Genomic DNA, 100726 nt, shown 5'->3' with positions numbered 1-100726 from the left:
ACTCGCCCTGTCGGCCGGCCTGCTCGCGGGCAGCCAGCCCGCCCTGGCCGCGGGCACCGAGAAGGTGTCGGTCGCCGCCGACACCTACACCTGGAAGAACGCCCGCATCGACGGCGGCGGCTTCGTCCCCGGCATCGTCTTCAACCGCAAGGAGAAGAACCTCGCGTACGCCCGCACGGACATCGGCGGCGCCTACCGCTGGGCGGAGTCCTCGAAGACGTGGACCCCGCTGCTCGACTCGATCGGCTGGGACAACTGGGGCCACACGGGTGTCGTCAGCCTCGCCTCCGACACGGTCGACCCGAGCAAGGTGTACGCGGCCGTCGGCACGTACACCAACAGCTGGGACCCGAAGAACGGTGCCGTGCTCAGGTCCGCCGACCGGGGCGCGACCTGGCAGAAGGCCGACCTGCCGTTCAAGCTGGGCGGCAACATGCCCGGCCGCGGCATGGGCGAGCGTCTCGCGGTCGACCCGAACAGGAACAGCGTGCTGTACCTGGGCGCGCCCAGCGGCAAGGGCCTGTGGCGGTCGACGGACTCGGGGGCGACCTGGTCCCAGGTGACGAACTTCCCGAACGCCGGCAACTACGTGCAGGACCCGTCCGACACGAGCGGCTACGCGTCCGACAACCAGGGCATCGTCTGGGTCACCTTCGACGAGTCGACGGGCTCGTCCGGCAACGCCACGAAGACGGTCTACGTCGGGGTCGCCGACAAGGACAACGCGGTGTACCGCTCGACGGACGCGGGCGCCACCTGGTCCCGCCTGCCCGGCCAGCCGACCGGCTATCTGGCCCACAAGGGCGTCCTCGACGCGACGAACGGCTACCTGTACCTGGCCTACAGCGACAAGGGCGGCCCGTACGACGGAGGCAAGGGCCAGCTGTGGCGGTACGCGACGGCGACCGGCACCTGGACGAACATCAGCCCGGTCGCGGAGGCCGACACGTACTACGGCTTCGCCGGCCTGACCGTCGACCGCCAGAAGCCGGGCACCGTGATGGCCACGGCCTACAGCTCCTGGTGGCCGGACACGCAGATCTTCCGCTCCACGGACAGCGGCGGCACCTGGACGAAGGCGTGGGACTACACGTCGTACCCCAACCGGTCGAACCGCTTCACGATGGACGTCTCGTCCTCGCCCTGGCTGACCTGGGGCGCGAACCCGTCACCGCCCGAGCAGACCCCGAAGCTGGGCTGGATGACGGAGGCGCTGGAGATCGACCCGTTCAACTCCGACCGGATGATGTACGGGACGGGCGCGACGATCTACGGCACCGAGAACCTGACGCGGTGGGACGGCGGCACCCAGTTCACCATCAAGCCGATGGTGCAGGGCCTGGAGGAGACGGCGGTCAACGACCTGGCCTCTCCCCCGTCGGGCGCCCCGCTGCTCAGCGCGCTCGGCGACATCGGCGGCTTCCGCCACACGGACCTGACGAAGGTCCCCTCGCTGATGTACACGTCCCCGAACTTCACGACCACGACCAGCCTGGACTACGCCGAGTCGAACCCGGGCACGGTCGTCCGGGTGGGCAACCTCGACTCGGGTCCGCACATCGCGTTCTCGACGGACAACGGCGCCAACTGGTTCGCGGGCACGGACCCGTCGGGCGTGAGCGAGGGCGGTACGGTCGCCGCTGCCGCGGACGGCAGCCGCTTCGTGTGGAGCCCGACGGGGACGGGCGTGCAGTACACGACGGGGTTCGGGAACTCGTGGTCGGCGTCGAGCGGGATTCCCGCGGGCGCGATCGTCGAGTCCGACCGGGTCGACCCGAAGACCTTCTACGGCTTCAAGTCGGGCAAGTTCTACGTCAGCACCGACGGCGGCGCGACGTTCGCCGCATCGAACGCCACGGGCCTGCCGAGCGGCGACAGCGTCCGCTTCAAGGCGCTGCCCGGTACGAAGGGCGACATCTGGCTGGCAGGCGGTGCGGCAGACGGGGCGTACGGGCTGTGGCACTCGACGGACGGCGGCGCCACCTTCGCCAAGCTCTCGGGCGTCGAGCAGGCCGACACCATCGGCTTCGGCAAGGCGGCACCCGGTGCCTCCTACCAGACGCTCTACACCAGCGCGAAGATCGGCGGCGTCCGCGGCATCTTCCGCTCCACCGACAAGGGCGCGACCTGGACACGCATCAACGACGACGCCCACCAGTGGGGCTGGACGGGTGCCGCGATCACGGGTGACCCGCGGATCTACGGGCGGGTGTACGTGTCGACGAACGGGCGTGGGGTCGTCTACGGCGACACGTCCGGCGCGGGCGGAGGCGAAACGGACCCCGGGCCGGACCCGGAGCCGGGACCGGAACCGACAGGCGCCTGCGCGGTGACCTACAAGATCACCAACGAGTGGTCGGGCGGTTTCCAGGCGGACGTCCAGCTCACCAACACGGGCACGAGCGCATGGTCCGGATGGTCGCTGAACTGGTCCTTCCCGGGCGGCCAGACCATCTCACAGCTGTGGAACGCCGACCACACGCAGTCGGGCGCGTCGGTCACGGTGAAGAACGTGAACTGGAACGCGGCCGTGGCCGCGGGCTCGTCCGTCGGCTTCGGCTTCACCGGCAGCTGGTCGGGCTCGAACACGAAACCGACCGCCTTCAGGCTCGGTGATCAGACCTGCACGGTGAACTGAGCACGGTGGACTAAGCACGGTGGACTGAGCACGGTGGACTGAGCACGGTGGGCGCGTGCCGGATCGCGGCACGCGCCCTCGGCTCCTACTTCACCGACCACTGCCCCGTCTGGTCCGAGAACCCGGAGTTCATCGCGAACTGCAGGCTCACGATCTTCGAGTCCTTCGGCACCTGGAACACGATCCAGCCCAGGGCCTTCTCGCCCTTCGGCAAGCTCAGGTCGGACGCCATCGCCGGGCCCGCGGCGATCTCCCCGAACCACGCGTCGAACCGCTGCCCGTCGCTGTCGGCGGCCTTCGCCCCGTTGCCGGGGCTGTCCGCGTAGACCTTGCTGCCCGTGTTCACCAGCTCGAACTGAGCGGCGGCCCAGCGTTTGCCGTCCGGGGGGACGTTGATCTCGTCCGCGCCCTTCGCGGTGGGCAGCCACTTCTTCAGCGTGACGTCGAGTTGCTGGCCGTCGGTCCCCTTCAGGGCGAGGGTGTCGCCGACCCCGGCCGTCCTGTCCGCCGTGCGCGTGGCTCCGGCCTTCTCGTCGGCGGCCGTCCGGGTGTCGGCCTTCGGCTTGGTGGTGACGGTGTCCTCGCCGGTACCGCAAGCGGTGAGGGCGAGCAGGCCGGCGGCGGTGAGCCCGACGACGGTGGTGTGGATGCGGGTGTGCATGGTCCCCTCAGAGGTCGATGAGGCAGGGGACGTTATCACCGAACTGTCGGATTTGCCGGAACAAGAGGCGCGACAGCAACACGATCACGAAGGTCGCGGCTGCGTGCACGCCGCACGCAGCCGCTTCAGGTGTTTCAGCAGGTCACGGTGTGTAGACCGTCGGGCGGGGTGCCGTCGGCATCTTGTTGCCGATGAAGAAGCTCATGTGCGGCGGCTGGTTATAAGCCGTGTTCTGCCAGGCCAGGCCCGTGCGGTCTGCGGCGATGAAGTGCGGTTGACTCTCGAAGGTCCTGACCTGCTGGTATCTAGTGTCCTTGAGTGGTGCCGAGTGGTGACGGGTGGCATTTCTCCACGCCCCCAAACGCTCCCCGGAAGGCCCTGCTCCCCAGATCCTCCCCGGAATCCATCGCCGTAGATGCCCTATGAACTGCCGGGACACCTCGCCACGACCGCTTCCCCGACGTGCCCCGGCTCGTACTCGACGCCAGCCTGTTCGGCAGTGTTGCGGCGACAGCCCTCCATGACGAGGACGCAATCGCGACAGGCGCGCACTTCTTCCGGCTGGCCGGCTCGGGGCTTGATCATCTTGACGAGGGCAGTGTCGACGGTTCCGCCACCTGGGTGGCGAAAGCAGGTCCCCGGCTGCCAGGTATAGAGGTCGAGGATCTGCTGGCGGTCCATCTCTTCTCCCGTCGGTTGGCCGTCTGCGTCATACGGCGTGAACATTCGTTCGAATCTGGACGTTACCTGTCACCCTGTAGCGCACGCCAGCACGCGACAGGGCTGCGAGCGAGGGGGGTGGGTCATGCGGAACAAGCAATGAAGCGGCTCGACTAACTTCAAGATCAAATAATGCCTCGTTTACGAGGCTGACTTATGATCATGCAGGCCAGAGCGTTTGTCGAGTGCCACACCTGCCCGATGATGACGCCTGGCTCCTCGAACGCCGCCGCGCCATCGGCGACCGTATCCGCGTTACCCGGCTTCGCCAGAACATGACCCAGGAAGCCCTACACCTCTCGGCCGGCCTCTCCCGCGCCACCCTGCAGGGCATTGAGGCTGGCACGCGCGACGCCCGGATCTCGTCGCTCATAAAGATCGCGCGCGTCTTGGGTGTGCACGTCACCGACCTCCTCCGCGGTTACTGAATCATCGTCAATACGCGGGCACCCCTGAGGCAAGTACGCAGTCTGCATAGATCCGCGTGAACCGAAAGCGCTCCGTGTGAATTCCTCACCCGCAGGTCAGGCCATGGCCAAACGTTCCCTCGGGTAACTCAACTACCCGCCCGCTGCAAGGCTTTGGCGGCGGGTGGCGCTCACTGGGTGTGGTCGGAGAGCTGGCGGTAGGCGTCGTCGCAGACATCGATCCAGGCCCGGTACAGCCGTTCACCTTCGTCGCAGCGGTCGCGGTCGACGTCCCTGCACCTGGCGCACTCGTCGGTGACGTGTTGGACGTAGCGGCGCCGGGCCTGCTGGACGGGGCTGAGCTCGCCGCTGGGGGCGTTCATTTGGCGCGGCACGCCGGGTTCTGGTGTGGGCGGCGGGTCTCTACGCTCGTCCATGGTCGACGCTCCGATCGTCGGCTGCCTCCCGGATGCTGGCCCGCGTCCGGGGGGCGTTTTGTGCTGTGGGTCACCATACTCTCGCGGAATAGGCGGTATAGGTCGTATAGGCGGTCTCATCTCGCCTGTTCGGCTAAGCCCACCTAGCGTCTTGGATCATGAGGTGGGAGCCGGAAGTACCCAGGTGGCGGCAGGTGTGTGACGTAATGCGGGAGCGGATCGTCGACGGCACCTACACGCCCGGAGGCAGGCTTCCGTCCGCGATGGCAATCTGCGACGAGTTCGGGATTAGCCAGGTGACCGCGAAGCGCGTGTTGACAGAGCTGCGGAAGGCGGGGCTGGCCGTCATGTATCCCGGCGTGGGGACGTTCGTCACCGAGCTGCCGCGGCCGTCGGAGTCCTGACCACTGTCAGACCCGGCTCCTAGACTTGCCCGCATGCCGTCTAATCCCCTGTCGCCGGGTTCCGTGCGGCCTGCCGAGCAGGTCAACGCGGAGATCCGTGCGTTGTGGCCGCATCCGGCGGTGCGGCTGACGGCTGAGCAGCGGGCCCGGTACGCGCTGCTCGTCGAGGAGTGGACGCTGGCCGTCGCGGCGGAGCGGGCGTGCGGGGAGATCGTGAAGGCGGCGTAACCTTACCGCGTGGCAATCGAACTACCTGACGACCTGATCGAGCACGAACGTGCGGCGTGGGGCGAGATTCAGCGCGGCCAGCTCACCGTCGACACCGCCCTCGCCGTCCATGCTGGGGTCGGCGCATTCATCGCCCGCGACGAAGTCGACGCCTCCCGGTACGAGGTCGAGATGGAGCTCAAGCGGATCGTGCGGCACTCGGAGATGGCGGGCTAGCAGTCCCCGTCCCAGCGGAATCGCCACGCTCCGTCATCAGCCCGGCTGCAGCGCCCGCCTTCGACGATCGGCACGTACAGGGCCCGTCGGATCGGGGCCACCTTCCCGGCAGCCGCCTCGAACAGGGCCGACAACGGCTCCTCAAGAGGCAGCTGAACGGCGAGGCCCGGGTGTGCGCGGTCCAGCTTCAGGCGGGTGCCGTCGCGAGGGCCGCCCACGCAGACGACCGCGCACTCCGCAGCTCGGCTTGGGGCTCCAGCGGGCCCGACGTCTGGGTCTTGAACGGTCACCGGCAGTGTGGCCAGGAAGGCGTCGTCGAGTTGGAGGCCTGTCTCTTTGAGGACGACTGCCGCCAGCTCGGACCTCACCTTGTCGGTGAGCATGTCGCGGACTGGGCCGTCTTCCTCCCAGATCTCGCGGGCTACCGGGAGCTCCACCCATGCCTCGCCCATGGTGAGCAGCACCGAACAGACGAGGTTGATCGTCGGCGAGAACGGAGCCACAGGCCCTCCTAAGTCGAGCGCCCCGCACCGGGCATCACTCCGGGCGGGGCGAGCGCGTGCAGCCATGCAGCGCGGATACGTGGCTCCAACTGTACGAGCCGCCACCGACAACGAGGGTTGGTCAGGCGCGAGCGGCGATCATTCGTCGTCGTATTCGAGCACCTCGCGGTGGTGTGGCGCTGCAGGGGCAGGCGGCAGGCGGCAGGCGGCAGGCGGCAGGCGGCAGGCGGGAAACGTTCACGGCGTGCATGGCCAGCAGCTCGTCGACGTCCAGGCTTGCTCCTCTCCGATGCGACGCGGGGGATCCTACGCCATAGAATCGAACGCGTGAACGATAGCCCGCCGTCCCGTCTCGACATGCTGCGCTTCCTTGAGCGCATCCAGCTCGCCGACCTCCAACGCACCCGGCAATGGATCGCCCGAGAAGAGCAGCGGGAAGCCGAGCGGCGCCGCGGCGAAGAGCGTCGGCCACCCGCCCCGGACTGGCTGTTGCAGCAGTCCCTGGGTGGACGACATCCCGTCGCAGTGCACGTCGGCGGCTGCCACATGGCGGGGAAGAACGTGCGCGGAATCGGGCGGGACCAGGCCGTCCGGGCGCTCACGGAAGGCGTGGCGGCGTGCACGCACTGCAGGCCGGACACGGAGCTCGGCGTGCTCGACTAGGCGCTGCGCTTCGCCCGGCCCGCGGTCTTCTTCACCGTCTTCCTGGCGGCCTAGCGGACGCGGCCCATGTCCTCCCGGTGGTACTGGTGGAACGAGATCGAATGCGTCTCGGTGGCGCTCACCACACGAAGCCAGATGGCAGGTATGGCTGACCTCCGCAGGCTGCCCCGAGCAGCACCAGCCTATGAGCCGCCCCACCAGCCCGCGAGCCAGGCGCTGTCAGTGCCGCCAGCGATGATGAGCGCATGACGACCACCATGCAGAACTACGCGCTCACCTGGACCGACACCGACGGCACACCGCGGGCATCCGCTGTCGCCTACGACGAGACCAGCGCCGGACGGCAGAAGTCCGTACTCGAAGCGGCAGGCAGCACCAACGTGGAGATCGTGCCGGTCAAGCCCGGCCAACTCCCCCAGGTGTAGGACCGTGCGCGGGCGCCCGCCCTGACGGCGGGGCGCGCACCACCATCTGTCACGAAAAGGTGACTACTCCCCCATACACCCACCAGCGCCCCACCAGATGACTACCGTCGTCGCTCCACCACAAGCAGGGGGGACGATGACCAACCCGTACACGCCCATGCCGCCAGCGCCACGCCCGGCCGACACCCGCCCGCTCTACAGGCGCCCCCGCGTATGGGCTGGCGGCTCGGGCCTGTTCATCGCCGGCGCGCTGATCGCCGCCACCGGGAACGGCGGGCAGCAACCCGCCGCCGAGATCAAATCCGCGCCAGCCGCGACCATCACCGTGACGGCCACACCCGAGCCAGGCCCAACCGTCACCGAGACCATCAAAGCCAAGGCCAAGCCACAGCCCACGGTCACCGTCACCAAAACCGCCCGTGCCCAGGTCGCCGACACCAACAGCAGTAGCGGAAGCGACAGCGGCAGCGACACCACGGGCACGTGCTCGATCGTCTCCAGCTCGGGCAACTGCTACTCGGCAGGACAGTTCTGCCGGAACAGTGACCACGGGGCCAGCACGACCACCGCCAGCGGCGCGAGGATCAAGTGCGTGTACAGCTCCAACGCATGGCGGTGGACCTACTCCTAACAAGACAGCGGCGCCCGACTCGACGGGGGACGAGACGGGCGCCACAGCCAGTGTGGCACGGGGCTGTCGAGGGCCGGGGGAACACTCCGCCGAAATGGCCTTACCGTCCCAGCATGAGCACTCCGAAGACCATCTACAGCCAGTCCGAAGCCCGCGGGCTTCGCGACCATCCCTGTATCCACTGCGGCCGGCTGAGCCGTGTCGACAAGCGCGTCCAGGCCGACATGGGCGGCGGCGTCAACCCGGACGTGTCCGTCCTCTGGTACTGCCCCGACCTCATCTGCGAGGGGCACGACGGGTTCTCGATCGAGAGCCAGTAGGCTGACGCGACGACGCCCCGCCCACTTACCCTGGGCGGGGCGCCGTTGCTGCTGTCAGTCAGGCGGCGGGCTTGATGACGGCGAGCAGGGCACGGAGCTGGTCCGTGGTCACCTCGGAGCGCACCTCGTGCTTGACGTCGATCCCGGCGGCCAGCAACTCCATGAACAGCGACCTGCGCTGGTTCATCTCCTCGTACTGCTTTTGTGTCATCAGTCGGGCACGGACTCCGACGTTGCCCTCCTCGGCTCCCGTCTTCCGGTCGAACCGCTCCCGGCGCTCGTACCCGTGGAGGGACACGTACAGGTACTTACGGCCGACTCGCGAAACGGTGACGGGCTCGTCACCTCGGAAGCGGTTGCCCGTGACGAGGACGAGGTTGTCACCGATCTTGACGTTGCCTAGTCCGTTCATGCTCATGAGTTCTTCCTCTCCAGGTACCGGTAGATGGTGGTGCGGGCGACGCCGAGTTCGTCGGCGATGGCCTGCACGGTGTGCTTGCGTTTCCCGTCCTCGCCCAGCTCGTCGTACATCTCCTGGGCGAGCTTGACCTGGCGCGGCTTAAGGGCCTGCTTCCTGCCGCCGACCCGGCCTCGGGCGCGGGCGGCTTCGAGGCCGTCGCGAGTGCGCTCGACGATAAGGGACCGCTCGAACTCCGCGATGGCGCCGAGGATGTGGAAGAACATCCGCCCGGCCGGGGTGCTGGTGTCGATGCCCTGGCTCAGGACGACGAGGTTGACGCCCTTCTTCTCCAGCTGCTCGGAGAGCTCGATGAGGTTCTTCAGGGAGCGTCCGAGCCGGTCGAGCTTGGTGATGACGAACTCGTCTCCTTCGCGGGCGGCGATCAGCGCCTTGTCGAGCTCGGGCCGGGAAGCTAGCTTGCCGGAGGCCTTGTCGACGAAGACGGGATCGCATCCTGCTTCTTTGAGGGCGTCCTCCTGTGCGTCTGGGTTCTGGTCGCGTGTGGAGACGCGGCCGTATCCGATTCTCATGAACCGAGCGTAGCGATTCTGAGCCCTTTACGCGACATAGTTGAGGACACGAGTTTGCGTCACTCTCGAACTGCAGGAACGCAGTTGGGGGTAGGGGTGTCGATAGACGGTCGTTTCTCGACGTGCCGCCTAGGCTCCCCGCTGTGACACACTCCGCGCCATGAAGACGTGCACCACCTGCCGCCAGGAGTACGACGAGACGGACGACGAGGCGGTCAAGCACCACACCGAGGACGCCCGCGCTGCTACATGTGTCACGGCTCGTTCTGCTTCTGCCCCGCGCACTGACTCCGGGCATGACGAAGGGCCCCGCGCCGAGGAGGAGCGGGGCCCGCGATATGGCATGTTATCGAGAGTGCTCGACCACAATGGGGGATTGTTTCAGGGAACGTGACGACTCGCACCTGGAGGCATCGGTGCCCTCCTCGTACCGTGTCCCTGCATGTGGTTATCACTGGTAAGCGCCATCACCGGCGCAGTCATCGCCACGGCCTCCAGCGCCTTCCTCGACCATCACCGTTGGCGCCGGGACCAGGCGCAGCAGCTCACTGACACCCGTCGCGTCCTGTACGGCGAATACCTTGCCGCTCTCTCGAAGGCCCGGAACCACTTCCGCAGCCTCGCCCGAGACCTTGACATCGATCCGAAGGAACGAGGAGCCTCCGCCCGCACTAGCTTTGTGCCCTGCTACGACGGCCGGTATCAGATCGCAATCACCGCCTCTGCCAAGGTAGTTGCTGCTTCCGAGGAGACGTTCCGAAAGCTTCGCAACATACGCGACGTAGCGGGCTCTGGTGCTCTCGCCGGAGACGAGAGGTACGCGGAGGGGCGTAGTGAGTACGAAGTCGCCCTTGCGAAACTGCGTAAGGCGATGCGCGAGGAACTTGGAGCGGACCGCGTCTAAGCATCTCTATAACAGATGCGAGCTCACAGAACCAGGTTGGCGATGTCCCCTACCGTGACATCCGGTCCCTCACGTCGCGCACAGCTAACCGCCCCCGCTCCCCCTGCGCGTGTGAGGCAGGGAGGCGGGGGCGCTGTCGCGTCCAACGTCGAGGATCGGCGCCAGGGCTACCTCCTCACGCCGGCGAAAGGCTAGCCTCCCTTGATCGCGGTCATGCACAGGGCGGCTATGTACGTGCCCTTGAAATGGACCCACCTGTTGGAGGTTCCCCCGCAGGCCGTGTAGTTGCCGCCCTTCAGTTCGCTGGTCACGATGTTCCCGCAGACCGTCTGCCCCTTGGACAGGGAGCCGACAACACTGCCGAAGGTCGAAGGCTGGCTGCGCACGGTGACGCCAGTCTTCGCGGCGTAAGTCGTACAGCCCGCGGCGACCGCCTGCTGTGCCGTGGCTGCTTGCGCCGGGCCAGCGGCGACGAGACCGCTGGCGCCGATGAGTACTGCCGATGCGAGAGCGGTCACCACTCGCAGATTCTTCACTTGTCCCCCTACAGACCTGGTGACGGTTGATCGACTGCTCGTGCGGCTCCACGGTCTCACTGCTGGCATCAGATCGTCTTTGATCGGGAGTCCACAGATCCTTGATGCTCAGTCCCCGCACGCCCGCAGCGGCTCCGAGCCGCGATCCAACTCAGTTGCGCGCTACCTGGCATCGGTTAGGCGCCCCTGACTTGACGCCGTGGCTAGCCTCCGACCATGACCACGTACAAGGGCGATGCCATCCTCCTTGCCGAGGACGGCCGCGAGTTCGAAACCGAAGCAGAGCTCACCAAGGACTCGTCCGGGAGTTGGCGCGGAACCCTCACCTTCCGCGACGTGACGCTGTTCCGAGCTCTGCTGAACATCAGCGACGGCCACCTCCTCATCGACCGGAAGACGGGAGAGTTCGTCCGGCCGGATACCTCCGATTGGACTGCCAGCCCCGCCGGCCCGCAGGTGATGCGCATCCTGGGTAGCGGCGAGGCTCCGTTCTGACGACAGCTCAGTGCCCCGCTCCCTCGCCACACGGCAGGGAGGCGGGGCTCGGTCGTTCCTGCGACGAGCACGTAAGGGAACGTTATGCGCTACCTCTTGCATCCATCCTTGGCATTCACTCTTGACTGCATATCTTGAGTTGCTACCTTGAGTTCATGACGACAGCTACCGAACAGGGCACGCACTGCTGGCACATGTCGTTCCTCGCACGCAACGAGATCGGTCTGACCGCGCAGGATCGCAGCGGGCACTGGACGCCGACGCAAGGCATGACCCGCTTCGACGCCATGAACGAGATCCGCCGCCAGGTCGTCGGGGCCAGCCCGTACCTCGCGGACGCCGCGATGCTCAGCTTCGACATCCAGCCCAACACCCTCTGAGGCAACCAGACATGACGAGCAACCACCGCCTGATCCCGAATGGCTTCTGCTGGTGCGGCTGCGGCCGTGAGATCACCCTCGGGAAGTTCTTCGCCCAGGGCCACGACAAGGTCGCCGAAGCCGCCCTGATGGCGGTCCGGTACGAGGCGTCGGTCCCTCGCCTGCTGGCAGAGCACGGGTTCGGCCCCGACAAGTCGGTGACCGACGCGGCCGTCAACGAGGGAGGCTGGGAGAAGTGCCCGCGCGGCTGCGGCTACGTCGGCGCCCCTGCATCCGTCACCAACCACATCCGCAAGCACCACACGAACAAGGAGAGTTAAGCATGGGATTCCCGAAGATCGTGCGTCAGACGCCGGTCAAGCACGGCACCGAAGTGACGCTGACGGTGTCCACCGTGCAGATCGCTCGCAACTACTACGACACCGTCATCTTCGACGACAGTGCCGACAAGCGTCACAACGGCATGGTCCTGAACGGGCACGAGTACGAGGGCCGCACGTTTGGGCCCTACGTCATCGACAAGTCGAGCACCCGAGTCGGCACTCGCGCCGAGGCCATGGAGCACCATCGCGAAGCCCTGTACGCGGCGCGCACCGAAACGCCCCGCGCCTCACGCGCATTCGTCGAGCAGTGAGCGGTCCCCGCCTGCCGTTAACAGGCGGGGACCTCCCCGAACTCTAGCCGTACCAGCGAGGCGCCCCCGCTCCCCCCGCCGCATCAGCGGCGAGGAGGCGGGGGCGCCTGTGTGTCAGCTCGCATCTGTCGCCATCTTCTTGAGCGTGTCGATGACGGCCCGGCAGTCGTCAGCTGCGCGATGCCCGGCGCCGGGCAGGGGCTGCCACCGGTAGTCGCCCTGCGTGTACAGCGGCTGGTTGTCGCGGAAGTCGTAGTCCCACGTCCAGTCGCCGCACCATTCGGCGTAGGCCCCCATGGCACAGTCTTCCCACGTTTGTGCGGCCAGCCAGGCGCGCGCGGCTGGGTGGATGCGTCGCCGGCCGTTGCGGGGCTTCTCCAGGTTGACCCAGCGGGTGCGGTAGTGGTGGTGGAGTTCGACGGCCAGGCGACGCTTGTCGAAGTCCCGGTTGTAGATGACGACCTTGCGGTTGATGAGCGCGCCAGTGAGCTGTACCAGCAGGTCGCTGAAGCCGGGGGCAGTCTTGACCATGTCGTCGGTGATTCCGTGGATGCGAGTGGCCTCGGCCGGGATGGGCACGCCCGGGTTGATGAGGCTGTCGAGCAGGACGCTGCCGTCGACGCTGAGAACGGCGATCTCGACGATGCGGGCGCCGTCGTGGAGGCCGGTGGTCTCCGTGTCCAGGACGACGCAGGTCGGGTCATCGAGAACTTGGCGCGCCCACCCTGCGGCGGCGTCGTGGTCCTGGCGCAGCATCGTCATGAACTCCTGCTCGCACCACCCCTTGTGGATCTCGTCGCAGAGTGGGCACGCGCGCTGCTTCCACCAGAGTGCGCGCCCTGCGGAGAGTGCGGCGAGCTGAGCAGGAGTCGACTTCGGCTGGGCGGCGGTCTGGTCGAGCGCGTACAGCGGTGCGTGATGGTGGCGGGGCATGCAGTACAGCCACGCCTGTGGACGGTCCTTCTGCCCTGGGCGCAGTCGACGCCCTGCGCCACGGAGTTGGGCGCGGGTCATGAGGCCGATAGGTGCGCTGCCAGTGCTGTAGACGGGCAGGTCTTGGTAGGTGGCGGTCACGGCTGCTCCTCGGCGGGCGGGATGACGATGGCGAGGTAGGCGCGAAGGGCGCCCTCGGTGTAATGGCTCGGCCGGTACGACACTGGGCCGGCGGATCCGCCTGCGGCTTCCTGCATGGCTGCGACCAGACGGCGCACGTCCGTCTCGTGGCCGACGAGTCGGATCTCGACCGGTGAGCCAGGGCCCGTCGGCGACTCTTCGGTTCGGGGGCGTGGGGAGCGGCGGGCTGGTGTGCGAGCCAAGACTGAACTCCTCGGCGTGAGGGGCGGGTTGGGGCTGGCTTGATGCTGCCCGGCCCCCCCGCATCACTCGCAATACCCCACAAATGGCGGAAGTGCCCCCTATAGGGACGCGTGCGCGTGCAGGGGTCTAGAGGTCCTCCCGAGCCTTGGTAACGACTTAGCAAAGAGTGGCGGGCGCCCCTGCGGCAGGGCACACCGAAGCGCCCCCGCCCCCTGCCGCTGACGCGACAGGAAGGCGGGGGCGGTGTCGTTCGGTCAGACCGTCTCGTCCGGTGGAGGCCAGTCGGGTTCGAGGAACGGCTGGGTGGCCGGGGCGGGTACAGGCTGGGGTTCGGCTTCGCCGAGTTGGACGAGGCTGCCCACGTCGGCGGCATTGTCGTCGCGGCGCGGCGGGCGCTCGATGGCGTCGGGCATGCGGGCTCCTAGGGGTACTGGCGGCGTTGCGGATCGAGGCCCAGCGCCTGCGGGTTGTTCCCGTTGCCGTTCCCAGGGTCGGGTGGCGGCGCGTTGTCCTTGCGACAGACCAACGCATCCGCATCCCAGGTTGGGGCTTGGAGGCTGTAACCGTCGGGGCAGGTCTGCCCGTCCCGGCCGTCCTTCCCATCCTTGCCCGCGGCCCCCTGCGGGCCGGTCGCCCCGGTCTCACCTTGGACGCCCTGCGGGCCTGAAGGTCCGGTGGCGCCAACTATGCCGGGCTGCCCCGCCGTCCCGACTCCGTCCGTTCCGTCCGTCCCGTTCTTGCCCGGAGGGCCGGTTGGCCCAGGTGAGCCCGATGGTCCTGGTTCGCCCTTGGGTCCTTGCGGTCCTGTCACACTCCTGCCGGGTTCTCCCCGGCTTCCTGGTGGCCCAGCAACGGGGGTTGCGCCAAGTCGTTGTACCTGGCTGGCCAGCAGGTCGCGAGCCTGGTTGGCGTGCCTCAGGTCCGCAGCCAGGGTCATCACTTGGATGGCCAGCCAGCACAGGAAGAGGGCGACGAGGAGTCCTGTGGCGGCGACGAGCCACTCGGCGCGCGGCTTGCAGAACGGGATCCGCCTGCGCCTCTTCCGAGCCCTCATGTTGCCACCGCCGCCCAGACTGAGATCACTGCTGCGAGCAGGGCGATCAGGATGGGGATGACGGCTTGGTAGAGGCGGCGCTGCCGTTCGGCTTCGCGTCGGTCTCGCTCGGAGAGCTGGTACTGCTCTAGGTCATCCTCCAGTTTCCCGGTGGCCTCCCGGCACGACTGGAGGTCGGCTTGGAGTTGAGCGAGCCGCTGGTCGACATGGGTCGATTGGATCGTGTAGACGTCCAGGGAGACGACCTTGTCGAGGCGGCTGTTCAGCTCCGCGAAGCGTGTGGAGATCAGTTGCTGTAGTGCTCCGATCTGCCGGCCGAGTTCGCCGTTGGACAGCTGCTCGTCGGCCATCGGTTGCTCCGCTCAGGCGCCCTGCGAGGGTTCGGCGGTGGCGGGTGTCGTCGGGACAGTTGGGGAGACCTGGCCGCGGGTGAGCAGTCCGAGTACGGCGAGGACGACGGCATTGAGGGCGCCGACGGTCTCGGGGGTGACGTTGAATCCGTAGGCGGCGAGCAGTGCGACGACCGCGGCGACGAGACCCGTGAACGCGCTGGGCGCGATCGGGCGCGTGATGGTTGCGGTGGCTGCGGCGAACACGGCAGAGGTGACGGCGACGATCGCGCCTGCCTGCTCCGCGGACAGGCCGAACTGGAACGTCACCAGCAGGCTGAGGCTGGCGCTGATGACGGAGATGATGAGAGCCGGTTCACGGCCGAAGATCTTCATGGTGCAGTCTCGTTTCTGCTGGATGAGTCAGGCGACGACGTTGAAGCCGTGCTTCGCGCCGAGCTTGGTGAGGCTGGTCTTGCCGGGGATGCCGTCGGCGTCCCGGCCGGTGTAGCCGAGGCGGCGCTGCCACTTGGCGTAGGCGTCGACCGTGGCGGTGCCGTAGTGGCCGTCGCTGTACTTCTTGGCGAGCAGCCCGGCGTCCACCAGTGCGGCCTCGACGGTGCGCACGCCGGAGTAGGTGACCGGGGTGCCGGACGCAGCCGGGTTGGACCGGGCGGCGGTCACAAGCTTGGACAGATCCACGGTCGGCTTAGCCGGTTTCGGAGCGGGCGCGGGGGTCGGTATGGTCGTGGGCTTGCCCAGGCGTGCGTCGATACGGTCCCGCATGGACGCCATCGTGAAGCCGCGCGGGTCGACCTTGCCTGGCTGCCATTCCAGGTGACCGATGACGGAGCGGGCAGTCCACCCGTGGTGGCGACAGATCGCGGCGGAAACGCGCTCGATCGACTCCAACTGGGCCTCGGGCCAGGGGTCCTTGCCGTCGCCGAGGTTGATGCACTCGAAGCCGTAGAAGTGACGGTTGCCGTCGACGCTGGCCTCGTTGTCGGCGGGCAGCACCTTCTCCTCGATGACGGCCTGCAGGACGTCGGGGTCGCCCAGTCCGGCGTGGTTGGCGCGGCCGTAGCCGACGAGGTGGACAACGCCCTGCTTGTCGATGACGCCGTGGCAGAGCGGGCCGGGGAGTCCGGAGTAGCCGTCGTGGCAGATCTGCACCGAACGGTCGGTGCCGGAGGTGACGGTGTGGTGGATCATCACCCCGTTGACGGGCCCCCACGGGCCCTTGCTGTTGCGGTTGTGAGCCTCCCACTTCCCCACCTCCACAACGGTGAGGCCCTCGTCTCTGAGGATCTGAGCGAACTTGGACGCGGATGCTGGTGTGGCCATGGCGCGGGCCCTTTCTAGTAGTCGCTGGTCGTGCCGACGAACTGGGCGTGCTCAAGCGGCCAGCCCTCGTGGTGGTCGTGCCACACCTCAACCCCGACGGGCTGCCCGGCCTGGCCCGCGAAGGGCCACATGACGGTTTGCCACGACCGGCCGGGGGTGGCGAGACGGTCATCGGCGCCTGTGTAGTCGCGGATGCCGTGCGGGTCGCGGATGAAGCGGGACATGATCTGCCGCGGCCGGGTGTCGCCGTCGGGGAGGCTGATGGAGGCCCAGCGGAGGTTGCGGGCCCAGAGGAAGTCGCCGTCGAACGGGGGCATGATCAGCGCTAGACCGCGCATCATCTTGCGGTCGTTGCTGATGGTCTTCTCGTAGGTGACGAGCGTCCACGTGTTCGGCGGGATGATCTGCGGCTTCTCACCGCGGTACAGCTTGCACACGGTGGCCACGAGCGCCTCCTACAGGCTGACGGTCACGCCGTTGAAGCCGATCCACGGCGGCTTCACGGTGGATCCGGTGCCGAAGACCTGCAGGTAGCCGTCGGTCTGCACGTCGAGCTTCAGTGCGATGCGGTCGCTGCTGACGTCCGAGCACGGTATGAGGACGGTGCGCAGGGTCTGCGGGCGGACCCCGGACGGCAGGGCCGTGTTGTTGATGACGTAGGAGCCGGCCGGTGTCGTCGGCCACGAGGATCGGCCGATCGCCCCACGGAACTGCAGGGACTCCTCGCCTGCGATGTTCAATAGCCGGTACTGCAGCGTGCCGTTGCTGTTGCCGTTCTGCGTGAACGGTGAGCTGAGGCCGATCGTCGTCCACGACGATGTGCCGACGGACAAGGCGACCCAGGCGCCGTTGATACGGGCGTCGAGACGTTGCACGTCCTGCAGGTAGGTGAGCATGCCGTCGACGGGCGACGTAAGCGTCGCGCCACGCGCCGAGGCGGACGCGTACCGCAAGGTGCCGCGCGGAATCACGCCGGCGGCCAAGTCGGCAATGGCTCTCGGTACGTCGGGGGCGTCAGTGAGGGCGGCGAGGCTGATGTTCTGCCCGTAGGTGTCGGTCGTGGGCATCAGTCCTCCGGAAGCTTCGTGGTGGTGATCTCGATCCGCCTCGCCTCAATGCCCGTGACGCTCGGCTGCGCGGCCAGGGACTCACGCACGGCGCGGAGAATGGCCTGCTCGTCGGCAAGGTGGTACTCGTCGAGGACAGCGATCTGCACCTCCACCTGCCCTTCCTCCGAGTCGCCGGTGATGGATGTGTAGGGGTAGCCGAGCGCCATTCACTCCACCCTTTCGAGTCGGATCCAGGAGTCGGTATAGACGGTCACGCCGGAGCCGCCTGCGGTCTGGGAGGACCAGTTCGCGGAGAAGACGCCGCCCGTGGTGGTGCGGATGATGCCGCGCATGGCGTGCCCTGTGACGGGCGCGATAGCGCCATAGGAGCGGGGCGAGCCGATCGCGGTGTCGATGTTGCGGACCGTCGAAGGGACGGCGGTCATGGAGGTGGCGTCGGCGTAGCAGACCCACGATCCGGCAGCGTCGGTGGGGACGTTCCAGCCCCAGTTCATGTCGGACGTGTTGGTGTCCGAGCTCCACTTCGCGAACGCTTCGAGCGTGTATGTAGCGTTCGCGGCGAGAGTGACAGCGAGGTGCGGGTCAACGGACGGTGTCGCGCTGGTCCGCGGCCCGGTGTCGGCGGCCTTCCGCCTGTACAGGACGGTGCCGAGCCCGTCGGAGTCGACGGCAGTGCGGCCAGCGGCGAGCCAGTTGCCGCTGCTGGACTGGGTGATGACGATGACGTCGCCTACGACTGGGTTGCGGTAGGTCTCCAGGCGGCGGCAGACGATGCTGTCCGCGGTGACGGTGCCTGCCCCGATGGCGGTGACGGTGGCGAGCCTCCAGTCCGCGCCCCGCACGGACGGCGACTGCTCGCCCGTCTTCTGCGCCGACTGCTTGAGCGCTGCGGCGAGGTCGCGGGTGCTGGCGTGGCTCGTCTTCACGCGTCCTCCTTCGCGGAGATCGTCGTGATGGGGAACTCGCCTCCCTCGTCCAACGGGACGCTGAACGAGGCGACCTGGTGAAGTTCGCGGGTGCCGTCCGGGTGCGTGACCCGGATGACGTCGCCGGGCTCCAGCGCCGGGTTGGGCATGCTGCTGAAGTCCCCGGATGAGTTGGGAGCTTTCGCCTGGGCGAGTTCCAGTGATGCGGCCTGCGCGCAGGCGTTGACCGTGGTCAGTGTCGACGACGAGATGAACTTCGGGCGCCTGCCGAACGGTCCGCCCCAGTAGGTCGGGGAGCCGGTGTCGCTGTCGACGATGAGCGCAGAGACGGGCGGTGCGTTGTCTGCCGTGTTCTCTCCGCGGGCGAGGACGCCGTTGTAGACGCCGTCGCTTTTCATGGCCCGGTTGCCGCTGATGTAGACGCCGCCCTCGGTGGCTTCGACAGCCCACACGGGCGTTGCGGACAGCAGGTCAGGCAGGGTGGCGATGACGAACACGCCGTCCGCGTTCGCGTACACCTCGGCGCCTGCCGCGGCGGCGATCTCCTGCGCGCCGGCCCACGGATCCGCCTCGATGTCGAACGTGCGGGAACCGATAGGGGCGTCGGTGATCGTGGACACCACATCGGCGTCCGGGAGGGTGCGCTGGATGAGGGCCGCGACAGCGCCGACCACGGTGCCGGTTGCCGTGTACGCTTCGGTGAATTTGTCGTCAGCGACGCATGCTTCCAGGCCCTTGCCCTGCAGGTTCACGGGTCCTTCGCTGATGCTTCCGTCAACGGAGTCGAGCCGGAACACGCCCAGCGGCACCAGCTCTGAGGCACCGTCGCCATACTGGACTCCGCGGCTGATGCGCAGCCGGGCGCCGTAGGTGGCGAGCTGGTCGGTGGGCGTGCGTGGGATGAGTGCCGGGTCGGGGCAGGTGACCGTGCAGGAGCGGCGGATCGCGTTGCTGCGGTCCACCGACACTGACCCGCCCGTGTGGTCGACATCCAGCACCCGGCCATCGGTGAGGAACAGCTGCACCCTGGTGGCGACCTGATGTGATTCGGCTAGCCGGGCCAAGAACCGGTCGGAGACGGGATACACCGATCACCCCCGCCGGTCGAGCAGCAGATCCTCACACGTCGCGTAGGTGGCCAGCACGTCGGCGCAGGTGTCGAACTCGGTGAGGACGTCCTGCCAGGTGCGGCCCGCAGCCCCATTGACGCCGGTCGTCACAGGCATGTCTGCTTCGATGAGTGGCAGCGTCCACGCCCGCCACACGTCCTGCGCGAGCGTTCCGATCCGCGCCTCAGAGACGGCAGCGACGTTGACATACATGTCGTCGACACCCATGCCCGGCGCGGCCTGCCACAGCAACACGTTGCCGGAGTCAAGTAGAAGGTGCAGGGCCCGCCGTTCCTCGTCCGTGCGGGTCCAGATCGCCAGATCGCCCTCTAGGCCTCCACGCACCCCGGACAGAACCACGGCATTGCGGCGTCCGCGCACCCGGTGGACGGCCTGCTCGATCGGCCGTGACCACTCCGGAGCCGTCTGTACCAGCACCTTCAGATTCCGTTGCGGGTTGCCAGGGTCCTTCAGCCACGCCTCGTTGATGTCGGCGAGACTGAGGGTGACGTAGTCGCTGGTGCGGGTCGCCGACGACAGCGAGCCCGGCGGCCACTGCTCGATCACGTAGCGGATCGACGTGTTCAGTGGCGCCTCATGGTCCTCGATGAGCATCAGGTCGGATGCGATGGCCTGGTGGCCTATGAGCCCCGACGGGCCGCGCACCAGCTGCCGGGATCCGTCAGGCAGCTCCCTGTACACGGACAGCTCGTAGCCGACGGTCAACTCCCGCAGGGTCACCTCGACGTAGCCGCCTGCGTCGACCGCCTCAACCGCTGTCAACGGCAGCACCTGCCACAACGCGACCGCATCCACGTGCAGGACGCTGCTCGTCGACGACACCGTGGCAACGAACTCGACGGCGGCCTGCGTGGCGGTCGTCGGCGCGACCGCGTCCGACGTCATCAACAGCCAGCTGCCCGCCGGCACTGGGTACGACGTGCCCACCGAGGCTCCGAGATCCGTGTTGGCGGCGTCGTACCAGCGCACTCTCAGCAACAGGCTAGACCAGGAGCCCGCGCCGACGTGGGCGTAGAGCGCGGCCCGATGGTTCAGGCCTGCGCCGTCCCCAAGGGGAAACCGGGCGGATCTGATGGTGCTAGCCGTCGCCGTCGCGGAGGCGATGGTGAGGGCGTAGGCGCCGTAGTAGGCAACTGCACCCCACGGTGTGGTGCGGGACAGCACGGCCGCCCCGGAAGCGGTCGTCCATCCGGCGATGCCCTGCTCGAAGCTGCCGTCTGCATACGGCACCAGCGTGCCGGCCTGCAGCTCGGGCGCCACGGTGATGACGACGGTCTCCAGGCGCAGGATCTGTCCCGCGCTCGCCCCGTCCAGACCTGCGGCGACCGAGCAGGTGGCCGCATTGGATGGTGCGACGGCAGAAGCCCGCTGCCGGTACATGCCGGTGCCCGGCGCCGCCAGAGTGGACCGGGCGGCTCCGACCTGGTTGTCAGCCGCATCGTAGAACCGGAGCTCAATCCATGCGGCCGAGGCGATCACGGGCGGCTGCAGGTAGGCCAATGCCAGATACTCGACCCCTGGTGTGACTGCGGGGCGGTCGACGGCCAGGACGCTCGCGTTGCCTGCGGCGACCGCTGTCATCGCCAGGGTGTGCCCGCCTGCCGTGTAGTTGTCGACGGCCCAGCCCACCACCGGCACCTGTCGAGTCACGGTGGCGTTGACGACGGCCGTCCACCCGGAGGCGTCCACCTCGCTGCTTTCGGTGCCGAACGGCAACAGGTTGCCAAGCACCCTGATCGGCAGCCCAAGGTAGACGTTCTCCCAGAAGTGGTAGACGGCCACGGCGGTTTCCGTCGACGACAACAGCACTTGCGCATTCGCCGCCCCTGCTGGCGCGGCGCCGGCTACCCCGACTCGATGCCATGCCGATGATGATCCGAGCGTGGTCAGCGACCACGTGATGCTGATCTCCGTACCGCTGGCGTTGAGCCACCGGATTCCGATCCGCTCGGGCACGACGCCCGCCGAGTCGGCGAACACCTGGTAGGTGGTGCCCGCCGACACGACATACGAGGAGACAGTGCGGACCTGCATCTCGCCCGCCGCCGAGGATCGAACGGCCAAGCATCCGTCGCCGTTTCGGCCGCCGATTCCCTTGCTGATAGTGCAGTTCAGCTTGGGCGTCCACCCTGAGGTGTTCGGGTCGATGGACTCCGTCGTCGGGCTGAGAAAGTTCCCGGGAATCGCCACTGGGGCACCTCCTCAGCTCGCGTTGAGTACTCCGATGAGCTGCTGCTGGCCCTCTTGCATCACCGCTGTCGCCTCACCGCGAACCCTGCCCAGGAACTCCCCGGAGTCGAGGAACAGGTCGCCCTCGAACCGAGCGGGTCCGGCGCCGCGGCTCGCCATCGTGGTGAGCGCGTTGGCCTGCGACGTGGTGAACACCGGCTCGGGCCGGCCCGTCCCGTTGTAGGCGAGATTCAAGCCCGGCTGGAGGTAGCCACCGCTGTCGTACTTGCCGGGCATGAACCCGTACCACGACGTGAACAGGCGGTCGTTGTAGCCGCGGGCGCGCTTGCCCACGACGACACCGTCACCGCCGCGGCTCTCGACGTTGGTCTTGCCGAGAGTTCCGGCGGTGTGACCGACACCAGCGTTCGTGATCCCGACACGGAAGGCACTGTTGCCGTTCTTCACCCACCCTGGAGGCGCGGTCTGCCCATGGAAGGCCATCGTCGCCCAGCGGCGGTGCGGCTTCTGGCCTCGGATGACGGACTCGATCGCCGACATGAACCCGGAACAGTCCCAGCTCGGGTTGCCATTGCCCGCCCATTGGTAGGGCTTGCCGTTCTGGGACTTCGCCCACTTCAGCGCTGCCTGGATCCGCGGCCCGCCGATTCCTGCCGCCCCGCGCTTGTCGGCTTCCTTGCCGTACCCGAACAGGGTGTCCAGGATCTTCGTCGGGATGCGGCGCAGCATCTGCCCGAGCGCGGTGTCCATCCCGGGGAAGTTCTTCAGAAGCGGGTCGACGACGCTCTTCACGCCCGCTCTGAGCGATCCCTCAACGGTGTCGGACAGCCATTTCGCGCCCTCCTTGATGCCGTTCCACACAGCCGAGCCCGCACCGCCGGCGGCCGACTTAACCCAGCCCCAGATCCCGCCGTCGGCGAACTGCTGGTGCACACCACCGGACGCGTACTTCAGCGACCGGTCGGTCGACGTGACGGGGTTGCCGCCGAACACCGGCGCCAACGCAGCCTTCACGCCCTGCGCGCCGCGCGACTTGGCGATGGCGTTCATGCTGCCGACGAACCCGGCGCCCACGGCGCGCGTGAACTCGGGCCGCATGATGGCCTCGCCGCCAGACAGGTCGAGCCTGCCGCCTGTTGGCGAGACGAACCGGTGCACGTCGCGACCCGGCGTGTAGCCAGGCATGATGCCACCGGACGCGAACTTGAACGCAGGCAACGTGGGCGCGCCGAATGCCTTCGCGACCTTGTTCCACACGCCGCGGATACCGCCGTTGTAGACGGTGTCGACGATGAACTGGACCGGTTCGCGGGCGATCTTCTTCAGCTTGTCCCACGCGATCTTGATGGCCTTGCGGGCGAACTCGAAGGAGTCCGCCACCCGGGCAACGGCCGACTTCAACGCGCCGAAGATGGGCTGGATACCCCTATCCCACACGAAGGCAATCGCGCTCTTGATGCCCTCCCAGGCAGGCTTAACAGCCTTCTGGTACAGCCAGCCCATGATGGCACCGACCGCAGACACGCCACCGCGAATGTACTGGAAGTACGGCTTGATCCCGTTGTTCCACAGCCACACAGCCAGAACTGCGATGGCATTGAAGGCGGGCTTGATCGCGTTGCTGTACAACCAGGACGCGACAGCGCCGATCCCCCGGAACGCCGGTCCCAGCACCGTGTTCCACAGCCACTCGCCAGTAGCTGCGAGGATCTTGAACGTGGCGATGATCGGCACGAGCGCGATGGTCACCACGGCCGTCATCAGAATCTTCGCCGCTGTCGCGATGAACCCGAACACCGGCGAGAGCACATTGGTCCACAGCCACGAAGCCCACCGGCCGATCGTCTGCAAGCCCGTCCAGATCGCGGTGAACACCGGCTTGAGCACGGAGTTCCAGACGAACAAGGCCGCAATCTTGATGGCGTTCCACACCGCGAGGACCACATTGCGGAAGCCGTCCCAGTGCTGCCACGCGTAGATGATGGCCACCACCAGCGCGGCGATGGCGGTGATGATGATGCCGATCAAGTTGGCCCTCATCGCCGCGTTCAACGCCAGCGTCTGCCCCGTCAGGAGCGCTGTTGCGACCGTCGCCACTGTCTGCGCCGCCCGCCAAATCCCCATGGCGACGGCCGCCAACTTGGCTCCGATCGCGATCGACGCGAACGCCACACCTACCGTCGTCAACAGGTCTGTCGGAATCGCGCTGATGCCCGTCGCCAGGGCGTTAATGAACGAAGTCGCCGTGCCACCCAGCGGTGCCAGAGCCACACCCAGATCGAAGAACGCCCTGAACAGGTTGCCGAGCATCTCGCTGAGGATCGGGGCCTGCTCAGCCGAGTAGGCCAGGAACCGCTCAAACTGCGGAGACCCCTTCAGGCCGGCGCCCCACGTCGCAAACCGGGCTGTGATCGTCTGCATGCGGGAAGAGATCGAGTCCATGTGCGGCAGGAATGCCTGGATGACTCCGCCCATGCCCTTGAAGACGTTGCCGAACGCCACACCGAGACCGACGAGCGCAGGGCCTACCGAGCCCGACAGGTCGGCCTTGAAGGTCTGCCACCAGGGTGACTTGAAGCCACGGCTCGCACGGTCCTGCAGGTCGCCGATCGCGGCAGCCGCTTCCTTCACGAACGGCGTCAACCCAGGCAGGGCACGCCGCATCCCGTCCAGCGCACGGGTGAAGATCGGCATCACCTGCGGCTGCAACGACTTCGACCACTCGGAGAACGCCGACCGCAGATTCAGGAACGCGTTAAACGTCTCCCGCGCCGACGGCGTCAACTTCGCCAGCTCCGCCTGGTACTTGGCCTGGGCGACCGCAGCCTGATCCACGCCGCCAGCTGCCGACATCGACGCCGACTGGATCTGCCGCTGAGCCGACGCCACCGCGTCCGCCGCGCTCTGCTGGGCCACCGCGACGTTCGCCGTCGCCTCGCCGACACGGGCCTGCGCGTCGGCAACCTGCCGGGCGGTCTCCACCTGCGTGCGTGAGGCCTCAGCCTGCGCATCCTTGAGCGCGCGTGCCTGGTCGGCTACCGCGCGCTGCGACTGAGCCACCCGGTCCTGCGCGTTTCGAACAGTGTCGGAGCCCTCGACGCCCTTCCTGTTCGCCTTAGCGGTCTCCGTCGTGAGCTGCTTCGTTTCCTCGCGCTGCTCCTTGAGCCGCTGCACCGCCTGGTCGTACTGCAGCAGCGCCTTCTGCTTGTCGAGCTCGGTCGCGTTCGCGTTCTTCAGGACGGCATCCCGCTGAAGCATCGCCTCCTTCAGCGCGATCTCCGCGTCCCTCTGTGACAGACGGGCGTTCGTCAGCTGGTTGTTCAGGTCCAGCAGCTCCTGCTCAGCCTGCTTCCGCGCGGCAGTCAGGTCTTCCTGGGCGCGCTTCGCGTCCCGCTGGGCGTCCGCGAGGGACCGCTCAGCGTCCTGCACCTGCCTAGCCGCCTGCTGATTCCGCACCGCAGCCTGCGCCACCGCATCCGCCGCGGCCCTTTTCGCCTGACCGACCGCGGCCTGAGCCTGGGCGATCTGCCGGGCACCATTGCGTTCCGCCGTCGCCAGCGCCTGCTGCGCCGACGCCATCTGCAGCGCCTTCGACGCGCCCTGCGACGACGCCTGCCCGCCCTGGTAGGTCGCGTTCGTAGCCGCGTCTTGGGCGGCCTTCTGCGCCTGCAGAGCAGAGGCGATCCCCTTGAACGCGGGGGCTGCCACCAGGGCGATCGAGCCAATGCCCGCGCCCGCCGCGGTAGCCGCCGCCGCGATCGCCCCCAGGCCGGCAGCCACCACCGGCAGCGCCGGGATGATCGCCGGGCCGAACGCGATAGCCGCCGTCGCCAGGGCTCCGAAACTGGAGACGGCCGAGCTCGTGTCGACGTCCACGCGGGCGGTCTGCCCGTCCAACCGGTTCACCTGTGCCTGGAACGCGGCCAGTTGCGCCGACGCCGCGCCGGCGTCCACGCGCACGGCGACATCCGCATCCTGCGTGGACAGGCGGGCAAGCCGAGCCTGCACGTCCTGGATACGGGATAGCGCGGTTGCTGCGTCAACGTCGATGCCGATCCGGGCATCCCGCAGCGCAGTCAACTGGGCGCGCAGGCTCGCGATCTCCGCTTGGGCAGGCGTCGTGTCCGCGCCAATGTTCACGTTCGGCAGGGATGCCTCAGCCTGCTGCACCGCCGCCCGAAGTCGAGCACCCAAGCCGCCATCGGTCTCCACCCGAATCCGCGCCGGGTCGCCGGACACCTCGTCGATCTGCTGCTGCAGCAGGCGCAGTTGAGTGATCGCCGCCGCCGTGTCCGCGCGCACCGCGACGTTCGGGTGGGCGGCGCCGATACGGCGCAGCCGCTCCTCAATGTCCGCGGCCTCCGCCCGTGCGGTAGCCGCATCGACGTCGATGCCGATCGTCTTCCCGGCCAGCGTCTCCAGACGGGCACGCAGCCGTGCCAGATCAGCATCGACGCCCGTGTCCGACAGGCGCACATCCAGGCGCGGCATGCTGCGGAACGCGGCCTCCAGGCGGGCACGCAGCGACCGGGCGAACGCTCCACCCGTCTGCTCACCCTGCCTCGTCGCCGCCGGACGGGCCGCACGTGCACCGTCCTGAATGCCGTCCCGGATCGCTGGCGTCATGTGCGCGGCGATCTGCCGGCCGATGATGCGGCCGACCTCGTCGCCGATCTGCGACGCAGGCGGGACCAGCGCTGCACGGAGCCGTCCCTGAATCCCCTGGGCGTTGGGGAGGACATCAACCTCGACGGATCCGACAGAGATCGCGGGCACTGGGAGCCTCCTCCCAGCGCCCTACGCGGCGCCCCCGTTCAGCAGCTGGAAGAGAGTCTCGGCACTGTTCTCTGTCAGCTCGGCACGCTTCCTCTTCGGCCCCGCACCCGGTCGGCGCAGCGGCTCCGGAGGATCCGGCCGCTGGCTCTTCTTCTCGATGTTGACCGCCCACAGAGCCCACTCGACGCGGGCCACCCGATCGGCAACGACCGCCATCAACTGCTCCAGTTGCGACCAGCGGGACCTCTCCGGCTCACCCGTCTCCGCCTGCCTGGCCAGCTCCTCCGCGGACATGCCGTTTCGCAGGGCGGTCATCGTGTGCGACTCCGGCGGCAGATGCTCGATGAACACCCGCAGCCACCGCCACGATCGCCCGCCCGAGAGGACGTCGGCGATGTCGTAGTGCCGGTCGATCAGATCAGCCTCTACCGCCTCCGCGTGGGCCTGCCAGAGCGCGACGGTGCCCCGGACTTTCCCAGGGACTCCCCCGCGCGCTCGCCCGCCTCCTGCACGAAGTCCTGGAACTCCTGCGCGGTCGGGTCGATCTCGATGAAGAAGTCGAAGTCGTCCGGGTGCAGCACCTTCTCGGCGAACGCGTCGAGGAGGCCCTGCGTGAGCATTCGCTGCCACGACAGGCGCCACCCTGACGGCGGAACGATCCGTACTTCCTCGCCACACAGTTCCGCCGTGACGTAGTGCCCCTCGGCCTCGATCTCCTGCGCCTCCGCCTCCGTGACGTCCTCCCGCTCCTCCGGTTCGGGTTCCGGAGCGCGGCGGGCCGCGGCTGGGCGGGTTGCTGCCGCGGTGCGCGGCTTCCTGCTGCTGTTCGTGGTACTGCGTGTGCTGGCCACGGCGCGGGCCTCCTTCAATCAACGGCGCGGGACAGGGAGTAGAGGTGGGCGGGCCGGGCCCGCGCCGACGGTTGGCGGCCCACCCACCCGTCTCAGGACCCGGTGTACGCGGCGGTCGCCGGCACCCGGTCGAAGTGGTAGACCGTGTTCCCGGCCTCGTCCGGGTAGGCGGTGACCGTCCACTCGAAGCCCGCCACCTCGTCTTGCTTGTGAGTGACGTCCGAGCGCTCGGTGATCTCGCCCTCGGGCACGTAGAAGCCGCGTTGGAACGAATCGCCATCGAGGACGACGAACCAGAACGCGCGCCGGTCCGGCTGCGGGCTCGCGGTCTCAGCGAACGTCGTCAGACCGCTCGACGGGGTCAGATCGGCGACATCGAGACGGTACTGCAGCGCCTGCACCGTCGTGCGGCCCGTCTCCCACACCGTCAGCCCGAACGTGCGCAGCGACGACGTGATCGTGGTACGGATCGGCGCCGTGAAACCCCACGGTGTGAAGCTCTGGGAGTCCTCCTCGAACCCCTGGACAAGACCGTCGTCGCTGATGGCGCCGAGCGGCGCCCACGGCCCCAGCGGCTGCACCGCCGGGTCACCCGGCGACGTCGTACCAAGCGGCGCCACCCAGCCGGCCCCGTTCGCTCCGACCTCCAGAAGATCCGCGGCGCGGGTGATGTTGACCATCGTTGTCTCCAGACATGCGTGAAGCCCGCGCACGGGCGGGGATCTGTGGGTCCGGCGCGGGCCCTCGGCCGGTCAGGAGACCGGGTGACAGAAGATCTCGTAGGTTGCCCCGACGCGACGGAGCGCTGTGTTCTCGTAGGGCCTCACCGCGGGGAGCGTGATGGCGGCCGTCCGTCCTATGACCAGACCGGGCGTTGAGGATCCGCGGAGCTCGCGGGTCACCCAGTCATGCACCTCGCGGGCCAGCGTGATCGCGTCCGCGCGGGTGGCCGCATAGATGTCGACGTCGACGAGCATGCGGGCCAGGCGGACCCCATCGTCGCCGCCGCCGGGGATCTGGCTGATCTGGATCGTCGGCAGCTCGTTGAGCAGGTTGTTGTCGAGCTCGTCCCGCACCACCGCGTCAGGGAAACGCGTCTGGCCGCGAGTGATGAGCTCCAGCTCGATGTCGACGATCGCGGTCACTGGTTCCGCCCACCCAACTGGGCGGCCCGCAGCAGCACATGGTGCGCGGGAACCCGCTCCGTGCCGTACTCCACCCAGCGGGCGTAGAAGGCGGTGTTGCGGACGTAGGCAACCGCCCGGTCTCTGCGGCGCCCACCGCGGGAGGTGCTGTCGGTCTCCCAGGACCCCTTGTAGTGGCCGGGGTGCGGGCTGTTGGAGTCGACCGGTGAGATCGCCACGGCTACGCCCTTGATGACCTCGGCGCGACGCAGCATCTCCGCCTGCATGCCCGGCATCCGCAGCATCTGGCCAACACCCTTGCGCTTGATCTTGACGCGTGCAGGCACAGCCCCTCCCCTTAATCAGCCAGTAACACGGTCGGCAGCGAACTGAATCGGCCCGCGGGTGCCAGTGAACGGGGAGCGACCCCAGTCGCCGGGTTCGCCAGTGATCTCGCATGTGACGCCACGGACCACAGCCTTGTCGGTGGTTCGCAGCGGAGTGCCCGCTGGTGCGTACACGGTCCATCCGACAATGACCGTGTCGCGGTCCTGCTGCTGCGAGCCGCCCACCTGGGGCGACTCGGATCGCGGCGTGACCACGCAGCCGGTCAAGTCGAACGACTCGTCCGGGCCCGGCAGCGGGTGGCCGCGCGGATCCCGACCCGGCGACGCCCCGGTGCGCACGATCCGCACCGTCTCACCGAACGGGTACGGGGCAGGCATCAGGGATACCCCCAACCCGCCTCGTAGTCCTCCGCCCACCCCGTCAGATCATCGATCGGCCACGTCGGCGACGGATCCGCAGTCGCCGGCGTCGGATCCACCGTGAACGCCCCGCCCCGGCCAGCCAGCGACTTCAGCGCTGATTTATCGGACTTCGTCAGGTACAGGCCGCCCGAACCCTGCGGGCGCTGCACCGACATCGGGCCGATCGTCTCGTAGGACACCTGCTGCGGATTCACGTAGGCGCGGCCCGCCACCGACAGCACCACCGCCTCCGCCCCCTCGGGGAGCGGCTTCACGATGGTCTGGCACAGCGAGACCGCCGTCGAGATCAGCAGTTCCGCGCGGTCGCCGTCGATCTCCTCCAGCCCCAGGTAGAGGCCGAGCTGTTCGACGGTCGGAGGGGTGAAAGCCACAACGCCTCCTAACGGGCCAGGCCCTCCACGACATCGCACCAGGCAGCAAGGTCGGCGGCCGGATCCAGCTCGGCGGACCGGGCCTTCGCCCGCTTGGACGCCAGCCGGTACTCGGCGGCCGTCAACAGCTTCCGCAGCACCGCCTCATAGCCCGCCACGTCATTGCGGTCGACGAAGATGCCCGCCTCACCCAGCGACTCGCACAGACCGGGCGTGGGGTGAGCAACTACGGGAATGCCGCTGGCGAGCGCCTCACAACCGGCACGCCCCCACGACTCATACGAGGACGGCATCAGCAGCACACGCGTGCGGGCATACACCCTCTCCCGCATGTCCTCGCCCTGGACGTGGTCGACGACTTCGAGGTTGGGTAGGTCGGGGAGGATCTGCTCGCCGTAGGCGCCCTTCACGGCCAGGAATTGCTGATCCGGCATGCGGCGGGCCAGAGCGGCGAGGACCTTGCCGCCCTTCGCCTCATTGCAGTTGATCAGTGTGATCGCCTTGCCGGGCTTCGTCCGGTACTCCTCCGCGAACACCGGAGGCCGCACGATCAACGACGACTCCGGCTGGGTGCTCTTCGGGTACTCGGCGAAGAACAGCTCCGCCTCCCGCTCCATCCACTGCGAGTTGTACACCGCCAGCGACGTGCCGCCCGCCGCCACATCCCGGAACGTCGGCCTGTGCGTGTTGTGGCACACCACCACCAGCCGCTTCCCGTAGCCGCGGGCCAGCGACGCCGTCGACGGCACCGTCTCCAGATGCGCGAGCAGCACATCCGCCCGCCGGACCGCGGTGGTGAAGTCGAGGCGCGACTCCAGCGGCACCACACGAATTCCCCGGTACTCGTACTCTTCGTGGGCCTTGCCGTAGCGGGACAGCCACACCTGCACGTCGTGCCCGCGGTCCACCAGCGGCCGAACCATCGACACGAGCATGTGCTCGGCGCCCGCGTTGTGCTCGGGCGGCATCGCGTGCACGCGGGCGACGATCTGTAGGGGCTTGGCTGCCCCGCCCGGCGCGGAAGCCGGGACAGCCGTCGCCATCAGGACCCCGACGGAGTGCCGGTGAACTTCACGAACGCCTCGGCGTCGCCCATCACGAAGCCGTAGTAGGCCTCGGCGAGGATCAGGATCAAGTTCTCCTGGAACGCCGAGTGGACGCCACCCTCCTCGTCCACGTAGGTGGCCTGGTCGGACACCCTCACGGTGATATCCAAACCCACGCCGTATGCCGCCTGGCTCCAGTCACCGCCGATCGCACGCAGGCCGGTGTCCGTCGACGCGGACTGCCGGCGCTGCTTGCCCGACACGCTGCGCGAGTAGGCGAGCGGCTCGCCGATCAGCGTGCCCGCGGCGGCCATGTCGGTGCCCGGGGTCTGCGTGTCGACGAGGATCGGCCGGCCGGTCGTGTCCGTCGCGAGCAGCAGCTTCGGCTTCAGGCGGTGGTCGGCGACGGTGCCGGTGTAATCCCAGTCACCGTCGATGACCTCCTCCATGCCCGTCACCAGGTCGGCCCAGATGCCGCCCTGCGCCTGAGTCTTCGTGCCCAGCGCAACCGAGTTGCTGGTGGCTGCCAGGTACTCGGTGAACGGGCCGGTGGCGCCCTTCATCGTCTTGCCGTGGATCGTCGCGTGGTCGTAGGCGCGGGCGAACGCGGTCGGCAGGTCCTTCTGCAGCTGGTCGTACAGGCCGCCCGCGTTGGTCTTCGCGACCTCCATGGCGACCGGGATGAGGACGGCCAGCTTCTTGGCCTGCATCTGCTTCACGTCGACGCCGCCAGTGGACAGGGGCTTCTTCGCCGCCTGCCCGACCCAGTCCGCGGTCGGCACGTCCATCGGGATCGGCACCGACGTGGTGGCGTCCAGAGCCAGCGGCGCCCGGCGCGCCAGCGCCATGACTGCCGACTGTTCCGTGGACTTCTCGAAGATCGGGGCTGTGATCGTGCGCGGCAGAAGCGACGCATCGACGTTGGACAGAGTCAGGGGGGCGGTAACCGCCATGGTGTTCTCTTCTCCCGAAGCTACGTGAGCTTCGAACTCAGCCACCCGGCGAACTCATCGCGCGGGCTGGGGGCCTGCTTCTTGTTGGCGCCGGACGCCTGAGTGCGATCCGGCGCGGGTCGCCGCGGGCCCTCCGGGGGCTGGGTCTTCGCCCAGTGCGGCTTGCGCTCCAACAGCGCCTGGAGATCCGCCTCAATGGCAGTCTCGTCGATGGCACCCGAGTCGTCGTCGATGTACGAGCCGAGATCCAGGGACGTCACTGCGTCCTCGGGATCCGTGAACGCCGCTCGCTCCCCGACCGTCGAGCCGGCCAGGGCCTGGACGCGAGCCTCGACAAGGCGCTTCCGGGTCGCTGAGATCCGCTCGTTCGCGGCCTGCAACTGCTCGGTCAGGCGCTCGGTCTCCGACTTCTGCGCGTCCTCGAACTCCTTGGCCTTCTTCGCCAGCGGTTCGAGCTCCTTCAGGCGCTTGCGGAGGTTCGCGGCCTCGCTGTTTTTCTTGCGAAGTTCGGCCTCGAACTTCTTCCGATCGAACGGCTTCTCCTCGCCGCCGGTCTCCGCCTCCTGGGCGTCCTCCGTGACTTCGGTGCTGCCGTTCTCCTCGGTCGCCGTCTCATCGACGGTCTCCTCGGGGCCGGTGTTCTGCTGCTCGACGGTCTCGGTCTCTTCGGGCATGACGAATCGGCCCTCCAGGGGCTGTGGAAATGAGAAAGGCCACCACCAGGGCGACCTCGTTGATCAGAAAGAGCCAGGGAGCGGGTACTGGTCGTGCTCCGCCAACGCCCGCCGGAAGCGGGCCAGCTGGCTCCCGGAGTGGCCAGCGGCGTACTCCTGGTACAAGCGCGCCCACTCGCGGGCGTGCGGCGACAACTCAAAGCGCTGCCCCGCAAAGACCGGAGTCGCCGCGCAATGGCAGCCGTCGTGGGCTCGAAAGCCCACGGTGTCCTGAGCAAACACAGCCCCGCGGCTGGACAGCATCTTGCAGAAGGCGCACGCGCCGAGGGCCGCCGATCGGGCCCACGCGGTCGCCTGCCGGTCCTGGCGTACCGCCTCCAGGACTGTGTCGCGGCCGGTGTCGGCGACGAGCTTCTGCACGACCAGCTCGGCCTTCCTCTCTGCCTGCTCCAAGCGGACATCGAGGGGCTCAAGCTGCGCAGCCGTCGCGACGTCCGGGTCTCGCTCCCACACGTCCTTCGTCGCCCATCGCAGGCTCGCCTCCGTGCGGCCCTCGGGCGGCGGGTCGGCGACCGGCACCGTGAACGTGCCGGGCACTCCGGCCGCGTCCCGCTGGGCGTCGTAGAACTCGGCGCTCAAAGCGGCCGACGTCTGCGCGTACTGCTCGACCACCGCGTGCACCGCGGCGATCCAGTCCGGAACCGACGTCCGCAACCTCGACGGAATGATCAACCGCCGCAGTCCGCGCACATCCCGCACCAGCAGCCGAGACAGGCCGAACTGCGCGGACCGGTACCGGTCGGCGTCACGGCCACCCTCAGAGACCGTCGTCGCCACCGTCGACCTCCACCACATCCGGCAGCGCCGCAGACGGCGAGCGGTTCAGCGCGTCCAGACGCTCCAAGAGTCGGCCACCAGTCGACGCCGCACCGGCGAGCCGTCGGTCCGCCCGGACCCGCTGCCGTTGCCCCTCCGTCAGCCCAGCCATCTCCAGCGTGACGTCGGAATCGGCGGGCAGGATGCCGGCCTGGACCAGCTTCACCGTGGCGTCCGCCTGCGCCGCCACCGTCGGGGTCGCCGGGTTCCGCCATACCGTCTCGATACGGCGCGTCTTCTCCGGCGGCACGCCATCCCGCACCCACAAGGCCAGCCGCATCGCCTGCTGCCAAGCCGCCCCATACCGGCGGATGCGGCGCTCCGACCGCTTCACCAGCTTCGCCTCGGTCGACCGGATCGCGTCCGCTGAGGCCGGGTTGTCGGTGGTGTAGCCGAGCATGTGCGGCGGCAGACCAAACTGGCTGGACATGATCCGCGCATACAGGTCGATGATCCGCGTCATCGCCGTCGGATCGTGCGCGGCGAACTGGCCGACCGTCGGCACCTGCCCGTCCTCGTCCCGCTCCAACGCGAGAACCCGGCCGATGTACGTCTCCCACGCGCTCTTGGCGTTACCCTCCGCGTCCTGGAACGCCGACTCCGACGCACCCAGGATGTAGCGCTGCGGAGCGCCGAAGAACTCGGCCGCCACTTCCATGCCCATCAGGCGCCGGCACGCCGCGTCCGTGATCGACATGACCTCCGGGGTGATCTCCGACTTCCCCACCCGGTCCGCGGTCCGCTGCCGGTTCGCCATCCGCACCACCGGCACGGCACCCAGGTTGTGGATGTCCCGGTCGATGACCTCCCAGCCGCCAGACTCCGACGGCAACGCAGTCACCGTCTGATCCGGCAGATACAGGACGATCATCCGCTCCTCGGGGCCCGACTCCACGAACGTGTCAGCCGCGCACTCCCGCAGAGCCGCCGTCCCCATGCGCAGCCGGGCATCCCACATCAGGGTCATGTCCAGCGGCGACTCAGCCGAGATCAGGGGCGGGCAGTCATCCGTACCGCAGTCGCCCGAGCCGACCGCCAGATACTCGCGGCCGTACACCAGCGAGTCCAGGTGCGCCAGCGACGATTCGTCGAACAGATCGTTGGCGTCGGCGATCTCCGCCAGGTCCGACGAGTCCGAGCCGTCCGCCCAGCGGAACGCCTCCAGATCGAGACGCTCTTCCAGGCTTTCGACACCGACCCGCGGCCAGCCGATCACCGTATGCAGGCCCTTCAACTGCGGCGGGATGCTGATGCCGAGATCCCGGATCAACTGCTCGCCGTTGAAGTACGCGTCCCGAAGAAGCAGCGCCCAACGGTCACGCTGCATATCCGCGCGCAGCATGTTGATCAGGGCGAGCTCGTCGTCCGACAGGTACACCAGCGGGAGTTCAGGGATGGACAGAGTCACCGCAGCACCACCACCCTGCCTTTGCCGCGCGACTTCGGCCGCTTCCCGTACTGCTTGCTGTTGAGGAGCTTCCTGCGCAGCATCCGGGCGCCGATCATGCACACCGCGAGGTCGATCTTCCGGGCGCTCTCGCGGTGCTCCTTGCCGATCGTGATCCCCCACGCATTCGTGCGGCGGCGGGAGTTCGCGACGTGCGTCCGCATCACCTTGTGGCCGTCATGCGTCAGGCGCCGCTCCAGGATGTCCTCGCCCGTCCGCTTCACGGCATCCGTGAACTCCTCCTGATGGCGCGGGGCGCCCATGTCCCAGCGGACGGCATGCTGCTTCGGCCCCGCCGTCACCGCATGCAGGATCAGCTTCGAACCGTGCTCCTGGCCCCACTTGTCGAGGTAGGCGTACCAGTACCGTTCGCCATCGTCGTCCTTGCCGGAGCCCGGGTCACAGAAGAACGCCAGCACCTTGTACGTGTTGAAGGCACGCTCGACGACACCATCCGCCTCGTCCCGCGGGACCGACCACGGAAGGTCGGGATCCCAGTTCGCCGGCCGCTGCCACACGCCGAGCGTGAAGACGTGGCCGTCCGACATACGACAGCCAGCCAGAGCGGTCGCATCATCGGACTTCGAGCCGTCGAAGAACATGACGACCTCTTCGCCGTCCCTGACTTCGAGGCCGACGGCCTTGCAGGCGTCCCATTCGTAGGGCGCCATCCAGGCGTCCTCGGCTGCGACGATCATGTTGTACCAGAAGCGCCTCGACCGGCTGGGAGGGTTCCTGACGTCGGCGATCGACTTCACGATCCGGTCCACGTTCAGCCACGCCGCATCCCCGCGGATCGACCGGATCACGGCCGGGGCATCCTCGACCGTCAGCGGCGCCTTCGGTGGAGCTTCGATCGAGTCGTACAGCAGGCCCGAGTCCATCACCCGGCCGGCGTCCACAGCCTCCCAGGCGTCCCGGTCCCGCTCAGCAACGGAGTCTTGTCCGGGCTCGTAGGCGTTCGTGATGCGGAGCGTCCGCGCCGCGCCGTCCGCGGACTTGGTGGCGTTGCGCTCGATCACGTCGGCCATGTCGTGGCCCGAGTTCGACGAATCCCAGTGGTGCGTCTCGTTCAGCAGCACAAAGGTCGCCCGCGCGCCCTCCAGTGTCGACGGCGACGACGTCACCGCCTGGATCAGGCGCGAGTCGCCCAGAGCGTTGACCGTCTCCTTGCCGACCTGGATGCGGTAGTGCTCCTTCGCCTCCGCTGTGAACAGCGATGGGAAGAGCCGCATCGTGTTCTTCGTCTGCTCAAGACTGACGGCCGCGGTCTGAACCCACGCCTCGGGGCTGTCCGTTGCGATCGGTGTTCCGTCGGCAGCCCAGTCGACGAAACGGGAAGGCCCCAGGGCTTCGACGGCGCACAAGCATGCGCCCAATGGATCTTTGCCCCAGCCCTTCAATCTTTGGAGGACTCCATCGCGGTATGCGAACGTGCCAGCCTCGTCGAGGGCGAACCACCAGAGAAGGAAACGTGCCTGCTCGTCGGTGAAGCGCCACGGGACACCGCGGGAGTGCTGAAGCCAGACACCACACCAGCCGAGGACTTCCCAGCCCAGCGTGGCCTCCGGAAGCCGCCACGAGCCGCCTGAGTCCCGCTGCCACGTCGGGCCGATCAGCTTCGGCTCCCACTCCAACTCCGGACGCGGAGCAACCCCAGACAGACGCTCCCGGTACCAGGCAATGACCTCGCCGTGCCCGTCGTCCCGGCGCTCGACCGACCGCCTACGCGCCACGGCCCCAACGCGCCATAGCCGCCTGCCGCGCCGACGCCGACGCAGTCCCCTTGGCCGGCTCCTCCTCATCCGGCAGCTTCAACCAGCCCAGCAGCCGAGCCAGGACACCGCGGTGCTGCCGCAGCTCCTGCACGAGCGGCGAGGCAACGGGCTGCCCCATGCTGCCAGTGACCATCAGATCGGCGTCCACCAGCGCAGCCTCAAGCCGCTCGATCAGATCGATCTCCCGGCAGGCATCCTCAAGGACGCGCAGCTCGTCGATACGCAGCTCATAGTTCCCCGAGATCTCCGACCAGACCACCAGGGCCTTAGCTCCGAGACCCTCAGGGGGTTCGATCTTGTATGACATGACGACCCTCCTGGGGCCTCGGACAGAGCCCACCAGGGGCCGAAAAAACACAGCTCAGGCGCACGCAGATTCTGGGGAGCTAGACGGCCCCGATCCGGAAAGATCAGCCACCGGGGATCACTCCCCGGGTGGATCATGGTCGAGTCGGCTGAACCGGAGTCCGGTTTGGATCATGCAGATTTCAAGCCGCCGCGATCTTGATCGGGACTTGATCTGCAACGTTCTCGATCCTCTCGAATCACTCTTCGAATCCTGATCGCTTGATCGCTCATCAGTGATCACGTCGACGAGCTGCGATACGCGATGACCATGACCATCGACCTGCCTCACTCGTGCCTGCCCTGCCCCGCTGCCCGCCCGTGGGTAGGGGCGCTGGCGAGACGGGTGCCAGCGATGGGGGCCTGCCGTCAGCCGGCCTGACCGATGCGCGCGACGGCGTCGACCATCTCCCTGTCGCACTTGCTGCTGTTGCATCCGAGGTGTGCGCTCTGAGCGTTGCTCAGTGCGTGCGCTCCCCCTTTGGATAGAGGGATGATGTGGTCGACGCTTGGGCTCTTGGGATGCGGCCAAGCGATGCTCTGGTCGATGGGCTCATGGCAGAGCTGACAGGTCCAGCCGTCCCGAGTGTGGATGTCGATCGGTGCGAACGTCTCGTCGGTTCGGGCTTGCGTCACTAGGGCACGCCTACGGGCGTCGTAGGCTGCGGCCCGTTCTGGGTACTGCTTTCGCCAGTGGCCGTGCTTGTGTCGACGTCGGAGGCTGGCGGCCCGCTGAGATTCCGGATAGCGGTGGTGCGGCCAAACGCCGTGCTCCGCCTTGTAGTCGCGCTGCAGTTGACGCATACGGTCTGCGGCCGCGCGCAACCTACACGCTTCAAGACCGCATTGGACACGCCGGGGATTCGTCATTGGCGCCCCGCAGTATGGGCAGGGGCGCGCGTTCTCTTGCTGCCGCTGGGCGGTGCGCCTCCGAGCTCTCGCCAACTCCGCTTCGTACCGTCCATCCACGAGGGTGCGTTCGTACTTGACCGCTGCCCGGCATGCACCTGAGCAATAGGTCGGTATCGGCCCACTCCGCCCGACCTTCTTCTCGACTCCGCAGCGGGCGCAGTTGATGAGGGCGGGGCGTATAGCCTTGGTCATGTCGGTCCTGTCGCATCAGGTCGGCCACGCCCCGGGAGTGTTAGCGCACTCGCCGGGGTCCTTTGATCCATTATCGCAGTCCAACTGCCGCTCTGCGGGGGTTTGTTGGCCTACCGCCTGCGGCCTTTTCCGCCCCTGTTGGCCTTCGAACCAGGCCATGCGCCAGTCGCTTCCCGGAACCGAAGGGCGCAGTACCCCTTCGCCCTCGGGCCCATGAAGCGCTGCACGCGGGACACGCATCGGGTGAACGATCCGGAGCGAAGCGCGTAGCCGATGCCGGCTGCTTTGCCGCCGTTGGTGGGGCGGTCGCTCCAGTACCTGCGTCCTTCGCGGACGATGCGCCGGTTGCTCTTGGCTCGGTTGGCCATCACTTGCCGCCCTTCTTGCCGCGCCGGCTCTTGCCGATACTGGGGAACTTGCGGGCGACGGCCTTCTTCACGGCCGCTTTCTCCCCGCTCGTTCCGTGCTGCTGCACCCTGGCGAGCGCGTTGCGGGCGTGGGCGGCGTCGTCGACCCTGTACTTCTTCTGCCGCGGCAGGGCGAAGCTGGAGGGGCTCATAGCTTTGCGGCCGGCTTTGGTGTTACGGCGGGCGTTGGTCTTCTTGCTGAGGCTGGAGGCGCGTTTCCCTGCCACGTCAGGTCACTCCTTGCGCGGCGCGGGCTCCTGGTTGGTGGTGTCCTGCTGTTCGTCTACCCGCTGGATGTGGGCTCCTTGCCCGCTGGGTATGGCGAGGCAGTCGCCGCGCGCGTCGGCGAGGATGGCCCAGCCGGCTTCGAAGCGGAGAGTGAGGGCGGGGTCTTCGATGAGGACGTCGTCGCGGCGTTGGTCGCGAGGGTGGACGATCAGGTAGGCGGGCATGGTCACCTCCTCAGAGGATTCCGGGATGCTGCTCCGGGGGGCGCGTCCGTCCGGGCCGCGGGTTTGCGCGCTGGGCGTCGTTGCCTTCACGGCTGCTTTTTTGATCATGGCATGGGCCGCACACGCCCTGAAGATCCGCATCCCCGTTGAGGTCGGCCTTGGCCACAATGTGATCGCAGAAGCGGCTCGGCCGTACCGAGCAGATTTTGCAGATCGGATCACGCGCGAGAATGCGGGCCCGGATCTTCGGCCAGCCGGACGGCAGCCGGCGCTTGCGGTCCGAGCCTTCCCACCCTCCTGCCATGTCTACTCCTCGGGGCTGTGTTCGGTGTCGCCGTTGAGCGCGCGGAGGGTCGGGCAGTGCTCGTAGCCGCAGGGCGAGTTGTCGGTGGTGTGGCCGTCCCAGGCTGAGCATTCGGCGCAGATGGTGATGCCTTGGTGTTCGACGGGCCGGTGCAGGTTGCGGACGCGTTCGATGGCTTCGGCCTGCGCGTCGCGTTCCTTGCGGAGTCCGCGTGCGGCGTTGCGGATGTCGTCCCAGTCGCGGGTGCGGTCCATACCGAGGGCATCGGTGAGTTCGCGCTTCCGCTTGGCGAGCCGGTCCATGTCGCTTGCGATGTCGGTCCGCTCGGCGGCGAGGCGCGGTCCGTCGAGTGCCCGCACGTCCTGCATGAACAGCGGGTTGCCGTTGGTGTCGAGCGGTACGTCGTTGGCGGGGATGTCGATGGTCTCGGGGCTGACGATGACGCCACACGCGCCGATCTTGTCGGCGATGTCCTGCCAGTAGTCGCGGACCGGGTTGCCGCCGCCGAGCACGACGCGCTGCGGGACGGACTCGTCTACGACGAGGATGAAGGGCGGCCGGTCGTCGTTCGCGCCTTCGGGGAGTTCGAGGATCTGCAGGCGGGCCATGGCGCGGGCTCCTGTGGATAAGGTGGAGGCATGGACTTCAGGCCGGGTGGGTTCGTTGGGGACTGTGGACCGGTCAACATGCGAGACCTGGGCAAGCCGCATCCGTGGAAGACGGAGTTCATCGTGCCGCTCCAGCCGACGCCGGAGCAGGTCGCCTACGTGGTCACGATCAAGGCGTTCCAGGACCAGATCGAACTGCTCGACACGTCCTGGCTGGACGAGATCTAGCAGGCTCCGCTCACGTCCGTGTCCACCACCAGCAGCCGAGCGTGCCGCCGCGGAACGTATCAACGCACCCGCTAAGCCCGCCAACGACGGCGTCCATGTCGTTGGCATCCCACTGGTGGAGGTGGGCTTCGTGCGGGTTGCCGTCGATCTCGCCCTGCACTGAATCGACGATCGGCACGGACACGAGGATGTTCCAGGCTCCGGCGGCCACGATGCGTTCCAGCAGTTGCGCGGCGTCCTCGCGCGGCATGTGCTCCAGTACGTCGCCGGCGATGACGAGGTCGCGGTGGAAGAGATGGTCCTCGCTCTCACGGGCGTCCTCGACGTGGATCTCGTCGTACATACGCCGTGTCTTCGTGGACTTGAGCTTGTACTTGGTGATGTACGGCTTGTGGATCTCGACGGCCGTCCACCACACGCCTTCATGTACGGGCCGGAACAGCTTGGCGTAGGTGCCTTCGCCGGGCCCGATGTCGGTCACGGTGTTGGGCAGGTGGTAGCGGAACCGTTCGAGGGACCAATCCTTGCCCTCGGCGTCGCTGGTGGGCATGGCGCTCTCCTTCGTCAGAACCGTCTGATGAGGCGGAGGCTGGTGGCGTAGGTGCCGCCGCCGGTGAGCGTGGATGCCCCGCCGAGGTCGCCGAGCGTGGGGCCGTTCGGCGTTTTGCGCGAGTTGATGAACCGTGGGACGCCGAGACTGTCCGTGCCGAGGTAGATGCCGTTGTGGTCGAGTTGCCCGGCGACGGCGTCGCTGGTGTCGGCGTCGAAGTGCGGCACGTCCCCGATCTGAATACTGTCGAGCGGCGGGGCGGTGCCGGTGGCCTGGGCGATGATCACACCGGGTCCATACGGCCCGATGTCTTTGGTCATGCGCGGCAGGTTGGTGCCGTTGATGTTCGCGAGCCGGACCATGGGGATGCCCATGTGGAAGCCGTAGATCATGCGGACGAATCCGGAGCAGTCGAGGCATCCGGCTTCTCCGGCGCCTGCGGTCTGTGTTTCGCCGTTGGGGAAGGTCCAGTTGCGGTTCATGTAGTCGTGGAAGTCGGCGCCTTCGACCAGTGAGCCGTCGGCGGCGAGGGGCCCATAGTTGGCTTGGCCTGCGATCTGGGCGCCGGAGAGGGCGGGGCTGGTGACGGTGGGCGCCCCGGTGACGTACATCATCGCGTAGGCGAGCACGTCGGGCGTGGTGTCGACGGCCCAGGCGCGGATCTGGTTGGCGAGCGCCGGCGTCCAGGTGCCGTTGAACGGCGAGCCGAGGACACGCACCCACGTGTTGTGGGTGACGGTGGGGATGGTCGGCCAGCTGCCGGAGATGACCTGAAGGTCGTCGACTTGGACGAGCCGCGGGAGACCGGTCGAGCCGGTGGAGGCGAGCGCCCGGAATCCGACGCGGCCCGAAGGGTTCGCTGGTTCGGTGACGGAGTGCAGCCAGGTTCCGGGTTCGCTGGTGCCGTCGAGCCAGGCGCGGCAGCGGATGGTGCTGCCGGTGCGCTGGGCGCGGATCCTCCACCACTGGCCGGCCGTGAACCCGGTACCGACTTGGGTGGCCGCGCCCAACGTTGTGACGGTACTGGCGACTTCCTTCTCCAAAGCGAGTTGGACTACGCCGGTAGTGAGGACCAGGAGCCTCGCCCGGTTGCTGTTGCTGGTGTCGGTGTACCCGAACGACAGGGCGATGGATGCGGTGGCGCCAGCGGGGACCGTCGTGATCGTGACTTTGGCGGTGACGTCGACGTCGGTGAGGTTGTCGACGATGGTGGTGTGCCGGGATGTGTTGGCGACGTCGCAGCTGATCTGACCGACGCTGCCGTTCACCGTGTACAGGCTGTCGCTGCCGCTGTTGGACCACGTGCCGCCGCCGGGGCTGGTGCCGAAGGTGCTCGTGACGGTTCGCGTGAAGGTGTCGGTGAACGGCCGCTTGTTCTCGGTGAACGTGCGGGTCGGCCCGCGCACGGTCACGGTCTTCGCGCCGACGGTGAGCGTGGCGAGAACGCCGGAGGCGTCGGAGACCTGCAGGCGGTCCGGACTGGTCAGGGTCTGCGTGGTGAGCGCGGCGGGGACAGGCTGGTAGGGCATCAACCCTTCGTCGACCGTGAGGACAGCCATCACGCCCCCTGCAGATCCACCTGGATCGTGACGGCCGTCGGGGACCCGGCGACGGAGCGGATGGCGACGGCGAGACTGTCGCCAGCGGCGAACGATGCATTCTGCACGCCGGGCCCGGACATCCACGTGGCGGCTGTGGACAGTGACAGGTCGGTGGCGAGGAGGTCGGCGGCGTTCTTGACGGCGTTGATGGTGGTGCCGGTGCCGCCGACCCGGTATCCGCGGACGGCGACGATCGTGCAGGCTTTGGGGGCGCGCCACACGGTGTAGGAGACGGCGCCGGTCGGCGCGGTGATGACGAGGCTCTTGCTGACCGTGGTTGCCGCGGCGGGGAGGGTGAGGCTCGGCGCGGTGACGCCTCCGTCGGCGGCCACCGCGAATGTGCCCGGCCCGGATACGGGTCCGGTGAGGGTGCCGCCGCCGAGGGGCAGGAAGGTGCCGTCGGCGTAGGCGCGGTCGCCGTGGGGGTCGGTGGCCGCCGAATGCTCGGCGATCTCTGTGTCCGTGTAGGCGGCTGCCGCGCTCGTGGCTGCGGCTTGGGCCGCTTCGGCGGAGCCGGCGGGGTCGGCGTTGATGTCGGCTGCGTCGATGGTGACGTCGCCGGTGCGCCCGTTGACGGAGGAGACGGGGCCGACCGCTGCGTCGATGACGAGGGTCTCGGACGGTCCGCCGTCGATCTGGACTCTCACCTCGTCACCTCCGGGCTGACGATGGCCGCGCCGTTGAGGAGTCGGACGACCCAGGCGCCTTTGACCATCTCCAGGTCCCACCGCCCGTTGCGGGTGAGGTTCTCGGTGACGGACGCCGGAACCTGGAGGGTGATCTTGTTGCCTGCGATGGTCAGGTACGGCGTGAGGTCGAGCAGCAGATCGGCGCTCTCTGCGGCCTGCGAGCGGATCTGAGCTCGGGCCGACCAGCCATCCCACAGCATGGGGCTGTCGCCGACACCGCACGTGTACGTCTGGTAGAACGTGGCGCCCTGCTCCAGGTGCAGGTCGTGCTCGCCGGCCGCCAACCCGACCACCCCCTCGGGGAATTCGCCAGAGCCGGAAGCGTCGGCGACGAGCTCGCTCTGCCCGGTGAGGGCGGCGGAGGCTTCCGCGACGAGCGTGGGGGCGGCGGTGAGGCTGCCGTCAGCGGTGAGTTCGGCGGCGGCGACGGCGGTGTAGGAGACAGCTGCGGTGAGTACGGATTCGCCGGTGAGTGTCGCGGACGCGTTGTAGACGGCGCCGTCCGACAAGGTGTTGAAGAAGTCGTACTCGGCGTTGTCGACGGTGCCGGCGTCTCGGTGGGCGGACATGTCGAGGGCGCACGCGTCGATGGTGGTGGCGATCCAGGCGGGGCTTGCCAGGGTGCGGCGGTTGGTCCACGTCGATCCGTCGGGGCTGGTGTCCCAGTAGACGTTCGTGCCGTCTTCGCGGAGGCGGAGGAAGGCGTGCGCGACCGGGTCGTAGGGGATCTCAACAACGTCGGGATCGAAGTAGCCCGTGTCGTTTTTGCAGCGCAACAGGTTGGCGACGGCGTTGATAGTGAACCCGATCCTTGTTCCGTCGATACCGGAGTTGACGAGGACGCCGCAGTAGCACTCGGTCGCTGCCCCGGCGGTGGGCACAGTGACGACCTTCACGAAGAACGAGGCCCCGGCCAGGGTCCACGAGTACGCGGTCTGGTAGCCGGCGAACCCAGTGCCGCAGGGGACGCGGGCCTTGCCACCAGTCTCGGTGACGCCGCCGTAGCTGTTGCCCCAGTTGGGGCCGATCACTCCGTCGTTGAAGTTGTCCGCGAGGGACGAGAGGGACGGCACCGACGCCTCCCCTACGAGAGCGAGATTGCGAGTTGCCCCGCACTGATCCTCAGCTCGTCCCCGGCGGCGACGGTGCGGTTGGCGGTGAGTGCTCCGTACCAGAGCCGTACAGGCGCGCCGGCCGAGTCCCAGATCTCCACCCCGACGACCGTTGCGGCAGGCATGTTCGTGAAGACCAGGTCTGCGCTGTTGCTGGTGGCGCCGTTCACCGCGGCGGCCACTGTGAGGTTCTGCCGGGCGTAGGAGCCGCCAGCGACCTCCGTGCCCGCGGCGGTGTCGCTTCCGGCCGCGGTCACCAGTGCCACCTTGAGCGGGGTTGTGGGGGCTGTGGACGACAGCCCCAGGATCCAGTCGAGGGCGCGGTTCTCCGCCGTGTTCGTCATGTTGTCGGCGATGATTACTGCCCTCCTGGATTCACATGGTTGGCTGTCCCGCCGCCCGCAACGGGGGGTGTGCAGGCGGCGGGACTTCGGGGCTGCCGCCGTGGTGGCCCCGGGTTTTGTGTCCGCCCGGTCTCCTCCAAGACCGGGCGGACGGTGGGCCGAGCGCGTGGCGCTTCAAGGCCCGGCCTGCGCACCACCCAGAGCGCAGGAGATCAGGCAGCCTTGGGGGCTCGTTGGGGAAGTGGCGGCGTGTCGCCGAGGTGCGCTTCGCCGGATTCATCGACTGTCTTGGGCGGCAGTTCGTGCAGGTCGTAGCGGACGCCTTTGCCGTGCCCATAGCGGCTGATACGGCCTTCGGATGCCCACCGCCAGATAGTGCCGACGGGGCGGCCCGTGTAATAGGCGGCATCAGCCGCGCTGATGAGCGTTGGAGGCATTGGGCACCTCCTAGTGAACGACGAAGGGCCACCCAGGTTCAGGGTGGCCCTTGCGACAGAAGTTCCATGTGAGCACAGGATGGCTTCGGTCCAGGCCAGATGTCAACTACATCCGTAGTTCAAGCTGCGGCCCGTTGCGCGAGCGGGAGGTCGAGGACTTCACTTCGGTCGTACTGGGTGGCACAGCCACGGCATCGCGCGCCGGGGGTGGACACGGTGACGCGGAGGACGGTTCCGCAGGGGCAGGCTACGGCTATCGGCCGCTCGGGGCGTTCGCCGGTTATCTGCCGTTCGCACTGCCGGACCAAGCTGGTGACTTCCTGAACGAAATCGCCGAACGCAGGGTGTTCGGTGGCGGCCCACTCGAGGTTGACCCGCAACGCATGGACGACCTGGTCGAGCTGCTGTTGGAGGCCGCCTTCCCAGCGGGGGTGGCGCCAGCCGAGGTGTTCGTGCCAGTCGATCAGCCAAGTTTGGAGGATGGTCACCACGCCGCCGCGGGCGATGAGGCTGAGGGGTTCGAGGCGGAGCGGCAGGGGCGCTGTGCGGGAGACTGCGACGATCGGCCCGTCGCCTCCACGGCCGGGAACGAGCCGGGTAGCGAGTTGGGCGTACAGACCATCAGGGCCGGGGAGTTGACGCAGCGCCTGGTCGACGCGTTCCTGGCAGAGTCGGCAGGCGACCCGCCCGAGTTCCTCGTTCCGGAGTTGCCGGCCGCAAGGGCAGGTTGGCCACTCGTAGTCGTCCAGGGCGGGGTGGTCGTGCACGGCGGCTCCTCGGGTGGTACGGAACGCAGGTGACGCTTGAGCCAATTGTGCACGCGAGGGTTGACAACCCGGGCCAGTGACGCAGTCACCCCGCCAGACACGGCAAGGCCCGGCCGCCCACGGGAGCGGCCGGGCCAACCTCGCGGGCTAGGACAGCTTCCACTCCCCGGTCTGATCCGAGAACCCGGAGTCCATCCCGAACTGCACCGTGGCCGCCTTCGACTTCTTCGGCAGCTCGAACGTGATCCACCCGAGCGCCTTGGAGCCCGGCTTCAGGTTCACGTCGGCCTGCATCGAGGGTCCGGCGGAGATGTCGCCGAGGACGACCTGGAACTGCTGGCCCTGGTCGTCGACCAGCTTCGCCCCGTTCATCGGCGCGTCCGAGTAGGCCTTGCTGCCGGTGTTGACCAACTGGAACTGCACGCCCAGCCACCGGTTGCCGTCCTCCGGTGCGAAGAACTCGTCAGCGGGCTTGGCGTTGTCGACGACCTTGACGACAGTCACGTCGAGCTCGTGGCCGGCCTCCAGACCCTTGAGGGCTATGGTGTCGCCGACCTTCGCATCCTGCTGCTTCTTCGCAGCTTCGGCTTTCGCCCCGTCGTCCTTCTTCTCCGCGCCCGTGTCGGCCGCAGCCGGGGCCTTCGGCTTGGTGGTGACTTCCTCGTCGGTGCCGGCGCATGCGGTGGCGGTGCAGGCCAGTAGAGCCGCGACGATAGCGGCGTGAATGCGGAAACGCATTGTCCCCCCTGTGATGATTGAAGCCAGGATGCTACCCGTGAACCAACCGTCAGGAATGACCAAGTGATGCAACTCCCGCACACCGTAGACACTTAGAAGCCACACTGTGGCCATGGCGTTACGTTTCGCGGTACAGGCGGACAGCGAGCAGGAGTGCGCCCGCGGCTTGGCCGCATTGTGCGAGCGCCTCGGTCTGGTGCCTGCGATGACGCCTCGGCTCCTCACCGACGACAGGTGGATGGCGCGGGCGGTCCCGGACACGACGAAGGCCCCGACCGAGGGCCGGGGCCAGGACGTGCAGGGCTGATCAGGTGAACGTGACGGTCATGGCACAGCTGCTGATCGTCTTCCCGGCTTCTTCATGGACGGTCCTGTGAGCTTCGTCGTCTTCGGTGTCGCAGACGAGCCTCCCGTCCGGGGTGTGAGTCCAGCCGCATGATGGGTCGCCCCACTTCTCGGTGACGATGTCGATGACGGCCTGCTCGGTCGACCCGTGCGGTGTGTAGCCCGCGCTGGTCTCGCTGGTTCCGCACAGGTCGCAGACGGCGACGAAGCAGACCTCCTGTCCTATGGCCATCAGGCAGCACCCTCGTAGATGTCGAAGACCAGGCCGTTCGGGCTGACGATGAGTTCGGTGCCGCAGTCGCCGCACGTGTACTCGCGTCCGCCGTCCTCCCTGTCCTTGCCCTCCATCTCGTCGCTACAGCAGCTGGGGGTGGCGTCGAGGCCGAGGTCGTGGCCGTCCTCCAGTTCCATCCCGTAGATCCTGGGCATGCGGATTCTCCTAGTCGAGGTCGCGGGTGTCGTTGAAGATGTCGAGGTATGAGGTGCCGTCGGCGGCGGTCATGGCGGCGAGCACGTCAAGGGCCCTGATGGCGCCCTCGGTGAGGGGAAGGCTTACGACTTTCTTGCCGTCGGCGGAGCTGCCGTCGGGGTTCTCGTTGTCGTGGATGGTCTCGTCGGTCATTGGCGGGTTCTCCTTCACAGGTGGTTGCGGGCGTCGGATGCCCACGGGTCGGTGATGTCGGTGAGGGGCCCGAAGTCGGCGGCGCTCATCGTGGGAACGTCGTCTTCTTCGGGGTTGTCGGCTTCGCGGCAATCGTCGTTGCAGTACGGGTAGCCGCCGGGGGCGCCGCACAGGATGCACTCGTTGCCGGGCACGGTCAGGTCCACTCCCAGTTCTGGCCGGCGCGGGCGGCGCGGTTGGCGGAGTCGCCAATATGGGTGGCGAGGTCGCCCCAGTTGGTGGGCATGAGGCGATGGCCGGCGGCCTTGTGGAGGAGCTCGCCGATACGGTCGGCTTCGTGCGGCGGAATGCTGGCGACGTCGGCGAAGGTGCCGTCGAACAGGTCGGAGATCTCCCGCCATTCGGAGGCGGTGAGCGTGTGGGCAAGATGCTGGCCGAGGTTGCTGATGGTGAGCCCGGACCGGCTACCACCGGCGCCATGGCTGATGCTGATACCCAAGGTGGGGTCCTTTCGGCTACCGGGTGGGGACATGCTTCTGGTTGGGGTCGTGTTCGGCGTGGTAGGAGGCGGCGAGGATCGCTCCAGTGCCGCTGTTGTAGGGCGTGGTCTGTAGGTCGGGGCAGCCGGAGCAGACGACGCGGAACTGGTTGGCGGCGTGGTCGGCTTGCGCGTAGATGAAGGACCCGTCCGGCGCTTCGAGGATCTTGCTGATGCGTTCGAAAGCCATGCCGATCAACCGGTTCCGATGGCGTTGCCGGGCGGCATGTGGACGTGGCCGTCTTCTTCCAGCACCTCACGGTCGTGCTGCTCACAGAAGTACTTGCCGCGGGCCTTGCGTTCTGCGCAGTACTCGGACCACGGCATGCCGTATGCGATCTGGTAGCCGCAGATCTGCCCGGCGGGGTCAGGGTCTGCCCTCAGCGTCTTGGACACAATCACCGTCCGATGGCGTTGCCGGGGGCCATGCGGATCTCGCCGCACTCGTCGAGGACCCAGTCGTGGTGTTTCTGGCAGAAGTAGAGGCCCTTGACCTTGCGCTCGGTGCAGAACCGGTTGCCGTCGTTGTGCCAGCTGCCGATCTGCATCTGGTAGCCGCAGATCTGACTGCCTCGATCGGGTTCCTTGCGGGTGAAGTCCACGTTGATCAGTCCTTTCCGGCGGGCTAGAGCGTTCGGGCGTGGGCGAGGGTCGCGGCCCGGTCGAGGTAGAGCAGCGGCAGGCGCGGGTCCCGACGTGCGTCATTCCATGACGGGATGGATTCGACGTCGCGGAAGTCGCGGCGGATGGCTTCGAGGAGCAGCACGCACGCGTCGTCGGCCTGGCCGCGGCTGGCCGCTTCGGCTCGGATGGCGCCGACCAAACAGGCCGCGCCTTGCTCGTCGCGGAGGGCTCCGGTGCACCAGCCTCCCTGTTCGAGCCGCTGCCGGGCCCGGTACAGCAGGCCCGCGATGGGGGTGTTGTAGGGGCAGGGCGCCGAGGTGGGGGTGAGCGACCGGGGTGCCCGCTCGGGAATCCGGATCACGTCGGCCAGGTCGAGCGGCGTGGTGTCGGTACGGGCGTCGACGGCGAGGGCAGCGAGGGTCAGGCGTTCGTCGAAGTCGAGCGGCTTCGCGGCGGTGGCCGAGGCGGATGGCGTGAGCGTCTTGGCGGTCATGACCGGGCCTTGCCGTCGCCGCTGCATTCACGGCAGCTAACCTTGATTTGGTTGCCACCGAAGGCGCTGTAGAGGACGCCGTTTCCGGTGCAGCACCAGCACAGGCCCTGCGCCTGTGCTTCCGAGGGCTGGAGGGTGCCGTTCTGCGCCTCCCATTCCTGGTCTGTCATTCCGCTGATCTGTACGGGCATGATGAAGGTCTCCTCGTTCGGTCTGGTTCGGGCGGGGGTGGAAGGGGCGCCCCTGGTTGCTGGCAGGCGGGTGGGGGCGCCCCGGCTCAGCTACTGCGGGGCAGTGGCTGCTGCGTAGATCTCGGCGTCCGTGAACCCGGCGGCGATCGCCGCATGCAGGGTGGGCATGACGTTCGCGTAGTCGGGGTGCGACTCATCGGCGCCTTGAGCGTTGAGCTGGTGCCCGCGCCTCATGGCGGCTACGGCAGCGTTGAAGATCTCCTCGCGACTGGGCACTGGCGTTCACTCCCCTTCGCCGAGGCTGACGCGCTCCATGGCGCGCCCGAGCTCGACGATTTCGCTGCCGTCGGTGGTGCGGGCGTCGAAGCGGGCCGTGACTTCGGCGACGATGCGGTCGGTGGTGGCGCGGTCGCCGCGCTTCTTCGCCTCCACGTAGTCCTTCACGGACTGGTGGGTGTACTCCATGGGGTACTCCTTGATCGGTGTCAGACGCGCCAGCCGCCGAGGGGGCGGCGCTTGCGCGGGTCGCTGGTCTGGGCGGCCTGCTTCTCCAGGCCACGGAGCTCGGGCTCGTCCAGCACGCCCTCGTAGTCGGCGCCGAGCGGCCCGGCGACCTGGGGGGCGGGGCCGGCGAGCTTGCGGAGCCCGGCGGGCCGCTCCTCGTACACGGGCCCGTACACCTGGCACATGCGGATGGCGGACGTACCGCCGTCCGTGGCGATGTTCCCGGTGAGCGGGAGGCGGCGGGTGAACTTGACCTCGCTGTACAGGTACGGGTCCTCGTAGGGGGCGAGGTTCGTCGCCATGGTGTGGACGATGTAGTAGCTCTTGCCGAGCTGGACCTGCCGGGCGAACTTCTTCGCCTCGTTCGGCTGCCAGATCTTGGGCATGACGGGGACTCCTTCGAGATGGGCGCGTTGGGTCAGTTGGTGCGGGTGGCAGAGAAGCTGATGACTCGGAAGCCACCATCACGGCCCCAGAACTGGCGGGGCACGTCCTTGAGGATCGGGGGCAGGATCGTGTCCGCAGTCGCGTTGGCGGCGGCGATCGTCTCGCCGGGCAGCGTGTACTGCCTGCCGTCACTGCTGATCACGAGGGTCCAGGCCCATCGGCTTGTTGCACTCACGGCGGTATCTCCTTCGGCTTGCGTGGTTGTTTGCGGTGCTTTGTCCTCACTGCTCAGGCCTGCTCAACAGGCAAACGTGCAGGTCAGGGCCGCTCAGGACCCTGCTCACCCGCCGCTCAGAGCAGACGGTGAGCAGGCCCTGATCAGCAGCCTGAGCAGCTGCGACCTGCGGGTTTGCGGCCTGAGCAGGGCTGAGCAGGCCCTGATCAGGGACACATACTTCGCGTAACGGTCACAGCAGGTGGCGGAGCCGATCACGCTTGAACCCGCGCGGGTTCTTCTCTCCGTCCATCTCGCCGAGCGTGACGGGTGCCCCGGCGCCGGCCTGCTTCATGAGCGCCTTGAACTCATCGACCGTCATCTCGCCGTAGGCGTCGGGGTCGTAGTCCCGGACGGCGGCAAGGAGCGGCTCGGTCTTCATCCGGTCGACGCCCGCCTTCTCCATCACGGTCACCGAGTCCTCGACCGCGGCCCGTGCGGGCCCGTCCGTCAGATCGGCACCGGCAGCCGGCTCCGCGCCGCACAGCTTCAGCAGCTGCTCCCAGGTGAGGAGCTCGACCGGGGCAGGCTTCTTGAGGTTGCCGTCGTTGTCGTAGACGGCCTCGACGTATTCGGGCAGGTCCACGGTCCGCATGGCGTCGAGGCTGTCCTGGTCGGGGTCGAGCAGTCCGGCTTCGAGCCGCTCCTGTCCGAGCTGGCGGAGAACGGCGGACGGTACCTCGTGGATGGCGTACTCGATCGGCTCATCGGCCTTCCCAGGCACGCCCTGGATGAAGATGTGGCCAGCATCCTTGGGATCGGTCTGGGTGGCCGGGGACAGCTTGTGCGGCAGGTAGCCCTCCTTGACAGAGCCGTCGCCGAAAACGGACCGGGTGTCTTCGACCTTGCAGGGGCCGACGGCCTTCAGGGCGACCATCTGGGCGATGTTCGCCCCGAGGTAGGTACTCTGGCCGCCCTGCGACGCGGCCTCGACGACAATCAGTTCCTTGCGGCCGACGAGCAGCAGGTCGTTGTACAGGCGCTTGGCCAGGGCGCTGGCCTTCGGCAGCTCGTCGAAGAAGATCGTGACGGCCGGACGTTCGGGACTGGGCTGCCACTTCTTGCCCATGCCGAGTTTGGCCCGCAGCCGAGCCCGGCCCTTGGCCATGACCAGGAAGAACAGCAGGACCGCTTCGATCTGCTCGTTGGACCGGCCGGTGATCCGCACCGCGTCGCCGAGGTCTTCGAGGCCGTCGCCGAACGGGTCGAGGTCGATGGTGATGTTGTCCCGGCAAGCGGTGACGCCCTCGGCGAGGGCCTGGAGGATGCCGGTCTTGCCGCCACCGGATGCCGCGACCCACAGACCCATGACGCCAGCCAGGGACAGTTCGAGCGGGTCGCCGCCGACCGAGGTTCCGATACGGAACGCGTCGGTGATCGACAGGGACTTGGGAGCGCGGCGGGGCAGGCCGGGGGCGGAAGCGAACGGATCCCCGTCGACGAGGCGCAGCACGGCGCAGGCCCTCCGGACCTTGAGCGGCTGCGGCCGGACACCGTTGGTGGGCAGGTCGAAGCGGGTTTCCAGGTCGCCGCTCTTATCAATGATCGCCTCGGGGGTGCCTTCACCGACGCGGACGGTGCACTGCCAGCCCCACGGCTGCCGCGTCACGTCGGACACTTCGACGATCGGCACGTTCTCGGCTCGCGCCGCCAGCAACACGCACTGGGCTAGCTGCTCGGCGGTACGCGCATCACGGATGGGGAACGGCTTGCCCTCGTCGGGCAGTTGCTCGACGGACATGACGACGTTCCCGCCGACGATCGGCGTCGCTCCCCCGGCCGACTCCGCCTGGAACGTGGCGGGCAGGCTGGGGGCCGGGACGAAAGGGGCCACCCCCTCCTTCCCGCGGGCAACGAAGGGCCGGGAGAGCAGGTACCAGCCGTAGCCGGCCGCGGTGGTCACGACTCCGAGGAGGAGCGGCTGCCCGGTGGCGGCCTGCTCGATCGCGGCACCGAGCACGGACAGCGATCCGAACCCGCCCGCCGCGACGATCGCGGCACGTCCGGCCTTCTTGCTGGTGCGGGCCGCTGCGATCTCCCGGTCAGTGGGAGGCAGCACGGGCGTGGCCTGCAACGCGGCCAGCTTGGACTCCTCGGCGGCGACACGCCCTCCGAGGCTCGCGAGCATCCCCCTGCCTGCGGATTCGCCTTCCTCGGCCTGCATCTTGGCGTGGGCGAAACGGCCGTGGGCTTCGGCGACGGTCCGCTGCTGGCGGGCGAGCTTCTCATCGCGCTTGCCCTGCTTCCGCTGGGTGGCGTACTGGATGACATCGACCTGGTCGAGGTCCCCGCCGGCCAGCCAGTCCTTGCCACGGGCGGAGGCATGGCCGTACTGCTCCTTGAACGCGGTCTTGATGCGGTCGGTGCGGGTGGGCTCGGCGGCATCTTCGACGGGCTGCTGCTCGATGTGGTCGGGCTGCACTTCGGTGGCCACTGGCCGTGTCCTTCCTGGGGTGGGTGCGGGGCCCGGATCTGCGGGCCCCGCGAGGTGGGCTAGAGGCCGCCGAGCATGCTGCCGATGGACCCGATGGCGGAGTCGGTGAGCTGGTCACCCAGGGCGCCGATGACAGTGCCGGACACGGCGATCCCGAACAGGGTGAGGACGACGGCGTCGCCGACCTTGACGTCCCGGCCCTTGATGCGGACGACCACGATGATCCCGAGCACGAGGATCGCGACGACACCGGCGCCGATGACGCCACCGGATGCCTGGGTCTGGATCTGCTGGTTGTAGCCGGCCGGGACCTGTCCGTTGGCGGGGTTCTGCAGCGGCGCGCCGACGCCGCCGTTGGGGGTGAGGTCGCCCGTGATGCCGTCAGCGCTGCCCGGTCCGGTGTCGGTACGGGCGATTGCGATGACGGTCGCCTCGTGCTCCGGGCTAGCCGCCACGGCGGTGGCGGTGGCGCCTCCGAGGAGGGCTACGGCCGCGCCGCCCGAGACGGCAATCTTGCGAAGGGTCGCGTTCATTTCTGATCTCTCCAATGGGGTGGGTTAGTTGGCGTTCGGGCGGGAGTTCTTGGCGGGCTCGGGGGTCCGCTCGGCGCGGGCCTGGGTGCGGGCAAGGGGGCTGTTCGGCTGGCTGTCGCCGGGACGACGCACGGGCGGAGTACCACCGTTGTTGCGGCGCCCGTCGGGTGCGTTCGGGTCCTTCTTGGGGCGCGAGGGTCGTTGGGAATTGACCAGCGACAACTCACCGAAGATGGGGGCCTCGGTGACGGTCCGCATGTGCGCCTGCGCGGCCCGCGACTGAGCCTCGATTTCGGCGCGGATACCGACGGTCTTGCAGCCGGTGACGAGGAGCCAGGACTCGGCCCAGATCTGCTCGGTGACGAACGCGGAACCTCGCGCGGCACGGAGGGCGTCGGCGACCTCCCACACGTCGGGGTGGCTGGCCTTGCGGTCGACGTCCTTGCGTGCCTGCTCCTCCTCCGCGCGCTTCTGCGCGGCAGCCTTGTCAGCGGCAGCCTTCGCCTCGGCCGCCTGCTTCTCGCTGCGCGTCTTCTCGCGGGCTGCATCCGCTTCGGCCTTGGCTCGGGCAGCGGCTCGACGCTCCCGCAGCGACGGGATGCCATCGACCTTCTGCGCGATGCCGTGCTCGTAGGCCATGAGCACGATCGGCCCGCCCAGCGAGGCGATGGTTCCAATCAGGCCGGCGTTCAACCCGATCGCCGGGTCAGTGATGCCGTGCCACAGGTTGATGCCTGCGGCAATCAGCGCGCCAGCCATGATGCCGATGCGGTACGGGAGGACGTCCCGACGGTGGGCGACGGCCCATGCGGCACCGCAGGCGAGAACGAGCGCCAGGCCCTCCAGCAGCGCGGGGGCGGCGACGAGGAACGGGCGCTCCCTGTCCCAGAAGGCGAGGAACTGCACGGGCGCGGCGATGACCAACCCGACGAGATAGATACCGCGGGCCCCCCACTTCCACAGGTTCTCGCTGCGTTCCTGCTCCTTGGCGCGCTGCTCCTCGCTGGCGGCCTGGTCGACATCGGCCTGCTCGGCCTTCTCCTTCTCGGCGCGCGACTTGGCGGCCTCGGCCTCCTTCTTGGCGACGTAGGCGTCGTGGTCGACCTGGTCCTTCTCCAGGCGCAGCCGCTGCTTCTCGTTGGCGAGCCGCAGCTTCTCAGCTTCCTCGACGGCCCTGACCTTCTCGGCCTCGGCCTTGCCGGCCGCTTCGGTGCGGAGGGCAGCGGCTTCGGCTTCCGCGCGTGTCCGGATCGCCTCCGCCTCGGCCAGGGCGACGGCGTCAAAGCCGCGCTCGGGCTGGGCCAGCGATGCGCCGTTGACCTTCTCGACGGATGTGGCGGTCACGGTGCTTCGTTCCCTTCCGTGTTACGGGCCCGGTGCGGGCCGTTGGGGATGCGGATCAGGCCGGCGATGTCGTCGCCGTCCAGGCGGATCTGCTGTACGAGGGCGTCAGCGACGACGTTGATCTCTCGCCAGTGGCGGTCGATGACCTGGTCGGCAAGGTCGTGAACGACGCGGTAGTCGACCTCTCGGTCACCGAAGCCCACGTGCGGGTTGACCTCCAGGAAACTGGCGCGATCGCTGCGGGCTCCGGACTCGACAGCGACGGCCAGCCGCGGCGTCCACAGGCCGGCTTCGCGCAGCCAGCGGTCGTTGGCCCGTTCCCCGGCCCCGCTGAAGACGGCGTAGAGGTTGCCGTCGTCCAGGCCGCAGGCCTCGGTGACGCCTCCGTTGTCGGTGGCACTGTCGAGGGTCTCGATTTGGGCGTGGTGGAGGTGCGCGCCTCCGGCGATCGCGGTGACGGCGTGGGCGGCCTCGTGGATGGCGCGGATGTAGTGCAGTTCGTCGGGCTTCAAGCCGAGGACGGTTTCGGTGCCGTCGTCGTCCTCGTCGAGGAGGGCGTAGTGGCGGGTGGGGTACGCGACGCCGTCCACGTACACGTTGGTGTGCCAGGGGGCGATGTTGGCCGGGGCGGCGGTCACGGTGGATCAGTCCTTTCAGGTGATGTTCTGGGCGAGCAGGGGGTGGTGGCGTTCCATGTGGGCGGCTTCGCGCTCGTCGGCGTCGACACGCTTGTTCGCGGCCTTGGCCTCGGCGCGGGTCATGGGCTGGATGCCGTAGTTGTTGGCGAGACTCCGCATGATCAGATCGCGTGCGCCCGACCGGTTGAACTGCACGGCGTGCGTGAACTCGTGCAGCAGCGTCTTGTCGACCTCGGCATCCCGCCCGCGGCAGGCCTGCGCATTGATGACGACCAACACCCCGGACCGGGTGATCGTGGTGGTGCCAAAGGCATTGCGCTCGTACCGCCACACCTTCGGGTCCTGCCGCCCGAACATCGGCCGGTGGGCGTCGGCGACGAGCTCCCACATGCCGGACTCACTCGACACCGCGAGCTCGACCGAGCCCACGCAGCCACGCAGCTGCGCCTCGACGAGATCCACAGCAGCGCCAGCGGCGGCGTTGATGCGGTCGATGGTGGCCGCATACTGGCGGCCGACCCGGTGCAGGCTGCTGCGCATGACGGACTCCTCTCAGGTCAGTGGGTGATCAGGTTGGATGCCGCTGACTGCGGTTCCCCTCGGCCTCGTCCGTGCGAGACGGGCGAGGCGGGCAGCCGCTCAGGCGGCCGGCTTGTGGTTGTTGGTGTGGTGGGCGGCGAGCACGATCTCGGCGGCCATCACGGCGTCCCGCCACGTGCCCTCCTGGGCCACCGCGGTCAGCAGCTGGGCGGCATCGCCGGTACGGCCATCACCCAGCGCAGCCAGCGCAGCGTCAGCTGCAGCTCGCACCGGCGGGGAGAACGGCGAGTCCATGGCGGCCATCAGACGGTCCTCTCGGGTCGGGTAGGCGGACAGCCGGTCAACGGCCGTTGATCGGATGGTTGGGCTTCCAGGTGCCGTTGTTGACCTGGTTCAGCTCGTCGAGCAGGCTGTCGACGGAATCGCCGTGCCCGGCACCGTGAAAGTCGGCGATGTCCTCGCCGATCTGCTGCCTCAGCTGGTCGGTGCTGTAGTAGCCGGCCGGGCGGAAGTGGCGCTCGGAAGCCATGCAGTACTCCTCAGTTCGAAGGTTGAGTTGGTGGTGCAGCGCCCCGGTCTGCTGGTGAGGCGTGGCCCGTGTTCGGCCTGGCCGGGGCTGGGTGCCGCTCCCTCGCGGCCGTGGGGGAGACGGATGCGCGAGGGAGCGGCGGCTCGGTGGCTACCGGTCGATGACCGGCAGGCGGATGTCGCGATGCTCGACGGTCACCTCGTGGCCGCGGCGGCGGAGCCGGCGGGCCAGCTGCTCGGCCACCACAACCGACCTGTGCCTGCCGCCCGCACAACCCGGGGCGACCACGATCCGCCCGCCCGACGGGCCCGCCACGAACGCCTGCACCTGCCGGGTCGACGCCCGCAGGAGCCGCCGCACACCGCTGGTGTGGAGAACCGTGCGCCGCACCAGCCGGTCGAACCCGGTCAGCTCGCGCATCCGCGGGTCCACGTGCGGGTCCCGGAAGTGCTCGCGCAGATCCAGCACCAGATGCGCGGCCGGGGCGCCCGCATGGCCGAAGCCGAAGCTGACGATCTCCACCGTGGCCATCAGGCAGCGGCCTCGTAGTCGAAGCCGTCCAGCTCGGCCGCCAGAGCGGGGTCGAGCGCGGCGGCGGCGCGGATCGCATCCATGCGGGCCTGGTCGCCCGCCGCGCGGGCCTCGGCGAACGCGGCGAACAGATCGGTGATGCTGAGGACGGTGGCCTCGGCGACCGTCGTGGTGGCGCGGGCTCGCTGGCCCAGCTCGGTAACACCCAGATCGGCAGACAACAGGTACGGAGACATGGCTCATGAGCCCTTTCAGGAAGTACGGGATAGGGATGGGGTGCCGCGGCTGACAGGACGGGGGGGAAAGGAGGTCCGCCAGCCGCGGCGGCTTGAGGGGTTACTTCTGCTGCTGGGCAGCGGCCAGACGCGCGGCCTCGGCAGCGGCACGCTCAGCAGCCTCCGCGGCGGCCAGAGCCTCCGCGATCCGCTGGGCGGCCAAGGCGTCCGCGGCTTCCTGCTCCGTCACGACTGCTCACCGCCCTCGGACTTCGAGACGACCAGGAAGCGGTCGGTTCGCAGATCCATGCGGACCTCGGCCGGGGTACCGGACTGGCGGAGGCGCTGCGCCTCCTCCTCCGCCGGCCACGAACCACGGGGGTGAGACGCCGGGAACTCGGCGTGCACAATGCGGGCGGCCATCATGCCTCCCCGTCTTCGAAGCCGACCAGACCGGTCGTGTCGACAGCCATCGGCGACGTCGCCGAGTGCATACGGTCGAGGGCAGCAGCAAGGTCGGTGGCGTGCGTGCTAGCGGCGGCGAGCGCATTCCGCATACGCCGCACCTGCTCGTCAGCGTCCAACCCGCCGTCGATGATGAGCCGGCCAGCCCGATGAGTGCGCTCCGCTGGGAACGTGGCCTGCTCGATCGCCTGACCCAGCATCCGCACCAAGTGGGCGAGGTTGCCGAGCGCATCGTAGGAGTGCGACGGGAAACGCCACTCGTCGCCCGTGTCCCGCGACACGTGATTGAAGGCGCGGACCTGCTCGGCGGCCGAGTCAAGCAGACGGGACGGCACAGTCATCACGCACCGCCAATCAGGTCCAGGCGGCCGGCCTCGACCAGCGTCGCCTTCGCGGCGGCCATCAGATCCTCGGCGAACTCCCACGACCGCACATCCAGCGCAGGCAGACCCTTGCCGGTCGCAGCCTTCGCAGCCAAATCAGCGGCACGCAGAGCCGCGGTCTCGTACACGACGACCGCATCGACGACAGACTTCGGGAAGCGGAGCCGCAGCTCCAAGTGGTCCATCGCATCCAGCGCAGCCGGCGGCAGCGGAGCGGTGGGGGTGGGGGCGGTCATGCCGTCACCGCCCCGGAGCGCGCGACGCGGAAGCCGAGCTGGATGCGGTCACGGCGCTGCATCGACTCACCGTTCTCGACGGCCGCAGCCTCGACCGCGTCGGCAATCTCCCGGCAAGAGACGCAGCGTGCGAGATGGTCGGCGCGGGCAGCAGCCACATAGATGTCGCCCGGGGTGAGGGCGGGGGTTGCGGTGGTGCTCATCAGGCCACCTCCGTGGCGGACGAAAGGGTGTCCGTCGAGTTCAGGACGGACTCGGGGATTCGTAGAGCGCCGGTCGCACCGTCCCCCGGCTTGAACGGCTGGGAGCTGCGCAGGTACTCGACGACGGCGGACTGCGGCACCTTGAGACCGGTGCGGCGCTTCCGGCCGCTCCCGATCCGAATGGTGCGCAACTGCCCGCTAGCGATCAGGCGGTAGACGGTCGCGGGGTGGACTTCCAGGTACTCGGCGACCTCTGCCGGCTTGAGCGCGCCCTGCAACTGGGCGAGCTCTTCGGCGAGTTCGTCGTTGGGCGTGGGCACAGAGGCCTCCGGTCATTTGGGCAGGTCAGGACTGGGTTGCCGCATCTTGGATATCCATGTTGCGACTAGTGAGACCGTAGCCGCTACAGCTTGGGTATGCAAGTGCTGCGACAAGTACAAGGGCAGCAAAAAGCCCCCAGCTGCTAGGCAGTTGGGGGCTCAGCTGGAGTAACGCCGCTTACACATCGATCACGTATCGGAAGACGTGTCGATCACACGGAACGATGGAGTCGAGGACTTCGAGTACGTCCCCGGCGGAGTCGTAGGCGGTGCGGATCACGCGGGCGACGGGCACACCCACGGGGATGTTGAGCTGCTCGATCTCGTGCGGGTAGGGCATGCGGATGTCGAGGTCTTCGATGAATTGCGTGATGCGACGCCCTATGGGGCCGTCAGGGTCCTCAATGAGGGCGTTGGCACCCCCCTTAATCAGGCGCGCCTCCGCCAGCCGCGTCTCCCTCGCAACGGCCGCATCGTAGTAGCCGTCACACAACTGCAAGGGCGTGTCAGCCCCCCCGTCCTTGCTCTCTGCGACGAAGAGTAGCCGTCGAACGACGACGGGTGCCCCTGGCGCTAGCCGAAAGCGTTCGGCGATCACCTCCGGGGCGGGCGCTTCGACCACCTCGCGAATCTCTTGATGGACGCGCTGCCCCTGAGCTCGGGCCTCAGCGTTGAAGTTCGCTTCCCCGGTCGCACGGCGTGCCCGATAGATACTGCCCGTCTGCCGCAGACTCACGCTGGGGCGCTCCCGGACGATGGATGCCTTTCCCTGGCTGGTCGTAACGAGCCCTTCCGTCGCCAGCACAGCCACTCCCTTACGCACGGTGGCGCGGCTGGCCCCGAAGCGCTGCTCAAGCTGCTCCTGTGACGGAATCTTGTCCCCGGGCGACAGGTCCCCCCGGAGGATCTCGGCTCTGAGCTCATTGGCGATCCGCCTGAAGGGCGGAACTTTGGACGGGTTGGTTGACATCGCGCTCCTGACTGCTTGGATACCCAAAGTCAGCGTAGCGGGATATCCAAGTTGCGCGTCTACTCCGCGTGCGCCACCCACCCTGACCAGCGGTTCACATGAATCTCGATCACCGGGCCGCTCGGGCGCCGGTCGCGGTATTGGTCGTACTTGGATAGGAGCGCCTGTACAAGTTCGTCGGCGTCAACGTTCTCAAGCACTCGCGCCAGGCCGTCCGCGCGAACCCACCACAACCGCTCCCAGTCCTCATCGAAGTGATCGACGAGCAGGGAGACTGCGGGATTCTCCTGGATGTTCCGAAGTCGCTTCAGATTGGTGTGGCGCTTTGGCTTGTGGTCCACCGCTATCACCACGCGGTCGCCCACGACGGCGAAAGTCGCCGGCACCAGGTGCGGCTTACCCTCGGCGTCCGCCGTCGACAGGCGCAACACCCTGGCGTCCGCGAAACGCTGGCGCCGCTCCACCTCTGGCATCTCCATGGCTCGACGCTACCTACATCGCGATTCGTCGCACCACTTGCACGCTCCGCGGCAGTGGCGCTACTTTCGGTGGGTCATCTTGGATACCCAAGTGAAGATGACCATGAAGGAGCGGCATGCCCGAATCCACCGAGCGCACCGCGCTCTACCGCTACTACGATGCCGACGACGTCCTGCCCTACGTCGGCATCTCGACCAGACGAGTGGCACGACTCACGCCCTCTTACCGAGCCCGGGGTACTGGTGACGGGTGACTTCCCGCCAAAGGAGCGCGGACGCAGACGCCTGTGGTTCGGGCCTCTTGGCCCGGTTTGCGGTTTCGTAGGCGACTTGCGCATAGGAAAGTCCACAGTTGGGAGGTCCGGGTGACACATTCTCATTTTGAGGATTCGCAAGAATCGGCTGGTTAGAGACCTGCCGAATCTATGTGATCACTTCGGGCCTGGGTCGCACGCCAGCCCCGCCACGAGCTAAGTTCTGGCCCGCCCCACGACGAACGCGAACGCCCGGTCGCCGGAGGCCGCCGCCTATGAAGATCGACGATTTTCAGCCGTCCAATGGAGCTGTCAGATGCTGTCGCCTCCGGGACTCATCCAAGTCCCCGGTTTCCCGCCTCGCAAGAAATGCAAGGTGGAAAGTACCCCGTGTGACATTGGGTTTGCACGCGGTGGTGCGCCGTTGATCGGGTTGTGCCACCTGCTCGGGGGCGGCGGGGGCATCCGATTTTCGTACCCGCTCCCGGTGGCGTGATCTAGCGTCTCACTTGTCGCCGTTCCGCCAAGACGACGAACGGCCGGGCGTCGCCACGCCCGGCCGCTGTTCGACAGCGAGTCGCCACTCGCTGACCAGTGATCCATCTCGCGAAAGAAGGAATCTCGATGAGCGTACTGCACAGCGAGTCTGCCGTCTCTGCGGCGCCCGCCGCTCCCTCCGTCTCTCCCGATTTCCGGCTGGTGCCGGCGCTGATCGGGCGCGAGGGTAGCGCCCGGCACGTGTGGATCGAAGACCCCGCGTGGTGCACGCAGGACCACGCCAACGACCGCCAGGTGGCCGTCGAGGACATCTGGCATTCGGGCCCGGACGTCGACATCGAGCTCCCGCACCGGGACGGTACGGAGCTGCTCGCCTACTTCCGCATGGGCCTGGACCCGTACAGCAGCGAAGAGGACAAGCGGCGCCCGTTCATCTTCGCCGAGGACGGCACGACCGCCAACGGCTACTACATGGACCCGCAGCATGTGGCGGAGTTCTGCGACAAGACCATCGCCAACCTGGAGAAGCTCCGGGACATGGCCCGCGCCATCGCCTCCTAAAACACCAGAAAGGCGCTCCCGGTTATATGCCGAGAGCGCCTTTCTGATGTTCTACGCGGCAACATCGAGGGCGAGCTGCTCCGGCTCCTCGACTGGCGCTGGCGACCTGGTCCACCCGTCGACCACGTCGAGGACCAGGCCCAGAACGCGCGCGGGAAAGTACTCGCGGCCACGCACCGGCGCCTCGCGAGCATCTCGTAGCGCGGCGAGGACGGCTCGTTCCAGCCGCGGCGCCAGGTCACCGGGCAGTCCCTCGATGAGGCGTATGACGCAGTCGAAGCCGTCACGGGCATGGTCACTAAGCCGAGGACGCGGATCTCCCGATGTGATACCGAACTTCACGGTGTCATTGATCTCGTCAACAACGACGTAGAACACATCCCATGACCTACCTGCGCACACCCGGCAGATACCGCACCCTTGCTGCACAGCGCCCGGCGTGGGTGAGCACTCATGGCCCTTCGCGCATCGCACGCGGTGAGGCTGCTTATTGCCAAGCCATTTGAGCTCAAGGACAACGCCACCGAGCTCCGCGACGCGTGCCCGGAATTGGCTCTCGGCCACCTTTGAATCATTTCCCGCACACGCCCCGCAGATTCCCTGTCCCTGCAGGACATTGCTGGGGGTTGGCGTGCATTCATGGCCGACCGTGCAACGCACCCTATGCGGGGCCCTGCCCAACCATTCCGTCTCCAGGACGGTTCCGCCCAGTTCCGCCACGCGGGTCCGGAAGGCGGCCCACGCGACTTTCGGGTCCCGGCCCGCACACGCCCCGCAGATTCCCTGTCCCTGCAGGACGCTGCTCGGGCGCGGTGTGCAGGCGTGGCCGGCTGCGCAGCGGACCCGGTGCGGTGTGGCCCTGCCAAGCCATTCCGTCTCCAGGACTTCACCGCCAAGTTCTGTGACGCGTGCCCTGAATGCAGCCTCGGAGGAGCCGGGTTCCTTGCCTGCGCACGCCCTACAGAGGCCGCGACCCTGCTGCACATCTGCCGGACGGGGGCTGCACTCGTGACCTCCGACACAGATCACTCGGTGTGGCTTTCTGCTACCAAGCCAGACGGGCTCAAGCAGCACGGCGCCCAATGCCTTGAGACGCGCCCGGAAAGCGACTTCAGCGGCCTTCGGGTCGCGTCCTGCGCATGCGCGGCAGATGCCGCTGCCTTGCTGCACGGAGCTCGGCGCAGGTGTGCACTCGTGCCCTTCCGGACAGCGCACCCGGTGCTGCGTGTTCTTTCCTAGCCATTCTGTCTCCAAAACCACACCGCCAAGCTGGGCGACCCGCTCTTGGAACGCGTCCCACGCTGCCTGCGAGCGCGGTGAGAGCTTCTGTACAGTTGTCACACGGGGACTCCTTCGCAGTCTCCGAAGCGGCCCCGGATGGTGCACCACCACCGCCTGGGCCGCGCGGTATTTAGGCTTCCAATTCTCCTACTTTCGCTGCCAGTTATGGCGATATTCGTGCAACTACTCGCCGCACTGACGCAATTCCCCCGCCACATGGCGTGGGCGTTGGTCGTTACCGTGTCCGCTCGTCGCCGAAGGGAGCCTCGTGGCATCCAACCCGCCGATCGCCGCCGCGGTGGTCGTCCACGCGAACCGTCTGCTCTTGATCCGCCGCCGCGTCCCGGAGGGCGCCCTGTTGTGGACGCTCCCGTCGGGCAAGGTAGAGCCCGACGAGACACCTGCCGCGGCTGCCGCGCGGGAGGCCTTGGAGGAGGCGGGCGTGACGGTCGAGCCGGTGCAGCTCCTCGGTGAGCGGCTGCATCCGGGTTCGGGCCGCCGGATGGTGTACGTGGCCTGCCGTCGGCTGGCCGGGGATGCGCGGGTGGCGAGTCCGCGGGAGGTCGCGGAGGTCGCCTGGGTGCGCCTCGGCGAGATTCCCGAGCGGATCCCTGGCGGGCTGTTCGGGCCGGTTCAGGCTTTTCTGGATGACGCCTTGGGTGCGTGAGCCGTCGCTCTGTCTGCGTCAGTGGCTGTCGGGCTCGTTGCTGGAAGTTCCGGCATGCCGTGCAAGGGCTTCGAAAAGTTTGGACCTTTGCTCGCGTGTCGGGGGGGTGTAGCTGTTCAGCGCCCTCTTCATGTTCCTCAGGGCCTCAGCCACGACTCGGACCATGCCTTCGATAACGAGTACTGCTACGGCGCCAGCAGTCACGTAGAAGGATGCTTTGGCCAGTTGGGGGTCTGTCTGCGGTTCGTGTGTTGCAGACCAGAACAGGACTTTGATGAGTATCCATACGAGGGGGCCGCAAATGCCCAGCCAGATGATCGCAGCGGCCAGTGCAGGTATCGCCTTGCGCAGCACGCGACCAGGCCGGACTGCGACGGTTATCGCCTCCAGGTCGTCTGGTTCGGGGTCTTCTTCGCGTTGAATGGCGTCGATGGCGCTGTTCTGTGCGTTCACGCCTCGCTGAGCCGATTCAACGAACGCCCCGACGAACCGGCGCAGCAGGCTTGCGAGCTGTACTGAGCCGATCAGTAGTGCCGCCAGGATGATTGTGGTGATGAGTGCGGCGTAGTCGTCGCTCATGGCCCACTTCATGCGCCCCCTATCGATCATGTGGTGGGACGAACTTACTACCAGCCGGTCGGGCCTGGCTGAGCTCGTAGCTTTACACACAAAGGCGCCCTCTCCCTGACCTCGGGAGAGGGCGCTGCCGCGTCTACACCGCCTACCTGGCGCCGCTTCCGGCAGTGGCGGTGCTTCCTGGCAAGCAAACCGACATGGCATTGTTCGGATTCGGCCATCCTGCCACCGGCACTATGTCCGGTTTGCCGGGCTGCACGTTGCCTAATTGGATTTATGGCGAGAGCCAGGGGGCTATGTCGTCAGTGGTAATGATGCAGGTCATCGGCGCGCAACTTTATGTAAAAGTCCAGCTCAGCCGAACTTTCCGTGTCAGCCCGGGTTGGGTTGTGACTCATCTTCATACGCGAGAAGGCCGTGCCGGATCTAGCTGTCTCATACGAGCCCGTCAGTTAGGTTCCAGGAATGCGTCAGGCCGGGCGGTCTTCACCCGCCCGGCCTGGTCGACCAGCGAGTCATCACCTCGCTGATCAGTGAGAACCCCTACTCGCCAGAATGGAGGCTCCGTGGGGAGCGTAGCAAAGATGGTGGTAAAGAATTTCTTGTCGGATCGGGATGCCTTAACCACCGAGCACCTGTTGGACGCCCCGCTCGATTCTCTGCTCGCCGAGTTCGGCGTGGAGGTGGCGGTGCTGGATACGGACCCGGGCTTCACCGGGGGTGCGGCGGTCCATCCTGACGGCCGGCTGCTCTTCGTGCGCCCCGCGTCCCGGCCGGCGGCGGAGTGGGAGTTGATGGCGCGGGCGATGCTCGGGCGGGCGCTGCGGGTGCCGATGCCACCGCTGCCGGAGCCATACGAACTCACCGAGCTGTAGCCGAACCCTCAGACCGCCCCCGCCCAACAGGGCGGGGGCGGTCTGCATTTGCGCCTGGTCTGCGCCCTTGTCGCACCGCCGTGTACCGCTGACCGTTGTGTAGGTCGGATGACGGTGCACTGACTGGGGGGTCTGCATGCAGCGCAGGTTGAACGACGTGACGGGTTGGGTGCTGCTGGCGGTGGCGGTGGTGTTGCACCGGACGGTGGCGAGTAAGGCGGCGACGGAGCGGCTGCAGCGGCAGCGGAATGCGGCGCTGCGTGGGGCATTCGGGCGCGGGGTGCAGGTGCCGGAGCTGGCGGCCCGGCTGGGCCTGTCGGAGGGGTGGGTGCGTCAGGTGCTGAACGGGAAGAGGCCGCCGGAGGTGGAGGAAGCCGCCTGACTAGGCGGCGAAGGCCCCGCCCGGTTTCCCGGTGCGGGGCCTGATGTCGCGCTGGCTGTTCACCCCTACGTGGCACCGCGCGTGATTCGCGAGGAGCACTGCACGAGGTGGCGTGCTTCGTAGGCTGCGCGGATCACCTGGCGGTAGGTGTCTTTCCCGAGCAGGGTCTCGATGCCGTTGAGCGTCGTGTATGCGATGTCGAGCCGAGGGTCTGGTCCGGTTCCGAAGCGCCGTTCGAAGGCTTGCTGTCGGCGGACGTTGAGGAAGTCGTGGCGGGTGGGTTCCTCGATCTCGGTGTAGATCGCTTCGATGGCGCGCTGAAGGACTGGGGCGTATAGGTCGCCGATCAGGTCTTCGAGGACGGTGAGGTGTGCTGTGGCGGCCTGGATGGGCATCGGCCAGCAGTCGGCGTTGCCGTAGCGGTGCTCGATGGCTTGGCGGAGGCTGGGCACTGGGGCGTGGAGGAGCGGCATGCGGCTTTGCCTATAGGGCATGGCGGTGCTGTCTGTGTAGGCGCGCTCGGGACCGGGTGGTGATCGGCGGGGCGTCATGTGGACGCCAGTCTGACGAACGACCTGCTCTGTCTAGGCCGCCCGCCCGGCCGCGCCCACCGTGGCTGCTGTGCCGGGCGGATACGCCTGCCGCCTCGCCTGCCGCCGTGCACCTGTCACGCCGCAGTGTTCCCGTCCGAATGCTGCCGTGTGCCGTAGCTGCCCTGCGCGCACGCTCACGATATGGGGGCGGATGGGGTGCCGCGGTTGGGCGGCGAGCAGATACACACGTGCCCGAAGTGCGGGCTACCGCAGGAGCGGGTGCCGACGCTAGAGCACGATTGGGTGATGTTGGAGCCGGGCGTGGATGTGCTGGCGCATCTGGTGCCGGCCGAGCATCGGTGGATCACGGTGTCGGATGGCCGCGTGACCGTGTACGGGGTGTGTCCGCCGGATGCGGCGCAGCGTTGCCGGATCGAGCACCGGCTCGCCTGTTCGGGCCAGCAGCTGCCCGATCTGTGGCCGTGGCTGACCACGTTGCGGGAGGAGAACGGGCGGGCGGCTGAGCGGCTGGCGAATGCGGATCCGGCGGTGATGGCGGAGGTCGAGTTGCCGGACGCGGGGTAGATGGTGCGGGCTGGCGCTGCGCCCCGGTCCCGGAGGCGGATCGGGGCGCAGGCGCGTCAGGTGAGGTCTACGAGGGTGGGGGTGGGTTCGTTCTCCAGGTCGTATGGATAGAACTCCCACATCGTGATCTTCGCGTCTTTCGGTACGCGGTAGACGAATTGCATGTCGTCCTTGAAGCCCGGCTGGAGTTGTGCGTTGCATTCCGGGTTGTCTGCGACCTCGTAGAGGTTTTCGATCGTGTCGTAGCGGCGGTCTTGGTCGTCGATGAGGGCGCTGACGATGGGCAGCGAGCAGGTGAGGTCCATGCTGGCCTTCGTCTCGTTGGTGACGACGGTCTTCAGGGTGACGTATTTGGCGCCGTCGCCTGCGTTCTTTTGCGCCCCGGCCAGGGTGATGGTGTTGCTCTCCACGACCTTGGTGATCTTGACGACTGCTCCCCCGTTGTCGGCCTTTTCGCCGACCTTGAAGTCAGTCTCGACGGTCGTTGTTGCCGCGTCCTCCGCCTCTGCGGTGTCGGCTTCGGGTGCTGCCGTCTCGGTGACTGTGACGGTGGGTGCGGGGCTGGCTTCGCTGTTGCCGGTGACGCCTGCGGTGATGGTTGCCGCGATGGCCGCGGCTGCTACTGCTGCTGCGGTGGCGATGAGGACCGTGCGGTTCTTGTTCGGCGCCGGCGGCGCGGTGGGTGGCTCATATCCGGGCATTGGCGGCGTGACGTTCTGGCTCATGATCCCCCCCGAGGGTGGTGCTGCTGAAGAGCGGATCATCCCGCATGTGGCGCACGTTACGGAGGCGTTGTGCGCGAACCGTGACCACGTGAGGGTGCACAAAGGAGCGCGCCTCGTCCGCCCGTCCGGGCGAGGGGCACTGTCACGTCCTGCGACTCAGGATGGCTTCTCCGAGTGCGGGTGTGACGGACGGGAACTCGTGCCCGCAGTGGATCCCTGGATGAGTGCTTGCATGAGGGTGAGGCCGGTGTGCTGGTCGGTGGCGTCTTCGGTCCATTCCTGGCCGTCGTCGGGGCATTTCATGCGGGCCGGGTCGGTCCATCGTCCGGTGGCGATCAGGTTGCGCTGCCTGCCGCATTGGGGGCAGGCGACGGTGCGGGCCTCGGGCATGGGGGGCTCTGGTGCGCCGTAGGTGCTGTCGTCGTATAGCCCGTCGTAGAGGTGTTCAAGCCGGTCTGTATCCGCCGGGCCGACGATGATCGGGCCGTCTACGTCGATCTGCCATGTCTGGGACTCATCCACCCTCGAACCCTACGGTCACGGCGGCCGGCCTCGGAATGGGGCCACGGCACGATGTATCCGGTCCGCCGGCCGGACGAAGGCTTGTTCGTGTTCAGCCGAGGTAGTCGATGTTGCGGAGGTAGACGCGCCGGACGGGTGGTGCGGCGATGACGAGGAGGGCGATTGCGGTGTGCTGGAGGGCGCATGTCCGCTCCACGTCGCGTAGGTCGTCGCTGCGGGGCTCCGTGTGGGCCCAGGGGTCTTGGCAGATCCCGATGAGGGCGCGGTCGAGTTCGGCTCTGGCGTCGTCGGGGAGGGCGTCCCAGACGGCTTCGACGGCCTTCGAGTAGCGGAGCTTGTACACCCGGTTAAGGGTGGCAGGTCAGGCGGCGCCTTGTGACCCGATTCGCTCAGCTGCCTGCAGGAGACGTTCTGTGCCGTCGATCCAGTCACCTGGGGGTTCCTCGCCGCGCTGTACAGCGGCCACGATTTCGCTGCTGCCTTCGAAGGCGTTCAGGGTGTTTTGGGCGATCCGCTGCCATTTGGCGAACACCTGGAGTAGCTCATGCGCCGGGGCCCGGTTGATCTCGCCGAGGAAGCGCTGGGCGAGGGCAGGGTTGCCGAGCGCTTCGGTGATGCGCTCGATCGTCCACGACTGCTCGCTCATCGCTGCCTCCGGCCGAAAGTGCTGGTTGATTCGAGACTAGCGTGAGTAAGTGAACCCTGAGGAGCCGATGGCCGGGTTGCCCCGGCCGGACGGGTTGCGTCGCCCGCCGGGCGCGCGCCCGGTGGCGCTCGACCGCTGGGGTGAACCTGCAGGCCAAACCGTCTTCCTGGCCGCCGGTACCCCGTATGTCTGGTGTCGTGATGAATCAAGTGATGCGTGCCGCGGCCGTTGCCGCCTTGGCTCTGGCGCCGCTGGCTTTTCCCGTTTCTGCTTCCGGCAGCACCACGGCTGGGCGGGCTGGTATCGACTGCCCGGACGGCTATGTCTGCATCTACCCGGAGATCAACTTTGGTGGGCAGCCGTGGGTGCGGCGGGCCGTGGATGGTGGTGTGAAGGATCTGCCGTCCTCGATCCGTGACCGGGGCAGTTCGATCCGTAACAACTCCGGCCGTACTGCCCGTGTCTATGAGAAGCGGAACTACAGCGGTCGCTGGGCGTGTGTGACCCGCAGCGGTGGTTCCATTCATGATCTGCGCGGCTACAACCTCAACGACCAGACTCGCTCTCTGAAGATCAACCGCAACGGCTGCGGTTGAACACCCCCAAGGCTGAAGCCCCTGCCGCTCAACACGCGGCAGGGGCTTCAGCCTTCCGAGCGACGGCTGGGCTACCGGGCCAGCGTCACCGTGATCGTCTGGTCGGGGCAGAAGGAGAGTTCGCGGTTGAGCGCGGCCTGTTCCGCAGGGTCGATGTTCAGCGCATACCGGGTCTTGATCGTGATCCAGTCGGTGACGTACTCACACCGGTCGGGCGTGTAGGGCGGCAGCCAGTCGGCGGGGTCCTTGTCGGCCTTGGACCTGTTGGAGGCGGCGGAGACCGCGATGAGTGCGCGGGGGTCGTCGAGGTCGTTGGCGAAGGCCTGGCGCTCGGCGGGACCCCAGGCGGAGGCGCCGCTATCCCAGGCTTCGGCGAGGGGTACGCGGTGGTCGACGTCGAGTTTCCTGGCCGTGTCGAGGTACAGGTTGTCGTAAGCCGAGTACCACTCGCCGCCGGTCAGGGCGCAGTTCGACCCTTGCGTCGGTGCGACGACCGCCTCGGCTTTCAGTACCTCCGCTCGCGTGTTGCAGCCGTCTTTGTCGGCGTCGATCCAGTGCTTGAACTTGTCGCGGGTGTAGCCAGTGCGGTCCTCGTCGCGGACCGGGAGCTGGTTGAGGGCGTCACTGACGGGCAGGGTGATGGTTTCGCCGGCCGCGGCCCGGGGCGGGATGTCGGCGGGCGCGGCGTGGGCGGTTGCGGGGAAGAGCAGGGCCGCAATGGCGGCAGCCATTGCAGCGGCGCGTGCGAGTCGCACGGTGGAGTCCTCTCGATCACGGACAGCTTTCGTGATCTTCGTAGCGACACCAGCGGGGCGCTCACCTGGAGAACGACGGCAGGTCTACCCGATCGGGCGGTAAGTGTGATGGTCAGCTCGCTGGATCGGGATGCTCAGGACGCACGTGCGTGGCAGGCATCCCCGATCGAATAACGTCAGCTTGCCTCAATCGGACGGGGCCCCGGGGTCTGCTATGAGGGGTTGACGGTCCACCCGGTCCCATGCCTGCGTTTCTGGGTTCCAACGCAGATGAGTCCGGACGATCTCTTCCGCTCTTAGACGGATCAACGCTTCTGCTGCTGCAGGGGGTAGCTCCCTCGGATACTCGATTACGCAGTTGTGTTCGGGATCGTGAACCACCACCCACGGGTTGACACTACTGCCTTCGATGCGCCTGAAGGCGGTTGAACGGCTGGATAAAGATTTTATTTTGGCGTATACGTCTTTCCCGCCCTCAGCGAGGATGCCTCCGACGAACAAGGCCGTCAGCGCGAAAATTGATACGGCCGCGGGGTCGCCCAATATGAAGCCCGCGCCAGACGTGCGCTGGTTGCGGCCATAGAAAGCATTGTCAAGATAGGGCAGGGCGGTTTCATCCGTGCCTAGATAGTGCCTGGCGAACCAACCCTCCGGCACTTCCTCTCGCCCCTGGAGTTGCCAGTGGATGTCGCCCAAGGCCGGCGCAATCACGCCGAGCAGCAGGAACCGTTCTCCCTGCAGCGACACGTCAATCTCCGTCATGGGGGCTGGGTCGCCGAAAACTAAGAAGCTCGGGTTGGCTGCCATCCACCCGAATCTCACGTCCGCCACCAGCCATCCACGGTCCCTCAAGCCCTGCTGCAGCGCATCGCCACTGACCGCCAATCGCGCGAAGTCTGCCGGAGCTTCATGGAACCGCAGATCGGTCATGCGGCGATGCTAGTGGCTTTGGCCTGGTCGCGGAGCCGCTGGAACGCGGCCTGTTCGCCGTCGGTGAGTGCCAAGCTGTCGCATGGCGCGCCGCTGGGCTCACCTGCCATGACAGCGGCTGTCATACGCGGCGTTGGTCGTTCCACGTTCGGCTACCGATGACGAGGATCCGGTACGGGGCGGTCATTCGCCGTTCCTCTCCAGTGGCCAACGCCGGTCTGCGTCGCGGCATTCGGCGACGCTGGGCCCTTCGTCGTGTGCCGCTGCCTGGCCACCTCCCGCTGCGAGGTAGCGGGTTCGCGCGTCGTGGCCTTCGAAGAGGGTGATGGCCCATGCTGCGGCGATGTGGAGTCCGCTGGCGATGCCTTCGTTGACCCATCGGGCTTCGTCGAGGGTGCAGCGGGGTGCGTTGTCGAGGGCTTTGGCGCGTTCCTGCGCTAGGCGGGCGAGGAGTTGACGGTACGCGTCGAGGCTCTCAGCGCCGCCCTGCGGCCCGTTGGGTGCCTCGGGTGCCGAATTCCCCGTCGCGGCGCCTGCCGGGACGCTGTGGGGCATGTTGGGAGGCTTCTGGCCCGCCTCCGGGTCGGCGGCGAGCTGCGCCGCGCGGTCGACTTGGACGAGCGGCACGGTCTGGTCGGTCATACGGCTGTCCTTTGCTGGTCGGGGGGTTCGAGTTCATCGAAGCGGATGATGCGGCGACGCAGGGCGATCACCACGGCGTGGGTGCGGGAGCGGGCGCCGAGCTTGTTCGCTGCCGCGGTGAGCCGCAGGTGGATGCCCTGCTCGGTGGTGTCGAGGCGGTGGGCTATCTGCTTGCTGGTGTAGCCGGAGGCGGCGAGCCGGAGCGCGGCCAACTCGCCAACGCTGAGGGGCAAGTTCGGGTTGCGGGGCATCAGCGTCTCCCTCTGGCCCTGGTCTGCCAGGTGACGCCCGGGGAGTGCGTGTGCTCGCCCCGGGACGCGGCCGACGGGCCTGTCATGAGCAGGCGCCGATCCGGCGGCAGGGCAGGCACTCGTAGCCGATGAGGTAGCCGGCGGATGTACCGAGGATGAGGGTGAGGAGGGCGATCACGGTCTGCTCCCGGTGGAGTTCACGAGGCCTGGTTGATTGCGCGGGCGACGGCAAGGGCGTGGCGGGCGTCTTCGGGCAGGGCCGCGTCCTCGCGGAGTTCGATGCCGGTCCAGCTGTCCAGCCAGTCGGCGAGCGCTTTGCCGACGCCGGGGTGCACCGCGCAGATATAGAGGGCCATGTACGGGGGCACGTGCGGGTCGGTGGTCGTGGTGGCGACGACGTAGGGCACGCCCTTGTTGCTGATCGTCTGTGGGTAGGGGCGTTTCTCGCGGTTGTCGATGTACCACGGGCCTCGGCAGTCGCCGAGTTCGCCGGTGAGGACGCGGAGTCTGGCGGTTGCGGTGGTGATTTCTTCGGTGGGTGTCATTGAGGCTCCTGGGTCGTGCGGGTCCAGCGGGGCGCTGTACGCCCGTTTGAGGCTCGTTCTGGGGTTCCGGCGTCGCGAGAGTCGCGGGAGGGGCTGCGAGGCGCTCTAGCGGGCACTGAGCGCCTCCTGAGGTCTATTCGTGTCCATACGCCGAGTGGTAGTCCGGCCCACACGACGGCGACGACCACGAGTGCGAGCGCGGCGCCGAGCGTTCCGGCCCACAGGATCGCGGCGAGGATGACGAGGTGGGCGGTGTGCACCGCCTCGGCAATCACTGCGGGTCCCTGCGGCTGATGGGCCGGAACTCAAGCGGCGGCCCGAGCTTCGGCTCCTCGCGCCACGAGCGGACGTTCGCGAGGGTGCGGCGCGGGTGCACGGTCCACATCCAGGCCAGGGCGGCCAGGACGATGGGGGCGGCGGGCCAGAACTTCCAGGTGCGCCAGCCGGGTGTGGTGGCGTCCTCGGCCCAGTTGAGGAGGCGGGGGCCGAGCCGAGCCCGGCCGAGGGCGTAACCCACGGCCAGGACGGCGTCGTGTCCGTCGGCGGGGTGGGTGTCGTGGGCCCACCAGCCGCCGGTGGGGCAATCGACGTAGGCGATCGGGGTGACGCAGGTCCGGCAGGTGGTCTGCGGGTTGTTGGTCATTCGGGTCTCCAGATGCTGTGATCGAGGGTGGGCGCCCGCCGGTAGGTCGAATACCGGCGGGCGTTCCTTGCGAGCGGGGGTCAGGCTTCGTCGGCCTCCCACGCCGCGATCGCCGCCTCCAACGGACGCGAGTCCCACACCCACGACCCGTCGTTACGGATCGGCCCCGACACCAGCCGGCCGTTCAGAGCGCGCCCCGCGGACCATGCGACCTGCTGCGGGCTGGAGAAGACGTTCACGCCCTCCGGGTCCAGCTCGGTGACGTTGCGGCCCCCGCCGGCCTCGATGAGGTGCCAGCCCCGCCGCTGATCCCAGCCGAGGTAGACGCCGTCCTGCCAGGTGTCGGTGTTGATGTCGGTCTGGTCGAACTCGATGAAGGCTTCGAGGAGTTCGCCGTCCTGGGTGGTGGTATCGGCTTTGGTGACGGTGATGCCGTAGGTGGCGAGTTCGGTGGTGACGGCTTCGATGTACGAGTCGTGCGGCAGGCTGGTCATGATTCCTCCTGGTTTAGCGGGTGTTGGGACGGTAGGGGGTGGGTCTGACAGCGGGTTGTGGTTCAGGCGGGCGCAGGCTCGTTGGCGAGCTCCAGCAGCACCGCGGCGTGGCAGTGATCCGGCTCGCCGGGCTCGGGGAGCGGGCACCAGCACATGAGGTCCCGGCCGGCCAGCTGCTGCCGTGCTTCGTCACGCACCTCCGGCCGGTCGGCCAGCCACTGGCGGTAGAGCTCGACGACCTGCTCGCGGGTGGCGTCTTGGACGAGGTGCCACGTGATGGTGCCGTCGGGGTGCACGAAGGCGTGTTGCTGTCCGGACGTTTTACCGAGGCGTCCTTCGTGCTCCCACTCGCTGCCGTCGAGCGCGGGCATTCGGACCTGGGTGGAGTTGAGCGGGTACGCGTTGCCCCAGCGGCTGCCGCGTCCGACATAGACGGCTTCCTCAGGCGCGCGCCATCCCTTGGTGCGACGGCGTTGGATACGGGCGGGCATCACGCCTCCTCGCCGCTGAGGAACTCCCGGAGCCTCCGGTCGGCTTCGCCAGAGCGGGCGTCCTTTCGGGCGATCGCCGCGAGCAGGAACCGGATCTGGGCGCGGTGGCGGCGAACCTCGGCGACGAGCGCAGGCACGTCGTCACGAGCAGCCGCCATCAACTCCCAGTCGGCATCGGTGAAGTCACAGATCTCCGAACGGTGGAAGTCGTAATCGCGCGGCTGCTCCCCGGTCCGCTTGCAGCGCTCCACCGCGAGATGCGTCGGGGTGGGGGTGACGATGCCGGTCACGAACATGCCGTGGCCGCACGGGTAGTCGCCGCCGCAGTCGCACGACTCGCGGTCGAGTCGCCAGGGGCCAGGGGTGAGGCGCTCGCGGGTGGCGCGGGCGTCGATCTCGTTGAGCTGGGCGTCGCTCAGGGGCGGGCGGTCGGTCATGGTCGGTGCCTTTCGTGTGGCCGGCCGGGGTAGCCGGGTGTGATGGCGGTGGGGTGGGGCGGGCGGGCAACAACGCGCGCCGGGTCAGGGCTTGGTGACGTGGAGGCGTCGTCGTCCGCCGCCCGGCTGCTGGTCGGGAATCACGTGAAACCCGGCGGCCTGCAACTCCAGCCGGTACTTCTCCAGTTGGTCGGCTTCGCCGGGTCCGTCGTGGAAGACGTGCACCATGCGCCGTCCGGCCTGGGCGGTGCGGTAGCCGGGCTCCCAGTCGCCGTCGACGAACTCGGACTGCGGGTAGGCGGCGAGGACGGCGTCGACGTCGCGGGCGTGGATGACGCGGGCCATCAGCGGGTCACCTGCTCAGGTGTCCGCGGGCGGCCCGCGATCTTCGCCAGCTTGGCGTCCAAGTGCCCGGCCGGGTCGTCGACGATCGAGGCCAACGCCACCGCCGCAGTGACGATCACGTCGCACAACTCGTCCGCCACGTCGCGGGGGCTGTGCGTGACGCCCTTCCGCGGGTTCTGGCCGACGGCGCCGATCCACGCCTGGGCGACCTCGCCGGCCTCCTCGGACAGCTTCAGGATGCGGAGGGTGACCTCCTGCTGGGTGCGGCCGTTCTCCCGGTCCAGCCAGGCGACGAGGTTGCGGATCGTGGACCACTGGTTGGGGCTGATCATCGGGTTCTCCTGTCGGGTTGGGGTTAGGCGGCTTGGCGGAAGCCTTCGGAGCGCCAGCGGTAGACGCAGCGGGGGGTGACGCCGACGATGCGGGCGATCTCCTCGGCGGGCACGTCGCGTTCGGTGAGGCCGCGAGCGACCATGACCCGCTCCAGGCGGGTGAGGCCCTCGACGGCCCGCTGTTCGGCGACGATCAGCTCGACGTCGAACTCGTCGGCAACGGTCCACTCGGTGAAGTCGGGGTCGCCGTGGCGGGTGATGCGAGTCCGGTGCTTGTAGCAGATCCGCCGGCCGGGGCGAGGTGCTGCGGTGCAGCCGTCGATGCGGCAAGTGGCGTTCATGCAGCGGTCACCCTGGCTTCCTCCTCCCGGCGTTCGTGGACGGTGATCCGGGCTCGTCCTTCGTCGTGGCAGGGCGTGGTCGGTTCGACCTGGCATTGGGGGCAGCAGGCGGTGGTCTGCGCCCACGCGGACACGCGCTGAGGGTGCGGCTCGGTCAGGATCCGACCCGACTTCCGCAACACACACGGCCGGTGAGCGGGGACACCGCAGTGCGGGCAGTCCACAGCACGAGCCGGGTGCTGGCGGGCGCGCATGAAGTGCCGCAGGTTCTCGGGCATCGGGGCGGAGTAGCGGAGCGTCATCGGTTCTCCTCGGTGTTGGGCGGCGGGCAGTTGCCGCAGTCGCAGGGTTCGTCGGGTCGGTGGATCTCGTTGCTCAGGTGCCGGGCAGCCGCCGCCCATACGTGGCGGGGTATCTGCCAGTCCGGCGGCGGCCCGGCGGGCCGGTGCCAGAAGGCCAGGCGCCCGGCCGGTGACCGGGCGGCTTTTGCGCGGCGGGCTTCGGGGCCGGTTCGCGGCGGGACTTGCCGATCGCGATCTGCGCGCGCAGCAGCTGCCGGAGCTCCCCGCGCCCCTCGCGGCGGATCGCCTTCACGTCGTCGACCTGGATGCCGTCGTCCTGCGGGATCTGCGCCTCGCTCACGACGCCGCCTCCTCGTCGACTTCGAGGCGGGCGAGGTGACGGGTAGAAGCAGCCTTGCGGCGCTCAATCTCCGCCTGCTCGGCAGCCGGATCCGTGTCGCCGCTTCGAGCCGCATGCGGGGCGCGCTCACTCCCGCCTGGGGTCCGGCACGGCCGGCCGACCGCGGCCTTGCACTTGGGGCAGTCGGCGCCAAGAGGTCCTGGGCGCTTCACCTCCGCGACCTCGGGCGAGACCTTCCGGCCTATGCCAGCCACGAGTTCAGCGACAGGCCGACGCTTCATCTCCAGCCCGTCTGCGGCCCGGGTGCGCAGACCGCGAAGCGCCGAGAGGTAGGCCTGTACGTCGTCCGGGTCAGCGTCAGGGACCTCAGCCGACAAACCGGGGCCCTGGAAGTCCGCGGCCCGCTCGTCGCGCTGCTTACGGATCTCAGCGATGATTTCGGCCGGGCTGACGAACGGCTGCTTACGAGCCACAGCCGCAGCGGCGGCACGGGCGTCGGTGAGCGCGAAGTCGGCGAGGACGTCGTGCCAGGCGTCGGGGGTGTACTCGTCGAACTTCTGGCCGGGGCAGAGTGCCCGCACGTAACGGGCGAGCACAACGGTTTCGTCGGGGGTCACTGGTCCTCCTGCATACGGGATTTGGCGCGCTCCATGGCGCGGTCGAAGAGGTCGTTGGTTTCTTGCTGCTGGCGGGTCGGGGGCAGACCGCCCACGACGGCAGGCAGGTACGAGACGCCGTCCTGCTGCTCGGGGGCTTCGAGAGTTCTCCAGCCCGGAACCCAGGCGGAGGCGCCAGCAGGTGGGCCTTTGAGTCGGGCGGAGTTGACGGCGTAGGCGACCATCGCGGCGACGCCGACGCGTTCGATGGCTTGGCGGGTGTACTCCCAGCCGGATTCGCGGAGATCCCAGGCGACGCCAGCGAGGCCTGCCGTAGCGACGCCGCGCTTCAGATCGGCTAGGGGGTCAGGTAGACCGCCCGTTCGCCGCTCGCCTGCAGCACCAGTACTTCCGTAGGAAGTACTGGTGTAAGGAGCGGCAGCGGCATGGATACCCGTGACGGAAGCGTCACGCCGTGACACCTGCTCCCGACCTGCACATTCGTCTGAACTCTGCGATCTTTCCGAAGCACTTTCACTTTTTTTCGAGGACGAATCGAAGGTAAAGTCCTTCGATTCCTCGGCGTTTCGCTCGCCTTTTTGGGTGTCAGGAGCTCCACCGCGACGCTCCTCACGGTGCTTCGACTGGCGGTCGCGGGCCTTCTTGCGCTCTGCCTCGGCGCGGGCGCGAGAGGTGTTGCGGCCGTCCTCCAGGAAGTCGTGGAAGACGTAGTCGCCCGGGGCTGGATCGGGGCATCCGTCGCGGCATCCGTGGCCGTGCTCGTGCCACAGGCCGGCCTTGACGAGCTTGGCCGCTTGCGGCTTGGTGCCGTACAGCTCGGCGACAACGCCGGGCACGATGCCGTCGGTCAAGTGCTGGGCGGCGTAGGAACCGCAGCGCAGCCACAGACCGAGCGCAGCGTTCCCAGCCTTGATCAGCTTCGGGTGGGAGTGCGCCTTGTCATCGATCCTGAACCAGGGCATCAGTTCTCCCTGGGGGCTTTGGTGTGGGTCATCACGCGGCACCGCCCAGCGGCTGTGCGGCGATCTCCAGCACGGAGAGGTGCCGAGGCAGGCAGGTGGTCAGGTCGGTGTCCTGGTAGGCCCCGGCTGCCACGGCGGCGGCGAGTACGTCGTTGAGGTAGAAGTCCCCGTCGGCGGCCACGCGGTTGTAGTGGCTCAGGAAAGCGCCTCGCTCGTCGGGCTCGGGCCAACGGTTGGCTGCCGCACGGAAGCTGCGCGACCAAAGGTCGGCGGCCCGCTGCCGGAAGGCGTCAACTCCCGTGTGCTCGACCTCGTTTGCTCGCAGGCCGTGGTGCAGCTCCGACGAGTGGTGGAAGCCGGCCAGCACGGCTGCCCGCCTGATGCGGCTCAGTGCCACGTCGCCGTCCGCAAGGTCGTCGACCTGGGTTTGAACGACCCTGAAAAGGAAGCTGTCAGGTGGCGCCGTGTACGTGGCCGCGCCGTCGAGGTCGGTCCACGCGTCGCACCAGTTGATGACGACGTCGGCGCGCTCCTGATCGGTGGCGCCAGCCATCGCTTCTTCGATGGTCGAGAGGCCCGCGGATCCACCGAATGCGGCCGCAGCGATGAGCGGTTTCGGGTCCACCCAGTCGGTGCTTGCCTCGATCTGCATGAGGCTGCGCACGAACGTGGCGTGCTCCTCGTCTGAGGGTGCCACTTCGAGGTCGGACTTCCAGTTATGGGCCCAGAGGTCAAGTGCGGCCTGCCCGACGGAGCTGAGTGCAGGGGCGGCCTTGTTGGTCTGCGGGGCGACGATCTCGCGCGCTCGCTCGTGGAGTTCCTTGATCACGCGCCAGGCGATGCCGCAGGCGTAGCGGAACGTGTTGTCGACCCTGACCGTGGGGTTGGTCATGGCCTTCTCGATGATGTCGGGCCACACCTCTTGTGGGAGGCCTGCCTCGTAGAAGGTGTCGAGGCTGGTCTTCCAGCTGTCGGGGAGTTCGACGCGCGCGGTCTTCCAGCCGTCTTCTCGGGTCCATCCACGCCAGGACTTCTCGAAGGACTCTCGGTACGCGACCTTCGGTGCCTGCTTGTCCCGCAGGTCGTCGGCGGCCTGCTTCATGGCGGCAGCCCACCGGAGCGCGTCGCCGCTGACGTCCGCGACCAGTGCCGCGTCGGGGCTGGCGCTGCTCTTGCCGCTGTTGCAGGGCTCGCAGGCCGTGACGAGGTTGTCCGCCTTGTCGGTGCCGCCGAGCGCGACGGGTGTGACGTGGTCGACGCGCAGCGGGACGAGGGGGGCACTCGCTCCGCAGTACCTGCAGGTGTGGTTGTCCCGGCGGAAGATTTCGTACCGGAGGCGTTTTGAGACGGCCATTTGTCCCTCGTTTTGGAAGCGCGTTTTCAACTGCGCGTGACGAATTGGGCTTGCGATTCCGGTGAGCGATTTGGCCCGGAGGTTCGCCTTCTCGCGTACATCATAGCGCTCAACGCGCTCATGTACATCACAGAACTGAGGTACACTCCCGACATGACCGCGCCGAAGAAGGAGCACCAGGAGAAGATCGCCGACGTGCGTAACTCGCTCGCCGACGCGATCGAACGCGCCCGCTACTTCGACCAGACCACCGTCATGACCAGCCGCGGGAAGCGCGTCGCGGTCATCGTCGGCATGGACTTCTACGAGCGGGCACTGGAAGCCCTCGGCGAGGAACGCGAACTGGTCAAGAAGGACGCCCCTACTCCGAAGCGCAAGGTCGTCGTGCGTCGTAAGCCGGCCTCCGACGACTGACATCTCTCCTCCTCTCCTCTCCGGCCCCGCGTGTGCGGGGCCTTTGCCGTGTGCGGGTGGTTGGGGTTGCTGCTGGTCAGGGCCCGGCGCGGGTGATCAACGCTTCCGGTTTTTCGGTGGCGCCGGTACGCCAAACCGTGGCCATCTCGTGGCCACCTTCGGCTGGCCGGCGTTGGATCCGGTCACGCAAATTGCTTGCATTCATGGCGGGTTGTGGCTTTCGGCGCCGTGCAGCCGACAGGCGACATGGCCACAAGGTGGCCACGGTTTGGCGTTGTGTTGCCGGGCGGACTGTGGTCGCTGCACGCGGCCAGCAGCAGCCGGTCACGCGGCGGCTCGCAACTGACTGCGGGCTCGGTGGACGGTGCGCGGGGTGCAGCGGACGCGTTCGGCTATGACCGCAGCCGAGTAGTCCCGGCGGTCGAGCTGGTGGATTGCGGCGTGGCGTTCGCGCGGGGTCAGGGACTCAGGCGGATCACCGGCGACCGCGCGCTCGATCGCTATCTCATCGGGCTCGGCGGGCTGGTAGCGGGCCCGCTCGCGCTGCCGTCGACATTCGAGGCAGACCAGATGGCCCTTCTCGTTGCGGCCGAGGTTCTCGGGGAATGGGTGGCCGTGGCGGCATGCAGGGCTGTCAGCGGTGGTCTGGTAGCCGGGCAGGCAGAGGCGCTTGCGGTGGCGTGCAACGGTGTCGCGGGCAGCCCCGGTATGCCGGTGGATGGCGAGGTCGCTGTGCCCAGCGCGGAGCAGGGCTTCTATCTGCTGACGCTTCTCGGCGGCGTTCACCCGGCCTCCTTCCGGCTGCCGGTGGCGCGGTAGCGGCGGTCTGCTGCGGCGTTGGCGGCGCGGCAGGTGTCGCACCGTTCGCCGTTCTTGAGGTGGCGGCGGTACATGCGGGGTTCGCCGCAGATGGGTTCTGGGCGGGGTGTGTGGGTGCGGGTCTTGGGGTGCTTGCCGGGCTTCCAGCCGTTCGCTTTCCAGGCCTCGACGGTGGAGGGGTCCGAACCGATACGGCGGCCGATCTCCTTGGAGCTGAAGTTGCGGGCGTCGAGGATTCGCGCGGCGTGGATCTTCTCCGCGCGGGTGAGGGTGACGGGTTCGCCGTTGAGGGCGTATTCGATGGCGATGTAGTCGAGGTCGGCGGTCTCGTCGTAGGTGTGGGTGGTGGAGGCGTAGAGGCGCTCGCGGATGCCGGCGCCGAGGCGGGTGCCGTTCATGCGGCGAGCTCCCGTTCGGTGTCGGGGTGGGCGGCGAGGGCGTGTTCGACGTAGGACTTGGAGACGCCGAGGCGTTCGGCTGCGGCGGCCCGGTCGAGACCGGATTGCATGAGCCAGTGGGCGTCCTGGGCGACGATCTCCCGACGGGTGATGCCGTACTGCGGCTCGAAGTCGGGGTCGTCGATGCCTCCGACTTCATCCCAGTAGGACGGCGGCGCCCAGCGCTCGCGCTGAGCCTGGAGCTTGGCCCGCTTGATGCTGGTAGCCGAGATCCCGTGCTTGGCGGGCGACTCGTGCCGCATCTCGTCGTACACGGCGGCGACCCGCTGGGCGGTCCTGGCTTGGATCGTCGGGTAGCGGAGCATGCTGTTGCGGTTTGAGGGGTGGAGGCCGGCGCGGATCGCGGTGTGCACGGTGGGCCAGCCGATTGCGACGAGCGCGCGGAAACGCCGCTGGGTTCCGATCGGGCTCACGACGGCCGGGGTGTGCTCGTCGAGGTTGATCGCGAGAATCTTGGCTGCGACTTCGCGAGTGGCACGGTGCCGTCGCGGCGCGGCGTTGCCGTAGTCGTGCTGGGTGAAGGAGCGCACCGACCGGTAGGTGAGGCCGGTCAGTTGGGCGACGCGGTGGATGGTGATGCCGGCGGCGTGGAGGGTGAGGAGGTGCTGGCGGATGGGTTCGGCGTCGAGGAGGGGCTGCCAGGTGCCGTCGGCGATGGCCCTCTCACGGTCGCGGCTCCACGCGTTGTAGCGGTCGACGCATTCGGGCAGCCGGCATTTGTAGTCGGTGTAGCAGGTGAGGGTGTCGTGGTGGGGCGGCTGACGGTGGGCGGCTGTCACGGCTGCGGTGTCTCCTTCCGGATGTGGTGGGTGATGGTGCGGATGGCCCAGACGGCGAGTACGGCGGTCCAGTAGCTGGCGGCGACGGTGAGGAAGGCGATGCCGGTGGCGATGACGGCGAAGGCTGCGATGGCGCCCCAGAGGACGGCTTCGACGGCGTCGAATGCTTCGATCACGTCCGCCTCCTGCAGGCCCATTCGATGGCGGCCGTGGCGGCGCCGAGGACGACGGCGATCACGTAGACGTAGCCGAGGTTCACGCTGCCGCCGCCTTCCGCTGGGTGCGGGCGCTGCGGCGCTCCTCGATGAACTTCCGCCCCTCGGCGGTGATCAGGTACAGGTTGACCGGCTTGCCGTGGGCCTTCGGGTTCACCGAGGGCTCGTCGCCGACCTTGACGAGCACCTTCGGCTGGCGGCGCTTGGCGAGGCAGCTGAAGTACAGGCCGGCGGTGCCGCGGCCGAGTTCGGGGACGATGGCCCACAGGTCGTTGGCGCTGAAGGGCCGGTTGCCGCCTGCTATGGCGAGTACGGCCTGGTCGAGGACGGCTTCGTTCCAGTCGGTGACGTGGGCGTAGAGGGCGGCGAGGAGCTCGTTGGCCTTGATGCGGGCCTGCTCGGGCGTCATGGTCATAGCTGTGGTCTCCTTGGACTTCGAGGAGGCCGCCCGCGATAGCGGCGCGGGCGGCGCCTCGTCGGTTACTGCTGGGCGTTTTTGAGCGCGGTGCCGCGCTCCTTGATGAAGGCGCCGAGGCTGGTCGGCTGGCCGGTCTGCGGGTGCATCAGTGGCGTCGCGAGGGCGCTGGCGGCCTCGACCTCGCGGTAGAGGGCGAGCAGGCTGTCCGGGGTCGCCTCAGGGGCGCTGGCGGCGTCGATCCACACCGTGGGGTCGATCTCCTTGCCGCCGTCGCGCAGCCAGTCCAGGTAGGGCTTGGCAATGTCACGTGCCCCGTTGGGCTGGTTGAGGACGAGGCCCCTGAAGGAGGGGCAGCGGGACTTGATGAAGCGGAGCCGGTTGGCCTCGTCCATCTCGGCGGCCACACCGAACTCGAACTCGATGCCCTTGCGCTGTTCGGCGCGCATCCCCTTGTTGACCGGGGATCCGTTCTCCAGGACCCAGTGCACGTAGGACCGCATCGTTACGACGACGTGCCCCGGGTAGGCCATGAGCGCTTCGATCATTTCGTTCTGGAGCGGGGTGCCGTCCTTCCAGCCGGCGAACTTGTTGCCGCCGTACTTGGCCTTGGCCTTCTCGACTTGGTCGAGGGTGCCGTCGGTGCCCTTCCAGAAGTGGCTGAGGGAATCGACCATGACGACCGGGTAGCCGGCCTGTGCTGCAACGGCGAGCGCCTTCTGCAGGTCTCGCGGGTCGTACCGGTGCATCGGCAGGGTGTCGAAGGTGACGTCAAGGTCGTTGACGTAGAGGGCTGCGGCGCCGCGTTCGGTGTCGATGACGGCGAAGGGCTGCCCTTCGGCGAGGCCGCTGGCGATGGACAGCCCGGTCCACGTCTTGCCGGAGCCGGACGGGCCCTGGATGGCGACGGTGGCGTTGAAGCCGTCCTTCGTGGCGGGTCGGAAGGTGAACGGCCCGTCGTCGTACTCATCGGTGGTCTGCTGCTGGCGTCCGGCGCGGACAGGCTGGCCAAGCTGGGACATGCGGGTTCTCCTAGGCGTACTGGCGCTCGACCCACGGAGGGAGCGAGATCATCGGGTTGGGCAGATATCCAGGCCACTCGCCGGACTCGCGGCAGATGGCATAGGTGTTGAGGGCGACCTCGTTGAGGTGGCGGCCGATACCGCGGGCCATCGGGTCGCAGGTGGTGACGACCACGAGGTAGGGCGGTTCCTTCTCCTGCAGCACAAACTGGAACGGACGCTCCGGGTCGATCACATCGAGGGCCAGGCCGGCGTCGAGGTACCACTCCTGTTGTTGGTGGTAACCCCAGTCGTGGATCACCTTCGGCAGGTCCAGAGGGTGCGCCGACTTGGTGGTCTTGTAGTCGACGATCTGGCCGTCGTGGCGAAGCCAGTCGAAGCGGGCCCGCCGCCAGACGCCCTTGTCATCCCAGAACGCGGACTGCTCGGCGACACCGGACTCGGGCTCCAGGAGCGGAGCTGCTTCCGGGTCCGCCCGCAGCGCTGCAGCCATGGCCTTGACCTGCACCAGCTCCGAGGGCTTCAGGGGGGTCTTGCCCTCGGCGCGGATCGCGGCGACCTCGGCTTTGACGGCGTCGGTGGTCCACTTCTCGGCGTCGACAACGACCAGTTCGGGCCCGTTGCCGAGGATGAGCGTGTGCGCGGCGGTGCCGAGGTCGAACTCCTTCTTCGGCGGCTGCGGGTGCTCGCTCCAGTGCTTGAACTTGGCCGGGCATTCGCTGGCGAGCTTGCGGGCGCCGGTGGAGGAGAGGCTGCCGCCGGGGATCGGGTCGAAGTGGTAGACCTCGGCGGGTATGTCGTACAGGCCCGGCTGCACGTCGGCCGACGTCTCCACGGTGGCGGTCATGCGACGCCATCCAGGGGCATCGGCCGGGCGCATCCCTCGCACAGAGGCTGTCGGGGAGCCCCAGCGAACGGCCCGTCCTCGTCACCACACCGGATACAGACCAGCCCTGCCGCCCGCTTGAGCTTGTCGATGCCGTCCTCGTCGTACTTGGCCATGCGGACGGCCTCGGCCTCGGCCGGGTAGATCTGGGCGAGCTTCGCCACCTCGACCGGCGGGGCGTAGGCGAGAAGGTCGAGGAGCTTCTGGTGGTAGGTGCCGGGCTGGTAGCCGCCTCGGTGGCCGAACGTCCACAGCACGTGTCGCGCGGTTTCGGTGGGAATGGTGGGGCTTGTGGTGCCCATGAGTCCTCGTTTCTGGGTGCAAGAAGGTGGGGCCCGCTCCGCTCGGGCGGGGGTGCTCCGTGCGGAGCGGGCCCTGGGTGCCGCGGAGCGCTGGGGGTGTCGCTCGACGCGGCCGTCTTCGGTTGTGGATCAGGTGGTCAGGCGGCGGTGTCGGCCTCGGCGGGCTGCGGCTTGATGGCCTTCCATTCCTCGGCCTCGGCGTCGTAGGCGACGAACTGGTTGTCGTCGACACGGAAGTTGATCCCGGCGTTCTTCGCGTCGTTCAGTGCGAGGGCCAAGCGGACCGCCCACTTGCGGGGCTCCTCGGCCATCTGCTTGGCGACGCGCGCCTCGTGGTCGTCCTGCCACTTCTGCGGGTTGAAGCCCGCGTCTTCGGCCATGTCCCACGCCCACTCGCCGAGTTCGCCAGAGTCGAGCTGCTCGGCGGTGTCGTTCACGACCTCCTGGGCGGCCCGCGGGTCGACCTGGTGGAGGGCGTCGAGGTACCGGTAGGCGCACCAGTCCGCGACGCCAGCGCGGATGTGCGCGAACCAGGCGTCGCGGTCGTCGTCGAAGCTGGTCTGGTAGGCGTTGGAGGTGGAGTCGAGGACACCGCGAAGCAGGTTGGCGGCGGTCTCGCTGATGTCGCGGGGGGCCTCCCAGCGCGACGGCTCCGGCTGCGGCAGGCTGGCCATGTCGACATCGGTGGCCCCGGCGGCGAGGGTCCACAGCCACAAGTCGTGGGCGGACTGGAAGGTCTGCTCCTTGGCCGGGCCGATGCCGCCGCCGTTGGACGGCATCTGCGCGCCGATGAAGTCCTGGCCGAAGAACAGGACGGCCTTCTTGTCGGCGGTGACCCGTGTGCGGAGGCTTTGCCGGATGGCGGACCACCGCGGCAGGAAGTCGGTGTTGAGGGCCGGGAACGGCTCGCCCTCGACGGTCTGGGCGGCGATGGTGCGGAGCAGGCCCCGCCAGTCGGGGAACTCCAGGCCGAGGTTGACGGCAACCCTGAACTCGGAGAGCGAGTCAGCGAATACGAGCCGTGCGTCGTCGGTGGTGCTGATCGTGATGTAGGTGGCGCCCTTCATCGAGTCGATCCGCTCGCGCAGGGCGGGCACGATGTCGCCGGGGATGAGGCGCGCCCACGGCTCGTTGTTCTGCTCGCTGTCGGCGAGGCGGTAGCGGGCGGCAGCGAGCGTGTACTTGTCGGTGGCGACGGCGTACAGGTACTGGCTGTCGACGTCGAGACGGATGCCGTGCAGGGGCTCGAAGCCCTCGTGGCCCATGTGGTCGGCTGTCTGGTCGAGGAGCAGCTTCAACTGGTGGGCGTTGATGGTGACGGACAAGGTCATCTCCTGGGATGCTGGGTTCGGATCCCCGGTCGGTTGCGTCGGCCGGGGGTTCGTGCGTTGGGCGCCGGTCCGGGCGGGAGGGTGCACCGCCCGGCCGGCGGGTCAGTGGGTGTGTCCGGGATCGGTGACGGGGCCGAGAAGTCCGGCTTCAGCCGCTTCCCGCAGGGTGCGCACGTCGATGCCGATGGGGTCGGTGGCCTGGTCCTCGATCGCGCTGGTGTCGCGGTAGCCGCCCGGCACGGTGACCGCGTTGGCGTTGGCCTCGGCGGCGAGCTGCCCGCCGAACCGGCTTTTGAGGGCGGTGAGTTCCTCGGCGAGCTGGTCGCGTTCGGCGGTGAGGTCGTCGATGTCGGCCTGCTGCTGCACGACGACCTGTTCCGTCTCCGCCTGCCGGGCGCCCGCGGTGGCGAGGTCTTCGCGGAGCAGGGCGACCTCGTCACCGGCCGCGTGGAGGTTGGTGAGGAGGGTGATCTCGTTGCGGCGGAGTTCGGCGACCTTGTCGACGGCGCGCCGGCTGCCGGAGCCCTTCAGGCCGGGGATGAGGTCGGTGAGGGTCACGCGGCTTCTCCCTTCAGGCGGGTGTTGGTGTGTCGTGCGGCGGTGAGGGCGGCTTCGAGGCGGAGGATGCGGAGGGCGGTCAGGCACAGGGCTTGCAGCCAGAGGACGGGCACCTCCGCCGGGGCGGTCATGACACGGCCGCCGGGAACTCGTCCCAGGTGCGGCCGTCCAGCTCGCGGCCGGCCTTGCCCTTGCCGACGCGGCGCATCTCCCAGCGGTGGCCGAGCTCGTCGATCGGGTCGCCGACGAGAACGTTGCGCCGGTCGGAAGGACGACCGATGACCATCCATCCGGTGGGCTGGTGCTCCCCCCACTGCTTGAACAGGTAGGGCACGCCCGCCGCTTGGGCCTGGTCGCGGATGCTGCGCGCCCAGTCGGGGCTCATCGGTCGGGCTCCGTGCCCGGACTCACCGCCGACGATGACCCAGCCGATCGGCTGGCCGTTCGGGCGGCCGTTGCCGGTGTGGCTGCCGCCCCAGTGACCATCGCGGGCACAGTCGGGGCAGTGCTGCTCGAGCGGGCCGGAGTAGAAGCGGCGGCAGTCCGGCCCCTGGCAACGCCATGCGGCGTGACCGCTGGGCATCCACGCCGAGAGGTCGACAGGCCCGAGGAGCGGCTCGCAGGACAGGAACCGGACGGCGGCCGGGGTGTCGACGAGGGCAGGGATCCTGAGATCGGCGCGCTTCTGGTCCTCGACGCTCACCCCGAGCCAGACGTTCGGCAGAGGCCAGGCCCGGCGGATCAGCTTCGGGTCGGCGAACGGCGGGAAGTGCAGGAGCTCGTAGTCGACCTTCTTCTCGAACTCCGGGTCGCTGAGCAGGGAGCGCATCCGGCCGTGCCGCTTGGTCAGCACCTGGTACGTGTGCTGCGGCGTCAGTGACATGGCCGCGAAGACGCGGGCGATGTAGTCGACCGGGATGTCCTTGTGGAACAGGTCGGACATCGAATTTACGAAGACGCGCTTCGGCTTCCGCCACTTCAGCGGCAGCGTCAGCCGCTCCGGGCGGAGGGTGACGTCGAAGCCGGTCTCGAAGTGGTGGCCGGGGATGCCGCGCCAGCGCTCGGCGAACGTCTCCGCGTAGCAGTTGTCGCAGCCGGGCGACACCTTCTCACAGCCGGTGACGACGTTCCACGTCGCATCCGTCCACTCGATCTTGGATGACTCGCTCACGCGGCCACCGCCAGGGGTGCGGTCCGCCATTCGCGGTCGTGGTGGTCGAGGACGAGCACGAAGGTGACGCCGGCGTAGCGGACAACAGCCCGCGTGTAGTGGCCGAACCCGGTCGACCTGGTCTCCAGCAGCGCGGTGTCGATGTCGAAGACGTCGCACCAGGCGGTGAAGGCGTCGGGGTCGTGGTGGAACTGGACGTCGATGACCTGTTCGGCGGCGAGGGTGGTGCCGCGCAGGTGGAACAGGGCGGCCGGCAGGTGCGGGTGGGTCTCGGCGATCGTCTCCAACGCGCGGAAGGAGAGGGTCATGTCAGTCAGGTTCAGAGCGCTCACGACGCCTCCTTGAGGGTGCGGGTGGTGTTGTCGGTCCAGGCGCCGAACTCGGCTTGGTTCTGCGAGTAGGGGTGCCAGCTGGCGTGGGGCAGGCGCCGGTACCAGCCGAAGGCGTGCAGGCCGCCGTCGTTCGGGTTGCGGGTGATGTGATCGACGAGGAACTCGCCGATCTGGCCGCCGACCTGACGGGTGTAGGTGCGCTCGGGCTGGAAGAACTGGGCGCTCACGCGACTTCACCACCCGTCTCGCGGGCCATGAGCGTGTTGAACTCGCAGGTGCTGCACGGCTGGCCGTAGGTGTAGCCCGCGCTGCAGACCCGGCACGTCTGGATCGGGGCTGGCGTCAACGCCTCCAGCTCCGTCACACGAGCCAGTGCCTCGTCGCGCTCGTTGCGGACCGCGTCCAGCTCGTCGAGCAGGTCTGACACGGCAGTCCGGGCGAGCGCCACGAAGACGGCGTGCCGCTCGTCACCGAAGACGCCCACCGAACTGCGCACCACAGCACCGCGCTCGGTCCGCAGCACGTCCTCGACGACGTGCGCGAAGGCGGGCGGGAGCACGCTCTTCTCGTTGACCTGGCTCGCGGTCCAGGCGCCGAGGGTCAGCGTGCGATTGGCGTCCAGGGCGGCCATGCTCTCCCGGATCTCGGCTTCGCGGGCCGGGGTGAGACGGTCACTCATCGCCGCTCACCGCCTCGCCGGTCACGGAGAACGGGGCCGGCTGCGCCTGGTCCAGTTGGGCGTCCGCCCGAGCCGCCTGCCCGAGCGCCTCGGACAGCGCCGCCGACAGGGTGCCGTTGTCCGCCTTCAGTCGCTCGATCTCCGCATCGGCGTGGCGGAGACGGTTGAGCGCTCCGGGGAGCGCCTCGGCGCCGTAGATCGCCCTCCACTGCTCGACCTCGGCGAGCAGCAGGAGCATCGACTCCTTGGCGCGGGCGCTGTGGAACGAGATCGATGTCTCGTACCGCAGCAGGCTCTTGATCTCCTTGAGCCGCGCGTCGTCGAGCCGCTTAGGCTCCGGCCCGGCAGGCATCGGCAGAGCGCCCAGGGCGGCCACCGCTGCGGCAGTCTCGGCAGCCCGTGCCGCCTTGAACTCGTCCTCCGATACCACGTCGACGTGACTGAGAGCGATGCAGGCGCTGTGCCCGTCCACCCAAACCACGTCGGTGTGACCGCCCAGCACGGACGCCACGCTTCGGGTACGGGTGACGAGCCGACGAGCGTTGCGGTCGTCCTCCGGGCGGAAGCCGGGGTAGGCGAACACCGGGATGCCGACCTCGTACAGCGCGTTGAACTGCTCTGCGTTCACGCGGTCACCGCCGATCCGGCGTGGGCCTCGTGGTCGCGGCGCCACCGATAGCAGGGGTTCGGCGCCTGGGTCTCCCGCCACTTGATGGGGCCGTGGCACTTCCGCAGCGGATTGTGGTACCAGGACCGCTGCATGGCCTGCGCGCCGCAGCCCGGGCAGGCGATCATGGGGCCGATCGGGGAAGTCCGCCCCAGGTCGAAGCGCTCGGAGTCGTCGAGGCGGCGGAACTCTAGGCACCCGTCGAGAACTTGAGTTCCCTCCAGGTCGATGTCGCTGTAGTCGTCGGCCCAGCGGTCGAGCGCGTCGTCCTCGTCCTCCGCGTCCACCCACATGACTCGGGTGACGGTTTCGATGACGACGATCGGGAAGCGGCGCTCGTCCAGGCCCCATGAGCGGGCGGCCTTCGTCCGCTCCAGCAGCGCCTCAACCTTCGGGTCGGGCTCGTTCGGCTCCAGCCGCGGCCACGACTCGTTGAGGTAACGGTGGCTGCCGGGGTGCTTCAGGTCCTTGTCGCAGGTGCGCCAGGAGTCGTCGGGCTTCAGCTCGTCGCACTTCACGACAGCACCCCCGTTGCCTGCTCGGGCCGGAGTGCGGTCGCGGCCAGCACCTTGTCCGCCCGATGCCAGTGAGCGAGCACGGTCTCCCGATCGCCCAAGTCCTCCACCGACAGCGGCGACACCGGGCGGCCCAGCTCCAGCTCGGCACGATCAGCAGCCGAAGCCGCCTCACGGACCGCGCGCGGCAGCTGGCGGGACGAGAAGTAGCGGACGGCGTCCGGCGTCGGGATACGGGAGACGCTCATCGCGCACCTCCCGACTTGGTGTCGTTGATCAGCACGTCGTTGCCGCACACGTCGTCGGGGTCGGCCGGGTCTCCGAAGGTGCAGGTCCCGCCGTCGGGAAGGTCGTCGGCCGTGAGCGGGGTCAGCCAGGCCCAGCCGTCGCCGTGCTCCCGGCACAGCAGCACGCCCGGCTGGGAAGAGTTGCGGTAGGCGACGACGCGGTGCTCGCGCGCCTCGTCGGGCTCGCCCTCGCGGGGCTGGATGACCATGCCGTTCTTGTCGGCCCAGTTGCGGGCCTGGCGCTCGTGGTGCTCCTTGACGTGCTCCGTAAAGTCCGCGTAGCCGTAGGCGTGGAAGGCGATCGGACCGAACTTCAGGTCGACGGCGGCGTTACCCTCCTCGTCGATCTCGGCGGTCAGGCCGAGGGTGGCGGCAAACTCCTCCACCGCGGGGTTCGTACTCAGCGGCAGCAGCAGGCGATCCGTCGACGGGAGATCGGCGTCCGGGTGCTGCTCCAGCCAGTCCGCGATCTCGCGCAGGCCGGCGATGTACTCGGCGCGGTCGGTCATCGCACACCGCCCTCGGTGGAGCAGGTGCAACGGGTGGTCATGCCGGAGATGTAGGCGCACGACTCGTCGTGGCCGCCGCGGGGCGGGAACGGCTCCTCGGTGCGGGCCGCGTACAGCGCCTCACGGTGCTGGTCCATCGCCGCCTCACGCGTCTCGGCGCGCTGCGAGGAGTGGTCGATGGCGTAGCCGCCGAGGAAGAACCCGGCGTGCCGCTTGTCGGCGTGGTTGTCGAAGATGACCGTGTTGTAGTTGCCTCGCGCGATGCGGATCGTGGACACGGTGACGTCGAGGGTGTCGCTCTTCACAGGCGATTGCCGGACGATCTTCGGCGGGCGGTTCTGCGAGAATAGAGGCATCGATCTGCCCTTCTGTTCACGGATGGTGTGGGTGGATCGCGCGGCTTTGCGGCCGCGGGGCCCCGGCTGCCGGTATGCGCGCCGGCGGTTGGGGCTCAAGCCGCACTAGGCGGCGAGGCGGGGCTCGGCCGGGCGGCTGTCGTGGAGAAGCTGGGGGTCAACGTCCTGGTCGCCTTCGGCGAGCCAGGCCGCGATGTCTGCGATGCGCCAGGCGGCCTTGCGGCTCAGGGTCACGGACCGGGGTCCGTCGCACTGACCGGTGCGCTTCTGCTTCTGGCGGTCCTTGTAGAGCGTCTCGATGCTTCGGCCGCTCAGTCGGGCGGCCTCATCGATCCACACGTGGCCGGGTGGGGCCGGCTGCTTGTGCTGGGGGGTACTTCGGGGCACGGTTTCTCCTATTCAGGATCGTCGCCCATAGTCATGGTGACGCGATTTGGCGTCACTGGGGGCATGAAGAGGACGAGTACGGCGACACCGAGGGCCTCCGCGAGGGCGTGGGCGCCAAGGACACCCACTGTGGATTGGCTGCCGCTGGCCAGTTTCTGTATGAGCCCCGGGCCGCAGCCGCTCGCTTCCGCGAGGGTTCGGACCGAGTAGGGGGCTCCGCGGCCGGGGTTTTCCATGACCCATCTGAACTTCGCGGGGTCTTTGAGCGTGTAGCGGGTATGGCTCAACGGTTCTCCAGTGGTGCGGAGTGGCCTTGGCTTGCCCCCAGTAGAGCACTTTCGGTGTCACTCTGTCTACAGAATGGGTCACCTCGCGCCGCATATCGGCAAAGTTTGTGGCTAGATAGCATGGATGCGTAGACGATCCGTCTACAAACGAGGATGGTTGTACGGACTGACCTGCTACTTTTCCAGCGCACACCCCCACGGATAGAAACAGCCGGTGGAAGAGTGAACCGAGAGGACGACCAGGACATGACGGCAGCGGCCCCTGCGCCGGAGTCTGACGCAGCCCAGCCCTCCCCTACAGGGCCGCTCTCCCAGCTCATCCAAGCCGCACTCGACGACGGTAAGAGCCTTCGCGAACTCGGCAAGGTCGCAGTTGACCCGGAGACGGGCGAGAAGATCTCCTGGCAGTACTTCCAGAAGCTCGTCAAGAACCCGCCGGCTTCCGCCCCCAGTCCTGTCCAGATGCGCGCCATTGCCGCCGCCCTCGGCAAGTCGGAGACACGCATCAAGGAGGCGGTCGCCGAGCAGTGGCTGGACTACCGGGCCACCGAACTGGTCGGCTACGGAGGCACCGTGCGCATCATTCTTGGTCACCTCGGCGGCATGTCGGAGCGGGAGCAGCGGCGATGGCTGGCCATGATCGAGGCTGACGAGCGGGCTCGGCGCGAGGAGTAGTGCACCGCGCCCCGCCAGCACACACGTTGACTAAGAAGTCCCTTTATAGACATTTCGTACAACTGATTGTGGCCATCTGTTAACAGGTCGTACCCTTCCACAACCGTGCGCTTTCGGCAGATCCGTCACGGGCGCACCGCAACAACGGGAGGGCGCCTCATGCTGCGCGTCGTATACAGGGCCGACGACCCCGGCCCCGGGAAACTGTCCGACTGGCGCGAAGAACGCGGTCTCATCGAGTTTCGCGTCGCCTGCGGAACCAAGGCCCGCCAGTTCATCCCCTCGCTCAACGCCACCCTGCGCGACTGTGTCAAGAACACCCAGTGGTTCCAGGTCTGGGGAGGCGAGGTCATCTCCCCGGACCACCCCGAGAACCCCATCTCCGTCACGTTCGCGCTGTCGCCCTTCAACCCGGCACCGCCGGTCGACTTCCGTGAGCACAAGGGTGATGTGGCCGTGTACCTCTGCCCCACCGCAACGATCGACGAGATCGCCCCCTTCCTGAATCGCTCCGTCGAGGAGTGCCTCGCCGGCGGACGATGGTTCCAGTTGTGGCACGGAGAGATCGTCACCATCGATTCCCCTGGGACCATGGCGGCCTGATCAACCGTGCAGGGGAGGCGACGTGCCGGGATACATCGAGGACCGCTGGTACAAGAAGGGCGTTGACCCGGATACCAAGAAGGTCATTCAGATTCCCACGGAGCGGCACGGAAAGGGCAAGCGCTACAAGGTCACCGGTATCCCCGGCGTCCGCTCCCGGTCGTTCCCCGACGGACAGAAGGCCGCCGCCAAGGACTGGCTCGCCAACGCCCAGAGTGACACCATCCGCGGCCAGTTCTACGATCCGCGCGACGGATCCATCACCCTGGACGAATACGTGCGCAAGCACTGGTGGCCCACGGTGCGGTACCCGCCGACCACCAAGGCGTCCGTGCGTTCCCGGGTCTTCGGCCACATCCTCCCGCACGCCGGCGCACTGTCACTGAACCGCATCGGGTTCGACGAGGTGCGGGCCTGGCAGAGCCGGGCCGAGCAGGACATCGACGTCGGAACGCTCGTCGTCACATGGGCCCACTTCTCGTCGATTCTGCAGGCGGCACACAAGGCGAAGAGGATTCCGGCGAATCCGTTCCGCGACCCAGAACTCAGGGCCCCCCGTCTGCCCAAGTCGAAGGCGCTGGCGTGGCCGCAGGACACCGTCACGATGGTGCAGGAGGAACTTCCCGACCGTTACGGCATCCTGGTCAGCCTGGGCGCCGGTGCGGGTCTGCGGCAGGGCGAGGCCCTCGGCTTCTCGCCCGATGACGTCGACGGCGAGGACATCCACGTCGTCCGGCAGATCATCAAAGTCAACGGGCGGTTCGGGTTCGGGCCCCCGAAGGGAAACAAGGAGCGTGCTGCGCCGTGCACCCCCGAACTGGCCGAGGCGATCAAGGAGTACGCCAACCGGTTCCCGTCCGTCGAGGTAACGCTGCCGTGGGTGGATCCGGCTCGGCCGAGCCTGGCGTGGGAGGACCGTCCCAAGCGCACTGTGCGGCTACTCGTCACGACGCAGTTCCGCAACGGGGTCAACGGCGGCGCCATCAACAAGGACACCTTCAACGAGAAGCACTGGAAGCCGGCGCTCGCTGCGGCCGGGATGATCCCGCAGCCTGAGGTCACCTACATCGAGCCGAAGAAGGGGAGGAGCCCGTGGCGCAAGGAGACGTGGACGATGCCGCGCGAGTTCGGCTTCCACGTCCTACGCCACACGTTTGCTAGCGTCGTTCTGGCTGAGGGTGAGACGATTACACAGCTGGCCGCGTGGCTGGGCCACAGTGACCCGGCGTTCACGCTCCGGACCTACGTGCACTTCATGCCGAAGTCCGGTAGCCGCGGCAGGGCCGCGCTCGGGCGCCTCGTGTCGGGTGTCGCGCCAGAGGCCGGGGAGTCTCCTGAGAGTCCTGATACTGCGCTTCAAAGTGGATCTCCCCAGACGCTCCCCAGCTCGGATGGATCATGAGTTGAGCGGCCACCGAGGACCCCTCGATGGCCGCTCTTTCAGCTCAGGAATCGATGCTGTTTCAGCAGGTCATGGCGTGTAGACCGTCGGCCGGGGTGCCGTCGGCATCTTGTTGCCGATGAAGAAGCTCGTGTGCGGCGGCTGGTTATAAGCCGTGTTCTGCCAGGCCAGGCCCGTGCGGTCTGCGGCGATGAAGTGCGGTTGACTCTCGAAGGTCCTGACCTGCTGGTATCTAGTGTCCTTGAGTGGTGCCGAGTGGTGACGGGTGGCATTTCTCCACGCCCCCAAACGCTCCCCGGAAGGCCCTGCTCCCCAGATCCTCCCCGGAATCCATCGCCGTAGATGCCCTATGAACTGCCGGGACACCTCGCCACGACCGCTTCCCCGACATGCCCCGGCTCGTACTCGACGCCAGCCTGTTCGGCAGTGTTGCGGCGACAGCCCTCCATGACGAGGACGCAATCGCGACAGGCGCGCACTTCTTCCGGCTGGCCAGCTCGGGGCTTGATCATCTTGACGAGGGCAGTGTCGACGGTTCCGCCACCTGGGTGGCGAAAGCAGGTCCCCGGCTGCCAGGTATAGAGGTCGAGGATCTGCTGGCGGTCCATCTCTTCTCCCGTCGGTTGGCCGTCTGCGTCATACGGCGTGAACATTCGTTCGAATCTGGACGTTACCTGTCACCCTGTAGCGCACGCCAGCACGCGACAGGGCTGCGAGCGAGGGGGGTGGGTCATGCGGAACAAGCAATGAAGCGGCTCGACTAACTTCAAGATCAAATAATGCCTCGTTTACGAGGCTGACTTATGATCATGCAGGCCAGAGCGTTTGTCGAGTGCCACACCTGCCCGATGATGACGCCTGGCTCCTCGAACGCCGCCGCGCCATCGGCGACCGTATCCGCGTTACCCGGCTTCGCCAGAACATGACCCAGGAAGCCCTACACCTCTCGGCCGGCCTCTCCCGCGCCACCCTGCAGGGCATTGAGGCTGGCACGCGCGACGCCCGGATCTCGTCGCTCATAAAGATCGCGCGCGTCTTGGGTGTGCACGTCACCGACCTCCTCCGCGGTTACTGAATCATCGTCAATACGCGGGCACCCCTGAGGCAAGTACGCAGTCTGCATAGATCCGCGTGAACCGAAAGCGCTCCGTGTGAATTCCTCACCCGCAGGTCAGGCCATGGCCAAACGTTCCCTCGGGTAACTCAACTACCCGCCCGCTGCAAGGCTTTGGCGGCGGGTGGCGCTCACTGGGTGTGGTCGGAGAGCTGGCGGTAGGCGTCGTCGCAGACATCGATCCAGGCCCGGTACAGCCGTTCACCTTCGTCGCAGCGGTCGCGGTCGACGTCCCTGCACCTGGCGCACTCGTCGGTGACGTGTTGGACGTAGCGGCGCCGGGCCTGCTGGACGGGGCTGAGCTCGCCGCTGGGGGCGTTCATTTGGCGCGGCACGCCGGGTTCTGGTGTGGGCGGCGGGTCTCTACGCTCGTCCATGGTCGACGCTCCGATCGTCGGCTGCCTCCCGGATGCTGGCCCGCGTCCGGGGGGCGTTTTGTGCTGTGGGTCACCATACTCTCGCGGAATAGGCGGTATAGGTCGTATAGGCGGTCTCATCTCGCCTGTTCGGCTAAGCCCACCTAGCGTCTTGGATCATGAGGTGGGAGCCGGAAGTACCCAGGTGGCGGCAGGTGTGTGACGTAATGCGGGAGCGGATCGTCGACGGCACCTACACGCCCGGAGGCAGGCTTCCGTCCGCGATGGCAATCTGCGACGAGTTCGGGATTAGCCAGGTGACCGCGAAGCGCGTGTTGACAGAGCTGCGGAAGGCGGGGCTGGCCGTCATGTATCCCGGCGTGGGGACGTTCGTCACCGAGCTGCCGCGGCCGTCGGAGTCCTGACCACTGTCAGACCCGGCTCCTAGACTTGCCCGCATGCCGTCTAATCCCCTGTCGCCGGGTTCCGTGCGGCCTGCCGAGCAGGTCAACGCGGAGATCCGTGCGTTGTGGCCGCATCCGGCGGTGCGGCTGACGGCTGAGCAGCGGGCCCGGTACGCGCTGCTCGTCGAGGAGTGGACGCTGGCCGTCGCGGCGGAGCGGGCGTGCGGGGAGATCGTGAAGGCGGCGTAACCTTACCGCGTGGCAATCGAACTACCTGACGACCTGATCGAGCACGAACGTGCGGCGTGGGGCGAGATTCAGCGCGGCCAGCTCACCGTCGACACCGCCCTCGCCGTCCATGCTGGGGTCGGCGCATTCATCGCCCGCGACGAAGTCGACGCCTCCCGGTACGAGGTCGAGATGGAGCTCAAGCGGATCGTGCGGCACTCGGAGATGGCGGGCTAGCAGTCCCCGTCCCAGCGGAATCGCCACGCTCCGTCATCAGCCCGGCTGCAGCGCCCGCCTTCGACGATCGGCACGTACAGGGCCCGTCGGATCGGGGCCACCTTCCCGGCAGCCGCCTCGAACAGGGCCGACAACGGCTCCTCAAGAGGCAGCTGAACGGCGAGGCCCGGGTGTGCGCGGTCCAGCTTCAGGCGGGTGCCGTCGCGAGGGCCGCCCACGCAGACGACCGCGCACTCCGCAGCTCGGCTTGGGGCTCCAGCGGGCCCGACGTCTGGGTCTTGAACGGTCACCGGCAGTGTGGCCAGGAAGGCGTCGTCGAGTTGGAGGCCTGTCTCTTTGAGGACGACTGCCGCCAGCTCGGACCTCACCTTGTCGGTGAGCATGTCGCGGACTGGGCCGTCTTCCTCCCAGATCTCGCGGGCTACCGGGAGCTCCACCCATGCCTCGCCCATGGTGAGCAGCACCGAACAGACGAGGTTGATCGTCGGCGAGAACGGAGCCACAGGCCCTCCTAAGTCGAGCGCCCCGCACCGGGCATCACTCCGGGCGGGGCGAGCGCGTGCAGCCATGCAGCGCGGATACGTGGCTCCAACTGTACGAGCCGCCACCGACAACGAGGGTTGGTCAGGCGCGAGCGGCGATCATTCGTCGTCGTATTCGAGCACCTCGCGGTGGTGTGGCGCTGCAGGGGCAGGCGGCAGGCGGCAGGCGGCAGGCGGCAGGCGGCAGGCGGGAAACGTTCACGGCGTGCATGGCCAGCAGCTCGTCGACGTCCAGGCTTGCTCCTCTCCGATGCGACGCGGGGGATCCTACGCCATAGAATCGAACGCGTGAACGATAGCCCGCCGTCCCGTCTCGACATGCTGCGCTTCCTTGAGCGCATCCAGCTCGCCGACCTCCAACGCACCCGGCAATGGATCGCCCGAGAAGAGCAGCGGGAAGCCGAGCGGCGCCGCGGCGAAGAGCGTCGGCCACCCGCCCCGGACTGGCTGTTGCAGCAGTCCCTGGGTGGACGACATCCCGTCGCAGTGCACGTCGGCGGCTGCCACATGGCGGGGAAGAACGTGCGCGGAATCGGGCGGGACCAGGCCGTCCGGGCGCTCACGGAAGGCGTGGCGGCGTGCACGCACTGCAGGCCGGACACGGAGCTCGGCGTGCTCGACTAGGCGCTGCGCTTCGCCCGGCCCGCGGTCTTCTTCACCGTCTTCCTGGCGGCCTAGCGGACGCGGCCCATGTCCTCCCGGTGGTACTGGTGGAACGAGATCGAATGCGTCTCGGTGGCGCTCACCACACGAAGCCAGATGGCAGGTATGGCTGACCTCCGCAGGCTGCCCCGAGCAGCACCAGCCTATGAGCCGCCCCACCAGCCCGCGAGCCAGGCGCTGTCAGTGCCGCCAGCGATGATGAGCGCATGACGACCACCATGCAGAACTACGCGCTCACCTGGACCGACACCGACGGCACACCGCGGGCATCCGCTGTCGCCTACGACGAGACCAGCGCCGGACGGCAGAAGTCCGTACTCGAAGCGGCAGGCAGCACCAACGTGGAGATCGTGCCGGTCAAGCCCGGCCAACTCCCCCAGGTGTAGGACCGTGCGCGGGCGCCCGCCCTGACGGCGGGGCGCGCACCACCATCTGTCACGAAAAGGTGACTACTCCCCCATACACCCACCAGCGCCCCACCAGATGACTACCGTCGTCGCTCCACCACAAGCAGGGGGGACGATGACCAACCCGTACACGCCCATGCCGCCAGCGCCACGCCCGGCCGACACCCGCCCGCTCTACAGGCGCCCCCGCGTATGGGCTGGCGGCTCGGGCCTGTTCATCGCCGGCGCGCTGATCGCCGCCACCGGGAACGGCGGGCAGCAACCCGCCGCCGAGATCAAATCCGCGCCAGCCGCGACCATCACCGTGACGGCCACACCCGAGCCAGGCCCAACCGTCACCGAGACCATCAAAGCCAAGGCCAAGCCACAGCCCACGGTCACCGTCACCAAAACCGCCCGTGCCCAGGTCGCCGACACCAACAGCAGTAGCGGAAGCGACAGCGGCAGCGACACCACGGGCACGTGCTCGATCGTCTCCAGCTCGGGCAACTGCTACTCGGCAGGACAGTTCTGCCGGAACAGTGACCACGGGGCCAGCACGACCACCGCCAGCGGCGCGAGGATCAAGTGCGTGTACAGCTCCAACGCATGGCGGTGGACCTACTCCTAACAAGACAGCGGCGCCCGACTCGACGGGGGACGAGACGGGCGCCACAGCCAGTGTGGCACGGGGCTGTCGAGGGCCGGGGGAACACTCCGCCGAAATGGCCTTACCGTCCCAGCATGAGCACTCCGAAGACCATCTACAGCCAGTCCGAAGCCCGCGGGCTTCGCGACCATCCCTGTATCCACTGCGGCCGGCTGAGCCGTGTCGACAAGCGCGTCCAGGCCGACATGGGCGGCGGCGTCAACCCGGACGTGTCCGTCCTCTGGTACTGCCCCGACCTCATCTGCGAGGGGCACGACGGGTTCTCGATCGAGAGCCAGTAGGCTGACGCGACGACGCCCCGCCCACTTACCCTGGGCGGGGCGCCGTTGCTGCTGTCAGTCAGGCGGCGGGCTTGATGACGGCGAGCAGGGCACGGAGCTGGTCCGTGGTCACCTCGGAGCGCACCTCGTGCTTGACGTCGATCCCGGCGGCCAGCAACTCCATGAACAGCGACCTGCGCTGGTTCATCTCCTCGTACTGCTTTTGTGTCATCAGTCGGGCACGGACTCCGACGTTGCCCTCCTCGGCTCCCGTCTTCCGGTCGAACCGCTCCCGGCGCTCGTACCCGTGGAGGGACACGTACAGGTACTTACGGCCGACTCGCGAAACGGTGACGGGCTCGTCACCTCGGAAGCGGTTGCCCGTGACGAGGACGAGGTTGTCACCGATCTTGACGTTGCCTAGTCCGTTCATGCTCATGAGTTCTTCCTCTCCAGGTACCGGTAGATGGTGGTGCGGGCGACGCCGAGTTCGTCGGCGATGGCCTGCACGGTGTGCTTGCGTTTCCCGTCCTCGCCCAGCTCGTCGTACATCTCCTGGGCGAGCTTGACCTGGCGCGGCTTAAGGGCCTGCTTCCTGCCGCCGACCCGGCCTCGGGCGCGGGCGGCTTCGAGGCCGTCGCGAGTGCGCTCGACGATAAGGGACCGCTCGAACTCCGCGATGGCGCCGAGGATGTGGAAGAACATCCGCCCGGCCGGGGTGCTGGTGTCGATGCCCTGGCTCAGGACGACGAGGTTGACGCCCTTCTTCTCCAGCTGCTCGGAGAGCTCGATGAGGTTCTTCAGGGAGCGTCCGAGCCGGTCGAGCTTGGTGATGACGAACTCGTCTCCTTCGCGGGCGGCGATCAGCGCCTTGTCGAGCTCGGGCCGGGAAGCTAGCTTGCCGGAGGCCTTGTCGACGAAGACGGGATCGCATCCTGCTTCTTTGAGGGCGTCCTCCTGTGCGTCTGGGTTCTGGTCGCGTGTGGAGACGCGGCCGTATCCGATTCTCATGAACCGAGCGTAGCGATTCTGAGCCCTTTACGCGACATAGTTGAGGACACGAGTTTGCGTCACTCTCGAACTGCAGGAACGCAGTTGGGGGTAGGGGTGTCGATAGACGGTCGTTTCTCGACGTGCCGCCTAGGCTCCCCGCTGTGACACACTCCGCGCCATGAAGACGTGCACCACCTGCCGCCAGGAGTACGACGAGACGGACGACGAGGCGGTCAAGCACCACACCGAGGACGCCCGCGCTGCTACATGTGTCACGGCTCGTTCTGCTTCTGCCCCGCGCACTGACTCCGGGCATGACGAAGGGCCCCGCGCCGAGGAGGAGCGGGGCCCGCGATATGGCATGTTATCGAGAGTGCTCGACCACAATGGGGGATTGTTTCAGGGAACGTGACGACTCGCACCTGGAGGCATCGGTGCCCTCCTCGTACCGTGTCCCTGCATGTGGTTATCACTGGTAAGCGCCATCACCGGCGCAGTCATCGCCACGGCCTCCAGCGCCTTCCTCGACCATCACCGTTGGCGCCGGGACCAGGCGCAGCAGCTCACTGACACCCGTCGCGTCCTGTACGGCGAATACCTTGCCGCTCTCTCGAAGGCCCGGAACCACTTCCGCAGCCTCGCCCGAGACCTTGACATCGATCCGAAGGAACGAGGAGCCTCCGCCCGCACTAGCTTTGTGCCCTGCTACGACGGCCGGTATCAGATCGCAATCACCGCCTCTGCCAAGGTAGTTGCTGCTTCCGAGGAGACGTTCCGAAAGCTTCGCAACATACGCGACGTAGCGGGCTCTGGTGCTCTCGCCGGAGACGAGAGGTACGCGGAGGGGCGTAGTGAGTACGAAGTCGCCCTTGCGAAACTGCGTAAGGCGATGCGCGAGGAACTTGGAGCGGACCGCGTCTAAGCATCTCTATAACAGATGCGAGCTCACAGAACCAGGTTGGCGATGTCCCCTACCGTGACATCCGGTCCCTCACGTCGCGCACAGCTAACCGCCCCCGCTCCCCCTGCGCGTGTGAGGCAGGGAGGCGGGGGCGCTGTCGCGTCCAACGTCGAGGATCGGCGCCAGGGCTACCTCCTCACGCCGGCGAAAGGCTAGCCTCCCTTGATCGCGGTCATGCACAGGGCGGCTATGTACGTGCCCTTGAAATGGACCCACCTGTTGGAGGTTCCCCCGCAGGCCGTGTAGTTGCCGCCCTTCAGTTCGCTGGTCACGATGTTCCCGCAGACCGTCTGCCCCTTGGACAGGGAGCCGACAACACTGCCGAAGGTCGAAGGCTGGCTGCGCACGGTGACGCCAGTCTTCGCGGCGTAAGTCGTACAGCCCGCGGCGACCGCCTGCTGTGCCGTGGCTGCTTGCGCCGGGCCAGCGGCGACGAGACCGCTGGCGCCGATGAGTACTGCCGATGCGAGAGCGGTCACCACTCGCAGATTCTTCACTTGTCCCCCTACAGACCTGGTGACGGTTGATCGACTGCTCGTGCGGCTCCACGGTCTCACTGCTGGCATCAGATCGTCTTTGATCGGGAGTCCACAGATCCTTGATGCTCAGTCCCCGCACGCCCGCAGCGGCTCCGAGCCGCGATCCAACTCAGTTGCGCG

The 100726-nt window shown here is 67.9% G+C and carries 164 protein-coding genes and 2 pseudogenes (1 of these 166 only partly in view); 37 read left to right on the top strand and 129 right to left on the bottom strand.

Features of this window, described 5'->3' with window-relative positions; all coding sequences use genetic code 11:
• Nucleotides 1-2638, top strand: partial view of a cellulose binding domain-containing protein gene (locus FPZ41_RS01505; protein WP_322619700.1) — the 3' portion only. 29 nt of this gene lie to the left of the window's left edge; 2638 of the gene's 2667 nt are visible here — the last part of the coding sequence; the start codon falls outside the window, past its left edge; it ends in the stop codon at nt 2636-2638.
• A gap of 85 nt (nt 2639-2723) precedes the next feature.
• On the opposite strand, the gene FPZ41_RS01500 is transcribed toward FPZ41_RS01505, so the two are convergent.
• The 3 genes and pseudogenes from FPZ41_RS01500 to FPZ41_RS01490 all read right to left on the bottom strand — a co-directional run bounded on the left by FPZ41_RS01500 (nt 2724) and on the right by FPZ41_RS01490 (nt 4025).
• Nucleotides 2724-3299: a DUF4352 domain-containing protein gene (locus FPZ41_RS01500; RefSeq protein WP_152858081.1), complete on the bottom strand. Its 576-nt coding sequence runs from the start codon at nt 3297-3299 to the stop codon at nt 2724-2726.
• 142 nt (nt 3300-3441) lie between these two features.
• Nucleotides 3442-3552, bottom strand: a pseudogene (locus FPZ41_RS50120) (rhamnogalacturonan lyase family protein); the annotation flags it as partial.
• Between the two features lie 167 nt (nt 3553-3719).
• Nucleotides 3720-4025: a hypothetical protein gene (locus tag FPZ41_RS01490; protein ID WP_152858075.1), complete on the bottom strand. Its 306-nt coding sequence runs from the start codon at nt 4023-4025 to the stop codon at nt 3720-3722.
• Nucleotides 4026-4204: 179 nt separating this feature from the next.
• Here FPZ41_RS01490 and FPZ41_RS01485 point away from each other — a divergent pair, with 179 nt between their 5' ends.
• Nucleotides 4205-4447 (top strand): helix-turn-helix domain-containing protein, encoded by a 243-nt coding sequence (locus tag FPZ41_RS01485; protein ID WP_322619699.1) that lies wholly within the window; start codon nt 4205-4207, stop codon nt 4445-4447.
• A 170-nt stretch (nt 4448-4617) separates the two neighbouring features.
• Here the strand turns inward: FPZ41_RS01485 and FPZ41_RS01480 are convergent, their stop codons facing one another.
• On the bottom strand, nt 4618-4863 hold the full coding sequence (locus FPZ41_RS01480; RefSeq protein ID WP_152858071.1) for a hypothetical protein: 246 nt from the start codon (nt 4861-4863) through the stop codon (nt 4618-4620).
• 194 nt (nt 4864-5057) lie between these two features.
• Here FPZ41_RS01480 and FPZ41_RS01475 point away from each other — a divergent pair, with 194 nt between their 5' ends.
• The 3 genes from FPZ41_RS01475 to FPZ41_RS01465 are packed head-to-tail and all read left to right on the top strand — an operon-like array spanning nt 5058 to nt 5711.
• Nucleotides 5058-5267, top strand: a complete 210-nt coding sequence (locus FPZ41_RS01475) for a winged helix-turn-helix domain-containing protein (RefSeq protein WP_322619698.1) — start codon at nt 5058-5060, stop codon at nt 5265-5267.
• A 33-nt stretch (nt 5268-5300) separates the two neighbouring features.
• Complete coding sequence (locus FPZ41_RS01470; RefSeq protein WP_152858067.1) at nt 5301-5495, top strand: hypothetical protein; 195 nt, start codon at nt 5301-5303, stop codon at nt 5493-5495.
• 9 nt (nt 5496-5504) lie between these two features.
• Nucleotides 5505-5711 carry a hypothetical protein gene (locus FPZ41_RS01465; protein ID WP_322619697.1) on the top strand — a complete coding sequence of 69 codons (207 nt, stop codon included), beginning with the start codon at nt 5505-5507 and terminating at the stop codon, nt 5709-5711.
• On the opposite strand, the gene FPZ41_RS01460 is transcribed toward FPZ41_RS01465, so the two are convergent.
• A complete protein-coding gene (locus FPZ41_RS01460; protein ID WP_152858065.1) occupies nt 5708-6214 on the bottom strand; it encodes a hypothetical protein in 507 nt (168 codons plus the stop codon). The genes FPZ41_RS01465 and FPZ41_RS01460 overlap by 4 nt on opposite strands.
• A gap of 327 nt (nt 6215-6541) precedes the next feature.
• Between FPZ41_RS01460 and FPZ41_RS01455 the strand changes: the two genes are divergently transcribed.
• From FPZ41_RS01455 to FPZ41_RS01440, 4 genes are all read left to right on the top strand, one after another.
• Nucleotides 6542-6877 carry a DUF6233 domain-containing protein gene (locus FPZ41_RS01455; RefSeq protein ID WP_322619696.1) on the top strand — a complete coding sequence of 112 codons (336 nt, stop codon included), beginning with the start codon at nt 6542-6544 and terminating at the stop codon, nt 6875-6877.
• 245 nt (nt 6878-7122) lie between these two features.
• Nucleotides 7123-7302, top strand: coding sequence for a hypothetical protein (locus FPZ41_RS01450; RefSeq protein ID WP_152858063.1), 180 nt, complete (start codon nt 7123-7125; stop codon nt 7300-7302).
• A 136-nt stretch (nt 7303-7438) separates the two neighbouring features.
• Nucleotides 7439-7933: a hypothetical protein gene (locus FPZ41_RS01445; RefSeq protein WP_152858061.1), complete on the top strand. Its 495-nt coding sequence runs from the start codon at nt 7439-7441 to the stop codon at nt 7931-7933.
• Between the two features lie 113 nt (nt 7934-8046).
• Nucleotides 8047-8253, top strand: a complete 207-nt coding sequence (locus FPZ41_RS01440) for a hypothetical protein (protein WP_152858059.1) — start codon at nt 8047-8049, stop codon at nt 8251-8253.
• 58 nt (nt 8254-8311) lie between these two features.
• Here the strand turns inward: FPZ41_RS01440 and FPZ41_RS01435 are convergent, their stop codons facing one another.
• Both FPZ41_RS01435 and FPZ41_RS01430 read right to left on the bottom strand, forming a co-directional pair.
• Nucleotides 8312-8671, bottom strand: coding sequence for a beta barrel domain-containing protein (locus tag FPZ41_RS01435; RefSeq protein WP_152858057.1), 360 nt, complete (start codon nt 8669-8671; stop codon nt 8312-8314).
• Nucleotides 8668-9243, bottom strand: a complete 576-nt coding sequence (locus FPZ41_RS01430) for a recombinase family protein (protein ID WP_152858055.1) — start codon at nt 9241-9243, stop codon at nt 8668-8670. The genes FPZ41_RS01435 and FPZ41_RS01430 overlap by 4 nt, the downstream gene beginning before the upstream one ends.
• A 442-nt stretch (nt 9244-9685) precedes the next feature.
• On the opposite strand from FPZ41_RS01430, the gene FPZ41_RS01425 reads away from it, so the two are divergent.
• Entirely contained in the window at nt 9686-10147 is a 462-nt protein-coding gene (locus tag FPZ41_RS01425) for a hypothetical protein (RefSeq protein WP_152858053.1), read from the top strand.
• 191 nt (nt 10148-10338) lie between these two features.
• On the opposite strand, the gene FPZ41_RS01420 is transcribed toward FPZ41_RS01425, so the two are convergent.
• Nucleotides 10339-10683: an SH3 domain-containing protein gene (locus FPZ41_RS01420; protein ID WP_152858051.1), complete on the bottom strand. Its 345-nt coding sequence runs from the start codon at nt 10681-10683 to the stop codon at nt 10339-10341.
• A 216-nt stretch (nt 10684-10899) separates the two neighbouring features.
• Here FPZ41_RS01420 and FPZ41_RS01415 point away from each other — a divergent pair, with 216 nt between their 5' ends.
• From FPZ41_RS01415 to FPZ41_RS01400, 4 genes are all read left to right on the top strand, one after another.
• The gene (locus FPZ41_RS01415) at nt 10900-11178 is read left to right on the top strand and encodes a hypothetical protein (protein WP_152858049.1); all 279 of its coding nucleotides are present in this window, start codon (nt 10900-10902) and stop codon (nt 11176-11178) included.
• Between the two features lie 155 nt (nt 11179-11333).
• Nucleotides 11334-11558, top strand: coding sequence for a hypothetical protein (locus tag FPZ41_RS01410; protein ID WP_152858047.1), 225 nt, complete (start codon nt 11334-11336; stop codon nt 11556-11558).
• Nucleotides 11559-11569: 11 nt separating this feature from the next.
• On the top strand, nt 11570-11878 hold the full coding sequence (locus tag FPZ41_RS47780; protein WP_228022341.1) for a hypothetical protein: 309 nt from the start codon (nt 11570-11572) through the stop codon (nt 11876-11878).
• 2 nt (nt 11879-11880) lie between these two features.
• The gene (locus FPZ41_RS01400) at nt 11881-12192 is read left to right on the top strand and encodes a hypothetical protein (protein ID WP_152858045.1); all 312 of its coding nucleotides are present in this window, start codon (nt 11881-11883) and stop codon (nt 12190-12192) included.
• A gap of 114 nt (nt 12193-12306) precedes the next feature.
• On the opposite strand, the gene FPZ41_RS01395 is transcribed toward FPZ41_RS01400, so the two are convergent.
• From FPZ41_RS01395 to FPZ41_RS46800, 31 genes are all read right to left on the bottom strand, one after another.
• On the bottom strand, nt 12307-13266 hold the full coding sequence (locus tag FPZ41_RS01395; protein ID WP_194235942.1) for an exonuclease domain-containing protein: 960 nt from the start codon (nt 13264-13266) through the stop codon (nt 12307-12309).
• Nucleotides 13263-13508 (bottom strand): hypothetical protein, encoded by a 246-nt coding sequence (locus FPZ41_RS46820; RefSeq protein ID WP_194235941.1) that lies wholly within the window; start codon nt 13506-13508, stop codon nt 13263-13265. Before FPZ41_RS46820 ends, FPZ41_RS01395 begins: the two co-directional genes overlap by 4 nt.
• A 255-nt stretch (nt 13509-13763) precedes the next feature.
• Nucleotides 13764-13922, bottom strand: coding sequence for a hypothetical protein (locus tag FPZ41_RS46815; RefSeq protein ID WP_194235940.1), 159 nt, complete (start codon nt 13920-13922; stop codon nt 13764-13766).
• 637 nt (nt 13923-14559) lie between these two features.
• The gene (locus FPZ41_RS01385) at nt 14560-14913 is read right to left on the bottom strand and encodes a hypothetical protein (protein WP_152858039.1); all 354 of its coding nucleotides are present in this window, start codon (nt 14911-14913) and stop codon (nt 14560-14562) included.
• Between the two features lie 12 nt (nt 14914-14925).
• Nucleotides 14926-15288 carry a hypothetical protein gene (locus tag FPZ41_RS01380; RefSeq protein ID WP_152858037.1) on the bottom strand — a complete coding sequence of 121 codons (363 nt, stop codon included), beginning with the start codon at nt 15286-15288 and terminating at the stop codon, nt 14926-14928.
• A 27-nt stretch (nt 15289-15315) separates the two neighbouring features.
• Nucleotides 15316-16236: an N-acetylmuramoyl-L-alanine amidase gene (locus FPZ41_RS01375; protein ID WP_152858035.1), complete on the bottom strand. Its 921-nt coding sequence runs from the start codon at nt 16234-16236 to the stop codon at nt 15316-15318.
• A gap of 14 nt (nt 16237-16250) precedes the next feature.
• Complete coding sequence (locus FPZ41_RS01370; RefSeq protein ID WP_152858033.1) at nt 16251-16682, bottom strand: hypothetical protein; 432 nt, start codon at nt 16680-16682, stop codon at nt 16251-16253.
• A gap of 9 nt (nt 16683-16691) precedes the next feature.
• A complete protein-coding gene (locus FPZ41_RS01365) occupies nt 16692-17303 on the bottom strand; it encodes a hypothetical protein (protein WP_152858031.1) in 612 nt (203 codons plus the stop codon).
• Nucleotides 17303-17512: a hypothetical protein gene (locus tag FPZ41_RS01360; RefSeq protein ID WP_152858029.1), complete on the bottom strand. Its 210-nt coding sequence runs from the start codon at nt 17510-17512 to the stop codon at nt 17303-17305. Before FPZ41_RS01360 ends, FPZ41_RS01365 begins: the two co-directional genes overlap by 1 nt.
• Nucleotides 17513-18232: a hypothetical protein gene (locus FPZ41_RS01355; protein WP_152858026.1), complete on the bottom strand. Its 720-nt coding sequence runs from the start codon at nt 18230-18232 to the stop codon at nt 17513-17515.
• Nucleotides 18229-19257: a DUF5047 domain-containing protein gene (locus FPZ41_RS01350; RefSeq protein WP_322619695.1), complete on the bottom strand. Its 1029-nt coding sequence runs from the start codon at nt 19255-19257 to the stop codon at nt 18229-18231. Before FPZ41_RS01350 ends, FPZ41_RS01355 begins: the two co-directional genes overlap by 4 nt.
• Before the next feature lie 66 nt (nt 19258-19323).
• On the bottom strand, nt 19324-21426 hold the full coding sequence (locus tag FPZ41_RS01345) for a hypothetical protein (RefSeq protein WP_228022340.1): 2103 nt from the start codon (nt 21424-21426) through the stop codon (nt 19324-19326).
• A 138-nt stretch (nt 21427-21564) separates the two neighbouring features.
• Entirely contained in the window at nt 21565-26328 is a 4764-nt protein-coding gene (locus tag FPZ41_RS01340; RefSeq protein ID WP_194235939.1) for a hypothetical protein, read from the bottom strand.
• 21 nt (nt 26329-26349) lie between these two features.
• Nucleotides 26350-26643 (bottom strand): hypothetical protein, encoded by a 294-nt coding sequence (locus FPZ41_RS01335; protein WP_152858024.1) that lies wholly within the window; start codon nt 26641-26643, stop codon nt 26350-26352.
• A 110-nt stretch (nt 26644-26753) separates the two neighbouring features.
• A complete protein-coding gene (locus tag FPZ41_RS01330) occupies nt 26754-27179 on the bottom strand; it encodes a hypothetical protein (RefSeq protein ID WP_152858022.1) in 426 nt (141 codons plus the stop codon).
• A gap of 92 nt (nt 27180-27271) precedes the next feature.
• Complete coding sequence (locus FPZ41_RS01325) at nt 27272-27859, bottom strand: phage tail tube protein (RefSeq protein WP_152858020.1); 588 nt, start codon at nt 27857-27859, stop codon at nt 27272-27274.
• A gap of 72 nt (nt 27860-27931) precedes the next feature.
• On the bottom strand, nt 27932-28324 hold the full coding sequence (locus FPZ41_RS01320) for a hypothetical protein (RefSeq protein ID WP_322619694.1): 393 nt from the start codon (nt 28322-28324) through the stop codon (nt 27932-27934).
• Entirely contained in the window at nt 28321-28650 is a 330-nt protein-coding gene (locus tag FPZ41_RS01315; protein ID WP_322619693.1) for an HK97 gp10 family phage protein, read from the bottom strand. The genes FPZ41_RS01320 and FPZ41_RS01315 overlap by 4 nt, the downstream gene beginning before the upstream one ends.
• A gap of 377 nt (nt 28651-29027) precedes the next feature.
• Complete coding sequence (locus tag FPZ41_RS01305; RefSeq protein ID WP_322619692.1) at nt 29028-29444, bottom strand: hypothetical protein; 417 nt, start codon at nt 29442-29444, stop codon at nt 29028-29030.
• Between the two features lie 8 nt (nt 29445-29452).
• Entirely contained in the window at nt 29453-30487 is a 1035-nt protein-coding gene (locus FPZ41_RS01300; RefSeq protein WP_152858014.1) for a glycosyltransferase family 4 protein, read from the bottom strand.
• Entirely contained in the window at nt 30487-31443 is a 957-nt protein-coding gene (locus FPZ41_RS01295) for a phage major capsid protein (protein WP_152858012.1), read from the bottom strand. Before FPZ41_RS01295 ends, FPZ41_RS01300 begins: the two co-directional genes overlap by 1 nt.
• 20 nt (nt 31444-31463) lie before the next feature.
• Complete coding sequence (locus FPZ41_RS01290; RefSeq protein WP_152858010.1) at nt 31464-32117, bottom strand: hypothetical protein; 654 nt, start codon at nt 32115-32117, stop codon at nt 31464-31466.
• Between the two features lie 63 nt (nt 32118-32180).
• Entirely contained in the window at nt 32181-32954 is a 774-nt protein-coding gene (locus FPZ41_RS01285) for a VG15 protein (protein WP_322619691.1), read from the bottom strand.
• Entirely contained in the window at nt 32935-34401 is a 1467-nt protein-coding gene (locus FPZ41_RS01280; RefSeq protein WP_322619690.1) for a phage portal protein, read from the bottom strand. The genes FPZ41_RS01285 and FPZ41_RS01280 overlap by 20 nt, the downstream gene beginning before the upstream one ends.
• Nucleotides 34398-36176, bottom strand: a complete 1779-nt coding sequence (locus FPZ41_RS01275; RefSeq protein ID WP_322619689.1) for a terminase — start codon at nt 36174-36176, stop codon at nt 34398-34400. Before FPZ41_RS01275 ends, FPZ41_RS01280 begins: the two co-directional genes overlap by 4 nt.
• Entirely contained in the window at nt 36166-36525 is a 360-nt protein-coding gene (locus FPZ41_RS46810) for a hypothetical protein (protein WP_194235938.1), read from the bottom strand. The genes FPZ41_RS01275 and FPZ41_RS46810 overlap by 11 nt, the downstream gene beginning before the upstream one ends.
• A gap of 407 nt (nt 36526-36932) precedes the next feature.
• On the bottom strand, nt 36933-37367 hold the full coding sequence (locus tag FPZ41_RS50115) for an HNH endonuclease (RefSeq protein WP_194235937.1): 435 nt from the start codon (nt 37365-37367) through the stop codon (nt 36933-36935).
• A gap of 667 nt (nt 37368-38034) precedes the next feature.
• Nucleotides 38035-38301 carry a DUF6582 domain-containing protein gene (locus FPZ41_RS01260; RefSeq protein ID WP_228022339.1) on the bottom strand — a complete coding sequence of 89 codons (267 nt, stop codon included), beginning with the start codon at nt 38299-38301 and terminating at the stop codon, nt 38035-38037.
• A 6-nt stretch (nt 38302-38307) separates the two neighbouring features.
• Nucleotides 38308-38526, bottom strand: a complete 219-nt coding sequence (locus FPZ41_RS01255) for a hypothetical protein (protein ID WP_152858004.1) — start codon at nt 38524-38526, stop codon at nt 38308-38310.
• 10 nt (nt 38527-38536) lie between these two features.
• Nucleotides 38537-38830, bottom strand: coding sequence for an HNH endonuclease signature motif containing protein (locus FPZ41_RS01250; protein WP_152858002.1), 294 nt, complete (start codon nt 38828-38830; stop codon nt 38537-38539).
• A gap of 2 nt (nt 38831-38832) precedes the next feature.
• Nucleotides 38833-39438: a hypothetical protein gene (locus FPZ41_RS46800; protein WP_194235936.1), complete on the bottom strand. Its 606-nt coding sequence runs from the start codon at nt 39436-39438 to the stop codon at nt 38833-38835.
• Nucleotides 39439-39516: 78 nt separating this feature from the next.
• Between FPZ41_RS46800 and FPZ41_RS46795 the strand changes: the two genes are divergently transcribed.
• Nucleotides 39517-39666 (top strand): hypothetical protein, encoded by a 150-nt coding sequence (locus FPZ41_RS46795; RefSeq protein WP_194235935.1) that lies wholly within the window; start codon nt 39517-39519, stop codon nt 39664-39666.
• Between the two features lie 10 nt (nt 39667-39676).
• Here FPZ41_RS46795 and FPZ41_RS01240 read toward each other — a convergent pair whose 3' ends face one another.
• The 8 genes from FPZ41_RS01240 to FPZ41_RS01210 all read right to left on the bottom strand — a co-directional run bounded on the left by FPZ41_RS01240 (nt 39677) and on the right by FPZ41_RS01210 (nt 45904).
• Complete coding sequence (locus FPZ41_RS01240; RefSeq protein ID WP_152858000.1) at nt 39677-40216, bottom strand: methyltransferase domain-containing protein; 540 nt, start codon at nt 40214-40216, stop codon at nt 39677-39679.
• Between the two features lie 14 nt (nt 40217-40230).
• The gene (locus FPZ41_RS01235) at nt 40231-41775 is read right to left on the bottom strand and encodes a C40 family peptidase (protein ID WP_228022338.1); all 1545 of its coding nucleotides are present in this window, start codon (nt 41773-41775) and stop codon (nt 40231-40233) included.
• Nucleotides 41775-42464 carry a hypothetical protein gene (locus tag FPZ41_RS47775; RefSeq protein ID WP_228022337.1) on the bottom strand — a complete coding sequence of 230 codons (690 nt, stop codon included), beginning with the start codon at nt 42462-42464 and terminating at the stop codon, nt 41775-41777. Before FPZ41_RS47775 ends, FPZ41_RS01235 begins: the two co-directional genes overlap by 1 nt.
• Nucleotides 42461-43579 carry a hypothetical protein gene (locus tag FPZ41_RS01230; RefSeq protein ID WP_152857998.1) on the bottom strand — a complete coding sequence of 373 codons (1119 nt, stop codon included), beginning with the start codon at nt 43577-43579 and terminating at the stop codon, nt 42461-42463. Before FPZ41_RS01230 ends, FPZ41_RS47775 begins: the two co-directional genes overlap by 4 nt.
• 11 nt (nt 43580-43590) lie before the next feature.
• Nucleotides 43591-43962 carry a phage tail fiber protein gene (locus tag FPZ41_RS01225; protein WP_152857996.1) on the bottom strand — a complete coding sequence of 124 codons (372 nt, stop codon included), beginning with the start codon at nt 43960-43962 and terminating at the stop codon, nt 43591-43593.
• Nucleotides 43963-44174: 212 nt separating this feature from the next.
• Nucleotides 44175-44399, bottom strand: a complete 225-nt coding sequence (locus FPZ41_RS01220; RefSeq protein ID WP_152857994.1) for a helix-turn-helix domain-containing protein — start codon at nt 44397-44399, stop codon at nt 44175-44177.
• Between the two features lie 119 nt (nt 44400-44518).
• The gene (locus tag FPZ41_RS01215; RefSeq protein WP_322619688.1) at nt 44519-45166 is read right to left on the bottom strand and encodes a hypothetical protein; all 648 of its coding nucleotides are present in this window, start codon (nt 45164-45166) and stop codon (nt 44519-44521) included.
• 147 nt (nt 45167-45313) lie between these two features.
• Nucleotides 45314-45904: a DUF4352 domain-containing protein gene (locus FPZ41_RS01210; protein ID WP_152857990.1), complete on the bottom strand. Its 591-nt coding sequence runs from the start codon at nt 45902-45904 to the stop codon at nt 45314-45316.
• A 112-nt stretch (nt 45905-46016) separates the two neighbouring features.
• Between FPZ41_RS01210 and FPZ41_RS01205 the strand changes: the two genes are divergently transcribed.
• The gene (locus FPZ41_RS01205) at nt 46017-46211 is read left to right on the top strand and encodes a hypothetical protein (RefSeq protein ID WP_152857988.1); all 195 of its coding nucleotides are present in this window, start codon (nt 46017-46019) and stop codon (nt 46209-46211) included.
• On the opposite strand, the gene FPZ41_RS01200 is transcribed toward FPZ41_RS01205, so the two are convergent.
• From FPZ41_RS01200 to FPZ41_RS01060, 31 genes are all read right to left on the bottom strand, one after another.
• Nucleotides 46212-46481, bottom strand: a complete 270-nt coding sequence (locus FPZ41_RS01200; protein ID WP_152857986.1) for a hypothetical protein — start codon at nt 46479-46481, stop codon at nt 46212-46214.
• Nucleotides 46481-46678 (bottom strand): hypothetical protein, encoded by a 198-nt coding sequence (locus FPZ41_RS01195; protein ID WP_152857985.1) that lies wholly within the window; start codon nt 46676-46678, stop codon nt 46481-46483. The genes FPZ41_RS01200 and FPZ41_RS01195 overlap by 1 nt, the downstream gene beginning before the upstream one ends.
• Nucleotides 46679-46688: 10 nt before the next feature.
• The gene (locus FPZ41_RS01190) at nt 46689-46871 is read right to left on the bottom strand and encodes a hypothetical protein (protein WP_152857983.1); all 183 of its coding nucleotides are present in this window, start codon (nt 46869-46871) and stop codon (nt 46689-46691) included.
• Nucleotides 46872-46885: 14 nt separating this feature from the next.
• Nucleotides 46886-47065, bottom strand: a complete 180-nt coding sequence (locus FPZ41_RS01185) for a hypothetical protein (protein ID WP_152857981.1) — start codon at nt 47063-47065, stop codon at nt 46886-46888.
• A 2-nt stretch (nt 47066-47067) separates the two neighbouring features.
• Entirely contained in the window at nt 47068-47370 is a 303-nt protein-coding gene (locus FPZ41_RS01180) for a DUF7739 domain-containing protein (RefSeq protein WP_152857979.1), read from the bottom strand.
• A gap of 16 nt (nt 47371-47386) precedes the next feature.
• A complete protein-coding gene (locus FPZ41_RS01175; RefSeq protein ID WP_152857977.1) occupies nt 47387-47599 on the bottom strand; it encodes a hypothetical protein in 213 nt (70 codons plus the stop codon).
• A 5-nt stretch (nt 47600-47604) separates the two neighbouring features.
• Nucleotides 47605-47811, bottom strand: a complete 207-nt coding sequence (locus FPZ41_RS01170; protein WP_152857975.1) for a hypothetical protein — start codon at nt 47809-47811, stop codon at nt 47605-47607.
• The gene (locus FPZ41_RS01165) at nt 47808-48011 is read right to left on the bottom strand and encodes a hypothetical protein (RefSeq protein ID WP_152857973.1); all 204 of its coding nucleotides are present in this window, start codon (nt 48009-48011) and stop codon (nt 47808-47810) included. Before FPZ41_RS01165 ends, FPZ41_RS01170 begins: the two co-directional genes overlap by 4 nt.
• A 23-nt stretch (nt 48012-48034) precedes the next feature.
• Nucleotides 48035-48526, bottom strand: a complete 492-nt coding sequence (locus tag FPZ41_RS01160; RefSeq protein ID WP_152857971.1) for a DUF6197 family protein — start codon at nt 48524-48526, stop codon at nt 48035-48037.
• Entirely contained in the window at nt 48523-48717 is a 195-nt protein-coding gene (locus FPZ41_RS01155; protein ID WP_152857969.1) for a hypothetical protein, read from the bottom strand. The genes FPZ41_RS01160 and FPZ41_RS01155 overlap by 4 nt, the downstream gene beginning before the upstream one ends.
• Before the next feature lie 90 nt (nt 48718-48807).
• Complete coding sequence (locus FPZ41_RS01150; protein WP_152857967.1) at nt 48808-48993, bottom strand: hypothetical protein; 186 nt, start codon at nt 48991-48993, stop codon at nt 48808-48810.
• A gap of 6 nt (nt 48994-48999) precedes the next feature.
• Nucleotides 49000-49182: a hypothetical protein gene (locus FPZ41_RS01145; protein ID WP_152857965.1), complete on the bottom strand. Its 183-nt coding sequence runs from the start codon at nt 49180-49182 to the stop codon at nt 49000-49002.
• Nucleotides 49183-49202: 20 nt separating this feature from the next.
• Nucleotides 49203-49607 carry a hypothetical protein gene (locus FPZ41_RS01140; protein WP_152857963.1) on the bottom strand — a complete coding sequence of 135 codons (405 nt, stop codon included), beginning with the start codon at nt 49605-49607 and terminating at the stop codon, nt 49203-49205.
• A gap of 32 nt (nt 49608-49639) precedes the next feature.
• Nucleotides 49640-49843 carry a hypothetical protein gene (locus FPZ41_RS01135; RefSeq protein WP_152857961.1) on the bottom strand — a complete coding sequence of 68 codons (204 nt, stop codon included), beginning with the start codon at nt 49841-49843 and terminating at the stop codon, nt 49640-49642.
• Between the two features lie 232 nt (nt 49844-50075).
• On the bottom strand, nt 50076-52316 hold the full coding sequence (locus tag FPZ41_RS01130; protein ID WP_152857959.1) for a hypothetical protein: 2241 nt from the start codon (nt 52314-52316) through the stop codon (nt 50076-50078).
• 59 nt (nt 52317-52375) lie between these two features.
• Entirely contained in the window at nt 52376-52849 is a 474-nt protein-coding gene (locus tag FPZ41_RS01125; protein ID WP_152857957.1) for a hypothetical protein, read from the bottom strand.
• 24 nt (nt 52850-52873) lie between these two features.
• On the bottom strand, nt 52874-54193 hold the full coding sequence (locus FPZ41_RS01120; RefSeq protein ID WP_152857955.1) for a hypothetical protein: 1320 nt from the start codon (nt 54191-54193) through the stop codon (nt 52874-52876).
• A complete protein-coding gene (locus FPZ41_RS01115) occupies nt 54190-54831 on the bottom strand; it encodes a hypothetical protein (RefSeq protein ID WP_152857953.1) in 642 nt (213 codons plus the stop codon). Before FPZ41_RS01115 ends, FPZ41_RS01120 begins: the two co-directional genes overlap by 4 nt.
• A gap of 15 nt (nt 54832-54846) precedes the next feature.
• Nucleotides 54847-55371, bottom strand: a complete 525-nt coding sequence (locus FPZ41_RS01110) for a hypothetical protein (RefSeq protein WP_152857950.1) — start codon at nt 55369-55371, stop codon at nt 54847-54849.
• Nucleotides 55372-55470: 99 nt separating this feature from the next.
• Nucleotides 55471-55674, bottom strand: a complete 204-nt coding sequence (locus tag FPZ41_RS01105) for a hypothetical protein (protein ID WP_152857948.1) — start codon at nt 55672-55674, stop codon at nt 55471-55473.
• A gap of 37 nt (nt 55675-55711) precedes the next feature.
• The gene (locus FPZ41_RS01100; protein WP_152857946.1) at nt 55712-55900 is read right to left on the bottom strand and encodes a hypothetical protein; all 189 of its coding nucleotides are present in this window, start codon (nt 55898-55900) and stop codon (nt 55712-55714) included.
• Nucleotides 55901-56050: 150 nt separating this feature from the next.
• Complete coding sequence (locus FPZ41_RS01095; protein WP_152857944.1) at nt 56051-56431, bottom strand: RapZ C-terminal domain-containing protein; 381 nt, start codon at nt 56429-56431, stop codon at nt 56051-56053.
• Nucleotides 56431-56667, bottom strand: a complete 237-nt coding sequence (locus tag FPZ41_RS01090; RefSeq protein ID WP_152857942.1) for a hypothetical protein — start codon at nt 56665-56667, stop codon at nt 56431-56433. The genes FPZ41_RS01095 and FPZ41_RS01090 overlap by 1 nt, the downstream gene beginning before the upstream one ends.
• Nucleotides 56668-56767: 100 nt before the next feature.
• Nucleotides 56768-56896, bottom strand: a complete 129-nt coding sequence (locus FPZ41_RS49315; RefSeq protein WP_265584185.1) for a hypothetical protein — start codon at nt 56894-56896, stop codon at nt 56768-56770.
• Nucleotides 56893-57069: a hypothetical protein gene (locus tag FPZ41_RS46790; RefSeq protein WP_407698739.1), complete on the bottom strand. Its 177-nt coding sequence runs from the start codon at nt 57067-57069 to the stop codon at nt 56893-56895. The genes FPZ41_RS49315 and FPZ41_RS46790 overlap by 4 nt, the downstream gene beginning before the upstream one ends.
• Nucleotides 57069-57452: a hypothetical protein gene (locus tag FPZ41_RS01085; protein ID WP_152857940.1), complete on the bottom strand. Its 384-nt coding sequence runs from the start codon at nt 57450-57452 to the stop codon at nt 57069-57071. The genes FPZ41_RS46790 and FPZ41_RS01085 overlap by 1 nt, the downstream gene beginning before the upstream one ends.
• Nucleotides 57452-57730, bottom strand: coding sequence for a hypothetical protein (locus FPZ41_RS01080; protein ID WP_152857938.1), 279 nt, complete (start codon nt 57728-57730; stop codon nt 57452-57454). The genes FPZ41_RS01085 and FPZ41_RS01080 overlap by 1 nt, the downstream gene beginning before the upstream one ends.
• The gene (locus FPZ41_RS01075) at nt 57727-57933 is read right to left on the bottom strand and encodes a hypothetical protein (RefSeq protein WP_152857936.1); all 207 of its coding nucleotides are present in this window, start codon (nt 57931-57933) and stop codon (nt 57727-57729) included. Before FPZ41_RS01075 ends, FPZ41_RS01080 begins: the two co-directional genes overlap by 4 nt.
• Complete coding sequence (locus FPZ41_RS01070; RefSeq protein ID WP_407698738.1) at nt 57933-58253, bottom strand: helix-turn-helix domain-containing protein; 321 nt, start codon at nt 58251-58253, stop codon at nt 57933-57935. Before FPZ41_RS01070 ends, FPZ41_RS01075 begins: the two co-directional genes overlap by 1 nt.
• 178 nt (nt 58254-58431) lie before the next feature.
• The gene (locus FPZ41_RS01065; RefSeq protein ID WP_152857934.1) at nt 58432-59223 is read right to left on the bottom strand and encodes a GntR family transcriptional regulator; all 792 of its coding nucleotides are present in this window, start codon (nt 59221-59223) and stop codon (nt 58432-58434) included.
• 59 nt (nt 59224-59282) lie between these two features.
• Nucleotides 59283-59702 (bottom strand): TIGR03668 family PPOX class F420-dependent oxidoreductase, encoded by a 420-nt coding sequence (locus FPZ41_RS01060; protein ID WP_152857932.1) that lies wholly within the window; start codon nt 59700-59702, stop codon nt 59283-59285.
• A 116-nt stretch (nt 59703-59818) separates the two neighbouring features.
• Between FPZ41_RS01060 and FPZ41_RS46785 the strand changes: the two genes are divergently transcribed.
• Complete coding sequence (locus FPZ41_RS46785) at nt 59819-59956, top strand: hypothetical protein (RefSeq protein ID WP_194235933.1); 138 nt, start codon at nt 59819-59821, stop codon at nt 59954-59956.
• Between the two features lie 624 nt (nt 59957-60580).
• The gene (locus tag FPZ41_RS01055) at nt 60581-61015 is read left to right on the top strand and encodes a DUF6907 domain-containing protein (protein ID WP_152857930.1); all 435 of its coding nucleotides are present in this window, start codon (nt 60581-60583) and stop codon (nt 61013-61015) included.
• A 51-nt stretch (nt 61016-61066) separates the two neighbouring features.
• Here FPZ41_RS01055 and FPZ41_RS01050 read toward each other — a convergent pair whose 3' ends face one another.
• Nucleotides 61067-61357, bottom strand: a complete 291-nt coding sequence (locus FPZ41_RS01050) for a GIY-YIG nuclease family protein (RefSeq protein WP_152857928.1) — start codon at nt 61355-61357, stop codon at nt 61067-61069.
• Between the two features lie 1207 nt (nt 61358-62564).
• Here FPZ41_RS01050 and FPZ41_RS01045 point away from each other — a divergent pair.
• Nucleotides 62565-62963 carry an NUDIX hydrolase gene (locus FPZ41_RS01045; protein ID WP_322619687.1) on the top strand — a complete coding sequence of 133 codons (399 nt, stop codon included), beginning with the start codon at nt 62565-62567 and terminating at the stop codon, nt 62961-62963.
• A gap of 18 nt (nt 62964-62981) precedes the next feature.
• Here the strand turns inward: FPZ41_RS01045 and FPZ41_RS01040 are convergent, their stop codons facing one another.
• Nucleotides 62982-63542 (bottom strand): hypothetical protein, encoded by a 561-nt coding sequence (locus tag FPZ41_RS01040; protein WP_152857926.1) that lies wholly within the window; start codon nt 63540-63542, stop codon nt 62982-62984.
• Between the two features lie 635 nt (nt 63543-64177).
• Here FPZ41_RS01040 and FPZ41_RS46780 point away from each other — a divergent pair.
• On the top strand, nt 64178-64414 hold the full coding sequence (locus FPZ41_RS46780) for a hypothetical protein (protein ID WP_194235932.1): 237 nt from the start codon (nt 64178-64180) through the stop codon (nt 64412-64414).
• A 136-nt stretch (nt 64415-64550) separates the two neighbouring features.
• On the top strand, nt 64551-64796 hold the full coding sequence (locus tag FPZ41_RS01035) for a hypothetical protein (RefSeq protein ID WP_152857924.1): 246 nt from the start codon (nt 64551-64553) through the stop codon (nt 64794-64796).
• Nucleotides 64797-64861: 65 nt separating this feature from the next.
• Here the strand turns inward: FPZ41_RS01035 and FPZ41_RS01030 are convergent, their stop codons facing one another.
• Nucleotides 64862-65269 carry a hypothetical protein gene (locus FPZ41_RS01030; RefSeq protein ID WP_152857922.1) on the bottom strand — a complete coding sequence of 136 codons (408 nt, stop codon included), beginning with the start codon at nt 65267-65269 and terminating at the stop codon, nt 64862-64864.
• 261 nt (nt 65270-65530) lie between these two features.
• Between FPZ41_RS01030 and FPZ41_RS01025 the strand changes: the two genes are divergently transcribed.
• Nucleotides 65531-65914 (top strand): DUF6083 domain-containing protein, encoded by a 384-nt coding sequence (locus tag FPZ41_RS01025; RefSeq protein WP_152857920.1) that lies wholly within the window; start codon nt 65531-65533, stop codon nt 65912-65914.
• A 56-nt stretch (nt 65915-65970) separates the two neighbouring features.
• Here FPZ41_RS01025 and FPZ41_RS01020 read toward each other — a convergent pair whose 3' ends face one another.
• From FPZ41_RS01020 to FPZ41_RS01005, 4 genes are all read right to left on the bottom strand, one after another.
• On the bottom strand, nt 65971-66639 hold the full coding sequence (locus tag FPZ41_RS01020) for a DUF4352 domain-containing protein (RefSeq protein ID WP_194235931.1): 669 nt from the start codon (nt 66637-66639) through the stop codon (nt 65971-65973).
• 156 nt (nt 66640-66795) lie between these two features.
• Nucleotides 66796-67161 (bottom strand): hypothetical protein, encoded by a 366-nt coding sequence (locus FPZ41_RS01015; RefSeq protein ID WP_152857916.1) that lies wholly within the window; start codon nt 67159-67161, stop codon nt 66796-66798.
• Nucleotides 67162-67252: 91 nt separating this feature from the next.
• Nucleotides 67253-67504 (bottom strand): type II toxin-antitoxin system RelE family toxin, encoded by a 252-nt coding sequence (locus tag FPZ41_RS01010; protein ID WP_152857914.1) that lies wholly within the window; start codon nt 67502-67504, stop codon nt 67253-67255.
• An 18-nt stretch (nt 67505-67522) separates the two neighbouring features.
• On the bottom strand, nt 67523-67807 hold the full coding sequence (locus tag FPZ41_RS01005) for a hypothetical protein (protein WP_152857912.1): 285 nt from the start codon (nt 67805-67807) through the stop codon (nt 67523-67525).
• Between the two features lie 140 nt (nt 67808-67947).
• Between FPZ41_RS01005 and FPZ41_RS01000 the strand changes: the two genes are divergently transcribed.
• On the top strand, nt 67948-68403 hold the full coding sequence (locus tag FPZ41_RS01000) for a peptidase inhibitor family I36 protein (RefSeq protein WP_322619686.1): 456 nt from the start codon (nt 67948-67950) through the stop codon (nt 68401-68403).
• Between the two features lie 71 nt (nt 68404-68474).
• Here FPZ41_RS01000 and FPZ41_RS00995 read toward each other — a convergent pair whose 3' ends face one another.
• The 17 genes from FPZ41_RS00995 to FPZ41_RS00915 all read right to left on the bottom strand — a co-directional run bounded on the left by FPZ41_RS00995 (nt 68475) and on the right by FPZ41_RS00915 (nt 78184).
• Nucleotides 68475-69134 (bottom strand): HNH endonuclease family protein, encoded by a 660-nt coding sequence (locus FPZ41_RS00995; RefSeq protein ID WP_194235930.1) that lies wholly within the window; start codon nt 69132-69134, stop codon nt 68475-68477.
• 210 nt (nt 69135-69344) lie between these two features.
• On the bottom strand, nt 69345-70088 hold the full coding sequence (locus tag FPZ41_RS00990; protein WP_152857910.1) for a hypothetical protein: 744 nt from the start codon (nt 70086-70088) through the stop codon (nt 69345-69347).
• A 183-nt stretch (nt 70089-70271) separates the two neighbouring features.
• Nucleotides 70272-70730 (bottom strand): hypothetical protein, encoded by a 459-nt coding sequence (locus FPZ41_RS00985; RefSeq protein WP_152857908.1) that lies wholly within the window; start codon nt 70728-70730, stop codon nt 70272-70274.
• Nucleotides 70727-70981, bottom strand: a complete 255-nt coding sequence (locus FPZ41_RS00980; RefSeq protein WP_152857906.1) for a response regulator transcription factor — start codon at nt 70979-70981, stop codon at nt 70727-70729. The genes FPZ41_RS00985 and FPZ41_RS00980 overlap by 4 nt, the downstream gene beginning before the upstream one ends.
• A 197-nt stretch (nt 70982-71178) precedes the next feature.
• The gene (locus FPZ41_RS00975) at nt 71179-71526 is read right to left on the bottom strand and encodes a hypothetical protein (protein ID WP_152857904.1); all 348 of its coding nucleotides are present in this window, start codon (nt 71524-71526) and stop codon (nt 71179-71181) included.
• A 271-nt stretch (nt 71527-71797) separates the two neighbouring features.
• A complete protein-coding gene (locus FPZ41_RS00970) occupies nt 71798-72169 on the bottom strand; it encodes a hypothetical protein (RefSeq protein ID WP_152857902.1) in 372 nt (123 codons plus the stop codon).
• Between the two features lie 80 nt (nt 72170-72249).
• Nucleotides 72250-72663, bottom strand: a complete 414-nt coding sequence (locus tag FPZ41_RS00965; RefSeq protein ID WP_152857900.1) for a DUF6292 family protein — start codon at nt 72661-72663, stop codon at nt 72250-72252.
• A 62-nt stretch (nt 72664-72725) separates the two neighbouring features.
• On the bottom strand, nt 72726-73154 hold the full coding sequence (locus FPZ41_RS00960) for a DUF4326 domain-containing protein (protein ID WP_152857898.1): 429 nt from the start codon (nt 73152-73154) through the stop codon (nt 72726-72728).
• Nucleotides 73154-73591, bottom strand: coding sequence for a hypothetical protein (locus FPZ41_RS00955; RefSeq protein ID WP_152857896.1), 438 nt, complete (start codon nt 73589-73591; stop codon nt 73154-73156). Before FPZ41_RS00955 ends, FPZ41_RS00960 begins: the two co-directional genes overlap by 1 nt.
• 84 nt (nt 73592-73675) lie before the next feature.
• Complete coding sequence (locus FPZ41_RS00950) at nt 73676-73936, bottom strand: hypothetical protein (protein WP_152857894.1); 261 nt, start codon at nt 73934-73936, stop codon at nt 73676-73678.
• On the bottom strand, nt 73936-74268 hold the full coding sequence (locus FPZ41_RS00945; protein ID WP_152857892.1) for a MazG-like family protein: 333 nt from the start codon (nt 74266-74268) through the stop codon (nt 73936-73938). Before FPZ41_RS00945 ends, FPZ41_RS00950 begins: the two co-directional genes overlap by 1 nt.
• A gap of 23 nt (nt 74269-74291) precedes the next feature.
• Nucleotides 74292-74609, bottom strand: a complete 318-nt coding sequence (locus FPZ41_RS00940; protein ID WP_152857890.1) for a helix-turn-helix domain-containing protein — start codon at nt 74607-74609, stop codon at nt 74292-74294.
• The gene (locus FPZ41_RS50540; RefSeq protein ID WP_456154430.1) at nt 74606-74863 is read right to left on the bottom strand and encodes a zinc finger domain-containing protein; all 258 of its coding nucleotides are present in this window, start codon (nt 74861-74863) and stop codon (nt 74606-74608) included. Before FPZ41_RS50540 ends, FPZ41_RS00940 begins: the two co-directional genes overlap by 4 nt.
• 121 nt (nt 74864-74984) lie before the next feature.
• Nucleotides 74985-75251 carry a hypothetical protein gene (locus FPZ41_RS00930; RefSeq protein WP_152857886.1) on the bottom strand — a complete coding sequence of 89 codons (267 nt, stop codon included), beginning with the start codon at nt 75249-75251 and terminating at the stop codon, nt 74985-74987.
• Complete coding sequence (locus FPZ41_RS00925; RefSeq protein ID WP_152857884.1) at nt 75248-75868, bottom strand: zinc finger domain-containing protein; 621 nt, start codon at nt 75866-75868, stop codon at nt 75248-75250. Before FPZ41_RS00925 ends, FPZ41_RS00930 begins: the two co-directional genes overlap by 4 nt.
• A complete protein-coding gene (locus tag FPZ41_RS00920) occupies nt 75865-76830 on the bottom strand; it encodes a hypothetical protein (protein ID WP_152857883.1) in 966 nt (321 codons plus the stop codon). The genes FPZ41_RS00925 and FPZ41_RS00920 overlap by 4 nt, the downstream gene beginning before the upstream one ends.
• A gap of 31 nt (nt 76831-76861) precedes the next feature.
• Nucleotides 76862-78184: an HNH endonuclease gene (locus tag FPZ41_RS00915; RefSeq protein WP_152857881.1), complete on the bottom strand. Its 1323-nt coding sequence runs from the start codon at nt 78182-78184 to the stop codon at nt 76862-76864.
• A 153-nt stretch (nt 78185-78337) separates the two neighbouring features.
• Between FPZ41_RS00915 and FPZ41_RS00910 the strand changes: the two genes are divergently transcribed.
• Nucleotides 78338-78598 (top strand): type II toxin-antitoxin system prevent-host-death family antitoxin, encoded by a 261-nt coding sequence (locus FPZ41_RS00910; protein ID WP_194235929.1) that lies wholly within the window; start codon nt 78338-78340, stop codon nt 78596-78598.
• A 213-nt stretch (nt 78599-78811) separates the two neighbouring features.
• Entirely contained in the window at nt 78812-79417 is a 606-nt protein-coding gene (locus FPZ41_RS46775; RefSeq protein WP_194235928.1) for a hypothetical protein, read from the top strand.
• On the opposite strand, the gene FPZ41_RS00900 is transcribed toward FPZ41_RS46775, so the two are convergent.
• The 20 genes from FPZ41_RS00900 to FPZ41_RS00810 all read right to left on the bottom strand — a co-directional run bounded on the left by FPZ41_RS00900 (nt 79381) and on the right by FPZ41_RS00810 (nt 90286).
• Nucleotides 79381-79815 (bottom strand): helix-turn-helix domain-containing protein, encoded by a 435-nt coding sequence (locus FPZ41_RS00900; RefSeq protein ID WP_152857875.1) that lies wholly within the window; start codon nt 79813-79815, stop codon nt 79381-79383. The genes FPZ41_RS46775 and FPZ41_RS00900 overlap by 37 nt on opposite strands.
• A complete protein-coding gene (locus FPZ41_RS00895) occupies nt 79812-80654 on the bottom strand; it encodes a hypothetical protein (protein WP_152857873.1) in 843 nt (280 codons plus the stop codon). Before FPZ41_RS00895 ends, FPZ41_RS00900 begins: the two co-directional genes overlap by 4 nt.
• Nucleotides 80651-80830 (bottom strand): hypothetical protein, encoded by a 180-nt coding sequence (locus FPZ41_RS00890; protein ID WP_152857870.1) that lies wholly within the window; start codon nt 80828-80830, stop codon nt 80651-80653. The genes FPZ41_RS00895 and FPZ41_RS00890 overlap by 4 nt, the downstream gene beginning before the upstream one ends.
• 79 nt (nt 80831-80909) lie before the next feature.
• Nucleotides 80910-81284, bottom strand: coding sequence for a hypothetical protein (locus tag FPZ41_RS00885; protein WP_152857869.1), 375 nt, complete (start codon nt 81282-81284; stop codon nt 80910-80912).
• A gap of 65 nt (nt 81285-81349) precedes the next feature.
• Entirely contained in the window at nt 81350-82306 is a 957-nt protein-coding gene (locus FPZ41_RS00880) for an AAA family ATPase (RefSeq protein WP_152857867.1), read from the bottom strand.
• 10 nt (nt 82307-82316) lie between these two features.
• Nucleotides 82317-83153, bottom strand: a complete 837-nt coding sequence (locus FPZ41_RS00875; protein WP_152857865.1) for a PD-(D/E)XK nuclease-like domain-containing protein — start codon at nt 83151-83153, stop codon at nt 82317-82319.
• Complete coding sequence (locus FPZ41_RS00870; RefSeq protein WP_152857863.1) at nt 83150-83494, bottom strand: hypothetical protein; 345 nt, start codon at nt 83492-83494, stop codon at nt 83150-83152. The genes FPZ41_RS00875 and FPZ41_RS00870 overlap by 4 nt, the downstream gene beginning before the upstream one ends.
• A 137-nt stretch (nt 83495-83631) precedes the next feature.
• Complete coding sequence (locus FPZ41_RS00865; RefSeq protein WP_194235927.1) at nt 83632-84819, bottom strand: hypothetical protein; 1188 nt, start codon at nt 84817-84819, stop codon at nt 83632-83634.
• Nucleotides 84820-84927: 108 nt separating this feature from the next.
• Nucleotides 84928-85383, bottom strand: coding sequence for a hypothetical protein (locus FPZ41_RS00860; protein WP_152857859.1), 456 nt, complete (start codon nt 85381-85383; stop codon nt 84928-84930).
• Nucleotides 85380-85514: a hypothetical protein gene (locus FPZ41_RS49310; RefSeq protein WP_265584184.1), complete on the bottom strand. Its 135-nt coding sequence runs from the start codon at nt 85512-85514 to the stop codon at nt 85380-85382. Before FPZ41_RS49310 ends, FPZ41_RS00860 begins: the two co-directional genes overlap by 4 nt.
• On the bottom strand, nt 85511-86554 hold the full coding sequence (locus FPZ41_RS00855; protein WP_322619685.1) for a DUF5131 family protein: 1044 nt from the start codon (nt 86552-86554) through the stop codon (nt 85511-85513). The genes FPZ41_RS49310 and FPZ41_RS00855 overlap by 4 nt, the downstream gene beginning before the upstream one ends.
• A complete protein-coding gene (locus tag FPZ41_RS00850) occupies nt 86551-86886 on the bottom strand; it encodes a hypothetical protein (RefSeq protein WP_152857855.1) in 336 nt (111 codons plus the stop codon). The genes FPZ41_RS00855 and FPZ41_RS00850 overlap by 4 nt, the downstream gene beginning before the upstream one ends.
• On the bottom strand, nt 86883-87113 hold the full coding sequence (locus FPZ41_RS00845) for a hypothetical protein (RefSeq protein WP_152857853.1): 231 nt from the start codon (nt 87111-87113) through the stop codon (nt 86883-86885). Before FPZ41_RS00845 ends, FPZ41_RS00850 begins: the two co-directional genes overlap by 4 nt.
• Nucleotides 87110-87565, bottom strand: a complete 456-nt coding sequence (locus tag FPZ41_RS00840; RefSeq protein WP_152857851.1) for a hypothetical protein — start codon at nt 87563-87565, stop codon at nt 87110-87112. Before FPZ41_RS00840 ends, FPZ41_RS00845 begins: the two co-directional genes overlap by 4 nt.
• Nucleotides 87558-88193, bottom strand: a complete 636-nt coding sequence (locus FPZ41_RS00835; RefSeq protein ID WP_152857849.1) for a hypothetical protein — start codon at nt 88191-88193, stop codon at nt 87558-87560. Before FPZ41_RS00835 ends, FPZ41_RS00840 begins: the two co-directional genes overlap by 8 nt.
• Nucleotides 88190-88750 (bottom strand): hypothetical protein, encoded by a 561-nt coding sequence (locus FPZ41_RS00830; protein WP_152857847.1) that lies wholly within the window; start codon nt 88748-88750, stop codon nt 88190-88192. Before FPZ41_RS00830 ends, FPZ41_RS00835 begins: the two co-directional genes overlap by 4 nt.
• Entirely contained in the window at nt 88747-88995 is a 249-nt protein-coding gene (locus tag FPZ41_RS00825; RefSeq protein ID WP_152857845.1) for a hypothetical protein, read from the bottom strand. Before FPZ41_RS00825 ends, FPZ41_RS00830 begins: the two co-directional genes overlap by 4 nt.
• Nucleotides 88992-89543 carry a hypothetical protein gene (locus FPZ41_RS00820; RefSeq protein ID WP_152857843.1) on the bottom strand — a complete coding sequence of 184 codons (552 nt, stop codon included), beginning with the start codon at nt 89541-89543 and terminating at the stop codon, nt 88992-88994. Before FPZ41_RS00820 ends, FPZ41_RS00825 begins: the two co-directional genes overlap by 4 nt.
• The gene (locus FPZ41_RS00815) at nt 89540-89899 is read right to left on the bottom strand and encodes a hypothetical protein (protein ID WP_152857841.1); all 360 of its coding nucleotides are present in this window, start codon (nt 89897-89899) and stop codon (nt 89540-89542) included. The genes FPZ41_RS00820 and FPZ41_RS00815 overlap by 4 nt, the downstream gene beginning before the upstream one ends.
• Before the next feature lie 105 nt (nt 89900-90004).
• Entirely contained in the window at nt 90005-90286 is a 282-nt protein-coding gene (locus FPZ41_RS00810) for a helix-turn-helix transcriptional regulator (protein WP_152857839.1), read from the bottom strand.
• A gap of 533 nt (nt 90287-90819) precedes the next feature.
• Between FPZ41_RS00810 and FPZ41_RS00805 the strand changes: the two genes are divergently transcribed.
• From FPZ41_RS00805 to FPZ41_RS49765, 3 genes are all read left to right on the top strand, one after another.
• The gene (locus FPZ41_RS00805) at nt 90820-91248 is read left to right on the top strand and encodes a hypothetical protein (RefSeq protein WP_152857837.1); all 429 of its coding nucleotides are present in this window, start codon (nt 90820-90822) and stop codon (nt 91246-91248) included.
• A gap of 159 nt (nt 91249-91407) precedes the next feature.
• Nucleotides 91408-91851 (top strand): hypothetical protein, encoded by a 444-nt coding sequence (locus tag FPZ41_RS00800; RefSeq protein ID WP_152857835.1) that lies wholly within the window; start codon nt 91408-91410, stop codon nt 91849-91851.
• Nucleotides 91852-91873: 22 nt separating this feature from the next.
• Entirely contained in the window at nt 91874-93253 is a 1380-nt protein-coding gene (locus tag FPZ41_RS49765) for a tyrosine-type recombinase/integrase (RefSeq protein WP_322619684.1), read from the top strand.
• A 69-nt stretch (nt 93254-93322) separates the two neighbouring features.
• On the opposite strand, the pseudogene FPZ41_RS50110 reads toward FPZ41_RS49765, so the two are convergent.
• Together FPZ41_RS50110 and FPZ41_RS00785 are read right to left on the bottom strand one after the other, a co-directional pair.
• A pseudogene (locus FPZ41_RS50110) lies at nt 93323-93433 on the bottom strand (rhamnogalacturonan lyase family protein); the annotation flags it as partial.
• Nucleotides 93434-93600: 167 nt separating this feature from the next.
• A complete protein-coding gene (locus FPZ41_RS00785; protein WP_152858075.1) occupies nt 93601-93906 on the bottom strand; it encodes a hypothetical protein in 306 nt (101 codons plus the stop codon).
• A gap of 179 nt (nt 93907-94085) precedes the next feature.
• Between FPZ41_RS00785 and FPZ41_RS00780 the strand changes: the two genes are divergently transcribed.
• Nucleotides 94086-94328, top strand: coding sequence for a helix-turn-helix domain-containing protein (locus tag FPZ41_RS00780; protein ID WP_322619699.1), 243 nt, complete (start codon nt 94086-94088; stop codon nt 94326-94328).
• A gap of 170 nt (nt 94329-94498) precedes the next feature.
• Here FPZ41_RS00780 and FPZ41_RS00775 read toward each other — a convergent pair whose 3' ends face one another.
• A complete protein-coding gene (locus FPZ41_RS00775; protein WP_152858071.1) occupies nt 94499-94744 on the bottom strand; it encodes a hypothetical protein in 246 nt (81 codons plus the stop codon).
• A gap of 194 nt (nt 94745-94938) precedes the next feature.
• Between FPZ41_RS00775 and FPZ41_RS00770 the strand changes: the two genes are divergently transcribed.
• The 3 genes from FPZ41_RS00770 to FPZ41_RS00760 are packed head-to-tail and all read left to right on the top strand — an operon-like array spanning nt 94939 to nt 95592.
• Complete coding sequence (locus FPZ41_RS00770) at nt 94939-95148, top strand: winged helix-turn-helix domain-containing protein (protein WP_322619698.1); 210 nt, start codon at nt 94939-94941, stop codon at nt 95146-95148.
• Between the two features lie 33 nt (nt 95149-95181).
• Nucleotides 95182-95376, top strand: coding sequence for a hypothetical protein (locus FPZ41_RS00765; protein ID WP_152858067.1), 195 nt, complete (start codon nt 95182-95184; stop codon nt 95374-95376).
• A gap of 9 nt (nt 95377-95385) precedes the next feature.
• Complete coding sequence (locus FPZ41_RS00760; RefSeq protein WP_322619697.1) at nt 95386-95592, top strand: hypothetical protein; 207 nt, start codon at nt 95386-95388, stop codon at nt 95590-95592.
• Here the strand turns inward: FPZ41_RS00760 and FPZ41_RS00755 are convergent.
• A complete protein-coding gene (locus FPZ41_RS00755) occupies nt 95589-96095 on the bottom strand; it encodes a hypothetical protein (RefSeq protein WP_152858065.1) in 507 nt (168 codons plus the stop codon). The two genes, FPZ41_RS00760 and FPZ41_RS00755, sit on opposite strands and share 4 nt — an antisense overlap.
• A 327-nt stretch (nt 96096-96422) precedes the next feature.
• Between FPZ41_RS00755 and FPZ41_RS00750 the strand changes: the two genes are divergently transcribed.
• From FPZ41_RS00750 to FPZ41_RS00735, 4 genes are all read left to right on the top strand, one after another.
• Complete coding sequence (locus FPZ41_RS00750) at nt 96423-96758, top strand: DUF6233 domain-containing protein (RefSeq protein WP_322619696.1); 336 nt, start codon at nt 96423-96425, stop codon at nt 96756-96758.
• 245 nt (nt 96759-97003) lie between these two features.
• The gene (locus FPZ41_RS00745) at nt 97004-97183 is read left to right on the top strand and encodes a hypothetical protein (protein ID WP_152858063.1); all 180 of its coding nucleotides are present in this window, start codon (nt 97004-97006) and stop codon (nt 97181-97183) included.
• A 136-nt stretch (nt 97184-97319) separates the two neighbouring features.
• A complete protein-coding gene (locus tag FPZ41_RS00740) occupies nt 97320-97814 on the top strand; it encodes a hypothetical protein (RefSeq protein WP_152858061.1) in 495 nt (164 codons plus the stop codon).
• A gap of 113 nt (nt 97815-97927) precedes the next feature.
• Nucleotides 97928-98134, top strand: coding sequence for a hypothetical protein (locus tag FPZ41_RS00735; protein ID WP_152858059.1), 207 nt, complete (start codon nt 97928-97930; stop codon nt 98132-98134).
• A gap of 58 nt (nt 98135-98192) precedes the next feature.
• Here the strand turns inward: FPZ41_RS00735 and FPZ41_RS00730 are convergent, their stop codons facing one another.
• Together FPZ41_RS00730 and FPZ41_RS00725 are read right to left on the bottom strand one after the other, a co-directional pair.
• A complete protein-coding gene (locus FPZ41_RS00730) occupies nt 98193-98552 on the bottom strand; it encodes a beta barrel domain-containing protein (protein WP_152858057.1) in 360 nt (119 codons plus the stop codon).
• Nucleotides 98549-99124 (bottom strand): recombinase family protein, encoded by a 576-nt coding sequence (locus FPZ41_RS00725; protein WP_152858055.1) that lies wholly within the window; start codon nt 99122-99124, stop codon nt 98549-98551. The genes FPZ41_RS00730 and FPZ41_RS00725 overlap by 4 nt, the downstream gene beginning before the upstream one ends.
• A 442-nt stretch (nt 99125-99566) precedes the next feature.
• Here FPZ41_RS00725 and FPZ41_RS00720 point away from each other — a divergent pair, with 442 nt between their 5' ends.
• A complete protein-coding gene (locus tag FPZ41_RS00720) occupies nt 99567-100028 on the top strand; it encodes a hypothetical protein (protein WP_152858053.1) in 462 nt (153 codons plus the stop codon).
• A gap of 191 nt (nt 100029-100219) precedes the next feature.
• Here FPZ41_RS00720 and FPZ41_RS00715 read toward each other — a convergent pair whose 3' ends face one another.
• Nucleotides 100220-100564, bottom strand: a complete 345-nt coding sequence (locus FPZ41_RS00715) for an SH3 domain-containing protein (RefSeq protein WP_152858051.1) — start codon at nt 100562-100564, stop codon at nt 100220-100222.
• Nucleotides 100565-100726 lie beyond the last annotated feature (162 nt).

Origin of the sequence: Streptomyces acidicola, assembly GCF_009377235.1 — a bacterium.
Classification (GTDB): Bacteria; Actinomycetota; Actinomycetes; order Streptomycetales; family Streptomycetaceae; genus Streptomyces; species Streptomyces acidicola.
Note: the sequence above shows the minus strand (reverse complement) of the source record. Positions and strands in the feature narration are given on the sequence as shown.

Bases quoted from the DNA above. Each gene is read 5' to 3' on its own strand.
- FPZ41_RS01500 (WP_152858081.1), bottom strand. From the start codon at position 3,299: ATGCACACCCGCATCCACACCACCGTCGTCGGGCTCACCGCCGCCGGC.
- FPZ41_RS01490 (WP_152858075.1), bottom strand. From the start codon at position 4,025: ATGTTCACGCCGTATGACGCAGACGGCCAACCGACGGGAGAAGAGATG.
- FPZ41_RS01480 (WP_152858071.1), bottom strand. From the start codon at position 4,863: ATGGACGAGCGTAGAGACCCGCCGCCCACACCAGAACCCGGCGTGCCG.
- FPZ41_RS01470 (WP_152858067.1), top strand. From the start codon at position 5,301: ATGCCGTCTAATCCCCTGTCGCCGGGTTCCGTGCGGCCTGCCGAGCAG.
- FPZ41_RS01450 (WP_152858063.1), top strand. From the start codon at position 7,123: ATGACGACCACCATGCAGAACTACGCGCTCACCTGGACCGACACCGAC.
- FPZ41_RS01445 (WP_152858061.1), top strand. From the start codon at position 7,439: ATGACCAACCCGTACACGCCCATGCCGCCAGCGCCACGCCCGGCCGAC.
- FPZ41_RS01440 (WP_152858059.1), top strand. From the start codon at position 8,047: ATGAGCACTCCGAAGACCATCTACAGCCAGTCCGAAGCCCGCGGGCTT.
- FPZ41_RS01435 (WP_152858057.1), bottom strand. From the start codon at position 8,671: ATGAGCATGAACGGACTAGGCAACGTCAAGATCGGTGACAACCTCGTC.
- FPZ41_RS01430 (WP_152858055.1), bottom strand. From the start codon at position 9,243: ATGAGAATCGGATACGGCCGCGTCTCCACACGCGACCAGAACCCAGAC.
- FPZ41_RS01425 (WP_152858053.1), top strand. From the start codon at position 9,686: ATGTGGTTATCACTGGTAAGCGCCATCACCGGCGCAGTCATCGCCACG.
- FPZ41_RS01415 (WP_152858049.1), top strand. From the start codon at position 10,900: ATGACCACGTACAAGGGCGATGCCATCCTCCTTGCCGAGGACGGCCGC.
- FPZ41_RS01410 (WP_152858047.1), top strand. From the start codon at position 11,334: ATGACGACAGCTACCGAACAGGGCACGCACTGCTGGCACATGTCGTTC.
- FPZ41_RS47780 (WP_228022341.1), top strand. From the start codon at position 11,570: ATGACGAGCAACCACCGCCTGATCCCGAATGGCTTCTGCTGGTGCGGC.
- FPZ41_RS01400 (WP_152858045.1), top strand. From the start codon at position 11,881: ATGGGATTCCCGAAGATCGTGCGTCAGACGCCGGTCAAGCACGGCACC.
- FPZ41_RS46815 (WP_194235940.1), bottom strand. From the start codon at position 13,922: ATGCCCGACGCCATCGAGCGCCCGCCGCGCCGCGACGACAATGCCGCC.
- FPZ41_RS01385 (WP_152858039.1), bottom strand. From the start codon at position 14,913: ATGGCCGACGAGCAGCTGTCCAACGGCGAACTCGGCCGGCAGATCGGA.
- FPZ41_RS01380 (WP_152858037.1), bottom strand. From the start codon at position 15,288: ATGAAGATCTTCGGCCGTGAACCGGCTCTCATCATCTCCGTCATCAGC.
- FPZ41_RS01375 (WP_152858035.1), bottom strand. From the start codon at position 16,236: ATGGCCACACCAGCATCCGCGTCCAAGTTCGCTCAGATCCTCAGAGAC.
- FPZ41_RS01365 (WP_152858031.1), bottom strand. From the start codon at position 17,303: ATGCCCACGACCGACACCTACGGGCAGAACATCAGCCTCGCCGCCCTC.
- FPZ41_RS01360 (WP_152858029.1), bottom strand. From the start codon at position 17,512: ATGGCGCTCGGCTACCCCTACACATCCATCACCGGCGACTCGGAGGAA.
- FPZ41_RS01335 (WP_152858024.1), bottom strand. From the start codon at position 26,643: ATGACCGCCCTGCGAAACGGCATGTCCGCGGAGGAGCTGGCCAGGCAG.
- FPZ41_RS01325 (WP_152858020.1), bottom strand. From the start codon at position 27,859: ATGGTCAACATCACCCGCGCCGCGGATCTTCTGGAGGTCGGAGCGAAC.
- FPZ41_RS01300 (WP_152858014.1), bottom strand. From the start codon at position 30,487: ATGGCGACGGCTGTCCCGGCTTCCGCGCCGGGCGGGGCAGCCAAGCCC.
- FPZ41_RS01295 (WP_152858012.1), bottom strand. From the start codon at position 31,443: ATGGCGGTTACCGCCCCCCTGACTCTGTCCAACGTCGATGCGTCGCTT.
- FPZ41_RS01290 (WP_152858010.1), bottom strand. From the start codon at position 32,117: ATGCCCGAAGAGACCGAGACCGTCGAGCAGCAGAACACCGGCCCCGAG.
- FPZ41_RS46810 (WP_194235938.1), bottom strand. From the start codon at position 36,525: ATGTCATACAAGATCGAACCCCCTGAGGGTCTCGGAGCTAAGGCCCTG.
- FPZ41_RS50115 (WP_194235937.1), bottom strand. From the start codon at position 37,367: ATGCGTCAACTGCAGCGCGACTACAAGGCGGAGCACGGCGTTTGGCCG.
- FPZ41_RS01255 (WP_152858004.1), bottom strand. From the start codon at position 38,526: ATGCCCGCCTACCTGATCGTCCACCCTCGCGACCAACGCCGCGACGAC.
- FPZ41_RS01250 (WP_152858002.1), bottom strand. From the start codon at position 38,830: ATGGCAGGAGGGTGGGAAGGCTCGGACCGCAAGCGCCGGCTGCCGTCC.
- FPZ41_RS46800 (WP_194235936.1), bottom strand. From the start codon at position 39,438: ATGGCCCGCCTGCAGATCCTCGAACTCCCCGAAGGCGCGAACGACGAC.
- FPZ41_RS46795 (WP_194235935.1), top strand. From the start codon at position 39,517: ATGCGAGACCTGGGCAAGCCGCATCCGTGGAAGACGGAGTTCATCGTG.
- FPZ41_RS01240 (WP_152858000.1), bottom strand. From the start codon at position 40,216: ATGCCCACCAGCGACGCCGAGGGCAAGGATTGGTCCCTCGAACGGTTC.
- FPZ41_RS01235 (WP_228022338.1), bottom strand. From the start codon at position 41,775: ATGGCTGTCCTCACGGTCGACGAAGGGTTGATGCCCTACCAGCCTGTC.
- FPZ41_RS01225 (WP_152857996.1), bottom strand. From the start codon at position 43,962: ATGACGAACACGGCGGAGAACCGCGCCCTCGACTGGATCCTGGGGCTG.
- FPZ41_RS01220 (WP_152857994.1), bottom strand. From the start codon at position 44,399: ATGCCTCCAACGCTCATCAGCGCGGCTGATGCCGCCTATTACACGGGC.
- FPZ41_RS01210 (WP_152857990.1), bottom strand. From the start codon at position 45,904: ATGCGTTTCCGCATTCACGCCGCTATCGTCGCGGCTCTACTGGCCTGC.
- FPZ41_RS01205 (WP_152857988.1), top strand. From the start codon at position 46,017: ATGGCGTTACGTTTCGCGGTACAGGCGGACAGCGAGCAGGAGTGCGCC.
- FPZ41_RS01200 (WP_152857986.1), bottom strand. From the start codon at position 46,481: ATGGCCATAGGACAGGAGGTCTGCTTCGTCGCCGTCTGCGACCTGTGC.
- FPZ41_RS01195 (WP_152857985.1), bottom strand. From the start codon at position 46,678: ATGCCCAGGATCTACGGGATGGAACTGGAGGACGGCCACGACCTCGGC.
- FPZ41_RS01190 (WP_152857983.1), bottom strand. From the start codon at position 46,871: ATGACCGACGAGACCATCCACGACAACGAGAACCCCGACGGCAGCTCC.
- FPZ41_RS01175 (WP_152857977.1), bottom strand. From the start codon at position 47,599: ATGGCTTTCGAACGCATCAGCAAGATCCTCGAAGCGCCGGACGGGTCC.
- FPZ41_RS01160 (WP_152857971.1), bottom strand. From the start codon at position 48,526: ATGACCGCCAAGACGCTCACGCCATCCGCCTCGGCCACCGCCGCGAAG.
- FPZ41_RS01155 (WP_152857969.1), bottom strand. From the start codon at position 48,717: ATGCCCGTACAGATCAGCGGAATGACAGACCAGGAATGGGAGGCGCAG.
- FPZ41_RS01145 (WP_152857965.1), bottom strand. From the start codon at position 49,182: ATGGAGTACACCCACCAGTCCGTGAAGGACTACGTGGAGGCGAAGAAG.
- FPZ41_RS01140 (WP_152857963.1), bottom strand. From the start codon at position 49,607: ATGCCCAAGATCTGGCAGCCGAACGAGGCGAAGAAGTTCGCCCGGCAG.
- FPZ41_RS01125 (WP_152857957.1), bottom strand. From the start codon at position 52,849: ATGAACGCGACCCTTCGCAAGATTGCCGTCTCGGGCGGCGCGGCCGTA.
- FPZ41_RS01110 (WP_152857950.1), bottom strand. From the start codon at position 55,371: ATGCGCAGCAGCCTGCACCGGGTCGGCCGCCAGTATGCGGCCACCATC.
- FPZ41_RS01105 (WP_152857948.1), bottom strand. From the start codon at position 55,674: ATGGCCGCCATGGACTCGCCGTTCTCCCCGCCGGTGCGAGCTGCAGCT.
- FPZ41_RS01100 (WP_152857946.1), bottom strand. From the start codon at position 55,900: ATGGCTTCCGAGCGCCACTTCCGCCCGGCCGGCTACTACAGCACCGAC.
- FPZ41_RS01095 (WP_152857944.1), bottom strand. From the start codon at position 56,431: ATGGCCACGGTGGAGATCGTCAGCTTCGGCTTCGGCCATGCGGGCGCC.
- FPZ41_RS01090 (WP_152857942.1), bottom strand. From the start codon at position 56,667: ATGTCTCCGTACCTGTTGTCTGCCGATCTGGGTGTTACCGAGCTGGGC.
- FPZ41_RS46790 (WP_407698739.1), bottom strand. From the start codon at position 57,069: ATGGCCGCCCGCATTGTGCACGCCGAGTTCCCGGCGTCTCACCCCCGT.
- FPZ41_RS01085 (WP_152857940.1), bottom strand. From the start codon at position 57,452: ATGACTGTGCCGTCCCGTCTGCTTGACTCGGCCGCCGAGCAGGTCCGC.
- FPZ41_RS01080 (WP_152857938.1), bottom strand. From the start codon at position 57,730: ATGACCGCCCCCACCCCCACCGCTCCGCTGCCGCCGGCTGCGCTGGAT.
- FPZ41_RS01075 (WP_152857936.1), bottom strand. From the start codon at position 57,933: ATGAGCACCACCGCAACCCCCGCCCTCACCCCGGGCGACATCTATGTG.
- FPZ41_RS01065 (WP_152857934.1), bottom strand. From the start codon at position 59,223: ATGTCAACCAACCCGTCCAAAGTTCCGCCCTTCAGGCGGATCGCCAAT.
- FPZ41_RS01060 (WP_152857932.1), bottom strand. From the start codon at position 59,702: ATGGAGATGCCAGAGGTGGAGCGGCGCCAGCGTTTCGCGGACGCCAGG.
- FPZ41_RS46785 (WP_194235933.1), top strand. From the start codon at position 59,819: ATGCCCGAATCCACCGAGCGCACCGCGCTCTACCGCTACTACGATGCC.
- FPZ41_RS01055 (WP_152857930.1), top strand. From the start codon at position 60,581: ATGAGCGTACTGCACAGCGAGTCTGCCGTCTCTGCGGCGCCCGCCGCT.
- FPZ41_RS01040 (WP_152857926.1), bottom strand. From the start codon at position 63,542: ATGAGCGACGACTACGCCGCACTCATCACCACAATCATCCTGGCGGCA.
- FPZ41_RS01035 (WP_152857924.1), top strand. From the start codon at position 64,551: ATGCAGCGCAGGTTGAACGACGTGACGGGTTGGGTGCTGCTGGCGGTG.
- FPZ41_RS01030 (WP_152857922.1), bottom strand. From the start codon at position 65,269: ATGCCGCTCCTCCACGCCCCAGTGCCCAGCCTCCGCCAAGCCATCGAG.
- FPZ41_RS01025 (WP_152857920.1), top strand. From the start codon at position 65,531: ATGGGGGCGGATGGGGTGCCGCGGTTGGGCGGCGAGCAGATACACACG.
- FPZ41_RS01020 (WP_194235931.1), bottom strand. From the start codon at position 66,639: ATGAGCCAGAACGTCACGCCGCCAATGCCCGGATATGAGCCACCCACC.
- FPZ41_RS01005 (WP_152857912.1), bottom strand. From the start codon at position 67,807: ATGAGCGAGCAGTCGTGGACGATCGAGCGCATCACCGAAGCGCTCGGC.
- FPZ41_RS00995 (WP_194235930.1), bottom strand. From the start codon at position 69,134: ATGGCTGCCGCCATTGCGGCCCTGCTCTTCCCCGCAACCGCCCACGCC.
- FPZ41_RS00990 (WP_152857910.1), bottom strand. From the start codon at position 70,088: ATGACCGATCTGCGGTTCCATGAAGCTCCGGCAGACTTCGCGCGATTG.
- FPZ41_RS00985 (WP_152857908.1), bottom strand. From the start codon at position 70,730: ATGACCGACCAGACCGTGCCGCTCGTCCAAGTCGACCGCGCGGCGCAG.
- FPZ41_RS00980 (WP_152857906.1), bottom strand. From the start codon at position 70,981: ATGCCCCGCAACCCGAACTTGCCCCTCAGCGTTGGCGAGTTGGCCGCG.
- FPZ41_RS00975 (WP_152857904.1), bottom strand. From the start codon at position 71,526: ATGACACCCACCGAAGAAATCACCACCGCAACCGCCAGACTCCGCGTC.
- FPZ41_RS00970 (WP_152857902.1), bottom strand. From the start codon at position 72,169: ATGACCAACAACCCGCAGACCACCTGCCGGACCTGCGTCACCCCGATC.
- FPZ41_RS00965 (WP_152857900.1), bottom strand. From the start codon at position 72,663: ATGACCAGCCTGCCGCACGACTCGTACATCGAAGCCGTCACCACCGAA.
- FPZ41_RS00960 (WP_152857898.1), bottom strand. From the start codon at position 73,154: ATGCCCGCCCGTATCCAACGCCGTCGCACCAAGGGATGGCGCGCGCCT.
- FPZ41_RS00955 (WP_152857896.1), bottom strand. From the start codon at position 73,591: ATGACCGACCGCCCGCCCCTGAGCGACGCCCAGCTCAACGAGATCGAC.
- FPZ41_RS00950 (WP_152857894.1), bottom strand. From the start codon at position 73,936: ATGGCCCGCGTCATCCACGCCCGCGACGTCGACGCCGTCCTCGCCGCC.
- FPZ41_RS00945 (WP_152857892.1), bottom strand. From the start codon at position 74,268: ATGATCAGCCCCAACCAGTGGTCCACGATCCGCAACCTCGTCGCCTGG.
- FPZ41_RS00940 (WP_152857890.1), bottom strand. From the start codon at position 74,609: ATGAACGCCACTTGCCGCATCGACGGCTGCACCGCAGCACCTCGCCCC.
- FPZ41_RS50540 (WP_456154430.1), bottom strand. From the start codon at position 74,863: ATGCGCGCCCGCCAGCACCCGGCTCGTGCTGTGGACTGCCCGCACTGC.
- FPZ41_RS00920 (WP_152857883.1), bottom strand. From the start codon at position 76,830: ATGCCCTGGTTCAGGATCGATGACAAGGCGCACTCCCACCCGAAGCTG.
- FPZ41_RS00915 (WP_152857881.1), bottom strand. From the start codon at position 78,184: ATGGCCGTCTCAAAACGCCTCCGGTACGAAATCTTCCGCCGGGACAAC.
- FPZ41_RS00910 (WP_194235929.1), top strand. From the start codon at position 78,338: ATGACCGCGCCGAAGAAGGAGCACCAGGAGAAGATCGCCGACGTGCGT.
- FPZ41_RS00900 (WP_152857875.1), bottom strand. From the start codon at position 79,815: ATGAACGGCACCCGCCTCGGCGCCGGCATCCGCGAGCGCCTCTACGCC.
- FPZ41_RS00885 (WP_152857869.1), bottom strand. From the start codon at position 81,284: ATGACCATGACGCCCGAGCAGGCCCGCATCAAGGCCAACGAGCTCCTC.
- FPZ41_RS00880 (WP_152857867.1), bottom strand. From the start codon at position 82,306: ATGTCCCAGCTTGGCCAGCCTGTCCGCGCCGGACGCCAGCAGCAGACC.
- FPZ41_RS00875 (WP_152857865.1), bottom strand. From the start codon at position 83,153: ATGACCGCCACCGTGGAGACGTCGGCCGACGTGCAGCCGGGCCTGTAC.
- FPZ41_RS00870 (WP_152857863.1), bottom strand. From the start codon at position 83,494: ATGGGCACCACAAGCCCCACCATTCCCACCGAAACCGCGCGACACGTG.
- FPZ41_RS49310 (WP_265584184.1), bottom strand. From the start codon at position 85,514: ATGACCGCCCCGGCGGAGGTGCCCGTCCTCTGGCTGCAAGCCCTGTGC.
- FPZ41_RS00840 (WP_152857851.1), bottom strand. From the start codon at position 87,565: ATGAGTGACCGTCTCACCCCGGCCCGCGAAGCCGAGATCCGGGAGAGC.
- FPZ41_RS00825 (WP_152857845.1), bottom strand. From the start codon at position 88,995: ATGAGCGTCTCCCGTATCCCGACGCCGGACGCCGTCCGCTACTTCTCG.
- FPZ41_RS00820 (WP_152857843.1), bottom strand. From the start codon at position 89,543: ATGACCGACCGCGCCGAGTACATCGCCGGCCTGCGCGAGATCGCGGAC.
- FPZ41_RS00815 (WP_152857841.1), bottom strand. From the start codon at position 89,899: ATGCCTCTATTCTCGCAGAACCGCCCGCCGAAGATCGTCCGGCAATCG.
- FPZ41_RS00805 (WP_152857837.1), top strand. From the start codon at position 90,820: ATGACGGCAGCGGCCCCTGCGCCGGAGTCTGACGCAGCCCAGCCCTCC.
- FPZ41_RS00800 (WP_152857835.1), top strand. From the start codon at position 91,408: ATGCTGCGCGTCGTATACAGGGCCGACGACCCCGGCCCCGGGAAACTG.
- FPZ41_RS00785 (WP_152858075.1), bottom strand. From the start codon at position 93,906: ATGTTCACGCCGTATGACGCAGACGGCCAACCGACGGGAGAAGAGATG.
- FPZ41_RS00775 (WP_152858071.1), bottom strand. From the start codon at position 94,744: ATGGACGAGCGTAGAGACCCGCCGCCCACACCAGAACCCGGCGTGCCG.
- FPZ41_RS00765 (WP_152858067.1), top strand. From the start codon at position 95,182: ATGCCGTCTAATCCCCTGTCGCCGGGTTCCGTGCGGCCTGCCGAGCAG.
- FPZ41_RS00745 (WP_152858063.1), top strand. From the start codon at position 97,004: ATGACGACCACCATGCAGAACTACGCGCTCACCTGGACCGACACCGAC.
- FPZ41_RS00740 (WP_152858061.1), top strand. From the start codon at position 97,320: ATGACCAACCCGTACACGCCCATGCCGCCAGCGCCACGCCCGGCCGAC.
- FPZ41_RS00735 (WP_152858059.1), top strand. From the start codon at position 97,928: ATGAGCACTCCGAAGACCATCTACAGCCAGTCCGAAGCCCGCGGGCTT.
- FPZ41_RS00730 (WP_152858057.1), bottom strand. From the start codon at position 98,552: ATGAGCATGAACGGACTAGGCAACGTCAAGATCGGTGACAACCTCGTC.
- FPZ41_RS00725 (WP_152858055.1), bottom strand. From the start codon at position 99,124: ATGAGAATCGGATACGGCCGCGTCTCCACACGCGACCAGAACCCAGAC.
- FPZ41_RS00720 (WP_152858053.1), top strand. From the start codon at position 99,567: ATGTGGTTATCACTGGTAAGCGCCATCACCGGCGCAGTCATCGCCACG.